The following is a 114246-nucleotide window of genomic DNA, read 5'->3' as shown; positions in this document are numbered from 1 at the left end:
GACATGACGTTGTTGGCTGGTCCGCGCTCGGCTGAAAGGAAATTCGCGGCATCGAGAATTTGGCGATAATACTGGATGTCGTAGAGGTTCTGCCTGGCCTCGGCGAAATCATTCCACGCCCGCGACAGGATCATGGTGGCCAGCACTGTTGCGCAGAGCACAGCCAGGCCAATGCTGAACGACAGTTTCGGATAGAGGCTCTGGTCGCGGTTCAACCGGCGCAGGCGCAGCCGTAGCGCGTCGAGCGACCACCGGGTTTCGGCGCGGCGCCGGCGCGAGCCGAAAGGCGTGGCCGCGGCGTTGGCGGACGCTGCCTCTGGGCTCTGGGAGTTGGTCTGCATCATTGAAGGATCGGCCTGAAACGGTACGCTGTCTTACTGCACGTTCTAACGACCCCCACCTTTCGTTTGGTGAAGACGGTTGGTTAAATCGGAGTTAGCGGGTCTCTGCGCCTTTTCAGTGACAGTATGATATTGCATCGGGCGCCGCTTGTCAGCGGCGGCGGTGTTTCGCTCCGGGCGCCAACGTTCGGCTGCGTCGCCACTCAATGGCGCTCACCAAACCGAAGGAACGGCCCGTCGCCGGGTCGACGGCGGGCCGAAACGATTATTGCGGTCTGGCTTCGTAGACCTTCTTGCCTCCATACATGGTCCAGACAACCTTGGTGTCGCCGATCTCCTTGGCGGAGACTGACAGCACGTCGCGATCGACCAGCGCGAAGTCCGCGGCCTTGCCGGGCTCGATCGACCCGATGCGGTCGGCGCGACGCAACGCCTTGGCCGCGTTGATCGTGTAGGCGTAGAGCATCGCCTCCGCGCTCACCGCCTCCTTGTCGAGCAACACCCCCTTAGGCCCCTCGCGGTTCATCGCCGTGCGGATGGCCAGGAAGGGATTGGGCGAGGACACCGGCCAGTCGCTAGCGCCGGCGATGGTGGCACCGGCCTTGAGCAGCGAATTGGCCGGATAGATCCACTGCATGAAGGCCGGGTCGAGATAAGGCTCCAGCATGTCGGTGGTGAACTCGTCCTTCAGCGCCCAGATCAACTGCATGGCGGCGATGACGCCCAGTTGCTTGAAGCGGGGGACGTCCTGCGGCTGTACGATTTCGAGATGGGTGATAGTGTGCGGAATGCCGCTGTCGCCATTCGTCTTGCGTGCCGCCTCGATGCCATCCAGTGCCTCGGTCACCGCGCGATCGCCGATCGCGTGAATGTGGACGAGGGCGCCGCGCTTGTCGGCTTCCGTCACCAGCGCCTTGAACTTGTCGGTGCCGATCACCTCCGGTCCTGGCGTGCCGAGGTTCTTGTAAGGCTTGGACAGCGACGCGGTCTGAGCCGGATATTCGATGACGCCGTCGGCGAAGATCTTGATGCCGCCTACCATCAAACGGTCGCTCTTGGGGTATTTGGTGGCCAGCGTGTCATAGACCTCCATGGCTTGCGGACCGCTGGCCGCGTTGAGCAGCGCCATGCCGGTGACATGCGCGGTCAACTCGCCATTGTCGGCCAAAGCCTTGTAGGCCGGCAGGATGCCTTCCTGTTCCTTCGTCGGCGAGGCGCTGAAGATGGCGCCCGTGGGCTCCACATTGACGATCGGGTCGAGCCAGGCGGTGATGCCGTCGCCGTTCATCTCCTTGACGGCGGCGCGTAGGGCTTCCTTCTGAGCCTCGAGCGGAACCGGTGGCAGCGCCGTCAGCACCTTGTCCCAGCCAGCATCGGCGACAAAACCGTTCGGCGCGCCATCCGCGCCTAGCGTGTAGAATTTGCGGTCGGCCTCGGCGAGACCGTCGACGAAGTCCTTGGTGACTCCGGCGCGGGTCAGCAGTGCCTTGTTGGCCCAGCCGGTATGCCCGTCTGAGCCGACCAGCACGACCGGCATCTTGTCGTAAGGGGCCGCGTTGAACAGCCCGTCGAGTTCCGCCGGTTGCCAGTAAGCGGCGGTGATGACGCCGAGGCGCAGGACATCGCCCACCAAACCGCGTTTGTTGTCGATCGATTCCGTTGCGAACTTGCCGAGCTCCGCGATGGCGCGGCTTTCCTCGGGCAGGATCGCCGAGACCGAATTGAACCCGGCGAACAACGCGTGGACGTGGGCGTCGATCAGGCCGGGCAGCAGCATGCCGCCGCCGAGGTCGATCTTTTCCGCGTCCGCCGAGGCCGCCTTTTCGACATCGGCGAGCTTGCCGACGGCAAGGATGTTGCCATCGCGGATTGCCACCGCTTCGGCGCTCGGCGCCGCGGTGTTGGCGGTGAATACCTTGCCGTTGGTCAGGATCATGTCGGCCGCGAGGGCCAGGCTGGGCATCGACAGACCAGCCAGAAGTGCGCCTATGAAGCCGGCGCCGGCTTTGCTTAGTGTCAAGACACGTTCACTCCCTTTCGTTTCGGTTGCCTTCCACGGACCGAACCAGGGCCGTGCGCCCTAGTGCAGTCCGCCCACTCCCAGCAGCCGCTCGACCGTCGAGTGGTCCGCTGCAAGTTCCTGCGGCGTGCCCCGCCAGGCGATGCGTCCCCGTTCGAGCACGATCACCTGGTCGGCGAAGTCGAGCGCGCTCTGGATACGCTGCTCGACAAGCACGATCGTCATGTCTCCCTGTTTGGCGAGGGTGGCGAAAGCCGCCATCAGTTCGTCGCAGATTACCGGGGCGAGGCCCTCGAGCGGCTCGTCCAGCAACAGCAGCGTCGGTTGTCCGAGGATAGAGCGTGCCGTCGACAGCATCTGCTGCTCGCCACCCGACAGCTGCGAGCCGAGATTGCGCCGCCGTTCCGCCAAGCGCGGGAACATCCGGTAGGCTTCCGCGATTGCCTCCCTGGGCCTTCCCTTGAGGCCGACGAACAGATTTTCCTCGACAGTGAGGGTTGGGAAGACCCAGCGCGCCTGTGGCACATAGCCCACGCCACTCAGCGCGCGTTGCGCGGTGGCGAGGCCGGTGATGTCGGCGCCGCCGACGAGGATCGAGCCACCTATGTGACGGGTCAGGCCTGCCAGTGTCGCCAGCAGGGTGGTCTTGCCCATGCCGTTGCGGCCAAGCACCGCCAGGCGCGCGCCGGCGGGCACGGAAAGCGAGACATCTTCCAGCACCCGTGTCGGGCCATAGCCGGCCGACAGGCCGGTGACCTCAAGCGGCGCGGCCGGCATCGGCATAGCTCCCAAGATAGGCTTCGCGCACGCGCTGGTCGTGTGTCACATCCGAAGGCGATCCGTCGAAGATGATGGTGCCGGCGGCGAGAACGACCACGCGCCTGGCGAAGCGGAAGACGAGGTCCATGTCATGTTCGATCATCAGGACGGCAAGATCGGTGGGCAGGCCGGCAAGGGCTGCGTCGATGCGACCAGTGTCGCTCTGCGGCACGCCGGCGGCCGGTTCGTCGAGCAGTAGCACCTTCGGCTTCAGCGCTAGCGCCATCGCGATCTCCAAGAGCCGCTGCTGGCCATAGGCGATCTCGCGCACCTTGCGGTGCGCCTGCGTCTCCAGGCCGAGCGCAGCCAGAAGCGTATTGGTCTCCGCCATCACTTCCGGACGATCCAGATAGCTGCCGGTCATGTTGTTGGCGCGACCGTTGCGCTGGAGGATGGCCAGCGCGATATGTTCGGCCGGGCTCATGTCCTGGAACAGCCGCGTCACCTGGAAGGAGCGGACCAGCCCACGCCTGACGCGCTCGGCGGGACCGGCGCGGGTCAGGGTTTCGCCAGCCATCAGCACCTCGCCGGCGTCGGGCTTCAGATTGCCGGTCACTAGATTGACGAAGGTGGTTTTGCCGGCGCCATTAGGCCCGATCAGGGCGACACGGTCGCCGGGATGGAGCGACAGCGAGACATTGTCGGTGACGGCGAGGCCGCCGAAGGATTTCTTCAGGTTGCGGACTTCGAAGACCGGGGTCATGGCTGTTTCTCGCCTGGGCGCGAGAAACGGTCGGCGAGGGTGCCGTAGAGACCTTTCGGCGCGAACAGTACGACGGCGACGAGCAGCGCGCCGACGATGGTCAGCCAGTGGAACGGGTTGGCCGCGGCGACGAAATCCTCGAACAGCATGAAGATCACCGTGCCGGCCAGCGCGCCGAACAGCGAACCGGTGCCGCCGAGAACGAGCATGACGAGGGCCTCGGCCGACTGCGTGAACGACAGGCTGTCCAGCCCGACCACCTGCGTCGAGATTGCGCTGAGCGCTCCGCCGACGCCGGCGACGCCACCGGAGAGGACGAACATCCTCAACAGGGTCGCATTGGGCGATGCGCCCATCGCACGGATGCGCACCGGGTCTTCCTTGGCTCCGCGGCACAACATGCCGAAGGGGGAACGCACGATGATGCGCAGGACAATGAAGACGATCACCAGTAGCGCCACGCCATAGGCATAGGCCGTGCGGCTCCACAGGTCGAAGGCGAACAGGCCGAACAATGGAGCCGGCATGATGCCGGACAACCCGTCGCTGCCGCCGCTCCACGACGTCGTCTTGTTGGCGAATTCGTGGAACAGATGGACGAGCGCGATCGACAGCACCAGTTGCGGCAGGCCGTGGGCGCGCAGCATGACGAGCCCGCAGACGAAACCTGCGACCATGCCGCCGACGAGGCCGGCCAGCGTCATCAAAAGCGGGTCGGTGATGCCGAAATGGACGGCGCCAATGCCGGCCGCATAAGCGCCGGCGCCGAACAGCGCCGCCTGTCCGAGCGTTGCGATGCCGCCATAGCCGGTGACGAGATCGAGCGACAGCACCAGCAGGGCGATGGCGATAATGCGGGTCAGGAGGGCGAGGTTGTTGGGAAACAGCAGATAGCCGATTGCGGCAATCAGGAGGATGGCGCCGATGCCGACGAGGTCGCCAGCGATGGGTCGCCTTCGTTTCGGCACGGTCCCGGCATCGGTGCTGGTGGCAGCCGACATCAGCCACGCCTCCCGGCCAGGCCGTGCGGGAACAGGCAGACGATGGCGATGACGGCCAGATAGAAGAAGAATTCGCCGAATTCGGGCATCCAGTAACGACCGGCCGTATCGATGCCGCCGAGGAGCAGGCAGGCGGCGAGTGCACCGGGGATGGAGCCGGCGCCGCCGACCGAGACCACGACCAGGAACGTCACCATGTAGCGCAGCGCGTAATAGGGCTCGACCGGCAGCAGCTCGGCGCCGAGGACGCCGCCGAGTGCGGCGAGGCCAACGGCGATGGCAAAGGAGACTGCATAGACAATCTCAGTACGCACGCCGAGTGCGGCCGCCATCGATGCGTTGTCGACGGAGGCGCGCAGCTTGATGCCGAAACCGGTTCGCTCGATGGCGAACCAGAGGGCCGCCGCCACCGTCAATCCGGCGACAATGGCGAATATCTTGTGCGCGGCGATGGAGCGGAAGCCGAGGTCGACCGAGCCTTGCAGCGCATGGGGCAAGGGGATGGTCTTCAGCGTCGGGCCGAAGATGTAGTTGGCGATGCCGATGATCATGAAGGTGATGCCGATGGTCATCAGCACCTGGGTGAGTTCCGGCGCGCTATAGATACGCCGGTAGAGCAATCGCTCGATCGGCGCCGCGATGACGATGGTGCCGAAAACGGCGAGCAGGATGGCCACGGCGTAACCGAGACCGAGCGACTGCGCCGCATAGGAGGCGATGTAGCCGCCGATCATGGCGAAGGCGCCATGGGCAAGGTTGACCACGCGCATCAGCCCCATCGTCACCGACAGGCCGATGGAAATGACGAACAGCACCATGCCGTAGGCAAGCGCGTCGACGGCGACGCTGAAGACAGTCTGCATTACGCACCTCCCTTCGCGCATCCTGCGCCAGGATCATGTCGGCGTCGATGGATGGTCAAGCCACGGGGATCGGCGGCCCGCCGCGCGTTGGGACGGCAGCGGCGGGACGGCTAGGCTCGAACAGGCTTATTTCTTGGCGGCGAGGCCAGGATCGCCCTGCTTTTCGAAAGCGCGGATTTCCTTGTTGTAGTAGGTTCCATCCGCTGCCTTGGTGACTTCGCGCAGATAGATGTTCTCGACGATGTGCCGGCTTTCCGGATCGATGGAGACCGGGCCGCGCGGGCTCGTCCAGGACAGGCCCTTGACGGCGCCGACCGCCTTCTCGGCATCCTGCTTGCCGCCGGTCGCCTCGATCATCTTGTAGATGACATGCATGCCGTCATAGGCGCCTACCGCCGGGAAGGAGAGTTCGGCCGCATTGCCGATCACCTTGCTGGCCGCCGCGACGAAGGCCTTGTTCTCGGGCGAGTCATGCGAAACGGCATAATGGAACGTCGTCTGCAGGCCGAGCGCGCTTTCGCCGAGCGCTGGCAGGTCGGATTCCTGGGTCAGGTCACCCGGCGCGAAGAACTTGATGCCGGCCGCCTTCAGGCCGTTCTCGTTGTAAGCCTTGACGAAACCGAGCGTGGGCGGGCCTGAGGGCAGGAACACGAACAGCCCATCGGCGCCGGAATCCTTGATGCGCTGCATGATCGGGGAGAAGTCGGCGGTCGACATCGGCATGCGCAATTGTTCGACCACAGAGCCGCCAGCCTTCTCGAAGCCGGCCTTGAAGGCCGCTTCCGCGTCATGGCCGGGCGCATAGTCGGCGACGACGGTGACGACCTTCCTGGCGCCGTCGTCGAAAGCCACCTGAGCCATCGGCGACACGGTCTGCCAGATGGTGAAGGAGGTGCGCACCACATAGGGGCTCTTGGTTACGATCGCCGAGGCGGCGGCGTTCATCACCACCATCGGCACATTGGCCTGCTGGAGCAGCGGAGTGGCCGCCATCGCGTCCGGCGTGAAATAGAAACCGCCCAGATACTGTACGCCCTCCTTGACGATCAGCTCCTGCGCCAGCGCCTTCGATTGCGCCGGATCAGCCTGCGGTACGTCGCGATAAATGATCTCGACCTCGTGGTTGCCGACCTTGCGGCCATTTATGGCCATATAGGCGTCGATGCCTGCCTTGAAGTTCTTGCCTTGTAGGGCGAAGGGGCCGGAAAACGGGCCAACGATGCCGACCTTGATCGTGTCGGCATAAGCGGCACTGCTCATGGCCGCGGCCAGAAGCGCTGCCGAAAGCAAGCGTTTCATGATTCCTCCCTCATCGACGACCTTCGGGTCTTTCCAGAAATTTTGACAGACGATTCAGTAATGTAAAATGAAATGATCGGCCTTTCTCATATTCCCCAGGTTATTGTTCGGCGCCAAGCCGGGTGATGTTGGCTGCAAGCGCGGCGGCAAGCCGGGTTGATGCAGCGACGGCCGAGATCATCTGCGGGAAGATCATCCATTCCAGCGTCCAGGCCACGCCGGAGCGTTCCTGTTCGTGCACCAGCGCGCCGTGCATGCCGGGGAGTTGCGTGGCGTTGAAGCGGGCGAGCGTAACTAAAACCTCGGCGGCGACCGGGTTCTGCTTATGCGGCATGGCTGAGGATACGCCGCCGCCGGCCAGCTCGATCTCGTCGCCAGCCTGCGCCATCAGCGCGACATCCTGGCCGAACTTGCCGAGCCCGCCGGTGACCAACGACAGGATGGACGCGAGATCGGCGAGCCGGTCACGCTGGCTGTGCCATTGCGGGGCATCGGTGAGGCAGAGTTCGATGGCCAAAGTGGCGCGGACCATTGCCGCCTTGTCGCCGAGCTGGTCCAGCGTGCCGGCGGCGCCGCCGAACTGCAGCGCCAGGCCATCCTTCGACCAGTCGCGCAGGCGTTCCAGATTGCGCTCGGCAGGCCGCCGCCAGGCATCGAGGCGATCACGCACATTTATGGGGATCGCCGCCTGCATACGGGTCCGCGCGATTAGCACACGATGCCCATCGCGCTTGTCGATGTCAGTGATGGCGTCGACGAAGGCTTCCAGTCGCTTTTCGATCGTCGCCAGTGCCGGCTTCAGGCGCAGCATCAGGCTGGTGTCGATGACATCCTGGCTGGTGGCACCGAAATGAACGTGGCGCGCCGCCTCGCCGCCGACGGCCTCCCGCAACTGGCGTACAAGTTCGGGCACGACGACGCCGTCGACGGCAACGGCGGCGCGCAAGCGGTTGAGATCGGGGCTGAATGACGCGACCGCGCGGGCGATCTCGGCTGCTGCTTGCCCGGAAATGATGTCGGCCTTCGTCTCGACCCTGGCAAGGGCTGCCTCGAAGGCCAGCATCGCCTTGAGGTCGGCGGCCACGGAGAACCAGTTCGAAACCTCCTCGTCGCCGAGTAGGCCGCCGAGGATGGGATGGTCGAAAGGGCTGACGCTCATCTTCGCCGCGTCAGATGTCGAGGAAGACGGTTTCCCGCTCGCCCTGCAGATGGATGTCGAACACATAGTTGTTGCTGGCCTCTTCGCGGGCGATCAGCGTCGCCACGCGGGAGCGATGCTCGATGCGCGCCAGAACCGGGTCCTCGGGATTGGCCTCGGCCTCGTCTGGAAAATACATGCGCGTGTGCAGGCCGAGATTGATGCCGCGCGCGACGATCCAGAAGGTGATGTGCGGCGCCATTAGCCTGCCGTCCTTGTAGGGGACGCGGCCGGGTTTGATGGTGGCGAAAGCAAAGCGGCCGGTCTCGCCGTCGCAGGCGCAGCGCCCCCAGCCGGTAAAATTCGGATCGGCGGTGCCGCGCAGCTCGGCCGGGCTGTTGTGGAGCCCTGCCGCGTCGGCCTGCCAGATCTCGACGAGCCCGTCGCGCAACGGTGCACCGGCGCCGTCGATGACACGGCCACTAACGGAAATGCGCGTCCCGCGCGTCTTGTCGCTAACCATGCCGGCGCCGAGGTCGGCGGCATAAACGCCGCCGATGCCGGAAGCATTGGGCGTCAGCCCGATATGCACATAGGGGCCGGCGGTCTGCGATGCCGTTTCCTTCAGATAGCCGAGAGCCTGGGTCATCAAGGTCGTGAACTCTTCGCCATTTCAGGTGACTTTTCGATCATCTTCTCGGGGCCGCGACCTAGTTACCGTCCAGCCGGTTCTCGAACAGGGTCGAGCGCCTGCCGCGCAGCACGATATCAAACTTGTAGGCGCGCGCATCCATGGGGATGGTGTTTTCCATGTCGAGCGGGGCGACGAGCAGCTCGACGGCGCGCCGCTCGGGAATGGTGCGCACGATCGGGCAGCGCCAGATGAGTGGATCGCCCTCGAAATACATCTGAGTGATCAGCCGTTGCACGAAGCCGTGGCCGAACACCGAAAAATGGATATGCGCCGGCCGCCAGTCGTTGGGGCCGTTCGGCCAGGGGTAGGGGCCGGGCTTGATGGTGCGGAAACGGTAATTGCCATTCTCGTCGCTGATGCAGCGGCCGCAGCCGCCGAAATTGGGATCGAGCGGCGCGAGGTAAATTTCTCGTCTGTGCCGGTAGCGGCCGCCGGCATTGGCCTGCCAGAATTCGAGCAGGGCGCCCGGCACGCCGTGGCCGCGTTCGTCCAGAACCTGACCGTGAACGATGATGCGTTCGCCGATCGCGGATTCTCCCGGCCGCGCGAAATTGTGGATGAGGTCGTTGTCGAGTTCGCCGATGATCGAGTGGCCGAAGACCGGGCCGGTGATTTCCGAGATTGTGTTGTCGAGCGCCAGCAAGGCCTTTTGCGGCGAACGCAGCACGGACGTCTTGTAGTCAGGCGTGTAGGCCGGCGGATGCCAGGTGCGGTCGCGCGGGAAGAACGCTCCCGTCTCGGGCTTGCGATTGGGCAGGTCGCTCATGATCAGGCCACCTCCTTTGCGTCGAGCGCGTCGAACACCTGCTTGGCGGTGCGGATCGCCCGGTTGGCGGCCGGTACGCCGGCATAGATGGCGACATGCAGCAACGCCTCGGTGATGTCCTCGCGCGTCGCGCCGGTGTTGACGGTGGCGCGCACATGCATGGCGACTTCCTCGTCATGGCCGAGTGCTGCCAGCAGCGCGATCGTCACGATCGAGCGCTCGCGCTTGGTCCAATTGGGTCGCGACCAAACCGCGCCCCAGGCCGCTTCGGTGATCAGGTCCTGGAACGGACGGTCGAAATCGGTGGATGCCATCTCCGCCCGGTCGACATGGGCATCGCCCAGGACCTTGCGGCGGGTCTCGATCCCCAGCAGATGGCGTTCCGATACCGTTTCGTTCGCGGCCATGTCAGCCCCTCTTGGATGAAGACACAATGAAGGCACCAAGCAGCGCGGCAAAGGCATCCGGCTGTTCGACGCAAGGGATGTGGCCGGCATCGGCGACAATCTCGCAGCGTGCACCCGGCACGAGATCGGCCAGTGCGCGGACGAGGGCCGGCGGTGTCGAGCCGTCCTGGTCGCCGACGACACAGATTGTCGGGACGGAGACGCGCCTGGCCTGTTCGGTCATGTCGGCGCTGCGGAGTGCCTCGCAGGCCGCGACGTAACCATCGACGGGCTGGCGCACCAGCATGGTGCGGTAGGCGGTTAGTTCGTCCGGCCGAGCAGCGTGGAAGGCCGGCGTGAACCATTTTTCCATGATGCCATAGGCGAAACCGGCGATGCCAACGGTTTTGGCAATTTCGATACGCTCGTTCCAGGACTGCGGCGTTCCGATTTTGTGCGCGGTGTCCGAGAGAACCAGCGCGCCGACGAGGTCGGGGCGCGTTGCGTGCAGATCGAGTGCGATCAGGCCGCCGATCGACAGGCCGCAGATGACGGCCTGGCTGATGGCGAGGTGGTCGAGCAGGGCGGCGAGGTCGGCGGCGTGGGTGGCGATGCTCGCCGGCGCGTCGCCGAGGCCGGACAGGCCATGGCCGCGCTTGTCATAGACCAGCGTCGCGCAGTCACCGGCGAGGCGGCTGACGACATCGTCCCAGATGCGGAAGTCGGTGCCCAGCGAATTGATTAAGACGACGACCGGGCCGGAGCTTGGCGCCCCGGTCAAACGGTGGTGCAGGACTATGCCGTTGATCGTCGCCAGTTGCACGCAAGCTCTCCTTGCCTTCCTTGTTGTCCTTTCGTTTGGTTAAGTAAAATAATAAATTCCGCCAAACGATTAACTGACGGGTTATGGCCGCGATGATCGATCAGCGCATCAAGTTCCGCCATCTGCAGACATTCGTCGAGGTGTCGCGGCAGAAAAGCGTGATGAAGGCCGCCGAGACGCTGAATGTGAGCCAGCCTGCGGTGACCAAGACCATCCGCGAGCTGGAGGAGGCGCTGGGGGTGCGGGTGCTGGAACGCGACGGGCGCGGCATTCGCGTGACGCGGCTGGGGGAGGTTTTCCTGCGCCATGCGGGCGCCGCGATCTCGGCGCTGCGGCAAGGGGTGGATTCGATCGCCGCCGACAGCCTCGGCAACGCGCCGCCGGTGCGGGTGGGTGCGCTGCCCACGGTCTCGACCCGCATCATGCCGCACGCGATGCGGTTGTTCCTTGGCGAAAACACTAGCAGCCGTGTCAAGATCGTGACCGGCGAGAACGCGGTGCTGCTCAATCAATTGCGCGTCGGTGACCTCGACATCGTGGTAGGCCGGCTGGCGGCGCCGGAGCAGATGGCGGGATTTTCCTTCGAACATCTTTATTCGGAGGAGGTGCGTTTCGTGGTGCGTGCCGGTCATCCTTTGCTCACGGGCGGCGCCTTCGTCTTCTCCGACCTGGTCGACTATGTGGTGCTGATGCCGACGCGGACCTCGATCATCAGGCCGTTCGTGGAACGTCTTTTGATCGCCAACGGCATGCCGAACTGGCCGAACCAGATAGAAACGGTCTCCCACGCTTTCGGCCGTGCCTTCGTGCGCTCCACGGACGCCGTCTGGGTGATCTCGGAGGGTGTGGTGGCAGCTGATGTCGCCGAGGGGTTTCTCGTCACCCTGCCGATCGACACCAGCGAGACCAAGGGGCCGGTCGGGCTCACCATCCGCACGGATTCGGTGCCGACGCTCGCACTCGGGCTTTTGATGCAGACCCTTCGCGAGGCGGCCGGCGCGATACCCCAGTAGGGAGGTTCGGGCAATCTTCCGGCGCCAGCCTTTCCGGGGCTTGGTATCGGCGCCTTGCATATCCGCAACCCGTCACCTAGCTAATACGGACCTTTGATGGACCGGAGTTTCCCCAACATGGATTTGACCCTCGCTGCCTTCACCCGTCCGGTTTCGCTGCGAGAAGTCCTGTCCCATGCCTGCATTCATCACCCTGTCCAATCTGTGCTGGTCAACGCCTGACGGCACACCGCTTTTCACCGATCTCAATTTAAGTTTCGGCGCGGAGCGCGCCGGCGTCGTAGGGCGCAACGGCACCGGCAAGACGACGCTTCTGCGTCTGATCCAAGCCGAGTTGCAGCCGCAATCGGGCGCCATTCAGGTTTCCGGCACGCTCGGTCTGATGCGCCAGGATATCGGCGCGCGCGACGGTGAAACCATCGCCGACCTGTTCGACGCGCGGCGCGCGCTGGCTTTGCTCGATCGCGCCGAGGCCGGCCTGGCGAGCGCCGACGAGCTGGCCGACGCAGACTGGACGCTGCATGCGCGGCTCGACGCAGCGCTGTCGCGCTGCGGCCTCGATACTGATCCGCGGACGCCGCTGGCATCACTTTCCGGCGGTCAACGCACCCGTGCCGGCCTTGCAGCGCTCATCTTCGCCGGGGCGGATATGCTGCTTCTCGACGAGCCGACGAACAATCTGGACAGAGCCGGACGGGGGGCCGTTCTGGAAATTATCAGAGGGTGGCGCGGCGGAGCCCTGATCGTCAGCCATGACCGCGAACTCCTCGAGGAAATGGACGCCATAGTCGAGCTGAGCACGCTTGGCGCGACGCGATATGGCGGCAACTACAGCGCTTACCGGGCGCGCAAGGCCGAGGAGCTCGAGGCGGCCCGTCACGATCTCGCCCACGCCGAACGAACGCGGGTCGAAATCGATCGCCGGGCTCAGCAGGTGGCCGAGCGCAAGGCGCGCAAGGACAGCGCCGGCCAAAAGGCGCGCGCCAAGGGAGACCAGCCCAAGATCCTGATGGATGCCGCGAAGGGAAGGGCCGAATCCTCCGGCGGCGCCAATGCCCGCTTGCGCGAGGCGCGGCATGAGGTTGCGCTGGAGGCTCTTACCGCAGCGCGCGAAAAGCTCGAGGTCCAACAGCCGCTGCGCATGGACATACCCTCGACTGACCTGCCGCCGAACAAACTGGTTCTGCGGCTCGACGGTTTGACGGGAGGGTACGATCCGGTGCAACCCGCCATCCGCGATCTGTCCCTTGCGATCACCGGGCCGGAGCGCATTGCGATCGCCGGACCGAACGGCAGCGGCAAGACCACGCTTCTTGCGTTGATTGCCGGCCAGCTCGAACCGTGTAGCGGCAAGGTGGATCTGCATGTGAGGCACGCATTGCTGGACCAGCATGTGGGCATTCTCGATCCCGCCCTCTCATTGCGGGACAATTTCCGGCGGCTGAACCCCGGCTCAAGCGAGAACCAGTGCCGGTCGGCTCTGGCCCGTTTCCGGTTCCGCGCTGATGACGCGTTGCGAATGGCCGGCAGCCTGAGCGGCGGCGAAAGGCTGCGCGCAGGTTTGGCCTGCACGCTGGGTCGCGCCGAGCCGCCTCAGCTTCTCATGCTGGACGAGCCGACCAATCACCTCGATCTGGACGCAGTCGAAGCCTTGGAAGCAGCGCTCGCAGCCTATGATGGCGCGCTGCTAGTGGTGAGCCACGACGAGGCATTCATGGAGGGGCTTGTCCTCGATCGCAGGGTCGACCTTGCCGGGAGATCGGGAGGCTGAACGGCGGTAACCCATCGTCCTCGCAGGATCGGTCATAGATTTGCCGGATACGTCCTGGCGCCATGCCAGCCATGGAACCTACGGTTTTCATCGAACCCGTCGCGCCTGAAACGCGCGAGGAATTCGCCTCCGTTCTGCGGGATGCGAGCGCATGGCAGAGATCGATCGGTTCTGAAAGTTGGATCTCGCCCTTCGATGATGCATGGATGCTGCCACGGATCGCGAGGCGCGAACTGTTTCTCGCACGCGTCCAAGGCGAAACCGCCGGAGCATTTCGACTGCTTCGCGAAGACCGCGACTTCTGGGGCGACGGCGAAGTCGGCGACAGCCTTTACCTGCACACGTTCGCGGTGCTCCGGACATATGCCGGAGCGGGGGTAGGAAAGGCGATCATAGACTATGTTGTCGACCAGGGGCGGGCGCTCGGCCGGGAATACATCAAGCTCGATTGCTTCTCGTCGAGCCCGCGATTGGTGTACTATTACGAGAGGCATGGGTTCATATTGGCCGGAACCGTTACCGTGCGCGGCAAGTCCATGAAGCTGATGCAGCGCGCGCTTCGCGGCGTGCCCGGTACCCGCTAGCTGTCGTTCGTAGGTGTTCCGTTGGTGCCCGCCTCAGTAAGGCAGGCCGACATAGTTTTCGGCGAGCGCCGCCGCCGCCGCGCGCGAATGGGTGAGATAGTCGAGTTCGGCTTCCTGGATCCTGCGTTCGAAATCCGTGCTGTCGGGGAAGCGGTGGAGCATGGTGGTCATCCACCAGGAAAAGCGCACGGCCTTCCAGACCCGGGCCAGCGCGCGCCGCGAGTAGGCATCGACGCCGGCGGTGGAGTGCTCGGCGAAGAATTCGCGCAGGCCTTCGAACAAATAGTGCACGTCACTTGCCGCGAGGTTGAGACCCTTGGCGCCGGTCGGCGGCACGATGTGGGCGGCATCGCCGACGAGGAACAGGCGGCCGAAGCGCAGCGGCTCGGCAACGAAGGACCGCAGCGGTGCGATGGATTTCTCGAAGGATGGCCCGGTGACGACTGCTTGCGCGTGATGAAGCGGCAGGCGCCGACGCAACTCGTCCCAGAAGCGCTCGTCGCTCCAGGCTTCCACCTGCTCGTCCGCCGAGACCTGGACATAATAGCGGCTGCGGGTCGTCGAGCGCATCGAGCAAAGTGCGAAGCCGCGCTCGTGGTTGGCATAGACCAGTTCGTGGCTCACCGGCGGCACATCCGCTAGCAGGCCCAGCCAGCCGAACGGATAGACCCGTTCGAATGTGCGGATCGCTTCGACTGGAACGTTTTTGCGGCTGACGCCGTGAAAACCGTCGCAGCCAGCGATGATCTCGCAGTCGATCCGTCCGGCGATGCTGTCCTTCACATAGGTGACATGTGGCTTGTCGCCGGCAAAATCGTGCGGCGTGACATCGTGGGCATCGTAGAGCGTCAGCGCGCCGGTCGCTTCGCGTGCCTGGATCAGGTCGCGCGTCATCTCCGTCTGGCCGTAGATGGTGACGTGCTTGCCGTCGGTCAGGTTGGCGAGGTCAATGCGATGGTCGCGGCCGTCGAAAGCGATGGAGAACCCTTCGTGGATGAGGGCTTTCTCGCGCAGGCGCGCGGCGGCGCCGGCTTGCTCGACGAGGTCGACCGTGCCTTGTTCCAGAACGCCGGCCCGCACGCGGCCGAGGATGTATTCCTTGTCGACGCGGTCGAGAATGATGTTGTCGATGCCGGCCTTGGTGAGAAGCTGGCCAAGCAGCAGGCCCGACGGCCCCGAACCAATGATGACGACCTGCGTTCGCATTCAGTCTCCAGATTGGCGGAGGGCCAGATCAGCGGCCCGCCTGTGAGGCCGCACCATTGCCCAACCTGCCGGTTCGGTAAAATGATATCTAAGGCCGATCGTATATATGGATCGTTATGAAAGCCGGGGACGGTTGTGCGGTGGGGGGACGAAATCGCTCCCTTGCCGGGCGATCGAGGCGGCGCGATCAGGCAGGGTGATCGGACCCACCACGGCCCAGAGCAACGGTGTTGCCCGAGTCCGCCATGAGCCGCCTTTGCGATGGGCCCGATCGCTCTCGGGGCTATTCGACTCGCTCTCTGGTGGCCAAACGTTTTGATCCGCCAGCCACAGTTGCCGGCCGGATTGGTAAACCAATGCTTAACGGAATGCGGTCGCGACGCACATGTGTCTTGCGCAGAGAAGGCCGGCGGCCTCGCATATTCGCATCCAGTACCTCATCCACGGCTGTGAGGTCAAAAAAGTATCGGTTATGCTGGCCGAACGTGGTGGCGCGGTTTTGACGATGGGATTAGCGTTTTCCCAGATGTCAGAGCTGAAGCGAATTCAGCCGATAGGGAAAAGGGCCGCGACGGGAGGACCATCTCGCGCCCCGGAGGAAACGAGCATGGGACCGGACCTGGAAGTCGTCCAGATTCGACAGGGTGAATCGTTCAAGGCCTGGTCGCACGGCTATCCGTTCCGCACGGTGCGCTGGCATTTCCATCCCGAATACGAACTCCACCTCGTGGTGGCGACGGCCGGCCGTTATTTCGTCGGCGATTTCATCGGTGAATTCGAACCGGGCAACCTCGTGCTTGCGGGGCCGAACCTTCCGCACAACTGGGTCAGCGATGTTCCCGAGGGTTCGACCATTCCGTTGCGCTGCCGCATCCTGCAATTCAGCGAGGGCTTCATCGGCGACATCATGAAGGTGCTGCCGGAGCTCGCAGCGCTCGGCCCGGTGCTGGAATGGTCGCGGCGCGGCGTATTGTTCTCGACCGAGACGAGCCGCCAGGCGGCACCGATGATGGAAGAATTGATGGAGGCGCAGGGTGTGCGCCGCATCGAACTCTTCATGGCCATCGCCGGCCTGCTCAGCCGGGCGCAGGGCGCGCGCATGCTGGCCAGCCCAAGCTATATCCCGGACCCTTCCGGCTATATGTCGGCCGGCATCAACAAGGCGCTCGCCTATCTGCGCGAAAACCTGACGCAGCCTTTCGGTGAGGCCGATCTGGCGAGGATCGCCGGACAGTCGACCAGTGCGTTCTCGCGTACCTTCCGCCGCCACACCGGCATGACGCTGGTTCAATATGTGAAGCGGCTGCGGATAAACCTCGCCTGCCAGATCCTGATGAGCGAGGAGCAGGCACCGATCACCGACATCTGCTTCGAGGTCGGCTTCAACAATCTGTCGAATTTCAACCGCCAATTCCTGGCCGAGAAGGGCATGACGCCGTCGCGTTTCCGGCGACTGGTCGTCGACCATATCAACGCGGCGAAGGCCGCCTAGGAGGGAGGGCCAGGGAGGAAACCCATAAGAAAATGCATGACGCGAGCGGCTCGATCGTGGCTCGCGAGGGGAGGCCTTTGTCCGAAATTGCCTCTCGGGGAAGTTCGCGGAGCGGTCAGGAGACGCCGTGGAAACACCTGGGTGAGAGCCGCCGGACCTTTGCCGAACAGCGCAGATCAACACACTGCAACGATGTCATCTAAGGGAGAAGATGGAATGACCAAACACTCATGGAAAACGACCGGCCTGGCCATGCTGGCCCTGTCGCTCGTCAGCGGAACGGCACTCGCGCAAAGCGCCGACGGCGCTACCGTGGCCTTCCTGATGCCGGACCAAGCGTCGACCCGCTATGAGGAGCACGACTATCCGGGCTTCAAGGCCGAGATGGAAAAGCTCTGCGCCACCTGCAAGGTACTTTACCAGAACGCCGACGCCGATGCGGCGCGCCAGCAGCAGCAGTTCAACTCGATGATCACCCAAGGCGCCAAGGTGATCGTCATCGATCCCGTCGATTCCACCGCCGCCACCTCGCTGGTCAAGCAGGCGCAGGCCCAGGGCGTGAAGGTCATCGCCTATGACCGTCCGATCCCGAAGGCCAAGGCCGATTTCTACGTGTCCTTCGACAACGAGGCCATCGGCAAGTCGATCGCCGAATCGCTGGTCAAGCACCTGAAGGACAAGGGCGTGAAGGCCGGCGAGGGCACCGGCGTGCTGCAGATCAACGGTTCGCCGACCGACGCGGCGGCCGGGCTGATCAAGAAGGGCATCCACGCCGGCCTCGACAAGAGCGGTTATCCGATCCTGGCCGAATACGACACGCCAGAATGGGCGCCGCCGAAGGCCCAGCAGTGGGCCAGCGGCCAGATCACCCGCTTCGACAGGAAAATCCTGGGTGTGGTGGCCGCCAATGACGGTACCGGCGGTGGCGCAATCGCCGCGTTCAAGGCGGCGGGCTTCAATCCGGTTCCGCCGATCACCGGCAACGACGCGACACTGGCCGCGCTGCAGCTGATCGTCGCCGGCGACCAGTACAACACCATCAACAAGCCGAGCGAGATCGTCGCGGCGGCCGCCGCCAACATCGCCGTTCAGCTCCTCAAGGGCGAGACGCCGAAGGCCGAGGCGACGCTGTTCGACACACCCTCGCAGCTGTTCGTGCCGGTGGTGGTCACCGCCGAGAACCTAAAGGCGGAGATCATCGACAAGAAGATCGCCACCGCCGAACAGATCTGCGTCGACCGCTATGCCGAGGGCTGCAAGAAGCTCGGCATCACCAAGTAGCCGCAGGCGCGGCAACCGCCCCGTCAGACCGGCGGGGCGGCATTTGCCTGCCGACGAGCAAAGGAACTCTTGGAAAGGCTTGCATCATGACCGACACATCACAGAGGCCGACCCCGGCACGTGAGCTTGTGCTCAGCCTGCGCGGCATCTCCAAGCAATTCGGCGCCGTCTCGGCGCTGACCGATATCGATCTCGACGTCCATGCCGGCGAAGTCGTTGCCCTTGTCGGCGACAACGGCGCCGGCAAGTCGACGCTGGTCAAGGTTCTGGCGGGTGTGCACCAGCCGACATCCGGAACGATCACCTTCAAGGGCGAGCCCGTTGCGCTTTCGGACCCGGCGACGGCGCTGGGGCTCGGCATCGCCACCGTCTTCCAGGATCTCGCGCTGTGCGAAAACCTGGACGTCGTCGCCAACATCTTTCTCGGCAAGGAACTCAGCCCGATGCGGCTGGACGAGGTGTCAATGGAGATCAAGGCGTGGAAACTGCTCAACGAATTGTCGGCGCGCATCCCCAGCGTGCGCGAACCCATCGCCTCGCTGTCAGGCGGCCAGCGCCAGACGGTGGCAATCGCGCGGTCGCTGCTGCTCGATCCCAAGCTGATCATGCTGGATGAGCCGACCGCCGCGCTGGGCGTCGCCCAGACCGCCGAAGTGCTCGATCTGATCGAACGCGTCCGCGACCGGGGGCTGGGCGTCATCATGATCAGCCACAACATGGAAGACGTCCGCGCCGTCGCCGACCGCATCGTGGTGCTGAGGCTGGGCAAGAACAATGGCATCTTCCATCCCGACGCATCCAACCAGGAACTGGTCAGCGCGATCACCGGCGCCGAGAACAACTCGGTTTCGCGCCGGGCAAGCCGCCGTCAGGCAGGGCTTGCGCAGACGCAGGAGAACCCGTCATGAGCGACAATTCGCAACAAAGCGCGCCGCAGGCGCAGCTTCTCGACCGCGCCGACGTGCGGGTCAAACACGCCGAAGGCATCGGGGGCTCGGTCGGTGCCTTTCTCGATCGGGTCCGTTCGGGCGATCTCGGGTCGCTGCCGGTCATCGTCGGGCTGGCCATCATCTGGACGGTTTTCCAGAGCCTGAACCCAGTGTTCCTGTCGGCCAACAACCTGGTCAACCTTCTGTTCGACTGCTCGACGGTGGGCGTCATCTCGCTCGGCATCGTGTGCGTGCTCATGCTCGGCGAGATCGACCTTTCCGTCGGCTCCGTCAGCGGCCTCGCCTCGGCGCTGGTCGGTGTCTTGTGGGTCAATGAGGGCTGGCCGGTCGGCTTCGCCATCGTCACGGCCATGGCGGCGGGCGCGGTCATCGGCTCGATCTACGCGCTGCTTTTCAACCGTTTCGGCATGCCGAGCTTCGTTTCGACGTTGGCCGGCCTGCTCGCGGTGCTCGGGCTGCAGCTTTATCTGCTGGGCTCGACCGGCTCGATCAACCTGCCTTACGAATCGCCGCTGGTGAATTTCGGCCAGTTGATGGTGATGCCCGACCCGGTCTCGTACGCGCTCGCAGCGATCGCCGGTATCGCCATTTTCGTCACCGGCTACCGCGAAGCCGCGCGGCGGCGCGAGGCGGGCCTTTCAGCGCAATCGACGGCAAGCCTCGTGGTGCGCGCCGTGGTGGTGACCGTCGCCGTGGAGGCGATCGTCTTCTATCTCAACGGCGCCCGCGGCATTCCGTGGATGTTCGGTCTGTTCGTCGGCCTGGTCGTGGCGATGAACTATGCGCTGAAACGCACCAAATGGGGCCGTTCGATGCATGCCGTCGGTGGCAACCGCGAGGCCGCGCGGCGCGCCGGCATCAATGTGCGCTATATCTACACCACCGCCTTCATGCTGTGCTCGATGCTTGCCGCCACCGGCGGCATCCTGGCGGCGGCCCGCCTTGCCTCGTCCAGCCAGCAGGCCGGCACCGGCGATGTCAACCTCAACGCCATCGCGGCGGCGGTGATCGGCGGCACCAGCCTGTTCGGCGGCCGCGGCAGCGCCTATTCGGCCCTGCTTGGCATCATCGTCATCCAGTCGATCGCCAGCGGGCTGACGCTGCTCGATCTGTCGTCATCGCTTCGATACATGATCACCGGCGCCGTGCTGGCGATCGCAGTCATCGTCGACTCGCTGGCGCGCAGATCGCGGGTTTCGCACGGCCGCGCCTGAACCAACTCCCAAGCAAGACCAGCAAGAAGAGGCAGACATGGCTCAGGACCTTATCGGAAAAGTCGCGGCGATCACCGGTGCCGCATCGGGCATCGGCCTCGAATGCGCCAGGCACCTTATCGCGGCGGGCGCGCGTGTCGCGCTGGTCGACCGCGCCGAGGCGGCACTGAAGGACGTCTGCGCGGAACTCGGGCCTCAGGCGATCCCGGTGGTGGTCGACCTGATGGACCCGAAAAGCGTTGCAGGCATGATGCCGCAAATCCTGGAGAAAGCCGGCCGGCTCGACATTTTCCACGCCAATGCCGGTGCTTATGTCGGCGGCGAGGTGCTGAACGGCGATCCCGATGCCTGGGATCGCATGCTGAACCTCAACATTAATGCCGTGTTCCGCTCGGTCCATGCCGTTTTGCCGCATATGGTCGAGCGCAAGAGCGGCGACATCATCGTTACCAGCTCGATCGCCGGGCTGGTGCCAGTGGTGTGGGAGCCGATCTACACCGCCTCGAAACACGCTATCCAGGCCTTCGTGCACACGCTGCGCCGGCAGGTGGCCAAGCATGGGCTGCGGGTCGGCGCGGTGGCGCCCGGCCCGGTGGTGACGGCGCTGATCAGCGATTGGCCGAAGGAAAAGCTCGACGAGGAACTGGCCGCCGGTGGGTTGATGCAGCCGGTGGAGGTGGCCGAGGCGGTGATGTTCATGTTGACCCGTCCGCGCAACATCACCATCCGCGATCTGGTGATCCTGCCGCAGAGCAACGATCTCTGACAGAATAGCCGCCGGCGCGGCAAACGGTGCCGGCGGCACTTTCCAATTCTTTCGTTTCAAGGGTGATCGAATGACCTTAGCGAAGCATTTTCTCGGCATCGATGTCGGTACCGGCAGCGCGCGCGCCGGGGTGTTCGACGCCAAGGGAACGATGCTCGCTTCGGCCAAGCGCGACATCGCCCTCTACCGCGAGGCGGGCGATATCGTCGAACAGTCCAGCAACGACATCTGGCGCGCCGTCGCCGCCAGCGTGCGCGAGGCGGTGGCAAAGGCCGGCGTGGAAGCGGCGTCGATCACGGGCATCGGTTATGACGCCACCTGTTCGCTGGTGGTGCTGGGCGAGGGGGGACTGCCACTTCCCGTCGGGCCGACCGACGAGGCCGAGCGCAACATCATCGTGTGGATGGACCACCGCGCGACCGAACAGGCCGCCCGCATCAACCGGACAGGCGAGGCGGTGCTGAACTATGTCGGCGGCGCCATCTCACCGGAGATGGAGACGCCGAAGCTCTTGTGGTTGGCCGAGCATAAGCCGGAGACCTTTGGCCGCGCCTGGCAGTTCCTGGACCTGACCGATTTCCTGACCTGGAAGTCGACCGGCAGCCTGGCCCGCTCGGTTTGTACCGTCACCTGCAAATGGACCTATCTGGCGCATGAACAGCGCTGGGACGAACACTATTTCCGCACGGTCGGGCTTGGCGCTTTGGCCGACGAAGCATTCCGGCGCATTGGGACCGAAGTGGTGTCGGCTGGTACACCGCTCGGCGCGGGACTGACTGCCGAGGCGGCGCGCGATCTTGGGCTCGTCGAAGGCACGCCGGTGGCTGCCGGCCTGATCGACGCCCACGCCGGCGGCATCGGCACGGTCGGCGCGCGCGGCGGTGCCGGCACCGTGTCGTCGCGCATGGCCTATGTGTTCGGCACCTCGGCCTGCACCATGTCGACCACCACCGAACCGGCTTTCGTCGACGGTGTGTGGGGCCCGTATTTTTCGGCCATGGTGCCGGGCCTGTGGTTGAACGAAGGCGGCCAGTCGGCTGCCGGCGCGGCCATCGATCATCTGGTGCGCATGCATCCCGCCTCGGCGGAGGCCGCGGCCAGGGCTGGTGAGGCCGGTGCCAGCCTCGGCCAGTGGCTGGCGGATGAGGCAGGCAAGCGCGGCGGTATGGAAGCGGTTCCCGGCCTTGTCGGCAAGCTGCACGTCGTACCGGAATTCCTTGGCAACCGCGCGCCCTTCGCCGATCCCGAGGCGCTTGGCCTGATCGCCGGCATCGGCATGGACGACGGCCTGGAAGGGCTGGTCGGCCTCTATCTTGCCGGGGTCTGCGGCCTCGGCTACGGCGCACGCCAGATCGTCGGCGTGCTTGCCGACAAGGGTGTGGCGACCGACACCATCGTGGTCAGCGGCGGCGCCGGCCAGAGCCCGCTGGTGCGGCAGCTTTTGGCCGACACGACCGGGTTGACGGTCGCTGCCTCGACCTCGCCGGAACCGGTGCTGTTGGGCTCGGCCATTCTCGGCGCAGTCGCCGCCGGCCAATTCGCGGATGTGGCTGGGGCGATGGCGGCGATGTCGGAACTTGGGGAAACCTACCCGCCGAATGCCGCCCACGCCGGCTGGCACGCCAAACGGTTCCAGGCGTTTGAACTTCTCCAGAAGGCTGGGCGAGCGATCCGCGACGACGCGTAGGGGGCTTCCGCTTCACAGGAAGAGGCAGGGACCGGACCGTTGATCATTTTTGGGGTGGTTGCCCTAGTGCCGGGCAACCGATGGACTTTTTCCCGACCTCTGGCGTATGACGCAACCGGACTGGAACGCGCGTGATGATCGTGTCGCGTCCTCGACAGACGTCGGCTAGGGGGAACGAGACATGACTGCAGGCAATGGCGGTACGGCAAAGAACGCAGCGACCGAGGGCGCCGGCGGGTTGCCGCTCTTCTATGCGCAGCCGGAGGCGATGAACCCAGGCCGCCACGGTTCCCTCGGCCTTGCCGCGCGAAACGATTTCTCTTTCACCCGTGCCGCGCATGCGCTGCCCGTCGTGACGGCCGAACTGCCGGCGGCGATGCGCTCCTATCCGATCGTCTTTGTTGGACCGGCTCACGCCCCCCTCGTCATCACCGGCCTGAGGCAAGGTGAGAACCTGTTTGTCGGCAAGGACGGCCAGTGGGCGAAACCGCACTACATTCCGGCCTATGTACGGCGCTATCCCTTCATCCTCGCCGACGATGGCGGCCAGGGTAGTGACCGCCTCGCACTTTGTGTCGACCGCGCCAGCGACCGGGTGGTCGAACAGGCCGAAGCGACGGCACGGGGCGACAAGGTCGCGCCGCTTTTTGCCGGCACCGAGGCGGCGGAAGCGACCAAGCAAGCGCTCGCCTTCTGCAATCAGTACCAGATCGACTTCAACGCCACCCGCACCATGGTCGACGGAATTGCCGCGCATGGGCTGTTCGTCGAGCGGCGCAGTACCGTGACACTGGAGACCGGCGAAATCCTCAACCTCACCGATTTCCAGGTGATCGACGAGGATGCCTTCAACAAGCTGAGCGACGAAGCATTCCTCGACCTCAGGCGATCCGGTGCGCTGACGCTGGTCTATTGCCACCTCGCGTCGACCAATAGCTGGAGCTCGCTGATCCACCAGGCCGGGCTGCACAAGGCAAACGGCCAGGGCTGACAGGCCGAACAAGACGCAAAATTTTGCATCGTCGGCGCCCGTCGAGACGGGACTGGATGACGATGCCGCATCGGCCGCTGACTTGTTCCAGCGGGGTGCGCCACCGGAAAATCATGGCTGCAGCGGCATGGCTATCCACAGCCACCGCGGGCAAAACGCGTGCGTAAAACTCGCTTCGCCAAGGTGAAGGAACCTGCCAGAGAGCAGCGTCAAGCCATTCTGGACGCTGGGATTTTGACGCCAAAAATCCACATCAGTGCGCGAATGGGCGCGCCCACAAAAACCCGCAACCCCTTGTGGGTCAAGGATTTTTGCGCCATTTATTGATTGTGACCAGTTGACGCAGCCATGGTTCGCTCATACCCTTAAATCAAATTGATTTATCTTATCCGCCAACAAGAGCGGAAGGGTCAATTCCAACCCAGGGGAACCGAACTATGCGTGCCATCAGAACGAATCCGTCTTCTTTGCGCCCCGCTGTATCGCGGCGGGGTCTGTTTGCCAGCGCGGCCTTCGCCGCACTCTCGATTGCCGCCGGATTGACCGTCGGACCTGCACCCGCCTCCGCGGAAGCCGTCCTCTCCATGCACATCGAGGAGCAGACGAGCTGGGTACAGAACTTCAATCCCTTCGATCTCGGCGGACGTCGCCAGAGCACGATGGATTTCATCTACGAGCCACTGGTCATCTTCAACGACTATGACAGCGGTAAGCCGATCTACCGGCTGGCTACAGGCTACAAATTCTCCGACGACCTGAAGTCGATTACCTACACGCTACGCGACGGCGTCAAATGGTCGGACGGCAAGCCGCTGACCTCGGCCGACATGAAATTCACCCTCGACATGATGTTGAAGAACCCGGCCGTCGACACGGTCGGCGTCGGTGAGACGGTCGCTTCTGTGGAGACGCCATCGCCGACGAAGGTCAAGATCAACCTCAAGGCCGTCGACACCCATTTCCCGGAATCGCTCGCCGATTTCCCGGTGGTGCCCGAGCACATCTGGAAGGACGTTAAGGACCTGCTCGCCTTCAAGAACGAGAAGCCGGTCGGTTCGGGCCCGATGACCGAAATCCGCCGCTTCACGCCGCAGGTCTACGAACAGTGCCGCAACCCCAATTACTGGGACGCCACGTCGCTCAAGGTTGACTGCCTGAAGCTACCGCAGATTTCCGGCAACGACCAGATGCTGGCGTTGCTGCCGGAAGGCTCGATGGACTGGATCGGTTCGTTCCTGCCCCAGATCGACAAGACTTATGTGGCGCTCGATCCGAAGAACAACGGCTATTGGCAGCCGCCGGCCGAGACCGTCGCCTTTCAGATGAATTTCAAGACGACCAATCCCGGCAACGCCGAGGCCTTCGCGGACATCAAGTTCCGCCATGCGTTCTCGCTGGCCATGGACCGCACCTCGATGGTCGACATCGCCGGCTTCGGCTATCCGGTGGTGAACCTGCATGCGTCGGGCCTGCCGCCGCGCTTCGAGTCCTGGCGCAACAAGGCCGCCGAGGGCGAGAAGGATGTGTGGATGGCCTATGACGTCGACAAGGCCAACAAGCTCCTTGACGACGCCGGCTACAAGAAGGGGGCCGACGGTTTCCGCACCACGCCGAGCGGCAAGCCGATCGCCTTCTCCATCGCCGTGCCAAACGGCTGGACCGACTGGATCGATGCCGTGCAGATCGCCACCGAGGGCCTGCGCAAGATCGGCGTGAACGCCTCCGTGGCGACGCCGGAATACGAGCAGTGGCAGAAGCAGATTATCGACGGCACCCTCGATGCGGTCATGAATTCGCGCGCCGACGGCCCGACACCGTTCCGCGGCTACTACCAGTCGCTGTCGACGGCTTTCGCCGGCCGCATCACCAGCGCGCCGTCGCGTTACTCCAACCCAGAACTGGACAAGGTGTTCGACGCCTATCGCAAGGCGACCTCCGACGAAGAGCGCAAGAAGCTGTTCAACGAGGTGCAGACGATCGTCGCCACCGACTTTCCGGTGGTGCCGGTGTTCAATGGCCCGACCTGGTACCAATACTCGACCAAGCGTTTCACCGGCTGGGTGACCAAGGACGAGCCGGCGATGAACCCCGAAGACCATGACAACAACCGGTTGCGGCTGATTCATCTGCTGCGCCTGAAGCCGGTGCAATAAGCGAAGGGAGCGAGACGAGGGGAGAGCGGCAATGCGGATACCTCTTCGACGGCTTGGGGTCTATCTGGCCGCTTTCCTGTTCGCCATCGTGGTCAATTTCACGCTTCCCCGGCTGATGCCGGGGAGCCCTGTCGACGGGATGATCGCGCAGCTTGGGCCGCGCGCCACTCCTGCCGCCATCGAAGCGATCAAGGCACGCTTCGGCGCGGTCGAGCAGCCGATGTGGTTGCAATTCGTCGATTACCTGAAAGGTCTGGCGACCTTCGATCTTGGCGTTTCGGTCAAATATTATCCGCAGACCGTCACCGAAGTACTCGGCCGCTCGGCCGGCTGGACCGCCTTCCTGGTGGTGACGGCGATCGCCTTTTCCCTCTGCGTCGGTGTCTCCCTCGGCGCGGGGGCAGCCTGGAGGCGAGGCGGACGCTTCGACGCGTTCGTCTCGCCCTTTTCCGTGGTGATGATCGCGGTGCCCCCGGTCATCATCGCGCTGGCCACACTGTTCATCTTCGGCGTGACGCTGCGCTGGTTCCCAGTCGGTTACGCCTACGACCCCAGTCTTGATCCTGGCATCAATTTCACTTTCTTCGGTTCGGTGTTCTGGCACGCGATCATGCCCGTTCTGACGCTCTCGCCCTATCTCATCGGCGAATTCCAGACGACGATGCGCTCCTCAATGATCTCGGTGCTGGGCGAGGACTACGTCACCATGGGCCGCGCCAAGGGCTTGAGCGATACGGCGGTAATGTTCGGCTATGCGGCGCGCAACGCCATGCTGCCGGTGATGACCAATCTGGCGCTGATGCTGGGCGCGGTGTTCGGCGGCTCGATCGTCACGGAAATCGTCTTCAACTATCCGGGCCTCGGGCTCACCTTGTTCACCGCCAGTGTGGCACGTGACTACCCAGTTATCCAAGGGCAGCTGCTCCTGATGACCATGGCCACGCTCGGCGCCAATCTCCTGGTCGACATCCTGTACGGCGTGATCGATCCGCGACTGAGAGAGGGGCAGGTATGAGCTCGAACTTCAGGCTGTTCTGGCGCCAGAAGAAGGCGGTCGCCGGTCTTGTAATCGTCGCGACGCTCTGCCTGATGGCGCTGTTTGCGCCGCTCATCGCGCCCGGCGATCCGGCCGCGCGCGTCGGCCGCTCGCACCAGGCGCCGACGGTGGAGCATTATTTCGGCACCACCAAGATGGGCCGGGACGTCTATTCGCAGTTCGTCTGGGGCGCGCGTCCGTCACTGGCTGTCGGCTTCGTGACCGGTCTCGCGATCACCGCGCTCGGCACGGCGATAGGGCTTGTCGCCGGCTATTTCGGCGGCCGCACCGACGCGACGCTGGACCTGATCACCAACGCGGTGCTGGTCATTCCCAACATACCGCTGCTCATCCTGCTCGCTTCCTTCGCCGGAACCGTCGGGCCGTTGGCGATCATGGCGATCATCGCCCTGACCTCGTGGCCGTGGGGCGCGCGCATGACAAGGTCGCAGACACTGGCGCTCAAGAACCGCGAGTTCGTGGTCGCCGCGCACATGGTCGGCGAGCCGCCATGGCGCATCATCTTCGTGGAGATATTGCCCAATCTGGTGCCGCTGATCGGCATCAACATCGTTGGCTCGATCATCTACGCCATCGTTGCGCAGACGACACTTGAATATCTCGGCTTCGGCGACCCGCTCAACGTCACCTGGGGCACCATGCTCTACAACGCGCAGAATTCCTCGGCGATCATCATCGGCGCCTGGTGGGATATCGGCGCGCCGGCGGTCGGCATCGCGCTGGTCGGACTTGGCCTTGCGCTGCTCAATTTCACCTTCGACGAGATCGCCAACCCGCAGCTTCGCTCCGGCCCCGCGCTCAGCCGCTGGCTGCGGCTCACTCGGCTGCGGGCGCGCGAACTGGAGGCCGCCCGGTGAACGCGCCCCTTTTGCAGATACGCGACCTTTCGGTCGGCTATCTTACCGACGACGGCGCCTTTCGCGCGGTCAAGAACGTGTCCTTCGATATCGGTCGCGGCGAACTTTTCGGGCTTGCCGGCGAGTCCGGTTGCGGTAAGAGCACGATTGCCTATGCGATCACGCGCCTGTCGAAGCCGCCGGCCTGGGTGGCGGGCGGCGAGGTGCTGCTTGACGGAGAGGACCTTTTGAGGCTGCCCGAGGCGGCGCTGCAGAAAGTGCGCTGGCGGCGCATCGGCATGGTCTTTCAGAGCGCGATGAATTCGCTCAACCCGCTGATGCGGATCGAGGCGCAGTTCCACGACGTGCTTTCGCGCCACACCGGTGCCAGCAAGGCACAATCTCGGGCGCGCGCCGAGGAGATGTTCAAGCTGGTCGGCATTCCAGCGGCCCGGCTCGACAATTATCCCTATCAGTTCTCCGGCGGCATGCGGCAGCGCATCGTCATCGCGATCTGCCTGGCACTGCAGCCTGAACTCATCATCATGGACGAGCCGACGACGGCGCTCGACGTGGTGGTGCAGCGCGAGATCCTGGAGCAGGTGATCGACCTGCAGCGCAGCCACGGCTTTTCGGTGCTGTTCATCACCCACGATCTGCATCTGATGGCACAGCTCTGCCACCGTATCGGCGTCATGCTGAAGGGCGAGCTGGTCGAGGTCGGCGACGTGCGCCAGGTGAGCCGCGCACCCGTGCACGACTATACGCGCAGGCTGTGGGGCGCGATCCCGCAATTGCCCGGCCACGGAGCCGCCGCATGAACGCGCAACCGACAGTCGACGTCGAAGGCGCGGAGGCGCTGACCGAACCGGTGGTGCGCCTCGATGGCGTCACACGCCATTTCGGCGCGGTGCAGGCGCTGCGCGGCATCTCGCTGTCGCTGAAGGCCGGCAAGGCCTTGGCGCTGGTCGGCGAATCCGGCTGCGGCAAGACCACTTGTGCGCGCATCATCGCCCGCATGGATGAGCCGACCGCCGGCACCATGCATTTCCGCGGACGCGACGTCACCCATCCCGGCGACAAGGCTGGCGAGGCTGCCTATCGCCGCGCTGTGCAGATGGTGTTCCAGGACCCGTTCGCTTCGCTGAACCCGGTCTTTTCCATCCAGCACCATCTGGCCCGGCCGCTGAAACTGCACGGGCACGCGAAAGGCAAGGCGGATGAGGTGCTGCGCGTCGCCGAGCTGCTTGCCTCGGTCGGCCTCGACCCCATGCTGACGGCGCGCAAGTTTCCGCACGAGCTTTCCGGCGGCCAGCGTCAGCGCGTCAACATCGCCCGCGCGCTCGCAGTGCGGCCGGGCGTGTTGGTGGCCGACGAGCCGACCTCGATGCTCGACGTGTCGATCCGGCTGGGTATCCTGGAACTGTTATCCCGCATCAAACGCGAGCGGCGGCTTGCGCTGCTCTACATTACCCACGACATTGCCACCGCGGCGCATGTCGCGGAGGAGGTGATCGTCATGTTCGCCGGCCAGATGGTGGAATGGGGCGGCACGGAAACCGTCATCCGCGATGCGCGGCATCCCTACACAAAGCTTCTGCTCTCGGCGGTGCCCGATCCCGACCGGCCCTTCGTTCCCGGCGACAGCGCGCGTTTCCTTGGTCATGCCGAGGAGGTGCGTCGCATCAGCCGGCCGGCGTCGGATAAGATCGAGCAGATCGGTCCCAACCATTTCATCCGCGTCCCCGACGCTTCATGAACCGAAACGGCAACAAAGCATGGACTATCTCGTCAATCTGAGCACCCTCAAGCCGGAGCCTTCGCTCGACAAGCGCCTGGAGAAGGCCGGCGTGACGATCCGGCGCGCGCTGGCGCCGGAGCTCGAGCTGGTCACTGGGTGGGTGCGGCGGAAATTTCATCCGTGGTGGTCGAGCGAAACGGCGATCGCCATGTCGCGGCAGCCGCCGACCTGTTTCCTTGCCACCCGCGCCGAAAAGCTGGTCGGCTTTTCCTGCCACGAGGCGATTGCGCGTGGTTTCTTCGGGCCGACCGGTGTAGACGAGGAGGCCCGGGGCCTTGGCATCGGCCACGCGCTGCTGCTCGCCTCGCTGTTCGATCTTCGCACCATGGGCTACGGCTATGCCATCATCGGCGATGTCGGTCCGTCGGAATTTTACGAGCGCACGGTGGGTGCCACGATGATCCCCAACTCCGAGCCCGGCGTCTATGCGGGCCTGTTGAAGTCGCCGCCATCTGATGAATAATGCGCCAGCTCGTCAAAGCGACGGGCGGGACGCGAAGCCGGAAGCTTCCACCTTCCTCCATGGGAAGGGTCCGGCCGGCAAGGGAAGCACCAACGCCGAAACCTCCCACGCAACGCTTGCCGATTGAAAGTGCGCCATGACCATTCAGCCGAAATCCGCCTTGCGCCTCAAAACCAACTGGACGCCTGCAACAGACGGTGAAAGCCTCGCCTATTCGCTGACGCTGACCAATCTGTCTTCCAAGCCGATGCAAGGCTTCAAGCTGTGCGTCAGTGGCCCAGCGCGCATCGATCCCGCCGCGGTGGTCGAGGGCGGCAGCCTGACCGCGCGCCTGTCCAACCATTCCGAATTGTCGCCGCCGGCGAGTTTCGTGCTGGAGCCCAATGCATCGTGGACCGTGACGGCTCGCGGGCTTTCCTATCCGCTGCGCCATTGGACGGACGGCGCCAACACTGCCTATGTTGCGCTGGCTGACGGCACGACGCTGCCAGTGGCGGTGGCTCCGACTCAGGCCAAGGGCGACAACGCGCCGCTGAAGCGCGGCGCCGAGATTTATCCCGTGCCGACGGTGGCGCCGGTCCCAGTTGCCATCGTGCCATGGCCGAACAACGTTTCGATATCCGGCCGGGCGCCAGTCCCGATGGGCTTCGCGCTCAAGGCCAAAGGTGCCGAGGCCGAAGCCGCCGCGGCAACCTTCGGCGAACTGGTGGACGGCTTGTTCTCGGTCGAAGGCATCGTGCGCCCGGAGGCAGAGGGCGGCCTGCCGGTGTCGTTGTCGCTTGCCGACGATTTCGGCCCCGAGGCCTATTCCATCCGCTTTGCCGCTGACCGCGTGGTGGTGTCGGGGAGGGCGCGCAACGGCCTGCTCTATGGGTTGATCACCCTTGGCCAGATGCTGCGCGGCGCGCGCCACCATCCCGAAACCTTCTTGTTTCCGGCCGAAGGTGAGATCAGGGATGAGCCGGCGCTCGGCTGGCGCGGCACGCATCTCGACGTGGCCCGGCATTTCTACGGCACGGCCGAGATCAGCCGCTTCCTCAAGATCATGGCCTGGAACAAGCTCAACCGATTCCACTGGCACCTGTCCGACGACGAGGCCTGGCGTATCGAGATTGATGCATATCCGGATCTGACCCGCATCGGCGCCTGGCGAGGCCACGGCCTGCCACTGCCACCCTTGCTCGGCTCCGGTCCGGCGCGCACCGGCGGTTATTACAACAAGGCCTCGGTCCGCGCCGTCGTCGCGCAGGCCGGACGTCTCGGCATCGAGGTGATCCCGGAAATCGACGTCCCCGGCCATTGCTATGCGATGCTGCAGGCGATCCCCGAACTGCGCGATCCCGCCGAACATGGCTTCTACCAGTCCGTGCAAGGGTTCCCCAACAATTGCCTCAACCCGGCGCGTGAAGAAACCTACCAGGTGCTGGAAACCGTCCTGGACGAGGTGATCGAACTGTTTCCGTTCAAGCGCATCCATGTCGGCGCCGACGAGGTGCCGATTGGCGCCTGGTCGGGCTCGCCGGAGGCGCTGGCGAGGCTCACGGAACTGGCCGGCCCGGAGGCTGCTGCCGCCCATGCCAGACGTCTCAACGTCATCACCAATCATCACGGCGCCGACGATATCGACGGCTCGGGTGCGGCGGTGCTGCAAGCGCAGTTTCTCGCCCGTATCCAGAGATTCCTGGCTTCGCGAGGCTGCATAACCGGTGGCTGGGAAGAAGCTGCGCATGGCGATGTCATCGAGAAAGAGAAAAGTTTCCTGAACGGCTGGCGCTCGGTTGAGGTGTCGGCGGCGCTTGCCGGTCGAGGCTACGACATCGTCGTCTGCCCGGGCCAGGTCTATTATCTCGACATGGCCAACAGCCCGGCTTGGTCGGAACCGGGCGCGGCCTGGGCCGGCTGGTCGGAACCGCAGACGCTCTACGAGTTCGATCCAGTCAAGGGATGGACGGACGAGCAGAAGAAACACTTCCTCGGCGTGCAGTGCTGTATCTGGTCAGAACCGATGTCTGACCGCGGCGTGTTCGATCGTCTCGTGTTCCCACGCATCTCGGCATTGGCCGAAACCGGCTGGACCAAGCCGGAGCGCAAATCCTGGGAACGTTTCAAGGCGCTGGCTGGCTTGATGCCCATCCTTTATGGCATTGCCGCGGTAGGGTAGGGGCGCGGCGCCACTATCAGTTGAGGAAACGGGGCGCGATCCCAGCGCGGTGAACTTCCGGCCTTACTGGCGGCTGGGATTTACACTGCTCGAAACCCGAAAAGCCGGGTACCTGGCTTTTCGTCCGCCAAGTGGATCGCCGCTTACCCGAACGGCTTCTGCAGCACGTCGAATTGCGGGTTGGTCTCCGAAAAGATCGGCAGCGCGGCGGCGCCGAGTACCGGCGTGTCCTTGCCGGTGGCGCCCACCATCACGCGCGGCACGCTGCGCGCGAGCGAGGACGAGACCGACAGGTGCAATGGCTCGAGCCGGCTGGCCAGAAGCTCGATGACCGACAGCGGCATGAAGCCGCCAAGCACCACCGTCTCCGGATCGAAGGCCAGTTCGAGCACGTCGATCGCCTGTCGCAGCGGACCGGCCGCCTGGTCGACCCAGGCGAGAAGACGTTCGTCGCCAGCGGCCAGGAGTTGTTCCAGCTGGTCGGGTGATGCGTGGTCGGGGTCCGGCAGTTCCAGGCAATCATAGGCCGCACGCAACGACACATAGCGCTCCAGGCAGCCGCGCTTGCCGCAGAAGCAGCCAAGCCCGTCCGGCTGCACGATCATGTGGCCGATCTCACCGGCATTGTGGCGGCTGCCTTTGTAGAGATGGCCATCAAGGAACAGTCCGGCGCCGAGCCCGGTGCCGATAAACAGATAGACGAAGCTGTTGAGGTTCCTCGCTACGCCGTAGAGGCGTTCGCCGATCGCGGCGGCGGTGGCGTCGTTCTCGAAGGTCACCGGCATGCCGGTCAGCCGCTCCAGTTCGGCGGCCACCGGGAAACCCTGCCAGCCGGGCAGGGCGGTAGGCCCGACCGAGGTCATGCCCTCGACGTCGAAGGGACCGGGCATCGCCATGCCGATGCCGAGCAGGCGCGAGCGGAAGGCGTGGGCGAGTTCTTCGGTCATCGATGCCAGCAGCGGCATTGCTTCGGTCGGGATCGGCCGGTCGACGCCGCGTTCCAGCCTGGCGCGCACCGTGCCGGACAGGTCGGTGACGACGCCAACTGCAAGCTGATGGTCGAGCTGCAAGCCGATCGAATAGCCGCCATTGGGGTCGATGGAATAGGGCACAGCCGGTTGCCCGCGTGCACCTTTCTGCGTGGCTTCGGCGCGTAGCAGGCCGGCGCGTTCGAGCTCGTCGACGATATTGGAAATGGTCTGCGAACTCAAAGCGGTAAGCCGCGCGATCTGCGCGCGCGACAACGCGCCGTTGGTCCTGATCGCCTCGATCACGACGCGGCGATTGTGGGATTTGGCTTGCTCGAGATTGGTACCGGCGACGGGTCTTTTGAGGGTCATGAAAAGTCTCTACGCGACTTCCGCCGATTATGGTCAAAATTATAAGCCAATCAACTTGATTTAATTAATTCGACATGGTGTATTCCCGCCGGGCTGCCTGGGCGCAATGCGTGGGTCAGTCAGCAAATCGGGAGGAATACCATGAACAGGTTTTTCAAGGGCGCGGCCTGCGGGCTGGCGCTCATGGTGCACCAGTCGCTGCCGGCGTCCGCCGCCGATGTGACGCTGAATGCCATCTTCATGAAGCAGGCGGCCTACAGCGAAGACGACACCAAGGCGATGGCCAAGGCCTTCGAGGACGCCAATCCAGGCACGAAGGTCAATCTGGAATTCGTGCCTTACGAGGCGCTGCACGACAAGATCGTCGCCGCCCAGGGCGCCGGCGCTTCGGGCTACGATGTCGTTCTGTTCGACGTGATCTGGCCGGCCGAGTTCGCCACCAAGGGCTTCCTGATGGATGTCACCAGCCGCGTGCAGGCCGCCGACAAGGACAAGATCTTCGACGGCGCGTGGACCACGGTGAATTATGACGGCAAGACCTGGGGCATGCCCTGGATCCTCGACACCAAATATCTCTTCTACAATGAAGACATGCTGAAGCAGGCCGGTATCGCGGCCCCGCCGAAGACCTTCGAGGAGCTGGCTGAGCAGGCCAAGATCATCAAGGACAAGGGCATCGCCAAATATCCGGTCGTGTGGAGCTGGAGCCAGGCCGAAGCGCTGATCTGCGACTACACATCGATGGTTGGCGGCGCCAAGGGTTCCTTCATCAAAGACGGTAAGCTGAACTTCGACACCGGTGGTTCGGTCGAGGCGGTCAGCTACATGAAGAAGACGCTGGACGACGGCATCACCAATCCGAACTCGCGCGAATATCTGGAAGAGGACGTGCGCAAGGTGTTCTCGGCCGGCGAGGCGGCGTTCGCGCTCAACTGGACCTACATGTACAACATGGCCAATGACCCCAAGGAGAGCAAGGTTGCCGGCAAGGTCGGCATCGTCCCGGCTCCCGGCTTCAAGGGCAAGGCCGCGGCCTCGGCCGTCAACGGCTCGATGGGCCTTGGCATCTCGGCCGGTTCCAAGCACGCCGACGAAGCCTGGAAGTTCATCACCTTCATGACCTCGCAGGCGACGCAGAACAAATACGCCAAGCTCAGCTTGCCGATCTGGAAGTCGTCCTATGAGGATGCGGCCGTGACCAAGGGGCAGGAGAAGCTGATCGACGCCGCCAAGGTGTCGCTCGACGTCATGTTCGCCCGGCCGACGACGCCGTCCTATCCCGAGCTGTCGTCGATCCTGCAGAAGAATATCCAGCAGGTGCTGCTCGGCCAGGCTCCGACGGACGATGCCTTGAAGGCGGCGACCAAGGCTGCCGGACGGCTGCGTTAAGCACCGTCCCCAAGGAGCGCAGCCGTCATGGCCCAAGCACAACAGGACCGGACGGCTTGGCTTCTGCTCACGCCCATGATCGCGATCATGGTGCTGGTGACGGCCTTCCCGCTCCTCAATACATTGTGGCTGGCGTTCACCGACGCCAGCCTCACCGGCCAGGGCTATGTGTGGCAGTGGGTCGGGTTCGAGAACTTCGCCTATATCCTCGACGATGCCGATTTCCGCGCCGCCGTCGGCCACACCGCCTATTTCACCGTGTTCTCGGTCTCGGCCGAAGTTGTGCTCGGCGTGCTGGTCGCGCTGCTGCTCAACCAGGAATTCAGGGGGCGGGCCTATGTGCGGGCGCTGCTCATCCTGCCCTGGGCTCTGCCCACCATCGTCAACGCGGTGATGTGGCGGCTGATCTACAACCCCGAATATGGCAGCCTCAACGCGCTACTCACCCAGGTCGGCCTGCTCGATGCCTACAGGTCGTGGCTCGGCGACCCGTCGATGGCGATGAACATGGTCATCCTCGCCGACGTCTGGAAGAACTATCCGCTGATCGCGCTGATCGCGCTGGCCGGTTTGCAGACAGTGCCGAAGGATCTCTACGAGGCCGCCATTATGGATGGCGCCAATGCCTGGATCCGGTTCTGGAAGATCACCATTCCCGGCATCATGGGTTCGCTGACGGTGGCGATGGTGCTGCGCGCCATCGAGGCCTTCAAGGTGTTCGACATCTTCTATGTGATGACGCGCGGCGGGCCGGCCGATTCCACCAAGACGGTGTCGTTCTTCGTCTACCAGGAATCCTTCACCTATCTGCGCGCCGGCAGCGGCGCCGCCTACGCGCTGACCGTGACGACGATGAGCGCGATGATGATTGCAGTCTATGTCGTCATGCTGATCAGGCGGGAGAAACGCTCGTGAGACGCAGCCTCTTTGCCACGGTCATGATCTATGTCGCCGTCGCGGCCTTCGTGGTGTCTGTATTGGCCCCGGTCGCATGGCTGTTCATCATGAGCATCTCGAACGCCAACGACCTCACCACCATCCCGCTGCGCTGGATACCCGCCGAGCCGGACTTCTCGCGTTATGCGCGGCTGTTCTCGCTGGAAGAGGGCTCGGCCGGCCTGGCCTTCCTGTCGGCATTGCGCAATTCCATCGTCGTGGCGGTCAGCGCCACAGTGATCGCGCTCGCTGCCGGCATACCGGCCGCCTATTCCTTCTCGCGCTTTCCCGGCCGCATGCCGCTGCTTTATGCGGTGATCGTCACCTACATGATGCCGCCGGTTGCGCTGATCCTGCCGCTCTACAAGGTGTTTTCCACGCTCGGCCTGCTCAACAACGTCACCTCGCTGATCATCGTCTATTGCACGATCCTGCTGCCCTTCGTGACCTGGCTGATGAAGTCGGGCTTCGACGGCGTGCCGGTGGAGATCGAACAGGCTGCCTCGATCGATGGCGCCAGCCTGTTCCAGATCCTGCGCTACATCACCTTGCCGGTGGCGGCCGCCTCGACGGGCGCGGCGGCACTTTTCGCGCTGCTCCTGGCCTGGGACGAGTTCTTCTACGCGCTGCTCTATACCAGCGACACCCGCGCCAAGACCCTGCCGGTGGCGATCGCCGACTTCGCGGCCGGCCGCGCCACAGACTACGGGCTGATCTCGGCGGTCGGTCTTCTGGCGGCTCTGCCGCCGGTGCTGATCGGCTTCTTCCTGCAGAAATCGCTGCTTTCCGGCCTGTCCGCCGGCAGCGTGAAAGGCTGACCATGACGAGGGGGACAATGGGCGAGGGGACCGGCCTGGCGCGTTTGCAGGCCGAGATGGCAAGGCAGGGCGCGGACGCACTCGCCTCGCTGACGGGAAATGCGGTTGTCGCCGCCGAACTGGCGGCCAGCATTGCCCGTACCGGCAGTCTGGTGCTGGTCGGCATGGGGGCTTCGCACTACGTCAATCGCATCGTCGAGCCGGCATGGCGCAAGGCGGGTGTCGACTGCCGCGCTGAAACAGCCGGCGACATTCTACAGCAGGATTTGCCGGTGCGGCCGCGCACGCTGGTGCTGGTGTCGCAGTCGGGCGAATCCGGCGAAATCCTGCAGCTGCTCGACCGGCTGCCGCACAACAGTGACCTGTTCGGCATGACGCTTGCCCCGCAAAGCACGCTCGGCCGCACGCTGCCTTGCCTCATTGGCGCCGGCGGGCAGGAAGTGGCTTTCGCGGCGACGCGGAGCCTTACCGTCACGCTCGCCCTGCATGCCGCGGCGCTCGCTGTGCACGGGGTGGGCGAAGAAGACCTCGCCGCGATGCTTGCGACACCACCACTGCCCGATGTCGATGCCGCGCTCGCGGCCTTGGCGTCGAAGACGTCGATCATCATCGCCGGGCGCGGCGAACTGCGCGGCCTTGCCGAGGCGAGCGGCCTGATCCTGATGGAACTCGCGCGCATTCCGGCCTTCGGTTTCGAGTTCGGCCAGTTCCGCCACGGTCCGCTGGAAGCATTGGCTCCCGAACTCGGCGTGCTGTTGCTGCGCGGTCCGGGTTCGCTGAGCGCGGGGACGGTGACGCTGGCAAAGGCGGCAGCCGGCGCAGGCAGCCCGCCGGTCATCTTCGATTGCAGCGGCGAGGCTACGATCGACGGTGCGGTGACTGTTTCGTTTCCGCCCCGAGAAGGGCTCGGCGCGGTGGCCGCCATGCTGCCGGCCCTGCAAAAACTCATCATTGCCATAGCCGGCCGGAAGGTGACCGGCGTCGGCGAGCCGGTGCGCTCGACGAAAATTACCGGAATAGACCATGAAGCATGAACGCCCGCAGCCATCGCAACGACCGTCCATCCACGTCATTGGCGGCGTGATGGTCGATCTGATCATGGGGCCGGTGACGCCATGGCCGCGTCCCGGCACGGAAACCTTCGTTGACCATTCCGAGTTGCGCGCCGGCGGCCCGGCCGGCAATACCGGCCTGGCGCTCAAGGCGCTGGGCGTGCCGCACCATATCGTCTGCAATGTCGGCAGCGACATGTTCGGCGAATGGCTGGTCGAGACCTTCGGCGATGCCGCCAGCGCCTGGCCCAGGGTAGCGACGCCGACGGCCTTGTCGGTCGGCGTCGAACATCCCGGCGGCGAGCGGTCCTTCCTGACAACGGCCGGCAATCTCGCGGTTCAGACCCCGCAGAGCATGCTGGCGATGCTGCCGGAAAGAGCGCGTCCCGGTGACATCGCTCTGCTGACCGGTTCCTTCCTCTATCTCGACCTGATCGATGCCTTCGACACGATGCTGGCAGCCGTTTCGGCGCGCGGTTTCGAGGTGGCACTCGACACTGGCTGGCCTTCGGATGGCTGGACGGATACGATCAAGGCGCACACCATGGCCTGCCTCGCCCATTGCGACCATGTGCTGCTCAACGAGATCGAGAGCCTGTCGCTGTCGGGCGAGAAGACGGTGGAGGCCGCGGCCTGCTGGCTTGCCGACCATGCCAAGCCCGGTGCCATCGTCGTCATCAAGCGTGGCGGCGAGGGCGCATCGGCCTGGCGCGACGGTGCGCTCGTGCATGTGCCGGCACCGGCTGTTGCGGTGGTGGACACCACCGGCGCGGGCGACACGTTCAATGCCGGCTATCTTGGCGCCTTGCTGGACGGAGTGCCGCTGGAAGACGCGTTGCGCGCCGGCGTTGCTGTGGCCTCGGCGGCGATCGCATCCTCGCCGCGCCGATACGTCTCGCTGGAAGTCGCGCTGAGCTAGGCTGCGGTCCATGCTTCCCATGGCTGGCGCCTTGACATGGTGGCCAAGCCCGGACTTCTTGGTCGATGCGTGTGGTCATGGTTCGGGCCGGCGCCGACAAGGGGAAGCATGCGAGCGGCTAGGCGGAAAATAGAAGACACTGGTACTATAAATATCGAGCCCATCGACGGCGCCACCGCGCGCCGTGCCGGCTCGAGCGTGCACGCTTCCGTCGCGCACGAAATCGGCCTCAGGATCGTGCGCGGTGACTATCCGCCCGGCACCATCCTACCCAATGAGGCGAAGTGGGCCGAGACGTTCAATGTCAGTCGTTCGGCGGTTCGCGAAGCCATCAAGATGCTGATGGCCAAGAGCCTGCTTGCCTCGCGGCCGAAGGTCGGCAGCCGGGTCGAGCCGCGCGAGCGCTGGAACCTGCTCGACCGCGATGTGCTTGGCTGGTACGCCACTTCGCCCAACCGTGGCCCCTTCCTGCGTACGGTGCAGGAATTCCGCCACCTGATCGAACCGGAGGCGAGCGCCTTTGCCGCCATGCGCCGTACCGACGCGCAGATGGAGGAGATCAGCCGCGCATGCCGCGATATGAAGGATGCAATAACGCTGGAAGAGCGCACGCGCGCCGACACGCGCTTCCATCTCGCCATCCTGCGCGCTTCCGGCAACGATCTGCTGGTGCCGCTCGGAGTGCTGATCGAACAGGCCTTCGACCACCTGTTCGTGCATGTGACGCGAGAGGGGGACGACCTCGAGACCGCGCAGAAACTGCACGAACTGGTCGAGAAGAACATCCGTCTGCAGCGGCCGGATGCCGCGCGCGCCGCAGTGCGCAAGCTGCTCGCCAACACCGACAAGGTGGTGGGCCGCGAGCCCGAATGACCTTCCAACGGACAGACTCGACCTAGAATGACGACGAAGCCGCAGCGCCCGAACGTGCTCTTCATTTGCGCCGACCAGTGGCGTGGCGACTGCCTGTCGGCGCTAGGCCATCCTAATGTGCGCACGCCGAACCTCGATGCGCTCGCCGCCGACGGCGTATTGTTTCGCCAGCATTTCGGCCAGTGCACGCCGTGCGGGCCGTCGCGCACCAGCCTCCTGACCGGCCTTTATCTGATGAACCACCGCTCCGGCCGCAACGGCACGCCGCTCGATGCGCGGCACAGCAACATCGCGCTGGAGGCGCGCAAGGCGGGCTACGAGCCGGCCCTGTTCGGCTATACCGACACCAGCCTCGATCCGCGCGGGCGCCACCCCAACGATCCGGCGCTGACCGGCTACGACAAGGGCGTGATGCCGGGTTTCGTGACACCGCTGCATCTGCCCGACGACATGGCACCGTGGGTGGCTGATCTCGTGGCGCGCGGCTACCGGCTGCCGCACGGCCGCGGCGATGTTTTCCGGCCGCGACCGGACTTCGAGAAGCCGGCGGATCGCGGCTTTCGTTACATCCCCACCATCTTCCCGGCCGAACAGAGCGAGACGGCCTATCTTGCTGACCGTTTCCTGGAATGGCTGGCGGTGCGCGACGAAAAACCGTGGTTCGCGCATCTGGTCTTCTACCGGCCGCATCCACCGTTGATCGCGCCGGAACCCTACAATCGAATTGTCGATCCCGCCGACGTGACGCTGCCTGCGCGGGCGGCAAGCCTAACGCAGGAAAAGCGCCAGCATCCGCTGCTTGCCTATGAGCTCGACAGGCTGAGCGAACCCGGCCTTTATGACGAGCACAGCCCGCTTGATCCGGTCTCTGCGGAGGAATTGGAAATCCGCCAGATGCGAGCGACCTATTACGGGCTCATCGCCGAGGTCGACCACCATATCGGCCGCATCGTCGCGCATCTGAAACGGACCGGCGAATATGACCGCACGCTGATCATCGTCACCAGCGACCATGCGGAGATGCTGGGCGAGCACCATGCCTGGGGCAAGGAGATCTATTTCGACGGCGCCTTCCACCTGCCGCTGGTGATCCGCGACCCTCGTGCCGAGGCCGATGCGGGCCGTGGATCGACCGTAGATGCGCTGACCGAGGCCGTTGACATCATGCCGACCATCCTCGATTGGCTGGGGCTCGAAAAGCCGCGGGCCTGCGACGGCCGTTCGCTGATGCCGCTGTTGCATGGCGCCACGCCAACCGATTGGCGCGACGCCGTGTTCTTCGAGCACGACTTCCGCACCGTGGCGACGCAGAAGGTGGAAATGGCACTCGGCATCGCCTCCGACCAGTGCAGCTATGCGGTGGTGCGCGACCGGCACTACAAGTATGTGCATTTCGCGGCCCTACCGCCACTGCTGTTCGATCTGGCTCAAGACCCGCATGAGATGACGAACCTGGCCGACCGACCCGAAATGGCGCCGATCGTTCTGCGCTATGCACAGAAGATGCTCGACTGGCGGCTGACCCATGCCGAGCGCACGCTGACCAACATGGTGCTGACCGAGGGCGGTGTCGTTTCCCTTCCTTGAAGTGCGTTGCCCGATATCTGGTATCATTTCTTGGGCCAGATTGGTGCTGCCGGGCGAGTGCGGAAAGGCGCATGAGTTCCGAGCCTACCGCAAGGAGCCCGGGCCCAGACATGAACCAGCATCCCGTCCGGCCGGTGGACGCGGCCTCCGTCATCGATGGCCGCAAGGCTTGGATACGCCTCGCCATCTCGGTGGCGCTTGGCACGATCGGCGCGGTCGGCATGTGGGCGGTGGTGGTGGTGTTGCCAGCGGTGCAGGCCGAATTCGGCGTCGACCGTGCCGATGCTTCGTTGCCCTATACGGCGACAATGATCGGTTTTGCCGCCGGCAACGTGCTGGTCGGCCGGGCCGTCGACCGCATGGGTTACTGGCTGCCGGCGCTCTTGTCGGCGCTGACCCTTGGCGCCGGCATGGTGCTGGCATCCTTTGCCGGCTCGATCCTGCAATTCACGCTGGCGCAGGGCATCCTCGTCGGCTTCGGCACGGCGGCGATCTTCGGTCCGCTGGTTGCAGACATCTCGCATTGGTTCAACCGGCGCCGTGGCGTGGCCGTCGCCTTTGCCGCCTGCGGCAACTATCTGGCGGGCGCCCTGTGGCCGGTGGTGATACCGCCGCTGATGCATGCCGAAGGCTGGCGCACCACTTATCTCGGCATCGGCATATTCTGCGTCGTCACCTTGGTGCCGCTGACGCTGATGCTGCGCGAAGGCGCCCCGCGCGAGGCGGCTGCCAACACCCCCGGCGGGCGGCGCGTGCAGCCGATCCCACTGTCGCCGGCGACGCTGCAAGGCCTGCTCATCGTTGCCGGTTTCGGCTGCTGCATGGCCATGGCGATGCCGCAGGTGCATATCGTCGCCTATTGCATGGACCTCGGCTATGGCGTGGCGCGCGGCGCCGAGATGCTGTCGATCATGCTCGCCGGCGGCGTGGTCAGCCGCATCGCCTCGGGTTTCGTCGCCGACCGCATCGGCGGCGTGAAGACGCTGCTGATCGGCTCGGCGCTGCAGTGCCTGGCGCTGCTGTTCTACATCCCCTTCGACGGGCTGGCCTCGCTCTACATCGTCTCACTGGTCTTCGGCCTGTCGCAGGGCGGCATCGTGCCGTGCTACGCCATCATCGTGCGCGAATATATGCCGGCGGCCGAAGCCGGCCAACGCGTCGGCCTGGTGATGATGGCAACGATCTTCGGCATGGCGGCGGGCGGCTGGATGTCGGGCTGGATCTATGACCTCTACGGCTCTTACAGCGCTGCCTTCCTGAACGGCATCGCCTGGAACCTGGTCAATCTCGCGGCGATGCTGCTGTTGCTGTGGTTGGTGGGACGGGTGAAGGCGGCGACCGTGTGACGCTCATCGCGGCGGGGAGCCGGTAACTCGTTCCACCGCAGGCCGTTTCGAACAGGGTGGAACGTGAGCTAGTTGGACTGCGTCGACAGTTCCGCCGGATAATCGTCATTGTCGGCGTCGCGCATGGCGGCCAGGCTGCGGTTGTCGAGCACGTCGGCGATGGCCTGACGCACTTCCAGCATCATATGGCGCACTTCGCAGGTCGCCTCGTTGCAGTCCTCGCAGCGCTGATACTGCGTGCGACTGGCGCAAGGGATCGGCGCCAGCGGCCCGTCGAGCACGCGCACAACATGACCGATCTTGATCTCGGCGGCGGGCCTGGCCAGCCGATAGCCGCCATCCTTGCCCTTGCGGCTCTGCACGAAGCCGGCATTGCGCAGTTCGCCGAGGATGGCGTCGAGGAATTTCTTCGGGATGTTGTTGGCAACGGCGATGTCGTTGACGAAGGCCAGTTGCCCGACCGGCATGCGCGACAGATGCACGAGAGCCTTGAGCCCGTATTTGCCTTTTTTGGTGAGCATGCCCGACACTGCTTGATCCGCGATCCGACCAGCCATTTGCCGGCTGTTTGTGCGCAAATCATGGCAGGATCGGCAGCCTGAACGCGCATTGGGAGAATAGAGTTCAGTGTTTTGATATACAATAAGAAGAGCGTTGATTTTTCGTGACTTTTCGAAATCTTCGAGTGAATTGGTCGACCCCGCGGCCATAAATGAAAAAGCCGGCTTGCGCCGGCTTTTTGCGTGGAGCGTCGTGCCGCCTCAGCGGTTGCCGTAGATCTGGTCGAGCAGCGCGCCTTCGCCGAAGTGGTCTTTCTGGACCTTCGCCCAGCCGCCGAATACGTCCTCGACGGTGACGAGGCGCACGGCGGGGAACTTGTCCTTGAACTCGGCCGCGACCTTTTCGTCACGCACGCGCACGCCGTTCTCGGCCTCGATCTTCTGGCCTTCGGGAGTGTAGAGGAAGTCGAGATAGGTCTTGGCCAGGTCGCGGGTGCCGTGCTCGTCGGCAACCTTGTCGACGATGGCAACCGGGAACTCGGCCAAAAGGCTGACCGACGGTGTCACCTGCTGGTATTTGTCGGCACCATATTCGCGGGCAATGCCCTGGGTTTCGGACTCGAAGGTGATCAGCACATCGCCGATGCCGCGTTCAGCGAAGGTGGTGGTGGCGGCGCGGCCACCGGTGTCGAACACCGGCACGTTGTTGAAGATCTTGGTGAGGAACTCCTTCACCTTGGCTTCGTCGCCATTAAACTTCTCTTTGGCGTAGGCCGCCGCCGCCAGATAGGTGTAGCGTGCATTGCCCGAGGTCTTGGGGTTCGGGAAGATCACCTGAACGCCTTCGCGGGCGAGATCATCCCAATCCTTGATGTTCTTCGGATTGCCGGCCCTGACCAGGAAAGAGGGCAGTGAATAGAAGGGCGAGGCGTTGTTGGCGAAATCTTTCTGCCAGTCGGCCGAGACAAAACCCTGCTTGACCAGGAAATCGACGTCCGGAACCTGGTTGAAGGTCACCACGTCGGCGCCGAGGCCTTCGACGATGGAGCGCGCCAGCTTCGAGGTGCCGGCGTGCGACTGGTCGATGGTGGTGCCCGGATGCTTTTCGACGAAGGCCTTGTTGATCTGCACGAACAGTTCGCGGCCAACGTCATAGGAAGCGTTGAGCAGCTTGTCGGCGGCCAAAGCGGGCGCGGCAGCGAGGATCAGACCGGCCAGGGCGGCACCGGCAAGCAAAAGGCGTCTCATGAAAAGGCTCCGTTCAAAAAAACATCAGGAGCCTCGCACCATAAAGCCCGCGCCGCGCAACACGAGGCATGCGGGCTTCAACAGCCGTCGTGGAATTGGAAAAACCGTCTCCCGGATCGACAATTCCGGGTCGTTCATTCCATGATTGGCCGGAAAACTCCGTCTCCGACTACTTCTGCCCGTCCTGTTGCGGAAACAGCTTCCAGCGGCGTGGGCGGAAAGCGACGCGGCTCTTCTGCGCGGCGGGATGGTCGACCGGCAGTTCGATCTCGACGCGCTGGCGCTCGCCGCCGATTTCCAGTTCGACGCGGCGGGTGCCGGCAACGCGGCGGCTGGCGATTACCGTGCCGGCGATGCAGCCGCTGCAACCGTCGAGCAGCTCGACATCGTGCGGGCGGAAATAGAGCAGGGCGTCGCCGGGCGAATGATTCGGCGCGGACAGGCCGATCGGACGGTCGGCAATCCAGAGCTGGCCGTCGTCGATCTTGACCGGCAGCGAACTCGACTCGCCGATGAAACCGAAGACGAAGGGCGAGTTGGGCGTGTCGTAAACCTCGTCGGCGGTGCCTATCTGCTCGATCTGCCCCTGGCTCATCACCACCACGCGGTCGGCCAGTTCCAGCGCTTCCTCTTGGTCGTGGGTGACGAAGACGGTGGTGTGGCCAGTGGTGTCGTGGATGTCGCGCAGCCAGCGCCGCAATTCGCGCCGCACCTGCGCGTCGAGCGCGCCGAAGGGTTCGTCGAGCAGCAGCACCTTGGGTTCGATCGCCATGGCGCGGGCGAGCGCGACGCGCTGGCGCTGGCCGCCTGACAGCTGCGCCGGATAGCGCTTCTCAAGTCCCGAAAGTTGAACGAGGTCGAGCAGTTCGGAGGCGCGGCGGCGAATTTCGTCTTTGGGCGGCCGGTTGGTGCCGTGCCGCACCTTCAGCCCGAAGCCGATATTGTCGGCCACGGTCATGTGGCGGAACAGGGCATAGTGCTGGAACACGAAGCCGACATTGCGCTCCTGGATGGTCTTGCTCGAAGCGTCCTCGTCGCCGAAGAAGATCTTGCCGGCGGTCGGCTGCTCCAGCCCGGCGATCAGCCTGAGCAATGTGGTCTTGCCGGAACCGGACGGACCGAGCAGCGCGATCAGCTCGCCCGAGCGAATGTCGAGCGAGACGTCACGGAGCGCCGGGAACCGGTCGAACTCCTTGCGTACATTGGCAACGCGAACTTCCATGCGGGTGTCCCTGTCAGTGTCCGCGTGTGGCGGCGAGCTCGGCGCCGTAGCGCATCTCGAGAGCGGTTTTCAAGACCAGCGTGACGAGCGCGAGCCCGGCCAGCAGCGAAGCCACGGCAAAGGCGCCGACGGCGTTGTATTCGTTGTAGAGGATCTCGATGTGCAGCGGCATGGTGTTGGTCATGCCGCGGATATGACCCGAGACCACCGACACCGCGCCGAACTCGCCCATGGCGCGGGCGTTGCACAGCAGCACGCCGTAGAGCAGACCCCATTTGATGTTGGGCAGGGTGACATACCAGAAAACCTGCCAGCCGTTGGCGCCGAGCGACAGGGCCGCTTCCTCGTCGCCATTGCCCTGTTCCTGCATCAGCGGGATCAACTCGCGGGCCACGAAGGGAAAGGTGACGAAGATGGTGGCAAGCACGATGCCCGGCACCGCGAACAGGATGACGATGCCATTGGCCTTCAGCCAGGCGCCAAGCAAGCCTTGTGCGCCGAACAAAAGCACATAGACCAGGCCGGAAATGACAGGTGAGACCGAGAAGGGCAGGTCGATCAGCGTGATGAGGAATGCCTTGCCCTTGAACTCGAACTTGGCGATCGCCCAGGATGCGGCGATGCCGAAGACGACGTTGAGCGGTACCGAGATCGCCGCCACCAGCAAGGTGAGGTGGATCGCGGCGAGCGTGTCGCGGTCGTTCAGCGAGGTGAAATAGGCGCCGATGCCTTTCGCGAAGGCCTGCTCGAACACGATGATCAGCGGCAGGACAAGGAACAGGCCGAGAAACACGAAGGCGATCGTCATGAAGACGCCGCGCGCGGCGCGGCTCTCGGTAATTGCCGACGAGGGATTGTTGTGCACCGGCTCGTAGGACTTGATTTCCGGATCAGCCATAGCGCTTGCGGCTCCATGACTGGAGGAGGTTGATGACGAGCAGCAGGGCGAAGGAGAGACCGAGCATGGTGGCGGCAATCGCGGTGGCGGCGGCGTAGTTGAATTCCTCCAACCGGATGACGATGAGCAGCGGCGCGATTTCGGTGACGTTGGGTAGGTTGCCGGCGATGAAGATGACCGAGCCGAACTCGCCGACGCCACGCGCGAAGGCGAGTGCGAAACCGGTGATGATGGCAGGTGCGAGGCCGGGAAAGAGCACCTTGGTGATGGTCTGGAAACGACTGGCGCCGAGCGTCGCGGCGGCTTCCTCGACCTCCTTGTCGATCTCTTCGATGATCGGCTCGACGGTGCGCACCACGAAGGGCAGGCTGACGAAAACAAGGGCGATGACGATGCCGAGCGGCGTGTAGGCGACCTTGATGCCGGCCTGCATCAGCGGCGCACCCAGCCAGCCATTCGGCGCGTAGAGCGTGGTCAGCGCGATACCAGCAACGGCGGTCGGCAAGGCGAAAGGCAAGTCGACCATCGCGTCGACGATGCGGCGGCCGGGGAATTTGTAGCGCACCAGCACCCAGGCGACGAGTGTGCCGAAGACGACGTTGATGGCGGCGGCGATCAGCGCGGTGCCGAAGCTGATCTGCAGTGCCTTCAGCGTGCGCGGCGCTGTCACGATATGCCAGAAATCGGTCCAGCCCAGGGCAGCCGAACGCCAGACCAGCCCGGTCAGCGGGATGAGGATGATGAGGGTGAGGTAGACAAGCGAGAAGCCGAGCGTCAGTCCGAAACCCGGAATGACACTCGGCTGCCTGAACCGCCACCCCGCCTGCGCGGGTGCCATGGTCATGTTTCTAGAAATCCGTCCCTTTTGTTCGCCCTGGCTTTCGCCCGCTCCGAAGGTGCCGAAGCGGATATGCCGTTCTTGTCACTGCGCCGGCTTGTAGACCTGGTCGAATATACCACCGTCGGCGAAATGATAAGGCTGCGCTTTCTTCCAGCCGCCGAATTGCGGATCGTCGATGGTGACCAGCTTGATCTGCGGCAGCTTGGCGAGATCTTCCGCCGGCACCAGGTCGGGCTTGGCCGGACGATAGTGGTTCTTGGCGATCAGCGTCTGGCCTTCCTTGGAATAAAGGTATTTCAGATAGGCTTCTGCGACCTTGCGGGTGCCCTTGGCGTCGACATTGGCGTCGACCACGGCGACCGGCGGTTCGGCGAGGATCGAGGTCGGCGGATAGACGACGTCGAATTTGTCGGCGCCGAATTCGTCGAGCGCCAGGTAAGCCTCGTTTTCCCAGGCCAGAAGCACGTCGCCCAGACCCTTCTGCGCGAAGGTGACGGTAGAGCCGCGCGCTCCGGTGTCGAGCACGGGAACATGCGAATAGAGGTTGGAGATGAATTCCTTGGTCTTGGCCTCGTTGTTGCCGTCCTTGGCATTGGCATAGGCCCAAGCGGCCAGATAGTTCCAGCGCGCGCCTCCGGATGTCTTCGGGTTCGGCGTGATGACCTGCACGCCTTCTTTGACCAGATCGTCCCAGTCCTTGATGCCCTTCGGGTTGCCCTTGCGCACCAGGAAGATGATGGTGGAGGTGTAAGGGGCCGAATTGTTCTCGAACTTGGTGCGCCAGTCTGGGTTGATCTTCTTCGATTTCGAGGAGATCGCGTTGATGTCGCCTTCCAGGGCAAGCGTGACGACATCGGCATCGAGACCGTCGATGACGGCGCGGGCCTGCGCGCCGGAGCCGCCATGCGATTGCTGTATGGTCACGGTCTCGCCGGTCTCCTTCTTCCAGTGGACGGCGAAGGCTTCGTCGAACTGTTTGTAGAGTTCGCGGGTCGGGTCATAGGATACATTCAGGATGGTCGTGTCGGCGAATGCGAAACCGAGCGCGCCGAATTGGACAGAACCGGCGATGAGCGCGCCGAGCAGCTTCTTGAAATGAGGGTTGGTCATTTCAGCCTCCGTTGAACACAATTCTACTCTATCGAAATTGTAGAAATTGGGTGCGGCGAAAGTTGCATTTTTCAGGCGTAGGGAGAAAAGTTGCAGCGTGTGAGCCGCAGGGCAAGAAAATTCTTCCTTGCCTGGTGACGGTTTCGGGTGCACGCAGCGGCGCCGACGCGTTTGAGGCCGCCTTGGCCGTACGCGATTCAAGCCGGGCCGGCCGGCGGCGAACCCAACGATTTCTTCGGTATGGCGGCGGCGCCTTGGGGAACCGCGCGACAGGCTATTCGACGAACACCTTGACGCTGGTGGCGCGACCGGCGGCGTCGATGACGGTCAGCGTCGAATAGCCAGCGCCGTCCGGCAGCCAGGTCGCGGTGCGCCGGCGATCGATCCCGACCAGCGGCTTGCCGTTGGCCAACCAGCGGAACGGTGCGCGGCCGCCCTGCAGCTTCAGTACTAGCGGCGTGGCGCCAGGCCCCGACGTGCCGAGATCGACACGGGCACCGTCGGGTGGAAAGACGATGCGCGGCGCGGGTTCGGTCGGCGCGGCGACAACCGAGACGTCGGAGGCGGTGCCGAAGCGGGCGAGCGTCACCGGCAAGTCCTCGCGCCGTGGCCGCAGCACGCCCGCGGGCTGGCTTGGCAAAGCGACGGCGGCGATGCCGGAGCGCGCGAAACCTTCGAACAGGATCGGTGCGGCGGAAATGTAACCCGACAGCCCGGGCACCGCGCTGGCGTCGGGCCGGCCGACCCAGACCCCCAGCACATGGCGGCCGTCGAAGCCGATCGCCCAGGCATCGCGATAGCCATAGGAGGTGCCGGTCTTGTAGGCGATGCCGCGTTGCTGCGCGCCCTCGGGTGGGCGCACGCCGGCGAGGATGTCGGTGATCTGCCAGTTGGCGCGCTCGTCGAGGATGGTTGTTGCGGCACCCGTCACGGGCACAGCCTCGGTGCCGTCGCGCAGCGGATGCGCTTTTCCGCCATTGGCGAGCCCTGTGTAAAGCTGGACGAGGTCGCGCAGGCTGACGCCGACGCCGCCGAGGCCGATGGCAAGGCCGGGGGCTTCGTTGACCGGCAGCAACGGCGAGACGCCAGCCTGGCGGAAGCGCGCCATCAGCCTCGCCGGCCCGACCGTGTCGAGGATGCGGATAGCCGGCACATTAAGCGACAATTGCAGCGCCTGCCGGATCGAGACATCGCCCTGGTAGCCCATGTCGAAATTCTTCGGCCGGTAGCCGGAGAAGTCGGCGGGGCTGTCCTCGATGATGGTTTCCTGGGCGACCACGCCTTGTTCGAAGGCGAGGCCGTAGATGAAGGGTTTCAGCGTCGAGCCGGGCGAGCGCAGGATGCGGGTCATATCGATCCAGCCGGAGCGGCTGGAATCGAAGAAGGAAGCCGAGCCGACCTCGCCCAGAATGTCGCCGGTGCGGGAATCGGCGAGCACCATAGCGACCGACAGTTTGGGCCCGAGCTTGGCGGCGGCCTCGCGGGCGACCGCTTCAAGGCCTTCCTGCACGCTCTTGCGGATCGTCAGCTTCAGCGGCGCGCCGGCCTCGGCCTTGCGCACCAGCGTGTTGGCAGCATGCGCGGCAAAAGCGGGCAGCGGGCGACGCAGGCCGGAGACATCGTCGAGCGCGGCACGGCGGGCCTCGCGGTCGCCGATCAGGCCAGCCGAGACCATGCGCGTGAGCACACGATCGCGCGCCGCCTGGGCTATGGCGAGGTTCCTGTCCGGACGGCGGCGCTCAGGCAATTGCGGCAGCGCCACCAGGAGTGCCGCTTCCGAGACGGTGAGGCGGCGCGGCTCCTTGCCGAAATAGGCCAGCGAGGCCGCCCGCACGCCCTCAAGGTTGCCGCCATAGGGTGCAAGCGTGAGATATTGCTCCAGGATCTGGCGCTTGGTTAGCCGCCGCTCGATCTGCACGGCGCGCAGCATCTGCTTGAGCTTGGAACCTAGGGAACGGCTTTCGCGCGGTTCGATCAGGCGGGCGAGCTGCATCGACAGCGTCGAGCCGCCGGAGACGATGCGGCGGTTGGTGGCGAACTGGGTTGCCGCGCGGCCGAGGGCAAGGAAATCGATGCCCTCGTGATCCCAGAAGCGCTTGTCCTCATAGGCGACCAGCATCTCGACGAAGCTCTTGTCGACCTGATCGATGGCAACAGGCAGGCGCCAATAGCCATCCGGCGTAGCGAAGGCGCGCAGCAAGGTCCCGTCGCGATCGACGACCTCGGCGGAAACGGCCAGTTTCTCCGGCAGAGGCGGCGGGAAGGCACGGTCGAGCGCCCAGAGGCCGCCGACCGCGATCGACGCCAAGGCGATGGCGGCGGTCGCGAGGATGGCGAGGCGCCGCAACCGGCTCCTGCCAGGCGAGGGAGGGGACGCTTCGATCGTCATGATCGCCTCATCGGCCGCCTTACGGCGCCTTCACCTCCATCATGCCGGTAGCGGTGCGGGCCGAATATTGCGGCCGGTACATGTCCTCGACCGAGGCCGCCGGATGCACATAGACACCTGGTGTCACGGCGCGCACGACATAGGCCATCGTCTTGGTGCGGTCGCCGTCGTCCTCCGACGGGTCGAAGGCCGCGACGAAACGGTCGTTGCGGAATTCGAGATGCGCGGCATTGGTCTGCGCCAGCCACGGAAAGCCAGTGAGCTGCGCGCTGGAGACGAGACCGGGATTGTCGATCTCGAAACCGGCGGGCAAGAGGTCGGTGACCAGCATGCGCTGCGGCCAGTCGTTCTGCGACGCGACTTTGAGCACGACCACATAACGCTCGTTCTGCTTGGCTTCGGTGACGTTCGCTTCCTTGCCGTCGAGCGTGTAGTAGGTGCGCTCGATGGTGTAGCCGTCGCCGCTTGCCGGCAGCGGTTGCGAGGGCGAGGCCACGCTGGTGACGACCGCCTGCAGCGGAGCCTTGCCGTCATTGGCGACGGTGAGCGGGGTGTCGAGCAGGGTCTCGCCGGTCATGTCGGCCGAATAGGCGCCGGTATGGGGCTGGCCGTTGACCTCAAGCTTTATGGTGTCGTTGCCTTCCTTCAGCGCGCGGGCCGCCAGCAGCATCCAGGCGTTGTCCTGCGTGCTCGTCCAGCGGGCTTTCGCGCGTTCCCTTTCCACCAGCTTGACGAGTTCCGGCAACACGGCCGGCGCTGGCTTGGATTCCGCGGCAAGCGCCAGCATGGCGGCACCGTCGCGCAGCGCCGAGCCGTAGTCGGTGCGGTACCAGTCATAGTCATTCATGGATTTGGCCAGCCGCAGCGCTGTGGAGAAGGTAGCGTCGGAGCGCTGCGCGTCGCCGTAGAGCGCGAGTGAGGCGGCCAGTTGCGCCACCGCCATCGGGCTCGAGAAGGCTTCGAGCTTGGTGTCGACATAATAACGCAGGTCGCCGACGGAGGCTTTCTTGTTGCGGGCCAGCACATAGAGCGCATAGGCGATATCGGTGCCGCGATCCTGAACGTCCTGATCGTAGCCGATCGAATTCTGCAGGTTGCTCAACGCCTGCGAGATTGCCTGCGCCGGTACGTCGTATTTCGCTTCGCGGGCGCGGGTCAGGAAATCGCTGACATAGGAATCCAGCCACAAATCGCCGGAGCCGGGGCCCCACAGGCCGAAGCTGCCGGCGGAAGCCTGGTAGCTCAACACCCGGTAGATCGCCTGCTGCACACGGTCGTGCAGGCCCGGATCGTCGGGGATGCCGTAACCCTTCGACATCTCGCTCATATAGAGCAGTGGCATGGCGCGGCTCGTCGTCTGCTCGGCGCAGCCATAAGGATAGCGGTCGAGCGACAACAGCAGTGACGGCACGTCGAGGGCCGCCGATTGCGAGACGCCGACGCTGACGGAGGCGCCTTGCAGGATGCTGGCGGCGAGCAGTTCCTTGTCGACGCGCAGCGCGCCGCCGCCGCTCTTGAGGTCGACGACCATGCGCGACGTCACCGGCAGCTGCGACGGCCGTATCGGCAGGAACAGCGTCTGCTCGACCTCAGGACCGCCTTCATGGGCGAGTTTGACGGTGAGAGTGGCATCGCTGGGCGAGACCGCGATCAGCGGCACGGTCAGCGACTGGCGCTTGCCCTGGGCGAGCGTCAGCTTGGCCGGCACCGCTTCCTCGCCGATCGTCAGGTCGCCGGTGGTCTGGATGCTCAGCGCGTAGTCTCCGGCCGGGCCGTCGGTGTTGGCGAAGTCGAGCCGCATGGTGGCCGAGTCGCCCGGCGCCATGAAGCGCGGCAAGCCGGCCGTGACCACGATCGGATCGCGCACGATGACGTCGGTGGAGGCGTGGCCGACGGCTTCCTTCGTCCAGGCCACGGCCATGACACGCGCCGTGCCGTTGAATTGCGGCAGGTCGAAATCGATCGTCGCTTTGCCTTCGGCGTCAAGCTTGACGATGCCGGAGAAGAAGGCGACCAGCTTTTCGGTGGGCGGGCTGCCCTGGCTTTGCATGGCATTGCCGTCGCCGCCGGTGCGCAGCTTGCCGGTGGTGCCGAGCGAGCCGTCGATCAAACGACCGTAGAGATCGCGCAGCTCCAGTCCCATCATGCGTTGGCCGAAGAACCAGTTCTCGGGGTCCGGCGCCTTGTAGTTGGTCAGGTTGAGGATGCCGACATCGACGGCCGCCACCATGACATAGGCCTGCGAGCCCGGCTGCATGCCGGTGACAGCGACTGGGATCGACAGCGACTGGCGCGGTTCGGTCTTGGCCGGTGGCGTCAGCGCGACGCCAAGTTTCTTGGCGCCGGGATCGATCTTCAACCATTTCACGCCGATGGCGCGGGCCGGCATGCGGCTTTCCTGCGCGTTGCCCGGCCGGAACAGCGTGGCGGTGACATAGGCGCCGGCGCCCCAATTGTCGGGAACCGGAATGTCGACGGTGCCGCCATCGGCGGGTATCGATACGTCGATGGTCTTCATCAGCCGGTCGGCGCCGATCGTCACCAGAAGTTCACCGGCGTAGTGCGGCGAGACCTTCAGCTTGGCGACATCGCCGGCGGCATAGCCGTCCTTGTCCAGCGCGATTTCGAGGCCGTCGGGCGTCTCGGTCGAGGTGGCGCTGACATACCAGCCGCCGTCGAACTCGTAGCTCGTTGCCGGGCCGTCCGCGCTTGATGTCTCCACCTCCAGCCTGTAGCGGCCCCAGTCGACCGGCAGCGACAGGCTGGCTTCGCCGTCGGTGGCGATGTCGACCGCGCCGTTGGCGACCGATTTGGTGAAGGTCACCGGCTCGTAGTTCCACGAGCTGCCATTGCGGTACCATTGGTAGTTGCGTTCGACTTTGACCAGCGACCATTGTGCGCCGGCCATCGCCTTGCGCTTGCCGTCGCGGTCGACGGCGATCAGGCTGAACTTGGCGGTGCCACCCTGCGGTACCTCGTCATTCTCGAAATCGGGACGGATGCCGATCATGTCACCCTGCGGGCGGATGGCGAGATTGAGCGAGCGCTCGACGGCGCGGCCGCCGGTCTCGCGCATGCGCACCGTCACCTTGGCGTTGACCAGCTTGGTGGTGGATGGCAGCTGGGCGATGGTGACCGGGAAGGTCGCCTTGCCGTTGTCGCCGACCACCGGCAGGTCGGCCAGCGGCGTCGAGGAAGGCTGGGCGGCCTGCTCGTCGGCAAGGCCGAAGACAAAGTCCTTGAAGCGATCCCAGTCGCGTGTCACCGCCAGCGTGGTTTCGCCTTCCAGCGCCAGGCCGGCCGCCGGCGCGCCGTAGAGGAAGCGGCCGTCGACGGTGACATTGGCCGTCTCGCCCTGCGCGATCTCGGTCTTGTCGGCGGTGAGGTCGAATTCGATGCGGTCCGGTACGAAGTCTTCGACCAGGAACATCTGGCTCGCCACCGCCGGCTGCTTGGGATCGGTGTGGATCGACACCGTCCAGCTGCCGCGCATGGCGTTCGGCTCCAGCGACAGGTCGACGGAATGGCCGCCTGCCGAGGTGCCGTCGCTGACGATACGGCGCGCCTCGACGCCGTCGGGGCGCGTGAAGATGAAGGTCAGCGGCAGGTTGTCGACCGCCTTGGAGGTGTCGTCGCGGGCCAGCGCCTGCACATGCACGTCCTCGCCGACGCGGTAGATGCCGCGCTCGGTCCAGGCGTAGACGTCGAGCGCGCCCGTCGCGGCGCGGCCAGCGACGCCGCGATCCGACAGGTCGAAGCCGGCCTTGGCCATGTCGAGGAAGACGAAGTCCTGGTCGCCCTGCTTGGCCATCAGCACGGCCGGCACCATGCCGCCCTCGCCACGGGTGAGGCCAGGATTGAAGACGGCGCGGCCTTCGGCGTCTGTCGTCGCGGTGCCGAGGATTTCGTTGTTGCGGGCAAGAAGGGTGAGTTCGGCGCCCTGGATCGGCTTCGCGGTGCCGAGCGAGCGGGCAAAGACGTTCAGGCCGTCCTGTCCGGTGTAGGTGGAAAGGCCGATGTCGGAGACCACGAACCATTGCGTGGCACGCGAATTGTAGGTGTCGCTGTGGTCATCCACCGGTTGGGCGGTCAGGATATAGACGCCGGGCTTGCGCTGCGGCAGCGCCTCGTCGACCGGGAAGGAGGTGGTGACCTCTTTGTTGAGGTCGCCGGCGATCTCCATCCGGCCTTCCCAGATCGGCTGACCCATCTGGTCCCTGATGTTGGTCATGTCGTAGCCGTCGAGCTGGCGCAAGAACTGGTAGCCGGACAGAAGCTGGGCCAAGGACCGGTCGCCTATGCGGAAGAGCTTCATGTCGGCGGCGTTCATGTTGACGGTAACGACCGGAATGCCGCGGCGCACGCCGGCCGGCAGCACGAAGCTGTCGCCGGTGAAGCGGGCGGACGGCGCGCGGTCCTGTACGTAGATCGACAGTGCAACCGGGGCGGCTGTCACCTCGCCGATGGCCGAAGGCAGGCCGGCGCGGAAGGTGATGTTGTAATGCTGTCCGTGCTCCAGGCCCTCGACGCAGATCTGCTTGCCCTTGGCCTCGACGCCCTTGGGTGCGGCGCCGTCGATGGTGACGAATTGCGCATAGTCGACGCCGGTCTTGACCAGCTCTTCCGAGAACTGCGCGCAGATGCGCGGCGCGGTGGTGTCGGCATCGACGCTGTGCTCGACGACGCGGAAACCCTTGCGGGCCTTCAGGTCCTGGTATTCGGAAAGCACCGCCGGTGAATTGACCAGCGCAAGGCTGGCCTCATAGGCCTGCAACGCCGGGCGGTAGAGTTCGCGCTTGTCGAGACCGGCGGCAAGCAGGGCCAGCACCTCGGCGCGGTTGGTCGTGGTGCGCGACAGCTGGTAGGCATTGAAGGTGGCCGAGGTCGCATTAGCCTGCAATGTCGACTGGTCGTTGCTGGATGCCGTCGTCAGCGTCGCCAGGGTCTCGTGGGCGAGCTTGGTCCACAGTGTGCCGTCGTCCGGCATCATCGACAGTGCCGCTTCATATTTCTGCATTGCTGCGCGGTGGTCGCCGGTCAGGGCCGCCTGTTCAGCGGCCTGTTCCAGCGTCGTCAGCCCGTCGGTCGGCTTGGAATAGCCGGGGCCGACCAGGCGCTTGCGATACTGCAGCGCCTGGTCGGCCATCCAGGCCGGGAAATAGGTCAGTTCCTTGGGCGCGCCGATGTCGGGTTCGCTGGCGACGTTAACCACCTTGCCGCCGACCGCGCCGGCAAAGGGCTTCAGCGTGTTGTAGTCGGATTTGAGGAAACACCACTTGGCCTTGGTGTTGTAGGTGAAGGCGCGGCAGGCATTGTCGCCGAGGCAGTCGGTCTTGCACTGATCCAGCGTGACATTCTGCTCCGAGCGGAGGTCGAAGCCGAAATAATCGACATTGTCGGTGGTGACGATTCGCTTGGTCTCCGCCGCTTGCGCGAGGCCGTGGAAGACCGAGAGGAGCAGGAGAACAACCGGCAGTATCCTGACCGCACGCAAAACCATCGCATCCTCCTCTCACTTTCCAGCACAGCCGCGTTGCCAAGCGACAACGGTGCCCGATTTTTCCGGCTGTCGTGGCATGTTCCGCCTTAGCCGAGGCTTGTCAACACGCGCAAACGGCCATAACCGGCCCACGAAGGTCCATTGCAAACCGTGCCTTAGGGGCATTCAGTGTGCATTCATATGAAAAGCTTCACACAATTTTGCGACGGAACAAAAGGTGTGAACTCAAAGGTGCAAGCAATTCAGACATTTCATGGTTCGTGCCCTATAGGAATTTACGAGGACTTCAGAAGTTCACTCCAATTTTAGCAATCAGGGAGCATGGGAGGGACACGGTTCGGGTCTTGGAGGACAGGTGCGGCTGATGCCGACGAGGGAAAAGCGCGATTGGCAGGGCAGCGCGTGCAGGCGCAGCCTTTCGCGCGCCTTGCTCGCTGTCACGCTTGGCGCCGCCACGATGATAGCCGAAAGCCGTAGCGTTTCCGCCTTCGAACTCTTCGGCATCAAGCTGTGGGGGTCCGACGACAAGGCGGACACCGAGATTGCCGACCCGCTGCGTTATGCTGTGACCATTGACGTCAAGGATGACGACGCGGATCTGAAGAAAAGGATCGAGGCGGTCTCCGGCCTGAAAGCCGACGAGGACCATCCTGTTTCCGGTTCTCTCGGCCTGATGACCAAGGCGCGCAGCGATCGCGAGCAGCTGGTGGCGGCGCTTTACGAGGACGCCCGCTACGAAGGCGTGGTCGACATCTCAATTGCCGGCCAGTCGATCGACGAATTGCCGCCGGATGCCGAATTCAAGGGCCAGCAACCGATACCGGTGACGATCACCGTCACCCCAGGCCAGAAGTTCACGCTGGGCGACATCCGTCTCAAGGGCGATGCCGCGGGGCTCGCCAGCGCCGATTTCGGTCTGATCTCCGGCGGCGATGCCGGCTCGGGCGCGGTGCTGAAGGCTGAGGCGAGACTGGTCAAGGCGCTCAAGGACGAGGGCAGGCCGCTCGCCAAGGTCACCGATCGCGAGGTCGTCGCCGACCATGCCAACGGCCGGCTCGACGTGACGTTGACCGTCGAGGCCGGTCCGGTCGCGGGCTACGGCGAGACCACGGTGAAGGGCACCGAGACGGTGGATCGCGATTTCACCGAATACATGACCGGGCTGAAGCGCGGCGCGCGCTATTCGCCCAAGGAAATCGATACGGCGCGGGACCGGCTGCTCGGCCTCGAAGTCTTCAACAGCGTGACGCTGAAGGAAGCCGACAAGCTGGACGCCGACGGCAACATCCCCATCGGTGTTGAGGTGAGCGAGCGCAAGCCGCGCTATTTCGGCGTTGGCGGCACTTTGTCCAACACCGAAGGGCTGGGACTGGAAGGTTATTGGGGCCATCGCAACCTGTTCGGCAAGGCGGAGAAGCTGCGCATCGACGGCTCGATCAGCGGCATCGGCTCCAATGCTATTGGCCAGCTCAACTACAATGCCGGCATCATGTTCGAGAAACCGGGCGTGGTCGGTCCCGCTTCCAAGTTCTTTGCCAATCTGAAGACCGTCTACGAGCATCCGGACGCCTATGACCGCTTCTCGGTCAAGGGCGGCGCTGGGCTCTCCTACGAGATCGACAAGAGGCAGACCGTTTCGGCGGAACTGTCGCTCGACTATTCCAAGATCACCGACAGCTTCGGCAAGCACGACTACCTGATTGCCAGCGTGCCGCTGCAATATGTCTTTGACAACCGCGACAACAAGCTGAACCCGAAGAGCGGCTTCAGGGCACTGGCCTATGTCGAGCCGAGCTACGATCTCCTGAATGGCGCCACTTTCGTGAAGCTCAGGGGCGAGGGTTCGGCTTATCAGGCACTCGACACCGGCGGCCGGTTTGTGCTGGCCGGCCGCGTGGCGCTGGGCTCGATCGTCGGCGCATCTCTGGGAGACGTTCCCGCAGACCGCCGCTTCTATTCGGGCGGCGGCGGCTCGGTGCGCGGCTACGCCTATCAAGGCATCGGCCCGAAGGACATCAACAACAAGCCGACCGGCGGGCTTTCCTACTTCGAGACCTCGGCCGAAATGCGCATCGGCATCACCGACACGATCGGCATCGTTCCGTTCGTCGATGCCGGTACTGTGTCCACCAAGCAGTTCCCGGACTTCTCCGATGTGAAGGTCGGCGCCGGCGTCGGCCTGCGTTATGTGACGCCGTTCGGTCCGCTGCGCATCGACGGCGCCATTCCGCTCAACCGCGGTCCAGGCGATCCACGCTTCGGCATATATGCCGGCATCGGTCAGGCGTTCTGACGAGATGGCTGGCTTGCTCAGGCGCGCGGCGCGAATCTTCCTCTACCTGGTGGCGATCGTCGTCGCCGGTGCTATCGGCGCGCTCGTCGTTTTCACCACCACGGAACGCGGCCGCGACAATCTCGCCGGGCTGATCTCGTCGATGGCCTCCTCGCCGGATACCAAGGTGACGGTCGCCGGCATCGATGGCATCTGGTCGGGCGCCCTGACGGTCGATCATGTCGTGCTCGAAGACAAGCAAGGGCCATGGCTGGTGCTGCGCAAGGTTGCGGTCGACTGGTCGCCGCTGGCGTTGCTGTCGAAGACTTTTAGCGCCGAGCGCGTCGCGGTCGAGCGCATCGAGGTGGCCCGCCCGCCGGTTGGTGGCGAGCAGAAGCGCGACAATGCCGGTGGCGTGAATCTGCCTGTGTCCCTCGACATCAAGGCGATCGATCTGCCTGATATCGCGCTCGGCCAGGCCCTGGCCGGCGTCGGCATCGCTGAGCTTGCCGCCAAGGGCTCGGTCAAGGCCGATGCCTCGCCACTCGCGGTGGCGGCCAAGCTCAATGTCGCCCGCAACGACGGCAAGCAAGGCACCGTCGACGCCAATGTCGATTTCGCGCCGGCCGCCGACAGGCTGGACCTCGACGTCAAGGCGTCGGAACCGTCGGGCGGCATCCTGGCCAATCTGCTGCAGCTGCCCGGCGCGCCGCCAGTGGAAATATCGATTGCCGGCAAGGGTGCGCTAGCCGACTGGAACGGCACCGGCACATTCAGCGTCGACGGCCAGGTAATCACCCAGCTTGTCGGCCGTCATCAGCTCACCGACAAGGGCAACCGCTTCGAGGCCAAGGGCGACGGCGATTTCGCCCGCTTCCTGCCGGAGCGGTTCAAGCCGCTTCTGGCCGGAAGCACGACATTCGATCTCGCGGGCACCGCCACCAAGGTCGGCGGCGTCGAGGTCGAGCGTGCCAACATCGCCAGCGACGCGGTGCGCGGCGAGGCGAAGGGCACCATCAACCCCCAAGGCACCACCGATTTCGGCTTGCAATTCAACTCGGTCGGCCCGGTGCTGCCGCTCGCGCTCGGCAGCAAGGAAAGCCCGATCGATCTCGACCTGAAATCGGCTTCGGTGCACGCCTTCGGCGAGGGCAGCAAGCCGATGCTGGACATCGGCGCGTCGCTCGCCAAGGTGACGACCACAGTCACCAAGTTCGAGAATATCGACCTGACCATCCATTCCGACAGCTTCGATATCGCAAACCGCGTCGGGCCGATCACTGGCGCCGTCACCGTCGACAAGATCGGCCTCGACAACCCGACCATCGCGCCGCTGATCGCCGGCAAGATCAAGGCAGACGTCACCGGCAGTATCGAGAAAGAGACGATCAACGTCGACAAGGGGTCGATCCGCTCGGACACGCTCGCCGGCGATTTCAACGGCAAGATGGCGCTTGCCGACGGTTCGATCGAGTTGAACGTCAAGGCCGATGCCGCTTCGTCGGCACTGCCGGCTGCGGCACGCCCGGTGCTCGGCGAGCGCGCCGTACTGTCGGCTGCGATCAAGCGCAACGCCAAGGGCCTGGTCTCGGCCGATTCCATCAAGCTCGTCTCCGGCGCGGTTTCCGCTGACGGCAGCGCCAGCCTCCATGACGGCCAGATCGTTGCCGAGCTCAAGGGTGCGCTGGCCGACCTGTCCTTGCTGTCGAAGGAAGCCAAAGGCGCGATCGGCCTCTCGGTCACGGCCAAGGGTGTCATGGTCGCACCGGACGTTACGCTTTCGGTGAGCGGCGACAAGCTCGAGGTAGCCGGCCGCGAGATCCAGGGATTGAACCTCACGGCATCCGGCAGGGCCGACGCGGCCAATCCCGCCGCCGACATTTCGTTGTCCGGCACCGTTGCCGGTCAGCCGCTGCAGGGCAAGGCGGTGCTGAAGACCGCGAATGGCCAGCGCCGCATCGACGGCCTGTCGCTGGCGCTCGGCCAGAACGGGGTTTCCGGCGATCTCGTGCTGGACCAGGCCTTTCTGCCGGAAGGGTTGGTGAAGATCGATCTGCCGGATATCGGGCCGCTGGCGGCGCTGGCGCTGGAAAAGGCCGAAGGCAATGTGCGCGGCATGGTCCGCTTCAGCAAGCAGGACGGCGTGCCGCAACTGGCGCTGCAGGCCAAGGCAGGTCTCAAGCGCGGCGACCTGACGGCCAATAATGTCGCGATCGACGCGCAGGTGGCGAATTACGCGGCGGCGCCCGTCGTGGCTGGCACGGTTCGTGCGGATGCCGTGACTTCCGGAACCATGACCGTGACCGGCATCGCCATCGACCTGAAGCGCGACGGCGAATGGACTGGCTTTTCCGGCGGCGCCACGGTCAAGGACATTCCGGCGAAGGCGGCGGGACGGGTCAAGGTCGCCGGCGGTACGACGACGCTCGAACTCGCTTCCGGCCAGGCTACGATCCGCGGCCTCAGGGCAGCGATCGCCGAGCCGTCCACCATCGCTGTCGCCAACGGCACCACGACGATCCAGAAGCTGGTGGTGGGCGTCGAGGGCGGCCGCGCCACGGTCAGCGGCACTGCCGGCAACGCGCTGGACCTCAACGTCGCGCTGGCCAATTTGCCGATCGCCGCCGCCAATGCTTTCTCGCCGGGCCTCGGTGCCGCCGGTACCGTTTCGGGCACTGCGAAGGTGACTGGCCCCGCGTCGGCGCCGTCGGTGGCCTATGACATCAAGGCGAATGGCGTCGCGCTGGCGGCTATGCGGGATGCCGGCATCGACGCCCTCAACATCACATCGGGCGGCACCTTCGCAGCCAACAAGCTGAACTTCAACGCCGATATCGGTGGCGGGACGGGACTTGCGCTGAAGGCTGGCGGCTCTGTGACGACGGCAGGCGCACCCAACCTTTCGGTCGACGTCAATGGCAACGTGCCGTTCGAATTCCTGGCGCGCAAGCTGGCGGCGCAGGGCCTGTCGCTCACCGGCACCGCCAATGTCGCCGTGCAGGTGCGCGGACCGGCCAGCCAGCCGGTCATTTCCGGCACGGTGCGCTCGTCGGGCGCGCGCTTCCTCGACGCCGGTTCTGGCCTCGCGGTCAAGGACATTGCGCTCGATGTCGGCCTCGGCAACGGCGTCGCGACCATCAACCGACTGACTGGCACTTTGTCGACGCGCGGCACGCTGAGCGCCGGCGGTACGGTCGGCATCGACCCGGCCAAGGGGTTTCCGGCCGACCTGTCGATCAAGTTGGTTGACGGCCGCTACACCGACGGCCGTATCGTCACGGCCAATCTCGGCGGCGACCTGACCGTGAAGGGGCCGTTGGCGACGGCGCCGGCGATCGCCGGCACCATCAATCTGGGCAAGGTCGTCGTCACCGTGCCGGAGCGGCTGCCGACATCGCTGTCGACCCTCAACGTCAAGCGCAAGGACGCACCGGCGGCGGTGCGCGCGCAGGACAAGGCGCTGCGCCCGGCCGGCGCCACCAGCAGCGGTGGTGGGGGCGGCGGGTTGACGCTCGACATCACCGTCAACGCGCCGAACCAGATCTTCGTGCAGGGCAGGGGCGTGGATGCCGAGCTCGGCGGCAATTTGCGCTTGGCGGGGCCGGCGTCGGCACCGCAGGCGGTCGGTCAGTTCACGCTGCAGCGCGGGCGGCTCTCCATCCTTGGCAAGCGCCTGACTTTCACCGAAGGCACGCTGACCTTCTCGGGCTCGCTGGTGCCGTATCTGAACCTGGTCGCGGAATCGACAGCCACCGACGCGACGGTGACGATCACCGTGTCGGGCGAGGCGACCAATCCGAAATTCGCCTTCTCCTCGGTGCCGGCACTGCCGGAGGACGAGGTTCTTGCCCGCCTGATCTTCGGCCGCTCTATGTCCAACCTGTCGCCGCTGCAAATCGCCCAGCTCGCCGAGGCGGCAGCCCAGCTCAGCGGCGTTGGCGGCTCGACCTCGCTGCTGGAAAAACTGCGCAGCAAGCTCGGCGTCGACGATCTCGACGTGACCACCGACGATCAGGGCGGAACGGCGGTATCGGCCGGCAAGTATCTCAATGACCGCACCTATCTCAACATCCAGAAGGGCGAGAAGCCGGGCTCGGGCAAGGCGCGCATCGACTTCAATGTCGGCAAGGGCGTCAAGCTGCGTGGCGAAGCGTCGGACGCCGGCGAAGCCAAGGGCGGCATCTTCTACGAGCGCGAGTACTGAGGCAGCCAATCGCACGCCTGCCGGTAGAGTGTATTGGACCGACGGCGTCGCGCAACTGGTGCTTTCAGAAAAAGGTGTGTTGCCGCAAGTCTAGCTTGCGCGCGGTTTGGACAAAACCGCCGTGGTCATTTTGTTGCCATCGATAGCAAATTTCCGTCAAGATTGTCGCATTCACGCGAACTGCTCCCTTTTCAAAGTTGCACTCTCCTTTTTGAGTTCCAAAGTCGAACGATCTTTGACATCGTCGGTCGAGTGCGGAATGTTAAAAGGCAAAAAGCCAACAATGGGAGTTAGTCATGAAATTCTATCGGAGTAACAGCGACCGCGTTCCCGATCACATCCTGGCAATGGCCGAGCAGGTCAAGACCGGGGAAGTCGATCGCCGTGAGTTCCTGGCGATGGCAAGCATCTTTGGCGCATCTGCAGCCATGGCCTATGGCCTGCTGGGCGTTGCCATGCCGACGCCAGCCATGGCCGAAGAGCAGCCCAAGAAGGGCGGCGTCCTCAAAGTGGCCATGTCGGTCAAGGATCCGAAGGACCCGCGTACCGCCGACTGGTCGGAAATCTCCAATGCCGAGCGCCAGGCGCTCGAGCCGCTGGTGAAGTACACCAAGCAGTACACTTTCGAGCCCTACCTCCTCGAAAAATGGCAGGTCAACGACGACGCCACCGAATACACTTTGCATGTGCGTCCGGGCGTCGAATGGAACAATGGCGACAAGTTCACCGCCGATGACGTGATCCACAATTTCACGCGCTGGGCCGACAAGTCTGTGGAAGGCAACTCGATGCCCGGCCGTCTGGGCAGCCTCGTCGACGAGACCACCAAGAAGCTGCGCGAAGGCTCGATCGTCAAGGTCGATGACATGACGGTCAAGCTGAAGCTGACCAAGCCCGACATCGCCGTTATCGCTAACCTGGCCGACTATCCGGCGCTCGTCGTGCACAAGACCTTTGACGAGAAGGGCGCCAACTTCAAGAATTGCCCGATCGGCACCGGTCCGTTTGAGCTCGTTTCCTACGATGTCGGCCAGAAGGTGGTCTACAAGCGCCGCGAAACCGGCAAGTGGTGGAACGGCGAGGCCTATCTCGATGGAGTCGAATTCATCGACTACGGCACCGATCCGGCTGCCACGGTTGCGGCTTTCGAATCCGGCGAAGTGCAGACCAATCACGAGACCACCGCCGACTACGTCAAGATCATCGCGGGCGTCGGCGCCCCGGTCTCTGAAGTGGTGACGGCGGCTACCGTCGTCTCGCGCTTCAACGTCAAGGCCAAGCCCTATGACAACCAGAAGGTTCGTCAGGCCATGTGCCTTGCCGTGGACAACGCCACCGTGCTGCAGCTCGGTTACGGCAATGCCGGCACCGCCGCTGAAAACCACCACGTCGCGCCGATCCATCCGGAATATGTCGAGCTGCCCAAGATCAAGCGCGACCCGGCCAAGGCCAAGCAGATGCTGCAGGAGGCAGGCGCGCTCGATTTCGAGCACGAGCTGATCTCGAACGACGAGGACTACCATAAGAACACCACCGACGCGATCGCGGCGCAACTGCGTGAGGCCGGCATCAAGGTGAAGCGCACGGTGCTGCCGAGCTCCACCTTTTGGAACGACTGGACGAAGTATCCGTTCTCGGAAACCAACTGGAACATGCGCCCGCTCGGCATCCAAGTCATCGCTATCGCCTACCGCTCGGGCGAAGCCTGGAACGAAACGGCTTATGCCAATCCGGACTTTGACAAGAAGGTCAACGAAGCCCTCGGCATCGCGGATGCGGAGAAGCGCAAGGTTGTGATGAAGGATATCGAGCAGACGCTGCAGGATTCCGGCATCATCATCCAGCCCTACTGGCGCAAGCTCTACATCAACATCAAGCCCGAGGTGAAGAACCACTCGATGCACCCGACCTACGAGCACGATTTCGGCAAGGTCTGGATCGACAAGGCTTAACCGGTCCTTCGGCAGGGATGAGGGCGCACGCCCTCATCCCGTTCATGGCCTCGCGGCGTCGCACGCCGCGGCGGCATGATTCCGCACCAGGTTTTTGGACGCAGGGTTGACAGCATCTGACCCCAACCCGGCCGGCAGGGGGGCGCAATGTTCTCATTCATAGCCAGACGCATCGGCACGATCCTGCTGACCATGCTGTGTCTGACGCTTGTCGTCTTCTTCCTGGTCAATCTCGAACCCAATCTGAAGAAGCTGGCGATCAGCCAGACAGAAATGCACACGCCGCCCGAGCAGCTCGAAAGCTGGCTCGTCAATCACGGCTACAGGCAGAATTTCTTCGTCCGCTACGGACAGTGGCTCGGCGTGGTCAAGAAGGAGCCGATCGTCGATGCGGCGACCGGCAAGGCCTCGCAGCGCTTCACCTTCTGCAATGACCCGATGGAGCCCGCCTATAATGGTGTGCTGCAGGGCGATTTCGGCTGCTCCACCAAATTCAAGGCCACCGTTGCGGCCAAGCTGTTCCCAGCACTGCGTGCCACCGGCATCCTGATGTTCTGGGTGCTTGCAGTGATGGTGCCGGTGTCGCTGCTCATCGGCATCCTGGCCGGCATGCGGGAGGGCTCGCGAACGGATCGAACCCTGTCGGTTGCCTCGATCATCACCACGGCGACGCCGGAATATGTCTCGGGCGTTATTTTCACCGTCATATTCGCGTCGTGGCTCGGTTGGCTGAACGGCTCGGCTGCCTCGGCAAGCCAGGGCATCACCTTCTACAATTTCACGCTGCCGGTCATCACGCTGGCCATATACGGCATCGGATACATCGCGCGCATGACACGCGCCTCAATGGTCGAGGTGATGACGCAGCAATATATCCGCACGGCGCGGCTGAAAGGCCTGTCGTTCTCCAACGTCGTCATCAAGCACGCGCTGCGCAATGCGCTGATCGCGCCGTTCACCGTCATCATGCTGCAGTTCCCCTGGCTGCTCACCGGCGTCGTCATCGTCGAGACGATGTTCCGTTACCAGGGCTTTGGCTACACGCTGGTCGAGGCTGCCGGCAACAACGACATCGATCTTCTGCTTGGCTGCTCGATGGTCTCGGTGTTCATCGTCTTGATCACCCAGCTGATCTCGGATGTCGGCTACGCATATCTCAATCCGCGCATTCGCGTGCAGTAGGGGAGGCCGGCGATGCAGATCGAATATATCGGAGCCGTCGGTATCATCCTGGGCGTGCTGGCGCGGTTCTGGCCGGTTTGGCTGGCGCTCGCCGTCGTGCTCGGCACAAGCTTCACCTATAAGAAGAAACTCGGCCTCTACGGCCAGCTGTTCGACAGCGGCGTCGGCATCGCCGGCGTCATCATCTGCCTGTTCTGGCTGTTCACCGCGATCTTTGCCTCGCATGTGGCGCCGTTTGACCCGCTGGGGCAGTTGCCGGTGATGAAGGACGCGCTGCCCGGCGCGGTCGAGCCGGCCTCCAAGGGCGTCTACCTGTTCGGCGGCGACAAGCTGGCGCGCGATATCTTCTCGCGTATGGTGTTCGGCTCTCAGATCGTGCTGATCATCGCCCCGGCCGCTACCGGCTTCGCGCTGATGGTCGGCATCACGCTTGGCCTGCCCGCCGGCTACTATGGCGGCAAGATCGACACCGTGCTGTCGTTCCTCGCCAATCTGGTTCTCGCCTTCCCGGTGATCCTGCTGTTCTACCTGCTGGTTACGCCCGGCATCATGGACACGCCGATCCCCTATGCGATGGCGGGGCTGTTCTTCCTGTTCCCGATTATCTTCTTCTGCGTCCTGTTCTGGACCCGCTACAAGAAGCGGCCGGACCGGCTGTATGTGCTGATGGGGTTGACTTTGCTGATCGGCGGCTGGGTTTATCTCGGCCTTGTATTCGACGCCGATCCGCTGAAGATCGTGCATATCGATCCCAATCAGCTCAACATCTTCGTGGCGGTGGTCTTTGCCTCGTCACCTGGCGTGTTCCGCATCGTGCGCGGGCTGACCATGGACATCAAGACGCGCGACTATGTGGCGGCCGCCCAGACGCGTGGCGAAACGCCTTGGTACATCATGCTGTGGGAGATCCTGCCCAATGCGCGCGGCCCGCTGATCGTCGATGCCTGCCTGCGTATCGGCTACACTACCATCCTGCTCGGCACGCTGGGATATTTCGGCCTGGGTCTGGCGCCGGAAAGTCCGGACTGGGGTACCGCGATCAAGGACGCCAGCCGGTTGCTGCGCTCCTTCATCCATCCAGCATTGCCGCCGACGATCGCGCTGATGTCCTTCGTGCTGGGGCTCAACCTGCTCGCCGACGCACTGCGCGAACAATCGATGAAAGACTAGAGTGGAGGGCGACGCCATGAACGAAGCCGTTAAAGCCACGAACACAGCCAACGCCCAGCCGATCATCGAGATCGAGAACCTGTCGATCTCCTTCTTCACCCGCAAGGGCGAAATACCGGCGGTGATGGACTTTTCCTGCACAGTGATGCCCGGCGAAGCGATGGGCATCGTCGGCGAGAGCGGTTGCGGCAAGTCGACCGTGTCGCTCGGCATCATGCGCGACCTGTCCAACATCGGCAGGATCGTCGGTGGCCGCATCAAGTTCCAGGGCAAGGATATGGGCGACATGTCGGAGGAGGAGCTGCGCTCCATCCGCGGCAACAAGATCGCCATGATCTACCAGGAGCCGATGGCCAGCCTGAACCCGGCCATGAAGATCGGCCAGCAATTGATGGAAGTGCCGCTGCTGCACGATAAGGTCTCCAAGGAAGAGGCCTACAAACGTGCGCTCGACATGGTGCGCTCGGTCAAGCTGCCCGACCCCGAGCGCATGATGCGCTCCTATCCGCACCAGCTTTCCGGCGGCCAACAACAGCGCATCGTCATCGCCATGGCGCTGTTGTCCAATCCGGCGCTGCTTTTGCTCGACGAGCCGACCACAGCGCTCGACGTGACGGTGGAGGCCGGCATCGTCGAACTGGTGAAGGGGCTGGGCAAGCAGTTCGGCACTTCGATGATCTTCGTGTCGCACAATCTGGGCCTGATCCTGGAGACCTGCGACAGGATCACGGTGATGTATTCGGGCGAAGCGGTGGAAACCGGCAAGATCACCGACGTCTTCGACCGCATGCGGCACCCCTATACGCAAGGGCTGTTCCGCTCCATTCCGCTGCCCGGCGCCGACAAGAACGAGCGGCCGCTGGTGGCGATCCCTGGTCAATTGCCGTTGCCGCAGGAGCGGCCACGAGGCTGCAATTTCGGTCCTCGCTGCCACCACTTCGTCGAGGGCGTGTGCAACGCAGCCGAGATTCCGATGATCCCGGTGCAGGGGCATGACGGCCATTTCTCGCGCTGCGTGCGCTTCAACGAGATCGACTGGGCAGCGCTGCCGCCCGGCGCCAAGAAGGCCGGCGAACCGGTCAAGCCCGGCGCACCGGTACTCAAGGTCGACGACCTGAAAAAATACTACCATGTCGGCGCCGGCGGTGTGTTCGGCGGTAGCGAGGGGCGCACCGTCAAGGCCAACGAGACGATCAGCTTCGAGGCGCGCGAGAGCGAGACCGTCGCCATCGTCGGCGAAAGCGGTTGCGGAAAGTCGACACTGGCGAAAGTGCTGCTCGGCCTAGAAACGGCAAGCGCCGGCAAGGTCACGCTTGCCAACACCGAAATCCAGGCGACGGGCATCGAGAAGCGCAGCGTCGATACGGTCTCGGCCATCCAAATGGTGTTTCAGAACCCGTTCGATACGCTGAATCCCAGCCACACCGTCGGCTCGCAGATCATCCGCACGCTTGAGAAGTTCAACGTCGGCAAGACGGTGGCGGACCGTCGGCAGCGCATGCTGGAGCTTCTGGATCTTGTGAAGCTTCCACGCGCTTTCGCCGAACGCAAGCCGCGCCAGCTTTCCGGCGGGCAGAAGCAGCGCATCGGCGTGGCCCGCGCCTTTGCCGGCTCGGCCAAGGTGGTGGTGGCCGACGAGCCGGTCTCGGCGCTCGATGTCTCCGTCCAGGCGGCGGTGACCGAGCTCTTGATGGACATCCAGCGCCAGTCCGGGATGACGATGCTGTTCATTAGCCACGATCTGTCGGTGGTGCGCTACATCGCCGACCGCGTGGTGGTCATGTATCTCGGCTACATCGTCGAGCAGGGCACAACCGATCAGATCTTTTCGCCGCCCTATCACCCCTATACCGAGGCGCTGCTTTCAGCGATCCCAATCGCCGACACCAGCGTGGTCAAGAAACACATCGTGCTCGAAGGCGACATTCCCTCGGCGATGAACCCGCCGAGCGGCTGCCCGTTCCAGACCCGCTGCCGCTACAAACATCTGGTGCCGGACGGCCGTTGCGAGAAGGAGGTGCCGCCGCTGAAGGATCTCGGTGGCGGCCACCGCAGCCTGTGCTGGCTTTCCGACGAGGTGCTGGCCGGCATGGAGCCGGTGATCAGCTTCGACAAGGCGCATGCGGCGCTGGAGGGCGTGCCCGACGATGCAGTCGAGATTGCTGACGCGCCGGTTGCGGCGGCCAAGGCGAAGGTTGCCCGCAAGGCATCCACTGTCGCCAGGGGCTCCAAGGTGTCCGCGAAGGTGGCCATGGTCGCGCCGGAACCGGCGACACAGCCAGCGCCGGCAGCGAAAAATGTACCTGCCGCCAAAAAGTCTACGGCAGCCTCCAAGAAGACTGCGCCAGCCGTGAAATCGGAGCCTGCGGCGAAGACTGCTGCAGCCGGGAAGACGGCCGCCACTGCCGGCAAGGCGGTTGCTGCAACGCAAGCGAAGAAGGCAACGGTCACTAAGAGTCACAAGCCGAAGGCGGCAACCGGCTCCAGGACCAAGGCGGTGCCGGCTACTCCAGCCGTGAAGGCGGCCGTGCCGAGCCCTGCTCCTGAACCGGTCGATCCCGCGGATCGCGGCCGGCCGGCCGGCATAGCGAGACCCGCTGAGCCCGACGACCTTAAGCTGATCGTCGGCATCGGTCCGCAGATCGAGATCGCGCTCAATGAGCTCGGCATCTATCGTTTCGCGCAGGTCGCCGGCTGGACCGAGATCGAACGCGAATGGATGGACACGCGGCTGACGCTGCTTGGGCGCATCGAGCGCGACGATTGGGGCCGGCAGGCCAAGGCGTTGGCCGATGGCGGCGTGGAAGAATACATCCGGGTTTTCGGCCGCAAGCCGCACTAGGCCGGCTGAACGTATCCAGATTGGCGGCTTCCGGAAAATGGAGGCCGCGCCGGCCACAACGTCGCATCGATGCAGATGAGGCTATCGCCAAGTCTCGGGTCAGCGGCAGTTCTGCAACTGCCCGCGGTAGCGGTCTGCCATTGCGGCGGTGTCGCGCGCATAACGCTGCACGCCGGCATTGGAGCGCCATTCGCCGCGCTTGTAGCTGCCCCAGCCGAGATAATAGGCGAGGTAGAGATTGTAGGTGTCGTCGCGACCGACGCCGAAAGTGTCGATCGTCTTTGAGTGGTACCAACCGACGAAATCGACAGCGTCGCCGAAATTGGTGCGGCTGGCGGTGAAGTTGCCGGTCTCGCGCCGGTATTGGCTCCAGGTGCCGTCCAGCGCCTGCGAAAAGCCATAGGCGCTGGAAATGCGGCCCCAGGGAATGAAGCCGAGCAGCTTGCGGCGCGGCGGCCGGGCATAGCTGTTGAAACCGGATTCCTTGCGCACCGTTGCCATCAGCACATGCACCGGCACGCCATATTTGCGCTGCGTGCGCTCGGCCGACGACTGCCAGTCGTTGAACCAGCCGTCGCGTTGGTCGAAGACGGCACAGACGTCGTTGATGCGGTTGGGCGTGCTCGCGCAGGCGGCCAGCGCCAGCGGAACACCGATCACTAAAACTCGACTAAAACTATACGCACGCATGCGCCAGCATTAGCCGCAAATCATAAAGGGAGTCTTTCGTGGCTCCTTAACCTGTTTGGCGGTTACAAGGCGGAACGTTAGAAATAATGATAATTCGACGCGTAAATGTCGTATTATTTATATTATGTAGCAAATACGACGCTTCAGATAAAATCTCGTCCATATGTGTCGCATTCCTGATAGTTCAGGCGGCCAAACCGCGTTCTGATACGAAGCATGACCGCTCTTCGCACCAGACGCAGTGCCGAGCGCACCCATGCCAAAGGCGGGGCGCCCATTCCGCAGTTGCCGGCGCGCCGGGTCGAAAATCCCTACCCACCGATGGCGCTACTTTCGCCGGACCAGGTCGAGGCGATCCATCTGGCCTCGCTGCACATCCTGGAAAATCTCGGCATGGAGGTGATGAACAGGCGTGCGCTGGCGCTGTTCGAGCGCGCTGGTGCCGATGTCGACCACAGCGCCATGACGGTGCGGCTCGATCGCGGGCTGGTCGCCGAGGCGTTGAAGACGGCACCTGCGGCCTACACCCTGTCGTCGCGCAACCCAGCCCGGCAGATGGCGATTGGCGGCAACGTCATCAACTTCACGCTGGTGGCGGGACCGCCCAATGTGCATGACCGTGAACGCGGCCGCCGCGCTGGTAACATGCGCGACTATCGTGAGCTGGTCAGCCTGGCGCAACATTTCAACTGCATCCACATGCTGGGCAACCAGGTTTGCGCGCCGATCGAACTGGCGGCCAACACGCGTCATCTCGACACCTATCTTGCCAATCTGACGCTGACCGACAAGCCGTTCCACGTATCGGCCATCGGCAGGGGCAGGGCGCTGGATGGGATCAACATGATGGCGATCGCGCGCGGCCTCAGCCTGGAGGAGGTCGCTGCCGACCCGGGTGTCGGCACCATCATTTCCGTCAATTCGCCGCGCCGCTTCGACGAGATGATGCTGGAAGGGCTGATGGCCATGGCCGAGTACGGCCAGTCGGTCTGCATCACGCCGTTCACGCTGATGGGGGCGATGAGCCCGGTGACGCTTGCGGGTGCGCTGGCGCAGCAGAATGCAGAGGCGCTGTGTGGCATCGTGCTGACCCAGCTGGTGCGGCCTGGCTGCCCGGTTATGTATGGTGCCTTCACTTCCAACGTCGACATGCGCTCGGGCGCGCCGGCCTTCGGCACGCCGGAAAACACCAAGGCTAACATCGCTTCCGGGCAGATGGCGCGACGCTACAACCTGCCTTACCGCACCACGCCGGGGTCTGCCTCCAACGCGGCCGACGCGCAAGGAACCTACGAGACGCTGATGGCGCTGTGGGGTGCGGTGCTCGGCCACGGCAATCTGGTCTACCATGCCGCCGGTTGGCAGGAGGGTGGGCTGACGGCGTCGTTCGAGAAGTTCATCATCGATGTCGAGATGGTGCAGCACATAATGGAGTTCCTGCGTCCGATCGTTGTCGATGATGGCGAACTGGCGCTCGATGCTTTGGCGGGTGTGCCGACCGGCGGTCATTTCTTCGGCGAGCCGCACACGTTGGAACGCTACGCGACGGCCTTCTACCAGCCGCTGCTTTCCAACTGGCAGAACTACGAGGCGTGGACAGAGGCCGGCGCGATGGACGCGACACAGCGCGCCACCGGAGTGTGGAAGAAGGCGCTGGCCGACTATGTCCAGCCGCCGATGGACGAAGGCGTGCGCGAGGAGCTCGAAGCCTATGTGGCCAGGCGCAGGCAAGAAATCGGCGCGGACGAACCATGACGGCCACCGCAGCGCTACCTTTCCCGCGAGGGAAGGCGGAGCGCGGTGCAGCTGATATCTTGATTCAACACGTTCCAACCCAGATTCACGCAACTTTCCCAACTCTTTGAAGCAGAAGAGAAAATCATGAAATCGCATGCAAGGGTCGTTGTCATCGGCGGCGGTGTCGTCGGCTGTTCGGTGCTGTTCCATCTGGCGCGCGCCGGCTGGATGGACGTCGTTCTGCTGGAGCGCGACGAACTAACCTCCGGCTCGACCTGGCATGCCGCTGGCGGCATGCACACGATCAATGGCGACCCCAACGTCGCCAAGCTGCAGAAATACACGATCAGCCTCTACAAGGAGATCGAGGAACTTTCCGGGCAAGCGACCGGCGTGCATCTGACCGGCGGTGTGTTCCTTGCGGCCACCGAAGCGCGCATGGACTGGCTGCGCAACATGGTGGCCAAGGGCCGCTATCTCGGCATCGAACTCGAGGAGATTTCCCCGCGCGAAGCGGCGGAACTGATGCCGCTGATCGATCCCGGCCAGTTCGTCGGCGCCATCCACAACAAGGAGGACGGCCATCTCGACCCGTCCGGCGTGACCCACGCCTATGCCAAGGCCGCGCGAAAACTCGGCGCGCAGATCGAGCGATTCACCAAGGTCGAGGACATCGTGCGCCGGCCGGACGGTCTGTGGCGCGTCATCACCAACAAGGGCGAGGTGGTGGCCGAGCATGTCGTCAATGCCGGCGGCCTGTGGGCGCGCGAGGTCGGCCGCATGGTCGGGTTGGAACTGCCGGTGCTCGCCATGGAGCACATGTATCTGATCACCGAGGACATGCCCGAGGTCGCTGCCTGGAACAAGAAGACCGGCATGGAGATCATGCATGCCGTCGATTTCGACGGCGAACTTTATCTGCGCCAGGAGCGCGGCGGCATGCTGATGGGTACCTATGAGAAGGCCGGCAAACCTTGGTCGGAACAGTCGACGCCCTGGGATTTCGGCCACGAACTGCTGGAGCCCGATATCGACCGCATCGCGCCGTCGCTGGAAGTCGGCTTCCGCCATTTCCCGGCCTTCCAGAACACCGGCATCAAGCAGATCATCAATGGGCCCTTCACCTTCGCGCCGGACGGCAATCCGCTGGTCGGGCCGGTGCGCGGCCTGCCGGGTTTCTGGCTTGCCTGCGGCGTCATGGCCGGGTTCAGCCAGGGCGGCGGCGTCGGGCTGGCGCTCGCCAACTGGATGATGCATGGCGACCCCGGCGCCGATATCTGGGCGATGGACGTTGCGCGCTACGGCGGCTGGGCTTCCATGGCCTATACCAACGCCAAGGTGCGGGAGAACTATTCGCGCCGTTTCTCGATCCGTTTCCCCAACGAGGAATTGCTGGCCGGCAGGCCGCTGAGGACGACACCGGTCTACGATCTACTGGCGACGGAGGGTGCTCAATTCGGCGCGTCCTACGGGCTGGAAGTGCCGCTGTGGTATGCGCCGGAAGGCGTCCGCGACGCGTTCTCCTGGCGCCGCTCGACCGATTTCGAACATGTCGCCAATGAGGTGCGAGCCGTGCGCGAACGCGTTGGCCTGTCGGAGATTTCCTCCTTCGCTAAATATCGGGTGACCGGCGAGGGGGCCGGAACCTGGCTGGACAGATTGCTTGCCTGCAAATTGCCAGCGCCGGGGCGCATGACGCTTGCACCCATGTTGAAGGAAGACGGCAAGCTGATCGGCGATTTTTCGCTGGCCAATCTGGGGCCAGGCAACGCCGGCGACGAAGAGTGGTTCATCGCCGGTTCCGGACTTGCCGAGCAGTATCATATGCGCTGGTTCGAACGGCATTTGCCGGCCGAGGGGTCGGTGAAGGTCGAGGCGCTCGGGTTGAGCCGTGTCGGCCTGTCGATCGCCGGACCGCACGCCCGCGATCTGCTGGCAAAGGTCACCCGCGCCGACGTCTCGGCGGCGGCCTTCAAATTCATGGATATCAAGCGGACGGAGATTGGTCTTGCCCCATGCCTCGTCGGTCGCGTCAGCTATACGGGTGACCTCGGCTACGAAATCTGGATGGCGCCGGAATATCAGCGCCATGTGCTTGAAACCTTGATGGAAGCCGGCAAGGAATTCGGCGTCGGTTTGTTCGGTTCGCGGGCGCTCAACGCGCTTCGCCTTGAAAAGAACTACGGCTCCTGGGCGCGCGAATACCGGCCGATCTATGGGCCGCTGGAGGCCGGGCTCGACCGTTTCGTCGCCTATTCGAAGCCGGCCGATTTCTTCGGCAAGCAGGCGGCGGTCGTCGAACGTGCCTCCGGCGGCAAGCTGAGGCTGCGGAGCTTCGTCGTCGATGCCGTGGACGCCGACGTCATCGGCGACGAGCCGATCTGGCATGGCGGTTCGGTGCGGGGATGGGTAACGTCCGGCGGCTACGCTCATCACTCCGGCGTGTCGGTGGCGATGGGCTACGTGCCGAAGGAGATCGCCGACGAGAGCGACGGCTTCGAGATCGAATATCTGGGACGGCGCCATGCCGCCCGTATACAGCCCACGCCGCTGTTCGACGGCAATCAGGAGCGGATGAGGGGGTAGTGGTTTCTAGATAGCCGTTCCCATTGTGTTCTTGTTTTCTACAAGATACAATGATGATTGTACAAATCACTTGTGGTTGTGGACATAAATGGCTATACACGTGCAAGATGAGGAGACCGATTGGCTTGTGCGCGATTTCGCGCGGAAGCGTGGGGTGGGTATAACTGCAGCTATAAAACTCGCGATCGAAGAGGCGACCAGCCACGAGCGGCAGGGGGTCGAGGAGTTCGCCCGGCGGATCGAGCCGATTATCGAGCAAATCAGGGCGCTTAAAGCCAATGGGTTTGAGGATGAGAAAGCTTTTATGGATGATATGTGGGGGGAGAATGACTGATGTTTGTCGAGACCTCCACAATCGTGGGCATATTGCTTGAAGAGCCTGACAAAAAAGATTTGCTCGCTCGGCTGCATGCCGCGGTTGGGCCAGTGACGTCCGTGGTTAATGAGGTAGAAGCAGCGATATCCATAGGCCGACGAATCCGGGATTTTACTTTGGCCGGGAAGTTGGTTGGCGACTTCCTGGAAAAGGCCGGAATCCGCGTTTTGCCAGTAACTCCGGATATTTATGAAGACGTGGTTCGCGCTTATGCGCGTTATGGTAAGGGTACCGGCCACGCGGCGAAGTTGAATTTTGGCGACTGCTTCTCCTATGCAATTGCAAAGCAAGCCGGAATTCGGCTGCTGTGTAAAGGAAATGATTTTACGCAGACCGATATTTCACTGGCCTGAGTTGCCGTGATGTTCATCTGAGGCGGCAGGCGGGGCAGGCGAGATAGCGATCAACCTGCCCCGTGAAAATCGGGGCGTTCAGCGCCCTGGCGCGACCATGGCGAAGTAAGCGCCCTGCGGGTCCTGGCATTGCACGATCCATTGGCCGCTCGGCACTTCCATCGGCCCCATCACCACCTTGCCGCCACGGTCGGTGACCCGCTTGGCGGCGGCATCGATGGCCGGCACGTTGAAATAGAACAGCCAGGCCGGCACGGACATCTGCTCGGGCTTGTTCATCATGCCGCCGATCGGTTCGGCCCCGGCGGTGAAGAGCTGGTAGATGCCCATCGGTCCCATGTCGAAAGGATCGCCTTTCGCCCAGCCGAACTGGCCGGAATAGAAATCGAAGGCCTTTTGCCAATCGGTGGCGAACAGTTCATGCCAGCCGATATGGCCGGGCGTGCCCAAGGGCACTGGCGGCTGGTCGGGGCCGTTGGGCTGCAGGAACATGAAGCCGGCGCCCTGCGGGTCGGCGACGACGGCGAAGCGTCCGACACCGGGGATGTCGTCGGGCGCGCGGTGAACGGCGCCGCCGGCCTTGGTCAGCGAGGCCACCGAAGCTTCGATGTCCCTTGTGTAGATATAGCCGACCCAGGCGGGTGGCATGCCCATCTTGGCGGCGTCCTCGGGCAGCGTCATCAGGCCGCCGACGCCACGGTCGCCGGCATTGACGACGATGTAGCGCGGCATGCCTGGCGATTTCTCGAAGGGTTCGGGCCGCCAACCGACGACTTCGGTGTAGAAGGCCTCGGCGGCGTCGAGGTCGGTTGTCATCAATTCATACCAGAAGAAGCTTTTCGGGGCATTCGGCATGTCGGGCTCCCTTACGTTTCCTGCCGTCTTCCATAGGCGCATGGTTCGCCATGCTGCGGCAGGGCGATCATAGGACGCCGAGCCGGACGGAATTCCGACAGCAAGTCAAAATATTTCGCGTAGCGGCAAATATCCGCAATAAATCATGACTACAAAAGTCATGTTATTTTTGAGCTTTTTCAAGCACTTATCTTGAAAATTGACCAATTGATAAAAAAACAAAACGTGCTAGCCTTTCCTCAAAACCACAACAATGGGGAACCGGAATGACAACAGGTCATTTCAAGGAGGGCATAGCTGGCGGCCGGCTGTCGCCCGAGGCTTATGCCGACAATTTTTCCGATCTGCATCCACCGCTCGACCATCACGAAGCGCTGGTCGAATCCGACCGGTGCTACTTCTGCTACGACGCGCCTTGCATGCAGGCCTGCCCGACGTCGATCGATATCCCGATGTTCATCAGGCAGATCGCCACCGGCAATCCGCTAGGATCGGCCAAGACCATCTTCGACCAGAATATCCTCGGCGGTATGTGCGCCCGCGTCTGCCCGACCGAAACATTGTGCGAGGAAGCCTGCGTGCGCGAGACCGCCGAGGGCAAGCCGGTGCAGATCGGCCGCCTGCAGCGTTATGCCACCGACGTGGCGATGGACGAAGGCAAGCAATTCTACAAGCGCGCGAAATCGACCGGCAAGAAGGTTGCCGTGGTTGGCGCCGGTCCCGCCGGTCTTGCTGCCGCGCACCGGCTGGCCCGTCACGGTCACGAGGTGAAGATTCTGGAGGCTCGCCCCAAGGCCGGTGGCCTCAATGAATACGGCATCGCCGCCTATAAAAGCGTAGACGATTTCGCCCAGGCCGAGGTCGACTATGTGACCGCCATCGGCGGCATTGCGATCGAGAACGACAAGGCGCTAGGCCGCGACTTCCAGCTCTCCGAGCTGACCAAGCAATATGATGCCGTTTTCCTCGGCATGGGGCTTTCCGGTGTCAACGCGCTGCGCGCCGATGGCGAAGATGCCGATGGCGTCGCCAACGCGGTCGACTTCATTGCCGAGCTGCGTCAGACCAGCGATCTTGCCGGCCTGCCGGTCGGGCGCCGCGTCGTCGTCATCGGCGGCGGCATGACGGCGGTGGATGCTGCCGTGCAGTCCAAGCTGCTCGGCGCCGAAGAGGTGACGATCTGTTACCGCCGCGGCCAGGAGCACATGAACGCCTCCGGCTTCGAGCAGGATCTGGCCGCCGCCAACGGTGTCACCATCCGCCACTGGCTGCAGCCCAAAAAGGTCGTTTCCGATGGTGGCAAGGTCGTCGCCGTCGAGCTCGAATACACGGCCATCAAGGGCGACAAGCTCGGAGGCACCGGTGAGACGCTAAGGCTCGCCGCCGACCAGGTGTTCAAGGCCATCGGCCAGTCGTTCCAGCCCGCCGCGCTCAACGGCAGCGGGCAGGCGATGGCGCTGGAGAACGGCCGCATCCAGGTCGATGCGGAGGGTCGCACCTCGCTGGCCAAGGTGTGGGCAGGTGGCGACTGCGTGGTCGACAGCCGCGAGGACCTCACCGTCTCGGCGGTGGCGGCCGGGCGCGATGCCGCCGAAAGCATCCATCGGGCACTCACCTCGAATGGGGGGGCATGAGCATGGCGGATATTCGCAACAATTTCATCGGCATCAAGTCACCCAACCCGTTCTGGCTGGCTTCGGCGCCGCCGACCGACAAGGCCTACAATGTCGAGCGCGCCTTCAAGGCGGGCTGGGGCGGCGTGGTCTGGAAGACATTGGGCGAGGAAGGCCCACCGGTGGTCAACGTCAACGGGCCGCGCTACGGCGCGATCTGGGGTGCCGACCGTCGTCTGCTCGGCTTGAACAACATCGAGCTGATCACCGATCGCGACCTGCAGACCAACCTGCGCGAGATGAAGCAGGTGAAGAAGAATTGGCCCGACCGCGCACTGATCGCCTCGATCATGGTGCCTTGCGTGGAAGAGAGCTGGAAGGCGATCCTGCCACTGGTCGAGGAGACCGAGGCCGATGGCATCGAGCTCAATTTCGGCTGTCCGCACGGCATGAGCGAACGCGGCATGGGCGCGGCCGTCGGCCAAGTGCCGGAATATATCGAGATGGTGGTGCGCTGGTGCAAGCAGTACACGCGCATGCCTGTGATCACCAAGCTGACGCCCAACATCACCGACGTGCGCAAGCCGGCGCGCGCGGCCAAGGCCGGCGGCACCGACGCGGTGTCGCTGATCAACACGATCAATTCGATCACGTCGGTCGATCTCGACTCGTTCTCGCCGGAACCGTCGATCGACGGCAAGGGCAGCCACGGCGGCTATTGCGGCCCAGCGGTCAAGCCGATCGCGCTGAACATGGTGGCCGAGATCGCCCGTGATCCGGAAACCCGTGGCCTGCCGATTTCCGGCATCGGCGGCATCACCACCTGGCGCGACGCGGCCGAGTTCCTGGCGCTGGGTGCCGGCAACGTGCAGGTATGCACGGCGGCGATGACCTATGGCTTCAAGATCGTACAGGAAATGATCGCCGGTCTCGAGAACTGGATGGACGAGAAGGGTCATCGTTCGCTGGACGACGTCATCGGCCGCGCCACGCCCAACGTTACCGACTGGCAGTATCTGAACCTGAACTACATCGCCAAGGCGCATATCGACCAGGACGCCTGCATCAAATGCGGTCGCTGCCACATCGCCTGCGAGGACACCTCGCACCAGGCGATCACCTCCATGGTGGACGGTGCTCGCCATTTCGAAGTGATGGAAGACGAGTGCGTGGGCTGCAATCTCTGCGTCAACGTCTGCCCGGTGGAAGGCTGCATCACCATGGTGCCGCTGGGCGCCGGCGTGCTCGATCAGCGTACGGGCAAGCCGGTCGATCCTGCCTATGCCAACTGGACGACACACCCGAACAACCCGATGGCCAAAGTGGCCGCCGAATAGGGTCTGACGGAAAACGAAAAAAGCGGTGCAGTGATGCACCGCTTTTTTGCTCCCTCTATTGACGATAAAAAATATCCACGATATTAAATATCCATGATTAAGGAGAAGCAATCGTGAAGTTGAGCGAAGGCGTCGAAGCGGCGATCCACTCCACTGCCATGCTTGCCGCGATCGAGCACGGGGCAACCATGCCGGCCTCTGCCTTGGCGGAAGCGTTCGGCCTGTCGCCCAGCTACCTGCTGAAGCATCTGCAGGCGTTGACGGCTGCGCGCATTCTCGAATCCGTACCCGGTCCGACCGGTGGATACCGCCTGGCGCGTGTGCCGGAAAAGATCTCGCTGCTCGACATCGTACTGGCCGTCGACGGCGCGCGTCCGGCGTTTCGTTGCGGCGAGATTCGCCGCAACGGCCCGGCCAAGATCGACGCGTCTGCCTATGTTCAGCCATGCGGCATCAATGCCGCGATGCTGCGTGCCGAGCGCGCCTATCGCACGGCACTCGCCGCGGAGAAGCTTTCCGACATTATCGCCGAGTTCATGGCCGACGCCGACCCGCGCGTCGTCCAGACCGCCTGCGCGTTCGCAGTGAACCACGCCCGGCCGCAGAAAACCGCTCAGAACCGTAACCAGTAACTTGTGAAAGGACCGATCATGCAACCCAGGATGGATTTTTTCGCCGAGGCGCCGCAGCTGATGAAATATGTCATCAGCCTCAATCGGGCTGTGGACGAATGCGGCCTCGACAAGGGGTTGCTGCATCTCATCAAGCTGCGCGCTTCGCAGATCAACGGCTGTTCCTATTGTGTCGACATGCACAGCCGCGAGGCGCGTGACGACGGCGAGAGCGAACAGCGTGTCTACCTCGTCTCCGCTTGGAAGGAATCGCCGCTCTACAGCGAGCGTGAGCGTGCCGCTTTCGAATGGGTGGAAACCGTCACCAACATCGCCGAAGCCGGCGTGCCGGAGGCGCTTTACGACAAGGGCTCCAAGCTGTTCAGCAAGGAGGAACTGGTGAAGCTCACCGTTGCCGTCGCCATGATCAATGTCTGGAACCGGCTCTGCGTGACCTTCCACGCCGTCCATCCGGTGCCGGCCGCCAAAGCCGCATAAGAACCGAACATTTTTTGCAGAAAGGGCGCGGGTAGCCGCGCCCTGTTTTTTCAAGAGGGATCAATACGATGCATGCCAATTTTCATAACGAGATTCTGTTTGTCGGCCGTTTTCTGATGGGCGGCGCTTTTGTCTTCGCCGGGCTGCGCAACATCCAGAACATGGCATTTCTGGCGCAGATGATGGGCGCGCGCGGCGTGCCGCAGGCGGCGACCGTATTGTGGCTTGGCATCGTCGCGCAGATCGTGGCGGGCGTGCTGCTGATGGTAGGCTTCTGGACCGCACCGGCGGCGGCGCTGCTTCTTCTGTTTCTCTTGGCTGCCACGCCGATGTTCCACAATTTCTGGGACCATCAGGGCCCGGACCGCGCCGCCAAGATCAACGGTTTTGTCGGCAATATCGCGCTGGCAGGTGGCTTCCTTACCCTGCTCTCCGTCGCGCAATAAGGTTGACTAGGCGTCGGGCGAGCGCTTCAAGCACAGGAGCGCCGCTTAACGCCCCGGGGGAGACGATGATCGCGGAAACCTTGATGCTGGTCGGCCGCCTTGTTTTCGGTGGCTTCTTCCTGATTGCGGGCATCCGCAACTTTACCCATTTCAGCGAACGCAGAACGACCGCCACCACCAATTACGGCTGGTTGCTGCCGGCACCCGTGATGGCCGCCGGCTTCGCGGTCCAGTTTTTCGGCGGGCTGCTGCTCGTCCTCGGCATCTGGACGGTTCCGGCAGCGGCGGCGCTGATCGTCTTCCTGGTGCTGGCGACGGCGCTCTATCACAATCTGTTCCTGTTCCAAGGGGCCGAGCGCGACCCGCACCTCTATTTCACCCTGGTCAACATCACGCTGGCCGGCGGTCTTCTCATGGTGATCGCCGGTGCGCTGTGAGCGTTGGAGGTACCCAGCCGGTCAGGCGACCAGGCTCAGGCCGCCGTCGCAATAGAGCCGCTGACCGGTGACGAAGCTGTTGCCGATCAGGAAGGCGATGGTATCGGCGACGTCCTCGGAGGTGCCGATGCGACCGGCGGGCGCGAGCCCGGCGAAATGCGCGAAAGCTTGGCTGCGTTGTTCCGCCGGCAAGGTGTTCCACCACGGCGTGTCGATGACGCCCGGCGCCACCGCATTGACCCTCAGTGGCTTGAGTTCGGCGGCCAATGCAACGACGGGGCTGTTCATGGCGCCGTTGACGGTCGCCACTCCGGCCATGCCCGGCGAACTCATCGCTGCCGACGCGGCCGAGACAAAGGTGATCGAGCCGTCCTTGCGGATCGTCTTCAGCGCGATCTGGGCCGACAGCAATTGTGCCTGCACCTTCTCGATGAAGCCTTGCGAAAGGTCGGCCAGATCGAGTTCGGCGAAGGTGCCGAGGCCGCGCCCGCTGCTGACCGTGGTCACCAGATGGTCGAAGGGGCCGACCTTGTCGAACAAGGCGCGCAAGGCAGCCGCATCCGTGGAGTCCGCGATTATGGCTGAAGCCTTGCCGCCGAGGTGCCTGTTGGCAGCGTCAAGCTTTGCGGCATCGCGCCCGGCGATGGTGACGCGGTAGCCGCGTTCGATCAGCGTCGCTGCGGTGGCGAGGCCGATGCCGGAGGAGCCGCCAATGACGATGACATGCTGGTTCTTGCTCATTTCGATGCCTTTCTCTTGGGCCTTTTTGATGTTCGTGCCATCGCTGCCGGTCAGGCGGCGACGCCGATGGCTGCAAGATGGCGTTTGACAAAACGCCAGGCAGGACCAAAGTTATCCTGGTATCGATACTACTATTCTGAACTGGAACTGCGATGGGCGATGTCCTGGAGGCGCGCAGGCGCGAATTCGGCGCTTTCCTGCGATCGCGGCGCGAAAAGCTGACGCCGGCGGAGATCGGGCTGCCGTCAGGCGCGCGCCGGCGCACGCCAGGCCTGCGGCGTGAGGAAGTGGCGATCGCGACCGGCATCGGTACGACCTGGTATACGTGGCTGGAGCAGGGGCGCGACGTCAAACCCTCCGCCGAAGTGCTGGAGCGGCTGGCTGATACGCTGAAACTGTCGATCCCGGAAAAGCGTCACCTCTACATCATCGCCGGTCGTCCGCTGCCCACCTGCACCGTGCCGGTGCGGGAAGCGGTCAGTCCAAGACTGCTGCGGCTGATCGACGGGTTCCATCTGCAGCCAGCGCAAATCATCGGCCGCCGCTGGGATGTCCTGGCCTGGAACAGCGCGGCCACGGCCGTCTTCGGCGACTATGGCGCGCTGCCTGCGGCGGAACGCAACGTCGTCTACCAGACCTTCCTCAATCCCGAGCGCAGCCAGCGCATGGAGGACTGGGAGGACATCGCCAGATTGGTGCTCGGCCATTTCCGCATGGATAGCGCCAGATATTTCGACGACCCGGGATTTGCCGGACTGATCGAAACGTTGAACGTCGGCAGCCCGGCGTTTCGCGAATGGTGGCCGAAGCGGGATGTGGTGCGCCTGCTTTCGGGCACCAAGCATTTCCACCACCCGACGGCCGGGAGGCTGAGTTTCGAATACACGTCGCTGTCGCCGGACGACGGTTCCGACATGCGTATCTTGGTCTACCAGCCGCTGGACGAGGACGACACGGTCGGCAAGCTGGGTGACCTGCTGCAGGACATGGCAACGCGACGCGAACTTGCCGCTACAGATGCTTGAACCAGCGTCGCGGTTGAGGTCTACAACTTGCTTTCAGAAGGCAGGCTCTTGTCTTTCCTGCAGGTGACAAGCGGAAGGGTCTTACCGCCCGTTACGCTTTTCACTGTCTTGGTCGCAGGGTCGGTGGTCAGCTTCACGCACGCGCAGCCATAGCCGTAATTGCCGTTCGACTTCACATATTGCTTTGGATTGAAGTCCGGCAGTTTGTCCATGCCGGTGGCTTCGGCGCCGCCCTGCGCGGCGAGCACCCAGGTTGCGTCCTTGTCGGTCAGCCACCAGTTGCCGGGTGTCGGATTGGCCAGCCAGCCGCAACGGTTTTCGATCTGTCCGGCCGCGGCGTTTGCGTTTGAAGCTGCCGATGCGGATGCGCCAGAACAACGCTTGTAGAGCACCGGCTTGCCCATGCCGAACCCTTGCGGATTGTAGAGCATCAGGTCCTTGTCGTTGGCATATTCGAAGTTATCGACATTGCCTTCCTCCGTGTAATGGATGGCGCCGTAACCGCGCGGGCTTTCCTTCGCCGCAAAAAAGACGGCCTGGGATTTCTGCCCTTTGTATTGGAGCGTGTTGGCGGTGACGGTGACCGTTGTGCCGCTGCATTTGCCGGCCTCAGCCCACACGCCTTGCGCGGCAGTTGGAACTTTCGTGTCATCGGCGAAAGCCGGCACCGACCCGGAGCAGACTACAATCAGACTGGCGACGAACAATTTCAGGCGCATTATTTCCTCCCCCACGGCATATGCACGCCCGCTAATTCTGCACGTGTGCGGACTAGGTTCAAGGCGATTGGTATCGGTGGCTGCTTTTCTCAGGCGAGGCGCAAGCGGTCGATGACCTGCTCCGCCTCTTCGATCGGGCTCTCGCCGATGTCGATGACGGCGCCTGCTTCATCAGGTTGCAGTGGTTCCAGCGTCGCGATCTGCGAATCGAGCAGGCTCGCCGGCATGAAATGACCTTTGCGCGCGCCCATGCGCTGCATCAGCAGCTCTCGCGATCCGGCGAGGAGAGCAAAGGCCACCACGCCCTTTTGGCTCTCGCCGCGCAGGATGTCGCGATAGGACCGCTTTAGCGAGGAGCAGGTGACGAGCGCGGGCCGGCCGGTGCGGATGCGCTCGTCGATCCAGCGGGCGATGGCCCCCAGCCAGGGGCGGCGGTCGTCATCGGTAAGCGGTATGCCGTGGCTCATCTTCTCGATGTTGGCCTTGGGATGCAGCTCGTCGCCTTCGAGGAGATCCCATCGTAGCCGTTCCGCCACAAGGCCGGCAATCGTCGATTTGCCGGAACCCGAGACACCCATTACCACCACGACGACCGGCTTCACAGGAAGGCCCCGAGGATGAGGACGCCGACTAGCCCGCAGACGGAAATGATGCATTCCATCAGCGTCCAGGTCTTCAGCGTCTGGCCGATGTCCATGTTGAGATAACCCTTCACCAGCCAGAAGCCGGCGTCGTTCAGATGCGACAGGAACAGCGAGCCCGACCCGATGGCAAGCACCATCAAAGCGCCCTGGGCCGGCGGCAGGCCGGCGGCGACCGGCGCCAGGATGCCGGCGGCGGTGACGGTTGCGACGGTGGCCGAACCGGTGGCGACGCGCACGAGGACGGCGACGAACCAGGCCAGGAACATGACCGGCAGGCCGCTGCCGCTGATCGCGGTGGCGATGACGGCGCCGATGCCGGTATCGACCAGGACCTGTTTGAAGCCGCCGCCGGCGCCGACGATGAGCAGGATGCCGGCGATGGGGCCAAGCGAGCTCTCCAGGCTGTGGGCCACCGCCTTCTTCGGCATCTGGAACATCAGTGCGCCGGCGATGACGGCTATTCCAAGCGCAATCAGCGGTTCGCCCAGCACATGCAGGGCGGCCGGAACAAAGGCCTTCGAACCGGGTGCGACGACTTCCGAGATGGCGCGGGCGAGCATCAGCACCACCGGCAGCAGGATGGCGGTGACGGCGGTCGCGAAGCTCGGCTGAGCGGTAGAGGGCGCCTGATCGCTTGCGGTAGGGGCGAACAGTTGCGGGGTCGGAACCTTGACCCAGCGATCGGCGATGGTCGCGAAAATCGGACCGCTGATGATCACGCTCGGTATGGCGACGAGTACGCCGAGACCGAGGGTGAGGCCGAGATTGGCGCCGAGCGTGCTGACGGCGACGAGCGGACCGGGATGCGGCGGCACCAGGCCATGCATGGCCGACAGGCCGGCCAGCGTCGGGATTGCGATCTTGACGATGGATTGACCGGATCGCTGGCTGACCAGCAGGATCACCGGCATCAGGAGCACCAGGCCGATCTCGAAGAACATCGGCAGGCCGATGATCGCGCCGACCAGTCCCATGGTCCAGGGCAGCATCTGCGGCTTCGATCGGCCGACCAGCGTGTCGACAATGCGGTCGGCGCCACCCGAATCGGCCAGCAGCTTGCCGAACATCGCACCCAGTCCCATCAGGATGCCGACGCCGGCCATTGTCGCGCCGAAGCCCTTGGTGAAGGAGGTTATCGACCCGGCCGCGCCGAGATTGGCGGCGAGGCCGACGCCGAGCGCCCCAATGGACAGGGACAGGAAGGGATGCAGCTTCAGCCAACTGATCAGGATGACGATCGCGGCAACGCCGGCAAGCGCGGCGATGATTAGCTGGGCATCGCCGGCGGTGGCAGCCTGTTCCATGCAGTGTCCTCCATGCCCCCACATGCATTAGTTCGCACGATTGCACGGGAGGTCAATGCCGGTTTCTGGAAACTTTCCGCTGTACGGCGATAGGGGCCGGAGGAATCAGCCCGCGCCGGTTTTCGGTTGCAGTCCCTCGAGGAAGAGCTGTTCCAGGAAGCGGGCTGCGTCCTCGAAGCGGCCTTCGCCACCACGATCTGGACCAAGCACGGCGCGCACCTGGACGTCGAAATCGGCATAATGCTGGGTCGTCGCCCAGATCGAGAAGATCAGGTGCCAGGGGTCGGTGCGGGCGATCTTGCCGGCCCGCATCCAGCCCTTGATGACGGCGGCCTTTTCCTCCACCAGGTTTTTCAGCTCGCCCTCCAGCATCGGCATGATGCGCGGCGCGCCCTGCAGGATCTCGTTGGCGAACAGCCGGCTCTCGCGGGGATAGTCGCGCGCCATCTCCAGCTTGCGGCGGATGTAAGACCGCAACTCCGTCAACGGGTCGCCAATGTCGTCGAGCTCGCGCAGCGGCGCCAGCCAGGTTTGCAGCAGGCGCTGGATCAGCGTTTCGTGGATCTCTTCCTTGCGCCGGAAATAATACAGCAGGTTCGGTTTCGACATGCCCGCCGCTTCCGCGATCTGGTCGATGGTCGAGCCGCGGAAACCGTGCATGGCGAAGACTTCGAGCGCGGCTTCGAGGATCAGCTCGCGCTTTTCTTGCTGGATGCGGGTGCGGGGTGGGGCGGGGGCGTTCATGGCGCGGACCACCCGTTGAATGGCAAGGCGTTCCGGGTAATCTGGACCAATTGTCTGGACCAGTTTTTGCTGGGCTGTGGAGCGCGCTTCAAATGCGGCATTTCCGCTAGTAATCCCTTGACCGTCTTCATGGCGGTGCTAACGTTTGTCCATCCGGTCAAAAATTTGCGTAGCACGAAAACGCGCCGAAGACCAAGCGTTGGCCGCACCGAAACGAAGCAGTGAAAGGAAAGGCTTGGTCATGTCCAATCGGCTCAAGGTAACGCCGAACGATCTCAGTGCATTCTGGATGCCGTTCACGGCAAACCGGCAATTCAAACAGGCGCCGCGCATGCTGGTCGGTGCCAAGGACATGCACTACACGTCCTCGGACGGTCGTAAGATCCTGGACGGCACTGCCGGCCTGTGGTGCGTCAACGCCGGTCACTGCCGGCCGAAGATCACCGAGGCCATCCAGCAGCAGGCGGCGGAACTCGACTACGCCCCGGCCTTCCAGATGGGCCACCCGATCGTGTTCGAACTGGCGAACCGGCTGGTCGACATCGCGCCGAAAGGTATGGACCACGTCTTCTTCACCAATTCCGGCTCGGAATCGGTCGACACCGCGCTCAAGATGGCGATCGCCTATCACCGCGCCAAGGGTAACGGCTCGCGCTTCCGCCTGATCGGCCGCGAGCGCGGCTATCATGGCGTCAATTTCGGCGGTATCTCGGTCGGCGGCATCGTCAACAATCGCAAGATGTTCGGCACGCTGCTCACTGGCGTCGACCACATGCCGCACACCCATCTGCCCGAGAAGAACGCCTTCACCAAGGGCGTGCCGGAGCATGGCGCCGAACTCGCCGACGAATTGGAACGCATCGTCACGCTGCATGACGCCTCGACCATCGCCGCCGTCATCGTCGAGCCGGTCGCCGGCTCCACCGGCGTCATCCTGCCGCCGAAGGGTTATCTGCAGCGCCTGCGCGAAATCTGCACCAAGCACGGCATCCTTTTGATTTTCGATGAGGTCATCACCGGGTTCGGCCGTCTCGGCACGCCGTTCGCCGCCGACTATTTCGGCGTGACGCCCGACATCATCACCACCGCCAAGGGTGTCTCCAACGGTGTCATCCCGATGGGTGCGGTGTTCGCGACCAAGGAAATCCACGACACGTTCATGACCGGCCCGGACCACATGATCGAGTTCTTCCACGGCTACACCTATTCGGGCAATCCGATCGCCTGTGCCGCGGCACTCGGCACGCTGGACACCTACAAGGAAGAGGGCTTGCTCACCCGCGGCGAGGAGCTCGCACCCTATTGGGAGGATGCGCTGCATTCGCTGAAGGGCGAGCCGCATGTTATCGACATCCGCAACATCGGCCTGATCGGCGCCATCGAGCTTGCGCCGATTGCCGGACAGCCGACCAAGCGCGCCTTCCAGGCTTTCGTGAAGGCATATGAGCGCGGCGCGCTGATCCGCACCACCGGCGACATCATTGCGCTGTCGCCGCCGCTCATCATCACCAGCGCCGCGCCTCCCAAATGACCCCCCGCGCTCCAAAAGCCAAACGTTGCGGCTGGCGTCGGGAACCGCCGGCCGCAACGCTGACTGAACAATGAGAGGATGGTAATGGCCGCACCCGGCGAGAATCTGCGCATCAATCCCGATCGTCTTTGGGATTCCCTGATGGAGATGGCCAAGATCGGCCCGGGCGTCGCTGGCGGCAACAATCGCCAGACCTTGACCGACGCGGACGGCGAAGGGCGGCATCTGTTCAAGCGCTGGTGCGATGCGGCGGGGCTCGAAACCGGCATCGACAAGATGGGCACCATGTTTGCCCGCCGCGAAGGGACGGATCCCAACGCGTTGCCGGTCTATGTCGGCTCGCACCTCGACACCCAGCCGACCGGCGGCAAGTATGACGGCGTCCTTGGCGTCCTCGCCGGGCTGGAGGTCATCCGCACGCTGAACGACCTCGGCCTCAAGACCAAGCACCCCGTTGTCGTCACCAACTGGACGAATGAGGAAGGCGCGCGCTTCGCGCCGGCGATGCTGGCGTCCGGCGTCTTTGCCGGCGTCCATACGCTGGACTACGCCTATTCGCGCAAGGACCCGGACGGCAAGACGTTTGGCGACGAGTTGAAGCGCGTCGGCTGGCTCGGCGATGAAGAGGTGGGCGCGCGCAAGATGCACGCCTATTTCGAATACCATATCGAGCAGGGGCCGATCCTCGAGGCGCAGAACAAGCAGATCGGCGTGGTCACTCACGGCCAGGGCCTGTGGTGGCTCGAATTCACACTTGTCGGCAAGGAAGCGCATACCGGCTCGACCCCGATGAACATGCGCGTCAATGCCGGGCTCGCCATGGCCCGCATCTTCGAGATGGTACAGAAGGTGGCGATGGACAACCAGCCAGGCGCCGTCGGCGGCGTTGGCCAGGTCAAGTTCTCGCCCAATTCGCGCAACGTGCTGCCGGGCACCGTCATCTTCACCGTCGATATTCGTTCGCCCGAACAGGCCAAGCTCGACCGCATGCGCGCCGCGATCGAGACCGAAGCTGCCAGGATCGCCAAGGAACTGGGCGTCGGCTGTTCGGTCGAGGCGGTCGGCCATTTCGACCCCGTCACCTTCGACCCGACGCTGGTTGCCCGCGTGCGCGCCGCTGCGGAGAAGCTGGGCTATTCGCACATGAACATCATTTCGGGCGCCGGTCACGACGCCTGCTGGACAGCGCGCGTGGCGCCGTCGACGATGGTCATGTGCCCCTGCGTCGACGGGCTGTCGCACAACGAGGCCGAAGACATTTCCAAGGAATGGGCCGCCGCCGGTTGCGACGTGCTGTTCCACGCGGTGGCGGAGACTGCGGAGATCGTCGAATAAGGCGACTTTGGAGGACAAGCCATCGATCCCCGGCCAAAATCGATGCACTTATTGTCCAAAGTCGCCTGATCTGAATCACATACCGAACGCAGCTCACAAGAAGCGCGAACGAAACAAGGGAACAAGAACGATGACCAGAGTGATCAGGAACGGTACCGTCGTCACGGCCGACCGGACTTGGAAGGCCGACGTGCTGATCCAGCACGGCAAGATCGTCGCGATCGGCCAGAACCTGCATGGCGACCATGAGTTCGACGCCACCGGCTGCTATGTGATGCCTGGCGGCATCGACCCGCACACCCATCTCGAAATGCCGTTCATGGGCACCTATTCGGCCGACGATTTCGAAAGCGGCACCCGCGCCGCCCTTTCCGGCGGCACGACCATGGTGGTCGATTTCTGTCTGCCGGCGCCGCAGCAATCGCTGCTCGAAGCGCTGCAGATGTGGGACAACAAGACCTCCAGGGCGGCATGCGATTTTTCGTTCCACATGGCCATCACCTGGTGGGGCGAGCAGGTCTTCAACGAGATGAAGACCGTGGTCGACAAGGGCATCACCTCGTTCAAGCACTTCATGGCCTATAAGGGTGCGCTGATGGTGGACGATGACGAGATGTATGCGTCGTTCCAGCGTTGCGCCGAACTCGGCGCGCTGCCGCTTGTGCATGCCGAGAATGGCGACGTCGTCGCCGCCCTTTCGCAGAAGCTGCTTGCCGCCGGCAACAACGGGCCGGAGGCGCATGCCTATTCGCGCCCGCCGGAAGTGGAGGGCGAGGCGACCAACCGCGCCATCATGATCGCCGACATGGCGGGCGTGCCGCTTTATGTCGTGCACACCTCCTGCGAGCAGGCGCATGAGGCGATCCGGCGCGCTCGCCAGAAGGGCATGCGCGTCTATGGCGAGCCGCTGATCCAGCATCTGGTGCTCGACGAGAGCGAATATTTCAACAAGGACTGGGACCATGCCGCGCGGCGCGTGATGAGCCCGCCCTTCCGCAACAAGCTGCACCAGGATTCGCTGTGGGCAGGCCTGCAGGCGGGTTCCCTGCAAGTGGTGGCCACCGACCATTGCGCCTTCACCAGCAAACAAAAGCGTTTCGGCGTCGGCGACTTCACCAAGATCCCGAACGGCACCGGCGGCCTTGAAGACCGCATGCCGGTGCTGTGGACGGCCGGCGTCAACACCGGCCGGCTGACCATGAACGAGTTCGTGGCGGTGACCTCGACCAACATCGCCAAGATCCTGAACATGTATCCGAGGAAGGGCGCCATCGTCGAAGGCGCGGATGCCGACATCGTGGTTTGGGACCCCAAGCGCAAGAAGACGATCTCTGCCAAGGCCCAGCAGTCGGTGATCGACTACAATGTCTTCGAGGGCTACGAGGTGACCGGCCTGCCGCGCTTCGTGTTCTCGCGCGGCGAACTGACGATCCAGGAGGCCGAGGTGAAGACCAAGGCCGGCCATGGCGAGTTCGTGGCGCGCGAGCCGAATGGCGCGGTCAACCGGGCGCTGTCGGCCTGGAAGGAGATCACCGCGCCGCGCAAGGTCGAGCGCACCGGCATTCCCGCGACGGGGGTTTGAGCTTGCGTCCGCTCCTCTGGTTCGCAGCCGCTGCGGTTTTCGCGGCGGCGCCGGTCCATGCGGCCGGCATTGATGTCAGCAAGCCGTATGGCAACAAGTCCGGCTGCATCAACAAGGATGGCCAGCAGGTCTATGCCGAGGATATGCTGCTCGTCACCAAGACCGATTTTGTTACGGCGGCGAGCGCCTGCACCATCAAGGAAAGCAAGCAGAACGCCGACGGCTCTCTGCTTTTGAAAACTGAATGCGAGGCCGAGGGCGAGGAGGGCAAGGCGCCTGCCGAGTTCACGCTAAAGCCAAGTCCGAAGAACAAGAAGAAGCTCATCGTTGTCGATGACAGCGGCTTTGTCATGGGGGAAGTGTCGCAGTGCAAATGACCGCCGTAGAGCCAGCCGTCGTCGCGGCAAGCAAACTCGGTCTTACCTTCCAGACCAATGACGGGCCGGTGCAGGCGCTGAGCAATGTCGATCTCACCATCGGCAAGGGTGAATTCGTCTCCTTCATCGGGCCTTCGGGCTGCGGTAAGACGACGTTCCTGCGCGTCATCGCCGATCTGGAGAAGCCGACTTCCGGTTCCATCACCATCAACGGCATGACGCCTGAACAGGCACGCGAGAAGCGCGCCTATGGTTATGTGTTCCAGGCGGCCGCCTTGTTCCCCTGGCGCACCATCGAGCGCAATGTGGCGCTGCCGCTGGAGATCATCGGCCTGCCCAAGGCAGAGCAGGCCGAGCGCATCAAGCGCACGCTGGAACTGGTCAATCTTGCCGGCTTCGAGAAGAAATATCCCTGGCAGCTGTCGGGTGGCATGCAGCAGCGCGCCTCGATTGCCCGCGCGCTTGCCTTCGAGGCTGATCTTCTTTTGATGGACGAACCGTTCGGCGCGCTGGACGAGATCGTGCGCGATCACCTGAACGAGCAGCTGCTGCAACTATGGGCCGCGACCGACAAGACGATCTGTTTCGTCACCCACTCGATCCCGGAAGCGGTCTATCTGTCGACGCGCATCGTTGTCATGTCGCCGCGGCCCGGCCGCGTCACCGACGTGATCGAATCGACGCTGCCGAGGGAACGCCCGCTCAACATTCGTGAGACGCCGGAGTTTCTTGCCATCGCGGCCCGCGTGCGCGACGGGCTGCGCGCCGGCCATTCCTACGAGGATTGACGGAGCATGGATACCCTTCGCTCCAAGATCATCCCGGTCACCACGATCCTCGCGATCATCGTGATCATTTGGTATGTCGGCGCGGTGGCGATGAACGCGCCGTTCCAGCGCGACATGGACAGCCGCAACAACGTCACGCCCGGCACGGTCGAGTTCATCGGCAAGACATTGTCGCAGCCGAAGCCGACGTTGCCGGCGCCACATCAGGTGGCTCAGAACTTTTTCGAGAACACGTTCGAACGCAAGATCACCAGCAATCGCAGCCTCGTCTACCATGCCTGGGTGACGCTCTCCTCGACGCTGCTCGGCTTCGCCTTCGGCACGGCGCTGGGCATCGCGATTGCCGTCGGTATCGTCCATGTGACGACGCTCGATCGCAGCCTGATGCCGTGGATCATCGCCTCGCAGACCATCCCCATTCTGGCGATCGCGCCAATGGTGATCGTTGTGCTGGCCGCCATCGGCATCACCGGGTTGATCCCGAAGGCACTGATTTCGACCTATCTTTCCTTCTTCCCGGTCGCGGTCGGCATGGTGAAGGGACTGCGCTCGCCGGAACTCATGCATCTCGACCTCATGCACACCTACAACGCCAGTTCCACGCAGACCTTCTGGAAGCTGCGGGTGCCGGCCTCGGTGCCGTTCCTGTTCGCCTCGATGAAGGTGGCGGTGGCGGCAAGCCTGGTCGGCGCCATTGTCGGCGAGTTGCCGACCGGCGCTGTTGCCGGCATCGGCGCAAAATTGCTTGCCGGTGCCTATTACAGCCAGACCATCGACATCTGGTCGGCGCTGGTGGCGGGCTCGATCGTGGCGGCACTTCTGGTTGCGCTGGTCGGGCTGGCGGGTCGCCTGGTTGACCGCGCCATGGGCGGGAGGCCGGCATGAAAGGCTTGAAACCGTCCTGGCAGGCTGTACTCGCAATCGTGCTCTGCCTTGTCGCGGCGGCACTCGGCGCCATAAGCGCACCGGAGGCAGTTGCCTCGGCCCAGCCCACGGCCACGATCAACTACCCTTACATGGGCACAAAAGCCCTGATGTACGGGATCGTCATCGCGGCCGGGCTCCTGTCCATGTTGGCGCTCGCGCCGGCGCTCGAAGCCTTGGCGCTGTTCGTCGGTTCGAGCATGGCTGCGTTCTTGCTGGTGCGTGGCATCGCCGGCTTCGAGGGCACGGCGCTGGCGCCATATTTCCTTGTGCTGGCCGCCGCCTGGCTGCTCGGCTGGCGTTGCGTGGCGGCGCTGTCGTCGATGAAGCCGTCGCAACGATGGATGTCGACGGCACTGAAGCTCGCCATTCCGGCGCTGTTCGGCGCCTGGATCCTGGTGTTGTGGGAGGCGATTACCCGCGGCGCCGGCATTCCGTTCATCCTGTTGCCGCCGCCAAGCTCGGTCGGCGCGCGCATCGTCAATTCGCTTCCCGTGCTGTGGGCCGACGTCAACCAGACCATCTTCCGCTCGGTGCTGATCGGTTATGTGCTGGGCTGCGGGTCGGGCTTCGTTGCGGCCATTCTCGCCGATCGTTTCGTTTTCCTGCGACGCGGGCTGATCCCGATAGGCAACATGGTGTCGGCGCTGCCGATCATCGGCGTGGCACCGATCATGGTGATGTGGTTCGGCTTCGACTGGCACTCCAAGGCGGCCGTCGTCATCATCATGACCTTCTTCCCGATGCTGGTGAACACGGTGGCGGGGTTGGCGGCGTCCGGGCACATGGAGCGCGACCTGATGCGCACCTATGCCTCGAACTACTGGCAGACGCTGGCGAAGCTCAGGCTGCCGGCGGCGGCGCCCTTCATCTTCAACGCGTTGAAGATCAATTCCACCCTGGCGCTGATCGGCGCCATCGTCGCCGAATTCTTCGGCACGCCGGTGGTCGGCATGGGCTTCAGGATATCGACCGAGGTCGGCAGGATGAATGTCGACATGGTCTGGGCCGAAATCGCGGTTGCAGCACTTGCGGGTTCGGTCTTCTATGGCGTGGTCGCGCTCATCGAACGAGCAGCCACGTTCTGGCATCCGTCTGTCCGGGGAGGCTAGGCGGAGAAGAATAAAGAGGGTTTGGGTTCAACTTCAGAGGGTAAGAACATGAAAAAACTGATGGTTTCGATGCTGGCGTCGGCAATGTCGCTGGCGGCTTTCCAGGCGATGGCCGCCGACAAGGTGACGCTGCAGCTTAAATGGGTCACGCAGGCACAGTTCGCCGGCTACTATGTCGCCAAGGACAAGGGCTTCTACAAGGAAGAAGGGCTGGACGTCGACATCAAGCCGGGCGGCCCGGACATCGCGCCCGAACAGGTGATTGCCGGCGGTGGCGCCGACGTCATCGTCGACTGGATGGGCGGCGCCCTGGCCGCGCGTGAAAAGGGCGTGGGGCTGGTGAACATCGCCCAGCCTTTCAAGAAGGCCGGCATGGAACTGGTCTGCCCGAAGAACGGGCCGATCAAGACCGAGGCCGACTTCAAGGGCCACACGCTGGGCGTCTGGTTCTTCGGCAACGAATATCCGTTCTATGCCTGGATGAACAAGCTGGGCCTCAAGACGGAAGGCGGACCGGATGGCGTCACCGTGCTCAAGCAGAGCTTCGACGTGCAGCCGCTGATCCAGAAGCAGGCTGACTGTATCTCGGTGATGACCTACAACGAATACGGACAGGTGCTCGATGCCGGTTACAAGCCGGAAGACCTGGTCGTTTTCAACTATTCGGCAATGGGCAACGATCTGCTCGAGGACGGGCTCTACACGATCGAGGACAAGCTGAAGGACGCGGCCTTCGAGGACAAGATGGTGCGTTTCGTGCGCGCCTCGATGAAGGGTTGGAAATACGCCACCGAAAACACCGACGAAGCTGCTGGAATCATCGTGGAAAATGGCGGTCAGGACGAAAACCACCAGAAGTTCATGATGAAGGAAGTGGCCAAGCTGGTCGACAACGCCGACGGCAAGCTGATCCCGGCCGCCTATGAGCGTACCGCCAAGGCATTGCTCGACCAGAAGATCATCACCAAGGCACCGACCGGCGCCTACACTACGGCGATCACCGACAAGGCGATCAAGTAAGCGCTATTGGCTTCATGCTGAATCGGAAAGGGGCGGGCAACCGCCCCTTTTTGTTTGAGCCCTAAGATGTCGTCCTCGCGGCAGAGACAGTGCGTGCTCGAACATCGACCCCGAACGGCTTGATCCGTTGGGCCGTGCCGCCTAGCTAAGTCGCGACAAACCCTCCAACGTGTTGGGCATTCCATGAAAAAGATCGGCTTTCTCTCCTTCGGCCATTGGTCGCCATCGCCGCAGTCCGGCACGCGTTCGGCGGCGGATGCCTTGCTTCAATCGATCGACCTCGCCGTGGCAGCGGAAGAGCTGGGTGCGGACGGGGCCTATTTCCGGGTGCATCATTTCGCTCGCCAGCTGGCGTCGCCGTTCCCGCTTCTGGCGGCGGTGGGAGCCCGGACCAAAAAAATCGAGATCGGCACGGCGGTCATCGACATGCGCTACGAGAACCCGCTCTACATGGCCGAGGACGCCGGGTCCGCCGACCTGATCGCCGGCGGACGCCTGCAGCTCGGCATCAGCCGGGGCTCGCCCGAGCAGGTCATCGACGGCTGGCGTTATTTTGGTTACGCGCCGCAGGACGGCAAGACCGACGCCGACATGGCCAGGCAGCACAGCGAGGTGTTCCTCGATCTGTTGCGCGGCCAGGGGTTCGCGCAGCCCAATCCGCAGCCGATGTTCCCCAACCCGCCGGGACTGCTCAGACTGGAGCCGCATGCGCCCGGTCTGCGCGACCGCATCTGGTGGGGTGCTGCCACCAACGCAACCGCTGAATGGGCGGCGAAGCTCGGCATGAACCTGCAAAGCTCGACGCTCAAGTTCGACGAGAGCGGCAAGCCTTTGCATGTCCAGCAGGCCGAGCAGATCCGCGCCTATCGGGAAGCCTGGAAGGCGGCCGGCCATGAGCGCACGCCGCGCGTTTCGGTCAGCCGTTCGATCTTCGCCTTGGTCAACGATCTCGACCGTGCGTATTTCGGCCGCAGCGGCGAAAGCACCGACCAGTTCGGCTATATCGAACCGGAGAAACGCGCCGTTTTCGGGCGCAGCTACGCGGCGGAGCCGGACGTACTGGTCGAACAGCTGCGCGGCGACGAGGCGATCGCCGAGGCTGACACCTTGCTGCTGACGGTGCCGAACCAGCTCGGCGTCGAATACAACGCCCATGTGATCGAGGCGATCGTCAAGCACGTGGCGCCAGCGCTAGGCTGGCGCTAGGTCCTGACCCAGAGGCCGGACCTGACTTACTATCGCTTCTCGCGGATATCGGTCAGCGTCTTGGCCGGGGTGATCGCCTCGGGGTCGAGACGCACCTCGATGATCGACGGCTTGCCGCTGGCTTTAGCCCGCTCGAAGGCCGAGGCGAATTCGTCGGTCTTCACCACCGTCTCGCCATGGCCGCCATAGGCGCGGGCCAGTGCAGCGAAGTCCGGGTTCTTCAGGTCGGTGCCTTCGACGCGGCCAGGATATTCGCGTTCCTGGTGCATGCGGATGGTGCCGTAGATGCCGTTGTTCACCACCACGGTGATGATCGGCAGGTCGTATTGCACGGCGGTGGCAAATTCCTGCCCATGCATCATGAAGCAGCCGTCGCCGGCGAAACAGATCACCGGGCGATCGGGGTGCAAAGCCTTTGCCGCGACCGCAGCGGGCAGGCCGTAACCCATCGAGCCGGAGGTCGGGGCTGCCTGCGTGGCGTAGCGGCGGAAGCGGTGGAAGCGGTGCACCCAGGTGGCATAGTTACCGGCGCCATTGGTGAAGATGGCATCCTGCGGCAGCACGCTTTCGAGATAGTCCATGATCGGGCCCATCTGCACCGGGCCGGGGCCGGTCTTGGGCGTCGTCGACCAGGCGAGATAGGTGTCGTGCAGCTTCGCGGTCTCGGCGCCCCAGGCGGGCGCCGCCTTGGGTTGGCGCTTGGCGAAAGCCTCGACGAAAGCAGCCGGCGAGGCGTTGATCGCCAAAGTCGGGCGATAGACGCGGCCGAGTTCGTTGGCGTCGGCATGGACATGAACCAGCGTCTGGTCCGGATAGGGGCTTTTGAGAATGGTGTAGTCGGAGGAGGGCATTTCGCCCATGCGGCCGCCGATCAGGAGCACGAGGTCGGCTTCCTTGATCGCACTGGCGAGCTTGGGGTTGATGCCGATGCCGACGTCGCCGGCATAGTTCGCATGGAGATGATCGAACAGCATCTGGCGGCGGAAGGAAACACCGACCGGCAGCGACCAGGCTTCGGAAATCTGTCTCATCCGCTCGACAGCATCGTCGGTCCAGCGGGTGCCGCCGAGGATGACGAAGGGACGCTTGGCGCCGGCAAGCAGCTTTTCGAGCTGGTCGAGTTCGGCTTCGCCCGGTCGCGTTTCAACCGGTGTGAAGGGCTGCGCCAGCGGCGCCTCGACCTCGCTGACCAGCATGTCCTCCGGCAGCGAAATGACCACCGGGCCGGGCCGGCCGGAAGTGGCCACGGCGAAGGCGCGGGTGACGAGTTCCGGGATACGTTCGGCGCGGTCGATCTCCACCACCCATTTGGCGATATCGCCGAAGAAGCGTTTGTAGTTGACCTCCTGGAAGGCCTCGCGTTCGCGAGCGTGACCGGCGATCTGGCCGATGAACAGGATCATCGGAATGGAATCCTGCATGGCGATGTGTACGCCGGCGGAAGCGTTGGTGGCACCCGGCCCGCGGGTGACGAAGCAGATGCCGGGCTTGCCGGTGAGGCGGCCATGGCAATCCGCCATCATGGCGGCGCCGCCTTCCTGGCGGCAGACGATGGTGCGGATCGGAGAATCGTGCAGCGCGTCCAGCACGGCGAGGTAGGATTCCCCCGGCACGCAGAACATGCGGTCGACGCCATTGGCTTCGAGGGCTTCGACGATCAGCTTACCACCGGTTTTCATGATCCGGGCTACTCCAGTTCGGCAAGGATTTCAGCGGTGTGCTCGCCGAGGCGCGGCGAGGGGCGATCATAGACGAGCGGCGTGGCCGACATCACCATCGGCGCGCGCACGGAAGGCAAGGTGTTGCCATGGCCATCGTCGAGATCGAGCCGCACGCCGCGGGCAATCGCCTGAGGGTCAGCGAACATCTGGCCAATGTCGTTAATGGGGCTGGCGGGCACGCCGGCGCCTTCCAGCTTGGCCAGCAGATCGTCGCGGGTGAATTTGGCGAGCGCATCGAGCATGTGTTCGCGGAGCTTCACGCGATTGGCGACACGCGCGGCGTTGGTGGCGAAGTCTGGATCGGCGGGCAGGGAGGCGAGCCCGACCACGGCGCAGAACTTGGCGAACTGGCTATCATTACCGACAGCGAGGATGAAATGCCCGTCGGCGACCGGCAGCACCTCATAGGGCGCGATGTTGGGGTGGGCGTTGCCCATGCGCTCGGGTGCCTTGCCGGAAACGAGATAGTTGAGGTTCTGGTTGGCCAGAACCGAAATCTGCGAATCGAACAGCGCCATGTCGACATGCTGGCCTTCGCCTGTCGCCTCGGCGTGGCGCAGAGCTGCCTGGATGGCGATGACCGAATAGAGGCCGGTGAAGATGTCGGTGACGGCGACACCGACCTTCTGCGGCTCGCCGCTGGCGGCCCCGGTGATCGACATCAGGCCGGACATGCCCTGGACGATGAAATCATAGCCCGCGCGCGGCGCATAGGGGCCGGACTGGCCGAAGCCGGTGATCGAGCAATAGACGAGCTTCGGGTTGATGACCTTCAGGCTGTCATAGTCGAGACCGTATTTCTTCAGGCCGCCCAGCTTGAAATTTTCGATCAAAACGTCGGCGCTGGCGACCAGCTTGCGCACTGTCTCCGCACCTTCCGGCGTCGAGAAGTCGATGGCGATGGAACGCTTGCCGCGGTTGCAGGCGTGGTAGTAGGCAGCGGAAAGGTTCTCCCCATCCTTGCCTTTCACGAAGGGCGGCCCCCATTTACGGGTGTCGTCGCCTTCCGGACTTTCGACCTTGATGACGTCGGCGCCGAGATCGGCCAGCATCTGTCCCGCCCACGGGCCGGCAAGGATGCGGGCGAGTTCAATGACGCGCACGCCTTTCAAGGGAGGATTGGCCATGAAACACCGCAGGTTCGTTTGGTCGGGCAGGCTCTAGCAACCCAAACAGGTCCTGTCACGGTTCTTGCGATGGACCAGCATCTGTAAACGGCAAAACTTAGCGCGAAGCCGTGACCTTGTCCGCCCAGGCGGCGAAGTCTTCCATGATAATGTTCCGATTCACCTCGTTCAGGCTTTCGTGCCGCGTTTCGGGGTAAACCTTTGAAACGAGATTCGAAAAGTGCATCTGGCGCATGCGCCGTGTCAGATGCTCCACGGCCTTGCCGCCACTGGTTGCGGGGTCCTTCTCGCCGCCGGTGAGGTTGACGGGCAGGTCCTTGCGGATGCCGGCGAAACGGCTATCGTCGGCGCCGGCGAAGATGAAACCGAACAGGTCGCGCCAGAGCGAGACCGAGGCATCCCAGCCGCAGAGCGGGTCGGCGATGTATTTGTCTACCTCAGCCGCATCGCGCGACAGCCAGTCGAACAGGGTGCGGTGGCCGGGAACCGCCTTGCCCCAGGCCTGGAAGGTGAGGCGGGGCAACATGCGCGAGGGTACGTCCGAGCCCAGCCTGAACCGCTCCCAGCCCAGTATGGCGAGCGCTGCATAACCGGCGATGCCGGCGCTGAAATTGGCGTTCCAGACGGCGGCGCCCGCCAGGCGCGGCGAATGTCTCTGGATGAAGTTGAGCGCGATCAGTCCGCCCATGGAGTGGCCGAAGGCGATCACCGGCAGCCCGTCATGCTCGGTTGCGATCAGTTCGTGCACGGCGAGGACATCGGTGATCACCTTACCGCCGCCGTCGGTGTCACCGAACTTGCCGGGCGGCGCGTCTGGCGCCGTGGTGTGGCCGTGGCCGCGATGATCATGCGCATAGGTGTGGTAGCCGCGGCCGGCGAGAAAATCTGCGAGGCCGGCATAACGCGCGGCATGCTCGGCAAGGCCGTGGCTGATCTGGACCACGCCACGCTCCTTGCCGTCTGCCTTGCGCGTGTAAAGATTGAGCGATGCGCCGGTGGGTGAGGCTAGGCTGCGCTGGTCATTGAACGGCATTCTCTTCTCCTCCCCCAAGGCGCGGTTGAAATCCGCGCTCCTTGCCACTGAAAGTCGCAAGGCTTTTGTTTGCGCCGGCGCCGGTTTAGCGTCAATCGGCTGCGCTATTTCCGCAGCGGAAGTTCAAACCGCGGTGACGAGTGCATCGCAATTCTGTCATATCGGTGAGGCAGATGGCGCGCTGTCCAACCAGGGGGAATTTTCGCATGCGGATTTGGCTTGTTCTCGGGTCGATGCTTGCCGGGGTCGCACTCAGCGGAGCCGCGCGTGCGGAAACGAAACTCAGCGGCAGCTTCGTCGCCGACGCCGCCTGTCCGGCGACGCAGGCGATCAAAAGCGGCAAGAACCCGGGCGATGTCAGCACGCAGGTGGGCCAGAGCTACGACGTTGTTGCCGGCAACAAGGACGCGCCGACCCACTACATGATCCGGGTGCCGGGCGCCGATCCCGAGCGTCGCTGGGTGAAGGTGAGCTGCGGCCATCTCGCCGGCGAGGCCGCCGCCGCGCCGGTTGTCCCAGCCGCACCGGTCGAACCGGGAACGGCACAGAAGAAAGCCGCGGGCGGCAAGCCCGAATACGTCTTCGCGCTTTCCTGGCAGCCGGCCTTCTGCGAGACCAAGTCAAACAAGCCGGAATGCCGGGCGATGACGGGTTCGAGTTTCGACGCGACGAATTTCACCCTGCACGGCCTGTGGCCGCAGCCGAACGGCAATTTCTATTGCCAGGTGGGCGCCTCGGACCGGGCCAATGACAAGCCGGGCCGTTGGCAGGATCTGCCACCGGTCAATCTGGACACCAAAACCCGCCAGGAACTCGATAAGGTGATGCCGGGCACGGCCTCGCAACTGGAACGGCATGAGTGGATCAAGCACGGCACCTGCTACGGCAAGGATCAGCAGGCTTACTTCGCCGACGCGCTGGCATTGATGCGACAGGTCAATGCCTCGCCGGTGCGGGAACTGTTCGAAAAGAACATCGGCAAGGACATCACCTCGGACCAGATCCGCAGCGCCTTCGACAGTGCGTTCGGCAAGGGGGCGGGCGATCGCGTGCGTGTTTCCTGCTTCAACGACCGCGGCAAGCGGTTGATCGGCGAGGTAACGCTCGGTCTCGCCGGGCCGATCGGGCCGGGCAGTTCGCTGAAGGATCTGATGCTGGCGTCGGCGCCGACCGACAATGCCGGTTGCCCAGTGGGCACTGTCGATCCGGTCGGATTGCAATAGTCGCCACAATCAATTCCACAGAGCGCGGGCTGGCGGCCGAGGCCCCGCCCGCTCTTTGGCTTGCACTGACAGCGTATTGAAAAAGCGCACCTTTTCAGGGTGTCGACAAAGAGCCTGTCGGCTGATCAGGTCGCCACGGCGAGGACGCGGCGCACCTCGGCGATAAGTTCCGGGATCGCCTCGGCCTGGTTGTCGGTGAATTTGAGCAGCGCCTTTTGAAACAGGCCATCCATCACCGCGTAGAGTACCGGCGACGACATCGTCAACGGCTTGCCGGTGAGTTCGGAAAGCCGTGAGGCGACACGCCAGATCATGTCCTCCAGGCTCTTGTCGATGGCGGTGACATCCTCGCGGAAGGCGCTTTCGAACAGCGCCTGGGCCCTGAGATCGTACCAGAGCCGATGCATGTCGGCTTCCTGGCGCAGGGTCTCGGCGAGCTTGTCGAGGAAACCATCGATCAGTTGCTCCCGCGTCCTTGCGGTGGCCGTCACCTCGTCATAGCGGGTCACGCATTTCGCCTTGTACTGGCGCACGCTGCAGCAGATCAGGTCGATCTTGTCGGTGAAGTAGTAGTGAAAGACGCCGTGCGTGAATTCCGACTTCTGGGCGATCTCGCGCAGGCTGGTGCGCGCATAACCAAGCTCGCCCAGCGTCTTGAGGACAGCCTCGGACAGTTCCGAGCGGCGCGCATTGAACTTGTCGATCGGCAATCGCCGCCCGCCCGCCCTGGCCCTCGGGACCTCGATCAGAGCCTCAGTCATTGCGTATCCCTGTTTACCCGCTCCTGCGCCGGAAGATCGTCGGCGCGGCGGGTCTCTTTAGTTTGCCGGAATAAATCACGACGCGGCGCCGCACGCAATGAACCGGTTCATTCCATCGGTTCATGATTTATACAATCGCCCAGAAATTTGCTTGGCAATTGTCAAGATTTTTTTGTTGGATGATCGCCACAAGCTCCGTGGTGTGTGGTTGGCTGTGGGGGGAGGTCGGCTCGGTGAAGACACTGAAGCAGATCGAGGTGTGGAGCGACCTGCCGCGTTCCAAGGTCGACAAGGTGCTGAAGGCGGAGATCAAGTTAAGGCTTCTCGCCAAGACGAATTGATCCACATCGGACAAGGCTTTTTGGCGCCGGGTGGCGTGGTGAAACTCATTTTGTGTCGACCGGCTTCCAAGCGCTGGTCTGCGGATGTTACCAACCGCAGGAATGTTGCCGACAGAGGCCTGGATGCAAGAACACCGCATTCACCAGATATTTCAAGTCAGTGTCCTGCTCAAAGGCGCCCATGCTCTGCTTGAATGCGCAGGCGGCATCGCGCTCTGGCTTGTCGGAACGGACACGATTTCAAATCTGGTCAACATGCTTACCCAGGAAGAGCTGGTCGAGGACCCGAAGGATTTCCTGGCCACGCACCTGCTGACCTGGGCGCAAGGCTTTTCCGTGGAAACCCGGCATTTCTATGCGTTCTATCTGTTGAGCCACGGCATCGTTAAACTGGCGCTCGTCGCCGGGCTTTTGCGAAACAAACTCTGGGCCTATCCAGCATCGCTGGTCGTGCTCGGCCTCTTCATCGCTTATCAGCTCTATCGTTTCTCCTACACGCATGGCGTCGGGCTCATCGTTTTGACCGTCTTTGACCTCGTCGTGATGTGGCTGATCTGGCACGAGTACCGCCTAGTGCGGCGGCATCTGCCAACCTCTTAGCGCTGCCGGCCGAGCCATCTCGCGGTTGCGATGGACAAAGCGCTTTCTCACGGCAATCGAAATCTGTGTTCGTCGGAAAAACAATTTGATCGTGGATTGCCCCAAATCGTGCGGATTCGAAGTGTTGATCGAGGCCAACAGCAACCGAAGGAGGGGCAAATGAAAGTCTCTGTTCTTGTTTTGGCGGGCGCGTTGTCGGCGCTTGCATTTGCCGCCCAGGCGGCGCCGACGATAAAACCCGTCGCGCCGGCTTCCGATGGCCTCGTTCAGCAGGCCAGGGTGAGCTGCGCCTACCTTACGCCCGATGGCTACTGCGTCCGGCCTCGCAAGCACTACAAGAAGCATCATCGTCAGCATTGGCGCTATCACCGCCCGGTGTACCGCACCTACGAGCCGCAGCCGGATGATTACTGGCGCTATGAGCGTCCGCGTCCGCTGATCCGTATCATGCCGAACTACGGGCCGTTCTACGGTGACGGCTGGGATAATTCGGACGACTGAGAGGTACACGCCATTCGTTGCCCCGATGGGCAATTTGAATGGGGAAGGACCAACAAACCCAGAATCTGCCTCAGATATGCCGCAAACGGATATGAACCGCTTGTTGTGGGATGGGGCCATGGAGATGAAAAATGAAACTCTCGCGCCAATTCGCGCTTCTTGCTTGCCTGGGATTGGCGGCCGGAGGCGTAGCTCTCACAAATGCCAATGGCTATGGTTTCGTCAGTGCCGCATATGCCAAGAACGGCGGTAATGGTGGCAATGGCGGCGGCAACGGACATTCCTCGTCCGAGCACGATGCTTCTGCCGACGCGCACGACAAAACCGAGCCGGAAGACGGCGGAAGCAATACCGGCAAGCTAGGCGCGCTGAACGCGGCCCATGCATCGGCGCGGGCCAGGGCACGCGCAAACCCGAACTCCGCAGTGGGCAAGATCGCCGCCTACGAGAAGAGCCGCGAGGCGGCGCTGGCTATCCAGGATCCCGTCGCCCAGGAACAGGCGCTGGATGCGGCGGAACTGAAGCTTGCCGCCGATTTCGGGCGCCCGGCATTGCCGGAAAGCGAGATCAGCAAGGTCAACGCCCTGCTCGACGCCCGCCGGTAAATTCTGCTGGTTTCATGCAGAACGCTGTTTCTGCGAGTTGGGCCTCGTTCAGCCGTGCGAGGCCCAACAGCAGGAGGTTGGTGCACCGCCAGTTCGTTCTTCTTGAATGGGCGGGCAGGGCACTGAGCCATAGGAACAGAAAACGCAGCAATCACCACTCTTCGGGCGCAAGAGGGTTCCACAACCCTTGCAGTCATAGAAGAATTGACAGGCATCGGTCGGCATTTGTTCGACAGCGGTATGGCCGCAATGCGGACACGTGATCGTCGAGTTGAGTTCGGTCATCACAGTTTGCCTTCCTCCCCCGATATAATCGGCCCGCATCCCGCAGTCACTACAGGTTCGTGGGAAAGGCGAAGTCGAGGTCTTGGCTGTCGGAGAGATAGCAAAGGCCACAGGCGTTCGCTTGGAGACGATCCGCGACGACGAGCGCATTGGTCCGATGTCGAGGCCGCGGCAGATCGAGGTGCGGGCGGCTTGCCGCATCTCAAGCCTGGCAAGGTGCTGAAGGCCGAAACCAAGCCAAGGCTTCACGCCAGGACCAATTGACGGCCGGCGTTTTCGCGGCCTTGACGATTGCCGTTTCGGTCGCCATCGCCTACATAGCGCGCAACCTCCGTTCAATTCGGCTTCCAATCCGTTCGACCAAGGAAAGCGCGCGTGGCACGCCAGTTCATTTATCACATGTCGGGTCTCTCGAAGGCCTACGGCACCAAGAAGGTGCTGGAGAATGTTCATCTGTCCTTCTATCCCGATGCCAAGATCGGCATTCTCGGCCCCAACGGCGCCGGTAAGTCGACGATCCTGAAGATCATGGCCGGGCTCGACAAGGAGTTCACCGGTGAAGCCTGGCTCGCCGAAGGCGCAACCGTCGGCTATCTGGCGCAGGAGCCGCATCTCGATCCGGCAAAGACCGTGTTCGAGAACATCATGGAGGGCGTCGCCAAGAAGACGGCCATCATCGAGCGCTACAACGAATTGATGATGAACTATTCCGACGAGACGGCCGACGAATCGGCCAAGCTCCAGGACGACATGGACCGCCTCAATCTGTGGGATCTCGAACAGCAGGTCGAGATGGCGATGGAAGCGCTGGCCTGCGCGCCCAAGGACGCCGACGTGACCAAGCTGTCGGGTGGCGAGCGCCGCCGCGTGGCGCTGTGCAAGCTGCTGCTCTCCGAGCCGGATCTGCTTCTGCTCGACGAACCGACCAACCATCTCGACGCCGAGACCACGGCCTGGCTGGAAAAGCACCTGCGCGCCTACAAGGGCGCCGTGCTGCTCATCACCCACGACCGCTACTTCCTCGACAACGTCACCGGCTGGATCCTCGAGCTCGACCGCGGTCGCAGCATTCCCTACGAGGGCAACTACACCGCCTATCTGGAAGCCAAGGCCAAGCGCCTCAAGCAGGAAGGTCGGGAAGACGACGCCCGCCAGCGCGCCATCGGCCGCGAACGCGAATGGATCCAGTCCTCGCCCAAAGCGCGTCAGACCAAGTCGAAGGCGCGTATCCAGGCCTTCGAGAACCTGCTCGAACAGGCCAATAACCGTCGCCCGACCGACACGCAGATCGTCATTCCCCATGGCGAGCGCTTGGGCAACGTCGTTATCGAAGTCGCCGATCTCGACAAGGGTTTCGGCGAACAGCTTCTGATCGAAAACCTGACCTTCAAATTGCCTCCGGGCGGCATTGTCGGCATCATCGGCCCGAACGGCGCCGGCAAGACGACGCTGTTCAAGATGATCACCGGCCAGGAAAAGCCCGATGCCGGTACGATCCGCGTCGGCGAGACGGTTAAGCTCGGTTATGTCGACCAGAGTCGCGACGCGCTCGACCCGAACAAGACCGTGTGGGAAGAAATTTCCGGCGGCGCCGAAGTGGTCAAGCTCGGCAAGTTCGAGGCCAACACCCGCGCCTATTGCTCGTCGTTCAACTTCCGTGGCGGCGACCAGCAGCAGAAGGTCGGCAACCTCTCCGGCGGTCAGCGCAACCGCGTGCACCTGGCCAAGATGTTGCGCACCGGCGGCAATGTGCTGCTGCTTGACGAACCGACCAACGATCTCGACACCGAAACGCTGGCCGCACTCGAAGACGCGCTGGAAAGCTATGCCGGCTGCGCCGTCATCATCAGCCACGATCGTATGTTCCTCGACCGCTTGGCCACGCACATCTTGGCCTTCGAGGGCGACAGTCATGTCGAGTGGTTCGAAGGCAACTTCGAGGACTATGAGAAGGACAAGATCCGGCGCCTTGGCCCGGAAGCCGTCAATCCGCACAGGATGACGTATAAGAGACTGACGCGCTGACAATACCAACGCCCCGCCCAAAAAGCGGGGCGTTTTCGTTCCACCTCCCGTTCGGAGTTTGCAAAATGAAAGACTGGTCCGCCGCGCAATATCTGAAGTTCGAGGACGAGCGGACGCGGCCGGCGCGGGATCTGCTCGCGCAGGTGCCCGTCGCCGATCCGCGCCGCGTGGTCGACATTGGCTGTGGGCCGGGCAATTCCACCGAGCTGCTGGCCGAACGCTGGCCGGATGCCGAGGTCAGCGGCTTCGATACATCGCCCGACATGATCGAGAAGGCGAGGGCGCGCCTGCCCGGGCTTTCCTTCGAGCTCGCCGACGCGGCAAGCTGGATGCCGGCCGAGCCGGTCGACGTCATCTTCGCCAATGCGGTGTTTCAGTGGCTGCCGGAACATCCGGCCGTTCTGCAACGGCTGACCGGGTTGCTTGCGCCCGGCGGCGCGCTGGCGGTGCAGATGCCCGACAACATGGCCGAGCCGTCGCACCGGCTGATGCGCGAGACTGCGGCGGCGATGCCTTTCGCGGACAAACTCGCCAAGGCGGCGCGCGCTCCGCTGCCGCCGGTGTCTTTCTATTATGACAGGCTGAAGCCGTATGCGGCGAGGCTGGATATCTGGCACACCATCTACAACCACCCGCTCGCCGACGCGGCGGCGATCGTCGAATGGGTGAAATCGACCGGGCTGAAGCCGTTCCTCGATCCGCTCGACGAGAGCGAACAGCGCCGCTTCCTGGACCACTATACGGCGCGGATCGCCGAGGCTTATCCACCGGCTTCCGACGGCAAGGTGCTGCTGCATTTCCCTCGGCTGTTCATCGTGGCGACGCGTGGCGACTAGGTGGTTTTTGCCCGCGATGACGCGGTTTCCACGCCATTCCGTGGCAAAGCCGAGGCCAGTCCGATGCGAACGTTGCGTCAACAATCCGCCACGGATGCCGGACAGGAAGGGCTCGCATCGCGGCGGAAGGTAGCGTAAACCGCAAGGGAAAAGCCGGTCACGCCGTATCCTCCCCACGGCGTAAGGATCAGCGCGGCACCCCCGCCGCCAGCAAACGAGTTGGACATGCATCGTGTCATCATCAGCGGCATCGGCGTTGAAATCCCCGAAGCGTCGATCACCAATGACGAACTGGTCGAAAGCTTCAACGCCTGGGTTGACGCGGAAAATGCCAGGCTAGCCGGCACCGGCGCGGAGCTGCTGCAGAAATCCGATTCCGACTTCATCGTGCATGCTTCCGGCATCAGGAAACGCCACGTCATCGAGCGCGCGGGCATCCTCGATCCGAAGCGCATGGCGCCGCGTCTGCCGGCAAGGCCAGACGATGCGCTGTCGGTGCAGGCCGAATTCGGCATCGCCGCCGCCCGCAAGGCGATGGCGCATGCCGGCATCGAGCCCGGCGATATCGATCTGGTGATCTGCTCGTGCTCGCATCTGCAGCGCCCCTATCCGGCGATCGCCATCGAGATGCAGCAGGCGCTGGGCACCAGGGGCGCGGCCTTCGATATGGGCCTTGGCTGCTCCTCGGCGGCCGCGGCCCTGCATATGGCGGTCAATCTGGTGCGTTCAGGTGGGCAGAAAAGAGTTCTGGTGGTCACGCCGGAAATCACCACCGGCCATCTCAATTTCCGCGACCGCCAGACGCATTTCATCTTCGGCGACGCCGCCGTTTCGATGGTGGTCGAAGCCGTGGAAGGCGACGACGTTCGCCCGGGCCGTTTCGAGGTGCTGGATACGCGCCTGTGGACGCAGCTGTCGTCCAACATCCGCACCAATCTCGGCTACCTGACCCGCACCGCGCAGGACGATCCCTATATGATCGACCTCGAAGGCAACATGATCAAGCAGGTCGGCAACAAGGTGTTCAAGGAAGTCACCGTCGCCGGCCACAAGTTCATCGTCGAGTTCCTGGCCGAGCATGGGCTGACGCCCAACGGCATCCGGCGCTTCTGGCTGCATCAGGCCAATGCGCGCATGAACGCCATGATCCTGAAGCTCGCTTTCGGCCATGAGGTCGGCCACGACCGTGCGCCGATGGTGCTGGAGCGGCTTGGCAACACGGCCGGCGCCGGCGCCATCATCGCGCTCAGCGAAAACCATGCCGACATGAAACCCGGCGATTTCGGCCTGCTCTGCGCCTTCGGTGCCGGCTATTCGATCGGCGGCGCGCTGTTGCGCATGAGCTGAGTTAGACCTGCGTGAAGGGCACCAGCATCGGCACGCGGCCGGCATAGTCGTCATAGGCCTTGCCGAGCTCGCTGTGCAGGAAACGTTCCTCCAGGCGCGCCTTCATGACGATGCCGATGGTCAGCAATACCGCGCCCGCAACCGCCCACAGCGTGCCGCGCGCCACCATCGTGGCGAGGATGGCAAGCAACAGGCCGGTGTAGATCGGGTGTCGCACCAGCGCGTAGGGGCCGGTGTCGACGACATGGTGATCGATCTTGGCGGTGACGGTGCCGGACCAGAGGCGGCCGAGATGGATCCGCGCCCACCAGGTGAAGAGAAGGCCTATGGCGATCAGCGCGACGCAGAGCCAGGCCAGCGTCGGGCTCGGCGGCCACAGCCGCACGCGGCCGATGAAGCCATGCGCGGGCACGAAGAACAGCAACGTGCCGACCAGAAGGACGATGCGATATTGGTATTCGGCGTCGAGACCGGCGCGTCGTTTCACCGGATCGGCCCATAGAGCGGCGATTACCCAGGATATCAGCCAGGCCAGCCAGAGCGTCGCGACCATTTTGTAAGGGTGCATGGCATGAGACGGCACGGCCGCCACCCGGTTGTAGCCTGGATCATCAAATGCCCGAGGCGCGGTGGCAATATAGCCGCCGGCCAGACGCCGGTCAAAACCGGTAAGAAACGCGTGATGTGACGAGCCATTCGCTGCGTTCATCGGATCATCAGCGCTTTCGACTGGACCCGCCGTGCCCGTTTGGGCATTTTCGCGACCGAGATTCCATCGCGCCGACGAGGTGAGCCATGCTCGATGCCCCGACACAGATACAGCCGCCGGCCGAAATCGTGCCGGCGAAAAAGCTAGGGGCCAAGGTTGCCGGGCTTTATGCGGCGCCGTCCGACGATTTCCAAACGCGACCTGTCGATCGCCTTGAGCTCGGTTTCAACGGCATACCGGGCGATTTTCATGGCGGTTCGACCCGCCGCTCGGGCGGCCGCGAGCCGTGGTATCCACGCGGCACCGAAATCCGCAACGAGCGGCAGGTGTCGATCGTCGCCTTCGACGAACTGGCGACGATTGCCGGGCTGATGGGGCTTGCCGAGATCAAGCCGGAATGGATCGGCGCCAATCTGGTCATCGACGGTTTGCCGAACCTGTCGATGCTGCCGTCGGCGACGCTGTTGTTCTTTGCCGGCGGGGTGACGCTGAAGATCGACGCGCAGAACGGACCCTGTCGTCTTTCCGGCCGTTCGATCGCGGAGAACGCCGGAATGGCGGACCAGGATGCCGGTTCGCTGCTGTTTCCGAGAGTGGCCAAGCGGTTGCGGGGGCTGGTGGCCTGGGTTGAAAAGCCGGGCGTCGTCAGCGCGGGGGAAGAAATTTCGGTGCGCGTGCCGGAGCAATGGATTTACAAGGCCTGATCGTCACCAAGCACGCCTAGCACGGCTTCAAATATCGGCCCTGGCCTTATGCAGCCGGTGAAAAGCCCAGGCGATAAGGGTCAGAACACCGAGCAGCATGGTGGCGTTGACGGCGTATTTCACCGTCGGCGAAGGGTCACCGAGCGGCTGGACGACAAAGGAAATCATCGCATTGGCGATCAAGGCCGCTGCGGCCACCGCCAGGACATGCGGTTTCTTCCAGCCGGTGCGGCGCGACCACATCACCAGCAACGCGCCGCTGCCGATACCCACCAACACCGAGAAGGACACACTGGCCCAGTCCGACGCGGACAGCGCCTGGAAGCCGAACACGGCAAACATCAGGGTGGCGACTAGCCACGGCGCCGGAACCGGACCGGCCTGCTTCAGGGTTCTGACAGGAACCAGGAATGCGGCCATGCACAGAAGCAGCGCGCAGGCGGCCGTCGCAACGAACTGCGCCTTGGTGACGACGAAACCCGTGATCCTGAAATTATCGTCGAAGATGAAGGCAGCGCCCACCAGATAGAGCGAAACCATCAGCAGGACGCCGACGCGCCCCAGCCAGGGCCTGTCGGCGATGCGCGGCACACAGGATTCCACCACGGCGATGGGAACCGCGAAGCTCCAGATGACGTGACCGCCGATAAAATTAAGCGCCAGATTGGCACTGATACCAAGATGATCGAGCGCGGTCGGCAATCGTTCCTCATCCCAATAGGGGATGTTGAGATCGACGCCGTAATGCGGATTGAAGAGGCTCTGGTCGATCAGTCCGGCCTGTATCAGTCCGAACGCCGTTGCCAAAAGCAGGATCGTCGGCCAGCCGCGCCCGGTGCGGCGGGTGATTTCGCGGATGAGCAGCGCAACCGAACCATAGAGCGGTCCAAGAATGAGAAGGCCGCCCAGCATCTCAAGCGGGTGGTTCGTGCTTTCGGCATAGCCGATCAGATATTCGGCGCAGACCGGCGACAGGAAGAACAGGAAGACCATCGCGCCGAGCCGTCCGGCGAATGGCGGCTTTGACAATGCGTCCGGCATGGGGGACATCACGAACGGCCCTTGGATATTAATGGAGTGTATGCTCTATTAATGATCGAGATGCCGAAACCTGTCAAGCAGCCGAGACTGGCCGATGCGAACCGTCGATCCTGAAAAACATGCGCAAAAGCGCGCCGGTATCCTTGTCGCGGCAGCCGAGGAGTTTGCGGCCAACGGCGTCGACGGCACCTCGACCGCCTCGATCTGCCGCCGCGCCGGCATCGGCTCCGGCACGCTGTTCCACTATTTCCCGACCAAGCGCGATATCGTGCACGGCCTGTTCGGCGATGCATTCGAGCGCATGGTGGCGATCTACGAGGAGGCCGAGGCCGAGAAAGACCCGGAGGCCGGCTTCGACCGCGTCCTGCAATGCCTGTTCGACGATCTCGCCAATCCGCTGACCCCCGGATTGATGGCGGTGGCGCTTCTGCAGGTCGGCCGTGACGAGGAATTCGCCAGGATGGTGGTGGAAGACGAGGAGCGGGCGAGGCGGACAGTGACCGTCCTTCTGCGGCGCATGGCCGAACGCGGCACCAGGCTCGCTTTCGCGCCGGAGCGTGCCGCCGCCTGGGTGCAGCATCTTTTCGATGCTTCCTTCCTCGCTTCCGGCAATACCGGCTTCGATGCCGCCGAACAAACGGTGGAACTGCGTGCCTTGATCGGCTGGCTGGTCGGAGGAGGGCGCAGAAGCACCTAGCTTTATCCCTGCGGCTTGGCCTTTATCGTGGTGACCTTTTAGACCTGCCCGCCTTGTCATAGTTGGTCCATTCGCCAACCTGCGTGCCGCTGCTGAAATGGCCGGAACGCAGCTTCGTGCCGTCCTTGCGGAACCACTCCCAACTGAAGACGCGTGAGGGCAGCAGAAACGGCTGTGGCCGGCAAGGCGCGGCCTAGCCGTAATGCACCGGGCTCGACCAGGCCGGGTCCTCATGTTTGTCCCAATAAAGCTTTTCGAGCCGCTTCGTGACCGGCCCTATCTTGCCGTCGGCGACAGCCGCGCCGTCGATTATCGTCACCGGCATGATTCCGCCGGCGGTCGAGGTGATGAAGACTTCGTCGGCCTCCTTCAAAGCGGGCACGGAGACATCGGCCGCCGTGCAGTCCAGCCCGAGTTCGGCGCAAAGGTCGAACACGGTACGCCGGGTGATGCCAGCCAGCACGCCGATGGCGGGAGTGGTCAACCTGCCGTTCTTGACCGCGAAGACGTTGAAGCCGGGACCTTCGGCGACATTGCCGTTGAAATCGAGCAGCAGCGCGGTCTCGGCGTTGCGGTCATAGGCGTCATAGAGGCCGCGCACGAGATCCAGCCAATGATAGTTCTTGATCGCCGGGTCGACCGAGGCCGGCGGGATGCGGATGCGGTCGCTGATCGCCACGTGGAGGCCGCGCTGACGCTGCTCGGCATTGGCGACCGAGCCGAAGGGCACGGCGAAGGCCATGAAGCGGTTGATGGCGTCGCGCGGGTCGCGGCTGAAGGTAGGCGAAGCGCCGCGCGTGCAAAGCATCTCGACGTAAGCTGCCCGGTGGCCGGACAGTGCCACGCAATTTTGCAGGATTTCCGATACCTGCTCGCGGCTGAACGGGATCGACATACGCAGCCGCTCCAGCCCGCCGAAGAAACGTTCGATATGCAGATCCAAGCGGAAGAAACGGCCATTCCAGACATGAACGGTGTCGTAGGTGGCGTCGGAATGCAGGAAACCCCAGTCCAGCACTGAAATCTTGGCCTGCGACATCGGCAGGTATTGCCCGTCGAGGAAGGCGACGCCGGCTGGATAGGCGTGCGGGTCGACATGCCGGCTCTCGATGGCGGGCAGGGGGCTGCGGTCTTGTCCATGATCTTTCCTCCGGCTGTCGGCATATTCGGACGGAGAATGCCCGCGAACGATGCGCCATTTCCGTCAAAATGACGGGCCACGTCCGCGGGCAGCGGGTGTGTCCTTGGTCATTGCATTTCCTTGAGCGCCGACCAGCGTTCAGCGTTCGCTCAAAAGATGTTTGATGAACAGGTTGAAAAGCTCGGTCTGGCTGGAAATGTCCAGCTTGGCGTAGATGTTCTTGCGATGGATCTTCACCGTGCCTTCGGCGATGCCGAGAATGCGGCCGATCGACATCGAGGAATGGCCGCGCAGCACCAGGCTGACGATGGTCTGCTCGCGGCGTGTCAGCCGCGACGGGACAAAGGTCGCGAAGGCACGCTCGACATCGTCGGTGTCGTGCGGCTGGTCTGCTTCGGTCGCGGCGGCCGGCGCCAGCTGTTCCCAATGGCGATTGATCAGCATTGCCACCAATGGGGCAGTCTGCCGGAGGCGCTCGAAGTCGGCGCCGGAGAATGTGGCGCTCGAATTCGCCCGCAGCAGCGAATAGGCGAGATAAAAGCCCGGCTGCAACGGCGTCAGGAAGACGATCTCCTCGCTCAGCGAACCCGATTCCATCGAGATGCAGGGGTGGACGTCCGGCGAGTTGTAATATTCGGCTTCGAAGAAGGCATCGGGCGCGAGATCGACCAGGCGGTGCAGGCCCGGTGGTGCCCGACGCAGGCAGGCGGAATAGACGGCATCGAGGAGATAGGTGCCGTCGAGATAGTTGCGCATGATCTGCGAGGAGGAGATGTCGCCCAGCCCGTCATGCAGGAGGCGAGGGCGGTCGCGGCCCGGATAGGCGAAGATGCAGGACAGATCGAAGGGCGCGACGGCGCGCAGCGCCGCGTCCAGACGTTCGGCAAAGCCTTGCTTGCCGATAAGCGCCACCAGGTCGGGCGTGGCCGTGTGCCAGGCCGCCAGCGCGGTTTGACCGTTCATTCCCATCGAACCTCCCTGTCCGACGGATCGTCAGCCTGCATAACCCAGCCTATCCCTCAAGCCATACCCCTTTGGGGATATTTCGTCCCGCGCGCGGCGCTGAAACTATGCCGGATAAGCATGGGA

99 protein-coding genes and 1 pseudogene (1 of these 100 running past the window's edge) are annotated in these 114246 nt (G+C 63.7%); 62 read left to right on the top strand and 38 right to left on the bottom strand.

Annotated features, from left to right (window positions below):
- From AB4136_RS19185 to pcaD, 12 genes are all read right to left on the bottom strand, one after another.
- On the bottom strand, positions 1-344 hold the 5' end (the start) of the coding sequence (locus AB4136_RS19185) for a GGDEF domain-containing protein (RefSeq protein ID WP_024923570.1). It extends 1567 nt beyond the left edge of the window; 344 of the gene's 1911 nt are visible here — the first part of the coding sequence; its start codon is at positions 342-344; its stop codon lies beyond the left edge, outside the window.
- Positions 345-606: 262 nt separating this feature from the next.
- Positions 607-2361, bottom strand: coding sequence for an amidohydrolase (locus AB4136_RS19180; protein ID WP_024923569.1), 1755 nt, complete (start codon positions 2359-2361; stop codon positions 607-609).
- A gap of 60 nt (positions 2362-2421) precedes the next feature.
- Positions 2422-3138: an ABC transporter ATP-binding protein gene (locus tag AB4136_RS19175; RefSeq protein WP_137900842.1), complete on the bottom strand. Its 717-nt coding sequence runs from the start codon at positions 3136-3138 to the stop codon at positions 2422-2424.
- Positions 3119-3883, bottom strand: coding sequence for an ABC transporter ATP-binding protein (locus AB4136_RS19170; RefSeq protein WP_137900841.1), 765 nt, complete (start codon positions 3881-3883; stop codon positions 3119-3121). Before AB4136_RS19170 ends, AB4136_RS19175 begins: the two co-directional genes overlap by 20 nt.
- Positions 3880-4884 (bottom strand): branched-chain amino acid ABC transporter permease, encoded by a 1005-nt coding sequence (locus tag AB4136_RS19165; protein ID WP_137900840.1) that lies wholly within the window; start codon positions 4882-4884, stop codon positions 3880-3882. Before AB4136_RS19165 ends, AB4136_RS19170 begins: the two co-directional genes overlap by 4 nt.
- Positions 4884-5747 carry a branched-chain amino acid ABC transporter permease gene (locus AB4136_RS19160; protein WP_137900839.1) on the bottom strand — a complete coding sequence of 288 codons (864 nt, stop codon included), beginning with the start codon at positions 5745-5747 and terminating at the stop codon, positions 4884-4886. Before AB4136_RS19160 ends, AB4136_RS19165 begins: the two co-directional genes overlap by 1 nt.
- 126 nt (positions 5748-5873) lie before the next feature.
- Positions 5874-7046, bottom strand: coding sequence for an ABC transporter substrate-binding protein (locus AB4136_RS19155; protein WP_137900838.1), 1173 nt, complete (start codon positions 7044-7046; stop codon positions 5874-5876).
- Between the two features lie 100 nt (positions 7047-7146).
- Positions 7147-8205 carry a 3-carboxy-cis,cis-muconate cycloisomerase gene (locus AB4136_RS19150; RefSeq protein WP_137900837.1) on the bottom strand — a complete coding sequence of 353 codons (1059 nt, stop codon included), beginning with the start codon at positions 8203-8205 and terminating at the stop codon, positions 7147-7149.
- 10 nt (positions 8206-8215) lie between these two features.
- Positions 8216-8833 carry a protocatechuate 3,4-dioxygenase subunit alpha gene (gene pcaG / locus AB4136_RS19145; RefSeq protein WP_137900836.1) on the bottom strand — a complete coding sequence of 206 codons (618 nt, stop codon included), beginning with the start codon at positions 8831-8833 and terminating at the stop codon, positions 8216-8218.
- Positions 8834-8894: 61 nt separating this feature from the next.
- On the bottom strand, positions 8895-9644 hold the full coding sequence (pcaH, locus tag AB4136_RS19140) for a protocatechuate 3,4-dioxygenase subunit beta (RefSeq protein ID WP_024923561.1): 750 nt from the start codon (positions 9642-9644) through the stop codon (positions 8895-8897).
- A 2-nt stretch (positions 9645-9646) separates the two neighbouring features.
- Entirely contained in the window at positions 9647-10051 is a 405-nt protein-coding gene (gene pcaC, locus AB4136_RS19135; protein ID WP_024923560.1) for a 4-carboxymuconolactone decarboxylase, read from the bottom strand.
- Position 10052: 1 nt separating this feature from the next.
- Complete coding sequence (gene pcaD / locus AB4136_RS19130) at positions 10053-10853, bottom strand: 3-oxoadipate enol-lactonase (RefSeq protein ID WP_024923559.1); 801 nt, start codon at positions 10851-10853, stop codon at positions 10053-10055.
- Positions 10854-10945: 92 nt separating this feature from the next.
- On the opposite strand from pcaD, the gene pcaQ reads away from it, so the two are divergent.
- The 3 genes from pcaQ (at position 10946) to AB4136_RS19115 (ending at position 14221) form a co-directional block, all read left to right on the top strand.
- Entirely contained in the window at positions 10946-11866 is a 921-nt protein-coding gene (pcaQ, locus tag AB4136_RS19125; RefSeq protein ID WP_024923558.1) for a pca operon transcription factor PcaQ, read from the top strand.
- A 175-nt stretch (positions 11867-12041) separates the two neighbouring features.
- Positions 12042-13637: an ABC-F family ATP-binding cassette domain-containing protein gene (locus AB4136_RS19120; protein ID WP_024923557.1), complete on the top strand. Its 1596-nt coding sequence runs from the start codon at positions 12042-12044 to the stop codon at positions 13635-13637.
- A 62-nt stretch (positions 13638-13699) separates the two neighbouring features.
- Complete coding sequence (locus AB4136_RS19115) at positions 13700-14221, top strand: GNAT family N-acetyltransferase (RefSeq protein WP_024927237.1); 522 nt, start codon at positions 13700-13702, stop codon at positions 14219-14221.
- A gap of 33 nt (positions 14222-14254) precedes the next feature.
- Here the strand turns inward: AB4136_RS19115 and pobA are convergent, their stop codons facing one another.
- On the bottom strand, positions 14255-15427 hold the full coding sequence (gene pobA, locus AB4136_RS19110) for a 4-hydroxybenzoate 3-monooxygenase (RefSeq protein WP_024923555.1): 1173 nt from the start codon (positions 15425-15427) through the stop codon (positions 14255-14257).
- 607 nt (positions 15428-16034) lie between these two features.
- Here pobA and AB4136_RS19105 point away from each other — a divergent pair.
- The 15 genes from AB4136_RS19105 to AB4136_RS19035 all read left to right on the top strand — a co-directional run bounded on the left by AB4136_RS19105 (position 16035) and on the right by AB4136_RS19035 (position 32279).
- Positions 16035-16919 carry an AraC family transcriptional regulator gene (locus tag AB4136_RS19105; protein ID WP_024923554.1) on the top strand — a complete coding sequence of 295 codons (885 nt, stop codon included), beginning with the start codon at positions 16035-16037 and terminating at the stop codon, positions 16917-16919.
- A gap of 216 nt (positions 16920-17135) precedes the next feature.
- Positions 17136-18200, top strand: coding sequence for an ABC transporter substrate-binding protein (locus AB4136_RS19100; protein WP_024923553.1), 1065 nt, complete (start codon positions 17136-17138; stop codon positions 18198-18200).
- A gap of 86 nt (positions 18201-18286) precedes the next feature.
- The gene (locus tag AB4136_RS19095) at positions 18287-19108 is read left to right on the top strand and encodes an ATP-binding cassette domain-containing protein (RefSeq protein WP_024923552.1); all 822 of its coding nucleotides are present in this window, start codon (positions 18287-18289) and stop codon (positions 19106-19108) included.
- Positions 19105-20364, top strand: coding sequence for a sugar ABC transporter permease (locus AB4136_RS19090; RefSeq protein WP_024923551.1), 1260 nt, complete (start codon positions 19105-19107; stop codon positions 20362-20364). The genes AB4136_RS19095 and AB4136_RS19090 overlap by 4 nt, the downstream gene beginning before the upstream one ends.
- A gap of 37 nt (positions 20365-20401) precedes the next feature.
- Positions 20402-21130 (top strand): SDR family oxidoreductase, encoded by a 729-nt coding sequence (locus AB4136_RS19085; protein WP_024923550.1) that lies wholly within the window; start codon positions 20402-20404, stop codon positions 21128-21130.
- Positions 21131-21200: 70 nt separating this feature from the next.
- On the top strand, positions 21201-22817 hold the full coding sequence (locus AB4136_RS19080) for an FGGY-family carbohydrate kinase (protein ID WP_024923549.1): 1617 nt from the start codon (positions 21201-21203) through the stop codon (positions 22815-22817).
- 181 nt (positions 22818-22998) lie between these two features.
- On the top strand, positions 22999-23808 hold the full coding sequence (locus tag AB4136_RS19075; protein ID WP_024923548.1) for a SapC family protein: 810 nt from the start codon (positions 22999-23001) through the stop codon (positions 23806-23808).
- A gap of 159 nt (positions 23809-23967) precedes the next feature.
- Complete coding sequence (locus AB4136_RS19070; RefSeq protein ID WP_171020951.1) at positions 23968-24135, top strand: hypothetical protein; 168 nt, start codon at positions 23968-23970, stop codon at positions 24133-24135.
- Between the two features lie 119 nt (positions 24136-24254).
- Positions 24255-25961: an ABC transporter substrate-binding protein gene (locus AB4136_RS19065; RefSeq protein ID WP_024923547.1), complete on the top strand. Its 1707-nt coding sequence runs from the start codon at positions 24255-24257 to the stop codon at positions 25959-25961.
- Positions 25962-25992: 31 nt separating this feature from the next.
- Positions 25993-26976, top strand: coding sequence for an ABC transporter permease (locus AB4136_RS19060; protein ID WP_024923546.1), 984 nt, complete (start codon positions 25993-25995; stop codon positions 26974-26976).
- A complete protein-coding gene (locus AB4136_RS19055) occupies positions 26973-27875 on the top strand; it encodes an ABC transporter permease (protein WP_024923545.1) in 903 nt (300 codons plus the stop codon). The genes AB4136_RS19060 and AB4136_RS19055 overlap by 4 nt, the downstream gene beginning before the upstream one ends.
- Entirely contained in the window at positions 27872-28675 is an 804-nt protein-coding gene (locus AB4136_RS19050) for an ABC transporter ATP-binding protein (protein WP_024923544.1), read from the top strand. Before AB4136_RS19055 ends, AB4136_RS19050 begins: the two co-directional genes overlap by 4 nt.
- Positions 28672-29613: an ABC transporter ATP-binding protein gene (locus AB4136_RS19045; protein ID WP_024923543.1), complete on the top strand. Its 942-nt coding sequence runs from the start codon at positions 28672-28674 to the stop codon at positions 29611-29613. The genes AB4136_RS19050 and AB4136_RS19045 overlap by 4 nt, the downstream gene beginning before the upstream one ends.
- A gap of 19 nt (positions 29614-29632) precedes the next feature.
- On the top strand, positions 29633-30118 hold the full coding sequence (locus AB4136_RS19040; RefSeq protein WP_024923542.1) for a GNAT family N-acetyltransferase: 486 nt from the start codon (positions 29633-29635) through the stop codon (positions 30116-30118).
- 136 nt (positions 30119-30254) lie between these two features.
- Positions 30255-32279 carry a beta-N-acetylhexosaminidase gene (locus AB4136_RS19035; protein WP_024923541.1) on the top strand — a complete coding sequence of 675 codons (2025 nt, stop codon included), beginning with the start codon at positions 30255-30257 and terminating at the stop codon, positions 32277-32279.
- Positions 32280-32422: 143 nt separating this feature from the next.
- Here AB4136_RS19035 and AB4136_RS19030 read toward each other — a convergent pair whose 3' ends face one another.
- The gene (locus AB4136_RS19030) at positions 32423-33619 is read right to left on the bottom strand and encodes an ROK family transcriptional regulator (RefSeq protein WP_024923540.1); all 1197 of its coding nucleotides are present in this window, start codon (positions 33617-33619) and stop codon (positions 32423-32425) included.
- Positions 33620-33760: 141 nt separating this feature from the next.
- Between AB4136_RS19030 and AB4136_RS19025 the strand changes: the two genes are divergently transcribed.
- The 8 genes from AB4136_RS19025 to AB4136_RS18990 all read left to right on the top strand — a co-directional run bounded on the left by AB4136_RS19025 (position 33761) and on the right by AB4136_RS18990 (position 42539).
- Positions 33761-35008 carry an extracellular solute-binding protein gene (locus tag AB4136_RS19025; RefSeq protein ID WP_024923539.1) on the top strand — a complete coding sequence of 416 codons (1248 nt, stop codon included), beginning with the start codon at positions 33761-33763 and terminating at the stop codon, positions 35006-35008.
- Between the two features lie 27 nt (positions 35009-35035).
- Positions 35036-35923: a carbohydrate ABC transporter permease gene (locus tag AB4136_RS19020; protein WP_024923538.1), complete on the top strand. Its 888-nt coding sequence runs from the start codon at positions 35036-35038 to the stop codon at positions 35921-35923.
- Positions 35924-35946: 23 nt separating this feature from the next.
- Entirely contained in the window at positions 35947-36762 is an 816-nt protein-coding gene (locus tag AB4136_RS19015; RefSeq protein ID WP_036254277.1) for a carbohydrate ABC transporter permease, read from the top strand.
- Positions 36763-36764: 2 nt separating this feature from the next.
- Positions 36765-37796: an SIS domain-containing protein gene (locus AB4136_RS19010; RefSeq protein ID WP_137900835.1), complete on the top strand. Its 1032-nt coding sequence runs from the start codon at positions 36765-36767 to the stop codon at positions 37794-37796.
- Complete coding sequence (locus AB4136_RS19005) at positions 37786-38733, top strand: carbohydrate kinase family protein (RefSeq protein ID WP_024923535.1); 948 nt, start codon at positions 37786-37788, stop codon at positions 38731-38733. Before AB4136_RS19010 ends, AB4136_RS19005 begins: the two co-directional genes overlap by 11 nt.
- Positions 38734-38841: 108 nt before the next feature.
- Positions 38842-39606 (top strand): FadR/GntR family transcriptional regulator, encoded by a 765-nt coding sequence (locus AB4136_RS19000; protein ID WP_024923534.1) that lies wholly within the window; start codon positions 38842-38844, stop codon positions 39604-39606.
- A 27-nt stretch (positions 39607-39633) separates the two neighbouring features.
- Positions 39634-41193, top strand: a complete 1560-nt coding sequence (locus tag AB4136_RS18995) for an alkaline phosphatase family protein (RefSeq protein WP_024923533.1) — start codon at positions 39634-39636, stop codon at positions 41191-41193.
- Positions 41194-41303: 110 nt separating this feature from the next.
- Positions 41304-42539 (top strand): MFS transporter, encoded by a 1236-nt coding sequence (locus tag AB4136_RS18990; RefSeq protein WP_137900834.1) that lies wholly within the window; start codon positions 41304-41306, stop codon positions 42537-42539.
- Positions 42540-42607: 68 nt separating this feature from the next.
- Here the strand turns inward: AB4136_RS18990 and AB4136_RS18985 are convergent, their stop codons facing one another.
- The 8 genes from AB4136_RS18985 to AB4136_RS18950 form a co-directional block, all read right to left on the bottom strand.
- Positions 42608-43060 (bottom strand): RrF2 family transcriptional regulator, encoded by a 453-nt coding sequence (locus AB4136_RS18985; protein ID WP_024923531.1) that lies wholly within the window; start codon positions 43058-43060, stop codon positions 42608-42610.
- 240 nt (positions 43061-43300) lie between these two features.
- Positions 43301-44287: a sulfate ABC transporter substrate-binding protein gene (locus AB4136_RS18980; RefSeq protein ID WP_024923530.1), complete on the bottom strand. Its 987-nt coding sequence runs from the start codon at positions 44285-44287 to the stop codon at positions 43301-43303.
- Between the two features lie 169 nt (positions 44288-44456).
- Positions 44457-45509: a sulfate/molybdate ABC transporter ATP-binding protein gene (locus tag AB4136_RS18975; RefSeq protein WP_024923529.1), complete on the bottom strand. Its 1053-nt coding sequence runs from the start codon at positions 45507-45509 to the stop codon at positions 44457-44459.
- 13 nt (positions 45510-45522) lie between these two features.
- A complete protein-coding gene (cysW, locus tag AB4136_RS18970; protein WP_024923528.1) occupies positions 45523-46407 on the bottom strand; it encodes a sulfate ABC transporter permease subunit CysW in 885 nt (294 codons plus the stop codon).
- Entirely contained in the window at positions 46400-47251 is an 852-nt protein-coding gene (gene cysT / locus AB4136_RS18965; protein WP_024923527.1) for a sulfate ABC transporter permease subunit CysT, read from the bottom strand. Before cysT ends, cysW begins: the two co-directional genes overlap by 8 nt.
- A 78-nt stretch (positions 47252-47329) precedes the next feature.
- On the bottom strand, positions 47330-48358 hold the full coding sequence (locus AB4136_RS18960; protein ID WP_024923526.1) for a sulfate ABC transporter substrate-binding protein: 1029 nt from the start codon (positions 48356-48358) through the stop codon (positions 47330-47332).
- 274 nt (positions 48359-48632) lie between these two features.
- Entirely contained in the window at positions 48633-50747 is a 2115-nt protein-coding gene (gene pbpC / locus AB4136_RS18955; RefSeq protein WP_051504756.1) for a penicillin-binding protein 1C, read from the bottom strand.
- Between the two features lie 19 nt (positions 50748-50766).
- On the bottom strand, positions 50767-56247 hold the full coding sequence (locus AB4136_RS18950) for an alpha-2-macroglobulin family protein (RefSeq protein ID WP_024923524.1): 5481 nt from the start codon (positions 56245-56247) through the stop codon (positions 50767-50769).
- A gap of 364 nt (positions 56248-56611) precedes the next feature.
- Here AB4136_RS18950 and AB4136_RS18945 point away from each other — a divergent pair, with 364 nt between their 5' ends.
- The 6 genes and pseudogenes from AB4136_RS18945 to AB4136_RS18920 form a co-directional block, all read left to right on the top strand.
- A complete protein-coding gene (locus AB4136_RS18945; protein ID WP_024923523.1) occupies positions 56612-58540 on the top strand; it encodes an autotransporter assembly complex protein TamA in 1929 nt (642 codons plus the stop codon).
- 4 nt (positions 58541-58544) lie between these two features.
- Positions 58545-62723, top strand: coding sequence for a translocation/assembly module TamB domain-containing protein (locus AB4136_RS18940; protein WP_036254310.1), 4179 nt, complete (start codon positions 58545-58547; stop codon positions 62721-62723).
- Positions 62724-63019: 296 nt separating this feature from the next.
- Positions 63020-64675 (top strand): ABC transporter substrate-binding protein, encoded by a 1656-nt coding sequence (locus AB4136_RS18935; RefSeq protein ID WP_024923521.1) that lies wholly within the window; start codon positions 63020-63022, stop codon positions 64673-64675.
- Positions 64676-64822: 147 nt separating this feature from the next.
- Positions 64823-65857, top strand: coding sequence for an ABC transporter permease (locus tag AB4136_RS18930; protein WP_024923520.1), 1035 nt, complete (start codon positions 64823-64825; stop codon positions 65855-65857).
- Positions 65858-65869: 12 nt separating this feature from the next.
- Complete coding sequence (locus AB4136_RS18925; RefSeq protein ID WP_024923519.1) at positions 65870-67027, top strand: ABC transporter permease; 1158 nt, start codon at positions 65870-65872, stop codon at positions 67025-67027.
- 16 nt (positions 67028-67043) lie between these two features.
- Positions 67044-69179 (top strand): annotated as a pseudogene (locus AB4136_RS18920) (dipeptide ABC transporter ATP-binding protein); the annotation flags it as partial.
- A gap of 789 nt (positions 69180-69968) precedes the next feature.
- Here the strand turns inward: AB4136_RS18920 and AB4136_RS18915 are convergent.
- The gene (locus tag AB4136_RS18915; protein WP_024923517.1) at positions 69969-70559 is read right to left on the bottom strand and encodes a transglycosylase SLT domain-containing protein; all 591 of its coding nucleotides are present in this window, start codon (positions 70557-70559) and stop codon (positions 69969-69971) included.
- 216 nt (positions 70560-70775) lie between these two features.
- On the opposite strand from AB4136_RS18915, the gene AB4136_RS18910 reads away from it, so the two are divergent.
- From AB4136_RS18910 to AB4136_RS18895, 4 genes are all read left to right on the top strand, one after another.
- Positions 70776-72314: a trimethylamine methyltransferase family protein gene (locus AB4136_RS18910; RefSeq protein ID WP_024923516.1), complete on the top strand. Its 1539-nt coding sequence runs from the start codon at positions 70776-70778 to the stop codon at positions 72312-72314.
- A gap of 126 nt (positions 72315-72440) precedes the next feature.
- Positions 72441-74882, top strand: a complete 2442-nt coding sequence (locus tag AB4136_RS18905; protein ID WP_024923515.1) for a GcvT family protein — start codon at positions 72441-72443, stop codon at positions 74880-74882.
- An 88-nt stretch (positions 74883-74970) separates the two neighbouring features.
- The gene (locus AB4136_RS18900) at positions 74971-75216 is read left to right on the top strand and encodes a type II toxin-antitoxin system VapB family antitoxin (RefSeq protein WP_024923514.1); all 246 of its coding nucleotides are present in this window, start codon (positions 74971-74973) and stop codon (positions 75214-75216) included.
- Entirely contained in the window at positions 75216-75611 is a 396-nt protein-coding gene (locus AB4136_RS18895) for a type II toxin-antitoxin system VapC family toxin (RefSeq protein WP_024923513.1), read from the top strand. Before AB4136_RS18900 ends, AB4136_RS18895 begins: the two co-directional genes overlap by 1 nt.
- 78 nt (positions 75612-75689) lie before the next feature.
- Here AB4136_RS18895 and AB4136_RS18890 read toward each other — a convergent pair whose 3' ends face one another.
- On the bottom strand, positions 75690-76466 hold the full coding sequence (locus AB4136_RS18890; protein WP_137900833.1) for a VOC family protein: 777 nt from the start codon (positions 76464-76466) through the stop codon (positions 75690-75692).
- A 266-nt stretch (positions 76467-76732) separates the two neighbouring features.
- Here AB4136_RS18890 and AB4136_RS18885 point away from each other — a divergent pair, with 266 nt between their 5' ends.
- The 6 genes from AB4136_RS18885 (at position 76733) to AB4136_RS18860 (ending at position 81408) form a co-directional block, all read left to right on the top strand.
- Entirely contained in the window at positions 76733-78100 is a 1368-nt protein-coding gene (locus AB4136_RS18885) for an NAD(P)-dependent oxidoreductase (RefSeq protein ID WP_024923511.1), read from the top strand.
- Between the two features lie 2 nt (positions 78101-78102).
- Positions 78103-79416, top strand: a complete 1314-nt coding sequence (gene preA / locus AB4136_RS18880; RefSeq protein WP_024923510.1) for an NAD-dependent dihydropyrimidine dehydrogenase subunit PreA — start codon at positions 78103-78105, stop codon at positions 79414-79416.
- A 113-nt stretch (positions 79417-79529) separates the two neighbouring features.
- A complete protein-coding gene (locus AB4136_RS18875) occupies positions 79530-80048 on the top strand; it encodes an RrF2 family transcriptional regulator (RefSeq protein WP_024923509.1) in 519 nt (172 codons plus the stop codon).
- An 18-nt stretch (positions 80049-80066) separates the two neighbouring features.
- On the top strand, positions 80067-80525 hold the full coding sequence (locus AB4136_RS18870; protein WP_024923508.1) for a carboxymuconolactone decarboxylase family protein: 459 nt from the start codon (positions 80067-80069) through the stop codon (positions 80523-80525).
- Between the two features lie 68 nt (positions 80526-80593).
- The gene (locus AB4136_RS18865; protein ID WP_024923507.1) at positions 80594-80971 is read left to right on the top strand and encodes a DoxX family protein; all 378 of its coding nucleotides are present in this window, start codon (positions 80594-80596) and stop codon (positions 80969-80971) included.
- A 65-nt stretch (positions 80972-81036) separates the two neighbouring features.
- Complete coding sequence (locus tag AB4136_RS18860) at positions 81037-81408, top strand: DoxX family protein (protein WP_024923506.1); 372 nt, start codon at positions 81037-81039, stop codon at positions 81406-81408.
- 21 nt (positions 81409-81429) lie between these two features.
- Here AB4136_RS18860 and AB4136_RS18855 read toward each other — a convergent pair whose 3' ends face one another.
- Positions 81430-82149, bottom strand: a complete 720-nt coding sequence (locus tag AB4136_RS18855) for an SDR family oxidoreductase (protein ID WP_024923505.1) — start codon at positions 82147-82149, stop codon at positions 81430-81432.
- Between the two features lie 152 nt (positions 82150-82301).
- On the opposite strand from AB4136_RS18855, the gene AB4136_RS18850 reads away from it, so the two are divergent.
- Complete coding sequence (locus tag AB4136_RS18850; RefSeq protein ID WP_024923504.1) at positions 82302-83174, top strand: helix-turn-helix transcriptional regulator; 873 nt, start codon at positions 82302-82304, stop codon at positions 83172-83174.
- Positions 83175-83194: 20 nt separating this feature from the next.
- Here the strand turns inward: AB4136_RS18850 and AB4136_RS18845 are convergent, their stop codons facing one another.
- The 4 genes from AB4136_RS18845 to AB4136_RS18830 all read right to left on the bottom strand — a co-directional run bounded on the left by AB4136_RS18845 (position 83195) and on the right by AB4136_RS18830 (position 86585).
- Positions 83195-83893, bottom strand: a complete 699-nt coding sequence (locus tag AB4136_RS18845) for a DUF4087 domain-containing protein (RefSeq protein ID WP_024923503.1) — start codon at positions 83891-83893, stop codon at positions 83195-83197.
- Positions 83894-83982: 89 nt separating this feature from the next.
- Positions 83983-84495, bottom strand: coding sequence for a gluconokinase (locus AB4136_RS18840; protein ID WP_024923502.1), 513 nt, complete (start codon positions 84493-84495; stop codon positions 83983-83985).
- Positions 84492-85841, bottom strand: coding sequence for a GntP family permease (locus AB4136_RS18835; RefSeq protein ID WP_024923501.1), 1350 nt, complete (start codon positions 85839-85841; stop codon positions 84492-84494). Before AB4136_RS18835 ends, AB4136_RS18840 begins: the two co-directional genes overlap by 4 nt.
- A gap of 105 nt (positions 85842-85946) precedes the next feature.
- Positions 85947-86585, bottom strand: a complete 639-nt coding sequence (locus AB4136_RS18830; RefSeq protein WP_024923500.1) for a TetR family transcriptional regulator C-terminal domain-containing protein — start codon at positions 86583-86585, stop codon at positions 85947-85949.
- A 241-nt stretch (positions 86586-86826) separates the two neighbouring features.
- Here AB4136_RS18830 and AB4136_RS18825 point away from each other — a divergent pair, with 241 nt between their 5' ends.
- The 9 genes from AB4136_RS18825 to AB4136_RS18785 all read left to right on the top strand — a co-directional run bounded on the left by AB4136_RS18825 (position 86827) and on the right by AB4136_RS18785 (position 96460).
- Positions 86827-88116 carry an aspartate aminotransferase family protein gene (locus tag AB4136_RS18825; RefSeq protein WP_441931548.1) on the top strand — a complete coding sequence of 430 codons (1290 nt, stop codon included), beginning with the start codon at positions 86827-86829 and terminating at the stop codon, positions 88114-88116.
- An 84-nt stretch (positions 88117-88200) separates the two neighbouring features.
- Positions 88201-89451 (top strand): Zn-dependent hydrolase, encoded by a 1251-nt coding sequence (locus AB4136_RS18820; RefSeq protein WP_024923498.1) that lies wholly within the window; start codon positions 88201-88203, stop codon positions 89449-89451.
- Positions 89452-89581: 130 nt separating this feature from the next.
- On the top strand, positions 89582-91033 hold the full coding sequence (gene hydA / locus AB4136_RS18815) for a dihydropyrimidinase (RefSeq protein ID WP_024923497.1): 1452 nt from the start codon (positions 89582-89584) through the stop codon (positions 91031-91033).
- Between the two features lie 2 nt (positions 91034-91035).
- On the top strand, positions 91036-91410 hold the full coding sequence (locus AB4136_RS18810; protein ID WP_036254268.1) for a hypothetical protein: 375 nt from the start codon (positions 91036-91038) through the stop codon (positions 91408-91410).
- Positions 91407-92198 (top strand): ABC transporter ATP-binding protein, encoded by a 792-nt coding sequence (locus tag AB4136_RS18805; RefSeq protein ID WP_024923495.1) that lies wholly within the window; start codon positions 91407-91409, stop codon positions 92196-92198. The genes AB4136_RS18810 and AB4136_RS18805 overlap by 4 nt, the downstream gene beginning before the upstream one ends.
- Before the next feature lie 6 nt (positions 92199-92204).
- Positions 92205-93083 (top strand): ABC transporter permease, encoded by an 879-nt coding sequence (locus AB4136_RS18800; RefSeq protein ID WP_024923494.1) that lies wholly within the window; start codon positions 92205-92207, stop codon positions 93081-93083.
- Positions 93080-94234: an ABC transporter permease gene (locus AB4136_RS18795; protein ID WP_024923493.1), complete on the top strand. Its 1155-nt coding sequence runs from the start codon at positions 93080-93082 to the stop codon at positions 94232-94234. The genes AB4136_RS18800 and AB4136_RS18795 overlap by 4 nt, the downstream gene beginning before the upstream one ends.
- A 48-nt stretch (positions 94235-94282) precedes the next feature.
- On the top strand, positions 94283-95254 hold the full coding sequence (locus tag AB4136_RS18790) for an ABC transporter substrate-binding protein (RefSeq protein WP_024923492.1): 972 nt from the start codon (positions 94283-94285) through the stop codon (positions 95252-95254).
- Between the two features lie 183 nt (positions 95255-95437).
- Positions 95438-96460: an LLM class flavin-dependent oxidoreductase gene (locus tag AB4136_RS18785; RefSeq protein ID WP_024923491.1), complete on the top strand. Its 1023-nt coding sequence runs from the start codon at positions 95438-95440 to the stop codon at positions 96458-96460.
- Between the two features lie 29 nt (positions 96461-96489).
- On the opposite strand, the gene AB4136_RS18780 is transcribed toward AB4136_RS18785, so the two are convergent.
- From AB4136_RS18780 to AB4136_RS18770, 3 genes are all read right to left on the bottom strand, one after another.
- A complete protein-coding gene (locus AB4136_RS18780; protein WP_024923490.1) occupies positions 96490-98139 on the bottom strand; it encodes a thiamine pyrophosphate-binding protein in 1650 nt (549 codons plus the stop codon).
- Positions 98140-98147: 8 nt separating this feature from the next.
- Positions 98148-99308: a CaiB/BaiF CoA transferase family protein gene (locus tag AB4136_RS18775; RefSeq protein ID WP_036254265.1), complete on the bottom strand. Its 1161-nt coding sequence runs from the start codon at positions 99306-99308 to the stop codon at positions 98148-98150.
- 97 nt (positions 99309-99405) lie between these two features.
- On the bottom strand, positions 99406-100341 hold the full coding sequence (locus AB4136_RS18770) for an alpha/beta fold hydrolase (RefSeq protein WP_024923489.1): 936 nt from the start codon (positions 100339-100341) through the stop codon (positions 99406-99408).
- A gap of 206 nt (positions 100342-100547) precedes the next feature.
- On the opposite strand from AB4136_RS18770, the gene AB4136_RS18765 reads away from it, so the two are divergent.
- Positions 100548-101564, top strand: coding sequence for a ribonuclease T2 family protein (locus AB4136_RS18765; RefSeq protein WP_024923488.1), 1017 nt, complete (start codon positions 100548-100550; stop codon positions 101562-101564).
- Between the two features lie 125 nt (positions 101565-101689).
- Here the strand turns inward: AB4136_RS18765 and AB4136_RS18760 are convergent, their stop codons facing one another.
- A complete protein-coding gene (locus tag AB4136_RS18760; protein ID WP_024923487.1) occupies positions 101690-102325 on the bottom strand; it encodes a TetR/AcrR family transcriptional regulator in 636 nt (211 codons plus the stop codon).
- A 179-nt stretch (positions 102326-102504) separates the two neighbouring features.
- Here AB4136_RS18760 and AB4136_RS18755 point away from each other — a divergent pair, with 179 nt between their 5' ends.
- The 4 genes from AB4136_RS18755 to AB4136_RS18740 all read left to right on the top strand — a co-directional run bounded on the left by AB4136_RS18755 (position 102505) and on the right by AB4136_RS18740 (position 104372).
- The gene (locus AB4136_RS18755; protein ID WP_171020949.1) at positions 102505-102666 is read left to right on the top strand and encodes a hypothetical protein; all 162 of its coding nucleotides are present in this window, start codon (positions 102505-102507) and stop codon (positions 102664-102666) included.
- 123 nt (positions 102667-102789) lie between these two features.
- The gene (locus tag AB4136_RS18750; RefSeq protein WP_137900832.1) at positions 102790-103266 is read left to right on the top strand and encodes a DUF2127 domain-containing protein; all 477 of its coding nucleotides are present in this window, start codon (positions 102790-102792) and stop codon (positions 103264-103266) included.
- Positions 103267-103296: 30 nt separating this feature from the next.
- Positions 103297-103767, top strand: coding sequence for a hypothetical protein (locus AB4136_RS18745; protein ID WP_137900831.1), 471 nt, complete (start codon positions 103297-103299; stop codon positions 103765-103767).
- Between the two features lie 131 nt (positions 103768-103898).
- Positions 103899-104372, top strand: coding sequence for a Holotricin-3 precursor (locus AB4136_RS18740; protein ID WP_137900830.1), 474 nt, complete (start codon positions 103899-103901; stop codon positions 104370-104372).
- A gap of 48 nt (positions 104373-104420) precedes the next feature.
- On the opposite strand, the gene AB4136_RS18735 is transcribed toward AB4136_RS18740, so the two are convergent.
- The gene (locus tag AB4136_RS18735) at positions 104421-104657 is read right to left on the bottom strand and encodes a GDCCVxC domain-containing (seleno)protein (RefSeq protein WP_137900829.1); all 237 of its coding nucleotides are present in this window, start codon (positions 104655-104657) and stop codon (positions 104421-104423) included.
- A gap of 375 nt (positions 104658-105032) precedes the next feature.
- On the opposite strand from AB4136_RS18735, the gene ettA reads away from it, so the two are divergent.
- The 3 genes from ettA (at position 105033) to AB4136_RS18720 (ending at position 108865) form a co-directional block, all read left to right on the top strand.
- Positions 105033-106682, top strand: a complete 1650-nt coding sequence (gene ettA, locus AB4136_RS18730) for an energy-dependent translational throttle protein EttA (RefSeq protein WP_024923483.1) — start codon at positions 105033-105035, stop codon at positions 106680-106682.
- Between the two features lie 65 nt (positions 106683-106747).
- A complete protein-coding gene (gene tam / locus AB4136_RS18725) occupies positions 106748-107518 on the top strand; it encodes a trans-aconitate 2-methyltransferase (RefSeq protein WP_137900828.1) in 771 nt (256 codons plus the stop codon).
- Between the two features lie 225 nt (positions 107519-107743).
- Entirely contained in the window at positions 107744-108865 is a 1122-nt protein-coding gene (locus tag AB4136_RS18720; RefSeq protein WP_137900827.1) for a beta-ketoacyl-ACP synthase III, read from the top strand.
- Between the two features lies 1 nt (position 108866).
- Here AB4136_RS18720 and AB4136_RS18715 read toward each other — a convergent pair whose 3' ends face one another.
- Entirely contained in the window at positions 108867-109574 is a 708-nt protein-coding gene (locus tag AB4136_RS18715; protein ID WP_441931547.1) for a methyltransferase family protein, read from the bottom strand.
- 86 nt (positions 109575-109660) lie between these two features.
- On the opposite strand from AB4136_RS18715, the gene AB4136_RS18710 reads away from it, so the two are divergent.
- Complete coding sequence (locus tag AB4136_RS18710; RefSeq protein WP_024923479.1) at positions 109661-110278, top strand: MOSC domain-containing protein; 618 nt, start codon at positions 109661-109663, stop codon at positions 110276-110278.
- A gap of 27 nt (positions 110279-110305) precedes the next feature.
- Here AB4136_RS18710 and AB4136_RS18705 read toward each other — a convergent pair whose 3' ends face one another.
- Positions 110306-111319 (bottom strand): hypothetical protein, encoded by a 1014-nt coding sequence (locus AB4136_RS18705; RefSeq protein WP_024923478.1) that lies wholly within the window; start codon positions 111317-111319, stop codon positions 110306-110308.
- 94 nt (positions 111320-111413) lie between these two features.
- Here AB4136_RS18705 and AB4136_RS18700 point away from each other — a divergent pair, with 94 nt between their 5' ends.
- A complete protein-coding gene (locus tag AB4136_RS18700; RefSeq protein ID WP_024923477.1) occupies positions 111414-112016 on the top strand; it encodes a TetR/AcrR family transcriptional regulator in 603 nt (200 codons plus the stop codon).
- A 193-nt stretch (positions 112017-112209) separates the two neighbouring features.
- Here AB4136_RS18700 and AB4136_RS18695 read toward each other — a convergent pair whose 3' ends face one another.
- Entirely contained in the window at positions 112210-113055 is an 846-nt protein-coding gene (locus AB4136_RS18695; RefSeq protein ID WP_137900826.1) for an aminotransferase class IV, read from the bottom strand.
- Positions 113056-113295: 240 nt separating this feature from the next.
- The gene (locus tag AB4136_RS18690; protein WP_024923475.1) at positions 113296-114120 is read right to left on the bottom strand and encodes a helix-turn-helix transcriptional regulator; all 825 of its coding nucleotides are present in this window, start codon (positions 114118-114120) and stop codon (positions 113296-113298) included.
- Positions 114121-114246 lie beyond the last annotated feature (126 nt).

This window comes from Mesorhizobium sp. 2RAF21 (assembly GCF_052115345.1).
Classification (GTDB): domain Bacteria; phylum Pseudomonadota; class Alphaproteobacteria; order Rhizobiales; family Rhizobiaceae; genus Mesorhizobium; species Mesorhizobium terrae.
Note: the sequence above shows the minus strand (reverse complement) of the source record. Positions and strands in the feature narration are given on the sequence as shown.

What these genes read in the sequence shown, in the direction of transcription:
- AB4136_RS19175 (WP_137900842.1), bottom strand. Translation starts at nt 3,138, where the DNA reads ATGCCGGCCGCGCCGCTTGAGGTCACCGGCCTGTCGGCCGGCTATGGC.
- AB4136_RS19170 (WP_137900841.1), bottom strand. Translation starts at nt 3,883, where the DNA reads ATGACCCCGGTCTTCGAAGTCCGCAACCTGAAGAAATCCTTCGGCGGC.
- AB4136_RS19165 (WP_137900840.1), bottom strand. Translation starts at nt 4,884, where the DNA reads ATGTCGGCTGCCACCAGCACCGATGCCGGGACCGTGCCGAAACGAAGG.
- AB4136_RS19160 (WP_137900839.1), bottom strand. Translation starts at nt 5,747, where the DNA reads ATGCAGACTGTCTTCAGCGTCGCCGTCGACGCGCTTGCCTACGGCATG.
- AB4136_RS19155 (WP_137900838.1), bottom strand. Translation starts at nt 7,046, where the DNA reads ATGAAACGCTTGCTTTCGGCAGCGCTTCTGGCCGCGGCCATGAGCAGT.
- AB4136_RS19150 (WP_137900837.1), bottom strand. Translation starts at nt 8,205, where the DNA reads ATGAGCGTCAGCCCTTTCGACCATCCCATCCTCGGCGGCCTACTCGGC.
- pcaG (WP_137900836.1), bottom strand. Translation starts at nt 8,833, where the DNA reads ATGACCCAGGCTCTCGGCTATCTGAAGGAAACGGCATCGCAGACCGCC.
- pcaH (WP_024923561.1), bottom strand. Translation starts at nt 9,644, where the DNA reads ATGAGCGACCTGCCCAATCGCAAGCCCGAGACGGGAGCGTTCTTCCCG.
- pcaC (WP_024923560.1), bottom strand. Translation starts at nt 10,051, where the DNA reads ATGGCCGCGAACGAAACGGTATCGGAACGCCATCTGCTGGGGATCGAG.
- pcaQ (WP_024923558.1), top strand. Translation starts at nt 10,946, where the DNA reads ATGATCGATCAGCGCATCAAGTTCCGCCATCTGCAGACATTCGTCGAG.
- AB4136_RS19120 (WP_024923557.1), top strand. Translation starts at nt 12,042, where the DNA reads ATGCCTGCATTCATCACCCTGTCCAATCTGTGCTGGTCAACGCCTGAC.
- AB4136_RS19115 (WP_024927237.1), top strand. Translation starts at nt 13,700, where the DNA reads ATGCCAGCCATGGAACCTACGGTTTTCATCGAACCCGTCGCGCCTGAA.
- pobA (WP_024923555.1), bottom strand. Translation starts at nt 15,427, where the DNA reads ATGCGAACGCAGGTCGTCATCATTGGTTCGGGGCCGTCGGGCCTGCTG.
- AB4136_RS19105 (WP_024923554.1), top strand. Translation starts at nt 16,035, where the DNA reads ATGGGACCGGACCTGGAAGTCGTCCAGATTCGACAGGGTGAATCGTTC.
- AB4136_RS19100 (WP_024923553.1), top strand. Translation starts at nt 17,136, where the DNA reads ATGACCAAACACTCATGGAAAACGACCGGCCTGGCCATGCTGGCCCTG.
- AB4136_RS19095 (WP_024923552.1), top strand. Translation starts at nt 18,287, where the DNA reads ATGACCGACACATCACAGAGGCCGACCCCGGCACGTGAGCTTGTGCTC.
- AB4136_RS19090 (WP_024923551.1), top strand. Translation starts at nt 19,105, where the DNA reads ATGAGCGACAATTCGCAACAAAGCGCGCCGCAGGCGCAGCTTCTCGAC.
- AB4136_RS19085 (WP_024923550.1), top strand. Translation starts at nt 20,402, where the DNA reads ATGGCTCAGGACCTTATCGGAAAAGTCGCGGCGATCACCGGTGCCGCA.
- AB4136_RS19080 (WP_024923549.1), top strand. Translation starts at nt 21,201, where the DNA reads ATGACCTTAGCGAAGCATTTTCTCGGCATCGATGTCGGTACCGGCAGC.
- AB4136_RS19075 (WP_024923548.1), top strand. Translation starts at nt 22,999, where the DNA reads ATGACTGCAGGCAATGGCGGTACGGCAAAGAACGCAGCGACCGAGGGC.
- AB4136_RS19060 (WP_024923546.1), top strand. Translation starts at nt 25,993, where the DNA reads ATGCGGATACCTCTTCGACGGCTTGGGGTCTATCTGGCCGCTTTCCTG.
- AB4136_RS19055 (WP_024923545.1), top strand. Translation starts at nt 26,973, where the DNA reads ATGAGCTCGAACTTCAGGCTGTTCTGGCGCCAGAAGAAGGCGGTCGCC.
- AB4136_RS19045 (WP_024923543.1), top strand. Translation starts at nt 28,672, where the DNA reads ATGAACGCGCAACCGACAGTCGACGTCGAAGGCGCGGAGGCGCTGACC.
- AB4136_RS19040 (WP_024923542.1), top strand. Translation starts at nt 29,633, where the DNA reads ATGGACTATCTCGTCAATCTGAGCACCCTCAAGCCGGAGCCTTCGCTC.
- AB4136_RS19035 (WP_024923541.1), top strand. Translation starts at nt 30,255, where the DNA reads ATGACCATTCAGCCGAAATCCGCCTTGCGCCTCAAAACCAACTGGACG.
- AB4136_RS19030 (WP_024923540.1), bottom strand. Translation starts at nt 33,619, where the DNA reads ATGACCCTCAAAAGACCCGTCGCCGGTACCAATCTCGAGCAAGCCAAA.
- AB4136_RS19025 (WP_024923539.1), top strand. Translation starts at nt 33,761, where the DNA reads ATGAACAGGTTTTTCAAGGGCGCGGCCTGCGGGCTGGCGCTCATGGTG.
- AB4136_RS19020 (WP_024923538.1), top strand. Translation starts at nt 35,036, where the DNA reads ATGGCCCAAGCACAACAGGACCGGACGGCTTGGCTTCTGCTCACGCCC.
- AB4136_RS19015 (WP_036254277.1), top strand. Translation starts at nt 35,947, where the DNA reads ATGATCTATGTCGCCGTCGCGGCCTTCGTGGTGTCTGTATTGGCCCCG.
- AB4136_RS19010 (WP_137900835.1), top strand. Translation starts at nt 36,765, where the DNA reads ATGACGAGGGGGACAATGGGCGAGGGGACCGGCCTGGCGCGTTTGCAG.
- AB4136_RS19005 (WP_024923535.1), top strand. Translation starts at nt 37,786, where the DNA reads ATGAAGCATGAACGCCCGCAGCCATCGCAACGACCGTCCATCCACGTC.
- AB4136_RS19000 (WP_024923534.1), top strand. Translation starts at nt 38,842, where the DNA reads ATGCGAGCGGCTAGGCGGAAAATAGAAGACACTGGTACTATAAATATC.
- AB4136_RS18995 (WP_024923533.1), top strand. Translation starts at nt 39,634, where the DNA reads ATGACGACGAAGCCGCAGCGCCCGAACGTGCTCTTCATTTGCGCCGAC.
- AB4136_RS18990 (WP_137900834.1), top strand. Translation starts at nt 41,304, where the DNA reads ATGAACCAGCATCCCGTCCGGCCGGTGGACGCGGCCTCCGTCATCGAT.
- AB4136_RS18985 (WP_024923531.1), bottom strand. Translation starts at nt 43,060, where the DNA reads ATGCTCACCAAAAAAGGCAAATACGGGCTCAAGGCTCTCGTGCATCTG.
- AB4136_RS18980 (WP_024923530.1), bottom strand. Translation starts at nt 44,287, where the DNA reads ATGAGACGCCTTTTGCTTGCCGGTGCCGCCCTGGCCGGTCTGATCCTC.
- AB4136_RS18975 (WP_024923529.1), bottom strand. Translation starts at nt 45,509, where the DNA reads ATGGAAGTTCGCGTTGCCAATGTACGCAAGGAGTTCGACCGGTTCCCG.
- cysW (WP_024923528.1), bottom strand. Translation starts at nt 46,407, where the DNA reads ATGGCTGATCCGGAAATCAAGTCCTACGAGCCGGTGCACAACAATCCC.
- cysT (WP_024923527.1), bottom strand. Translation starts at nt 47,251, where the DNA reads ATGACCATGGCACCCGCGCAGGCGGGGTGGCGGTTCAGGCAGCCGAGT.
- AB4136_RS18960 (WP_024923526.1), bottom strand. Translation starts at nt 48,358, where the DNA reads ATGACCAACCCTCATTTCAAGAAGCTGCTCGGCGCGCTCATCGCCGGT.
- pbpC (WP_051504756.1), bottom strand. Translation starts at nt 50,747, where the DNA reads ATGACGATCGAAGCGTCCCCTCCCTCGCCTGGCAGGAGCCGGTTGCGG.
- AB4136_RS18950 (WP_024923524.1), bottom strand. Translation starts at nt 56,247, where the DNA reads ATGGTTTTGCGTGCGGTCAGGATACTGCCGGTTGTTCTCCTGCTCCTC.
- AB4136_RS18945 (WP_024923523.1), top strand. Translation starts at nt 56,612, where the DNA reads ATGCCGACGAGGGAAAAGCGCGATTGGCAGGGCAGCGCGTGCAGGCGC.
- AB4136_RS18940 (WP_036254310.1), top strand. Translation starts at nt 58,545, where the DNA reads ATGGCTGGCTTGCTCAGGCGCGCGGCGCGAATCTTCCTCTACCTGGTG.
- AB4136_RS18935 (WP_024923521.1), top strand. Translation starts at nt 63,020, where the DNA reads ATGAAATTCTATCGGAGTAACAGCGACCGCGTTCCCGATCACATCCTG.
- AB4136_RS18930 (WP_024923520.1), top strand. Translation starts at nt 64,823, where the DNA reads ATGTTCTCATTCATAGCCAGACGCATCGGCACGATCCTGCTGACCATG.
- AB4136_RS18925 (WP_024923519.1), top strand. Translation starts at nt 65,870, where the DNA reads ATGCAGATCGAATATATCGGAGCCGTCGGTATCATCCTGGGCGTGCTG.
- AB4136_RS18915 (WP_024923517.1), bottom strand. Translation starts at nt 70,559, where the DNA reads ATGCGTGCGTATAGTTTTAGTCGAGTTTTAGTGATCGGTGTTCCGCTG.
- AB4136_RS18910 (WP_024923516.1), top strand. Translation starts at nt 70,776, where the DNA reads ATGACCGCTCTTCGCACCAGACGCAGTGCCGAGCGCACCCATGCCAAA.
- AB4136_RS18905 (WP_024923515.1), top strand. Translation starts at nt 72,441, where the DNA reads ATGAAATCGCATGCAAGGGTCGTTGTCATCGGCGGCGGTGTCGTCGGC.
- AB4136_RS18900 (WP_024923514.1), top strand. Translation starts at nt 74,971, where the DNA reads ATGGCTATACACGTGCAAGATGAGGAGACCGATTGGCTTGTGCGCGAT.
- AB4136_RS18895 (WP_024923513.1), top strand. Translation starts at nt 75,216, where the DNA reads ATGTTTGTCGAGACCTCCACAATCGTGGGCATATTGCTTGAAGAGCCT.
- AB4136_RS18890 (WP_137900833.1), bottom strand. Translation starts at nt 76,466, where the DNA reads ATGCCGAATGCCCCGAAAAGCTTCTTCTGGTATGAATTGATGACAACC.
- AB4136_RS18885 (WP_024923511.1), top strand. Translation starts at nt 76,733, where the DNA reads ATGACAACAGGTCATTTCAAGGAGGGCATAGCTGGCGGCCGGCTGTCG.
- preA (WP_024923510.1), top strand. Translation starts at nt 78,103, where the DNA reads ATGGCGGATATTCGCAACAATTTCATCGGCATCAAGTCACCCAACCCG.
- AB4136_RS18870 (WP_024923508.1), top strand. Translation starts at nt 80,067, where the DNA reads ATGCAACCCAGGATGGATTTTTTCGCCGAGGCGCCGCAGCTGATGAAA.
- AB4136_RS18865 (WP_024923507.1), top strand. Translation starts at nt 80,594, where the DNA reads ATGCATGCCAATTTTCATAACGAGATTCTGTTTGTCGGCCGTTTTCTG.
- AB4136_RS18860 (WP_024923506.1), top strand. Translation starts at nt 81,037, where the DNA reads ATGATCGCGGAAACCTTGATGCTGGTCGGCCGCCTTGTTTTCGGTGGC.
- AB4136_RS18855 (WP_024923505.1), bottom strand. Translation starts at nt 82,149, where the DNA reads ATGAGCAAGAACCAGCATGTCATCGTCATTGGCGGCTCCTCCGGCATC.
- AB4136_RS18850 (WP_024923504.1), top strand. Translation starts at nt 82,302, where the DNA reads ATGGGCGATGTCCTGGAGGCGCGCAGGCGCGAATTCGGCGCTTTCCTG.
- AB4136_RS18845 (WP_024923503.1), bottom strand. Translation starts at nt 83,893, where the DNA reads ATGCGCCTGAAATTGTTCGTCGCCAGTCTGATTGTAGTCTGCTCCGGG.
- AB4136_RS18835 (WP_024923501.1), bottom strand. Translation starts at nt 85,841, where the DNA reads ATGGAACAGGCTGCCACCGCCGGCGATGCCCAGCTAATCATCGCCGCG.
- AB4136_RS18830 (WP_024923500.1), bottom strand. Translation starts at nt 86,585, where the DNA reads ATGAACGCCCCCGCCCCACCCCGCACCCGCATCCAGCAAGAAAAGCGC.
- AB4136_RS18825 (WP_441931548.1), top strand. Translation starts at nt 86,827, where the DNA reads ATGTCCAATCGGCTCAAGGTAACGCCGAACGATCTCAGTGCATTCTGG.
- AB4136_RS18820 (WP_024923498.1), top strand. Translation starts at nt 88,201, where the DNA reads ATGGCCGCACCCGGCGAGAATCTGCGCATCAATCCCGATCGTCTTTGG.
- hydA (WP_024923497.1), top strand. Translation starts at nt 89,582, where the DNA reads ATGACCAGAGTGATCAGGAACGGTACCGTCGTCACGGCCGACCGGACT.
- AB4136_RS18805 (WP_024923495.1), top strand. Translation starts at nt 91,407, where the DNA reads ATGACCGCCGTAGAGCCAGCCGTCGTCGCGGCAAGCAAACTCGGTCTT.
- AB4136_RS18800 (WP_024923494.1), top strand. Translation starts at nt 92,205, where the DNA reads ATGGATACCCTTCGCTCCAAGATCATCCCGGTCACCACGATCCTCGCG.
- AB4136_RS18795 (WP_024923493.1), top strand. Translation starts at nt 93,080, where the DNA reads ATGAAAGGCTTGAAACCGTCCTGGCAGGCTGTACTCGCAATCGTGCTC.
- AB4136_RS18790 (WP_024923492.1), top strand. Translation starts at nt 94,283, where the DNA reads ATGAAAAAACTGATGGTTTCGATGCTGGCGTCGGCAATGTCGCTGGCG.
- AB4136_RS18785 (WP_024923491.1), top strand. Translation starts at nt 95,438, where the DNA reads ATGAAAAAGATCGGCTTTCTCTCCTTCGGCCATTGGTCGCCATCGCCG.
- AB4136_RS18780 (WP_024923490.1), bottom strand. Translation starts at nt 98,139, where the DNA reads ATGAAAACCGGTGGTAAGCTGATCGTCGAAGCCCTCGAAGCCAATGGC.
- AB4136_RS18775 (WP_036254265.1), bottom strand. Translation starts at nt 99,308, where the DNA reads ATGGCCAATCCTCCCTTGAAAGGCGTGCGCGTCATTGAACTCGCCCGC.
- AB4136_RS18770 (WP_024923489.1), bottom strand. Translation starts at nt 100,341, where the DNA reads ATGCCGTTCAATGACCAGCGCAGCCTAGCCTCACCCACCGGCGCATCG.
- AB4136_RS18765 (WP_024923488.1), top strand. Translation starts at nt 100,548, where the DNA reads ATGCGGATTTGGCTTGTTCTCGGGTCGATGCTTGCCGGGGTCGCACTC.
- AB4136_RS18760 (WP_024923487.1), bottom strand. Translation starts at nt 102,325, where the DNA reads ATGACTGAGGCTCTGATCGAGGTCCCGAGGGCCAGGGCGGGCGGGCGG.
- AB4136_RS18755 (WP_171020949.1), top strand. Translation starts at nt 102,505, where the DNA reads ATGATCGCCACAAGCTCCGTGGTGTGTGGTTGGCTGTGGGGGGAGGTC.
- AB4136_RS18750 (WP_137900832.1), top strand. Translation starts at nt 102,790, where the DNA reads ATGCAAGAACACCGCATTCACCAGATATTTCAAGTCAGTGTCCTGCTC.
- AB4136_RS18745 (WP_137900831.1), top strand. Translation starts at nt 103,297, where the DNA reads ATGGACAAAGCGCTTTCTCACGGCAATCGAAATCTGTGTTCGTCGGAA.
- AB4136_RS18740 (WP_137900830.1), top strand. Translation starts at nt 103,899, where the DNA reads ATGAAACTCTCGCGCCAATTCGCGCTTCTTGCTTGCCTGGGATTGGCG.
- AB4136_RS18735 (WP_137900829.1), bottom strand. Translation starts at nt 104,657, where the DNA reads ATGACCGAACTCAACTCGACGATCACGTGTCCGCATTGCGGCCATACC.
- tam (WP_137900828.1), top strand. Translation starts at nt 106,748, where the DNA reads ATGAAAGACTGGTCCGCCGCGCAATATCTGAAGTTCGAGGACGAGCGG.
- AB4136_RS18720 (WP_137900827.1), top strand. Translation starts at nt 107,744, where the DNA reads ATGCATCGTGTCATCATCAGCGGCATCGGCGTTGAAATCCCCGAAGCG.
- AB4136_RS18715 (WP_441931547.1), bottom strand. Translation starts at nt 109,574, where the DNA reads ATGAACGCAGCGAATGGCTCGTCACATCACGCGTTTCTTACCGGTTTT.
- AB4136_RS18710 (WP_024923479.1), top strand. Translation starts at nt 109,661, where the DNA reads ATGCTCGATGCCCCGACACAGATACAGCCGCCGGCCGAAATCGTGCCG.
- AB4136_RS18705 (WP_024923478.1), bottom strand. Translation starts at nt 111,319, where the DNA reads ATGCCGGACGCATTGTCAAAGCCGCCATTCGCCGGACGGCTCGGCGCG.
- AB4136_RS18700 (WP_024923477.1), top strand. Translation starts at nt 111,414, where the DNA reads ATGCGAACCGTCGATCCTGAAAAACATGCGCAAAAGCGCGCCGGTATC.
- AB4136_RS18695 (WP_137900826.1), bottom strand. Translation starts at nt 113,055, where the DNA reads ATGTCGCAGGCCAAGATTTCAGTGCTGGACTGGGGTTTCCTGCATTCC.
- AB4136_RS18690 (WP_024923475.1), bottom strand. Translation starts at nt 114,120, where the DNA reads ATGAACGGTCAAACCGCGCTGGCGGCCTGGCACACGGCCACGCCCGAC.